Genomic DNA, 115,343 nt, shown 5'->3' on the forward strand with positions numbered 1-115,343 from the left:
ATTTAGTATTAATTATAGAGTAGCTTATTGCCCTAAAGCACTCCCCACAACACCAATAATAAAGCCTAAAAAGATCAAACCAATAATCATTACGGCTGTAATCACTACAAACTTCAATAGCCTTACAATTACTTGACCAAACGAGAGATTATATAGCCTGGTATACGCGTAGGTATAATAAATTATTGTACTTCCTAATCCTAAAAAGTGAATTGTTGTTGTAAAAACTAAGCCTAGTAAAAAGAAAATCGTGGTTAAAAGAAATGTAAGCCCTTGTATATATGCATTGATTACTAAATGCTCTCCATAATTATAGGGCTTCCAAAAGGTTAAAAAAGCAATTATGGCATAAAACGGTAAAAGCACAAAAGAAAACAAGTTATAGTACTTCAATATCGTTTTTTGAATTTTTTCTCCTTGCGCCAGCTGCTTTTTTAATAATTCATCATGATCCAATACCTTTACATTATCTGACACGTTTTCATCATTTGTCCTATCAGATAATATAACATCATTCATCGCCTCCATTTGTTTTTTATTTACCTCTCCAACTATACTAAGATAATCTTCAGAAAATTGATTGAATGCCAGTAATGAAATTGCAGCCCCGATAGCAAAGAAACCAAATGGGTTTACATATTTCTTTCGTGTTCCATCGATATACTCATTAAGCAGTACATGAGGAGAAGTGACAAGAGTTCTAATGGTAACAAAGTATCTATTATCCCACCCAAAAGCATTAGAAAACAGATCTTTGATCAAGTTCCTAAACGTAATTCGTTTTTTGATGACTTTTGCCCCGCATTCGTCACAAAACTTAGTTTTAGACGTGATACTTTTTTTACAATTTTTACAATTCATCCTTTATATTTAAGCCACTTTTTCAAGCTATAAATTACATTCTATAAATCCAACTTTGAGGGTTTAATCGTTTGGCATTTTGGTAAATCAAGAACTTCATGATTGCTCTTCCTGTAGTGGGGTTTGTACGAACTTGTCCAATAGATTGTTTGGTCGTTACTTTTTGTCCTTCTTTAACAGAGATATTTTCGATATTATAGTATGTTGTGATATAATTACCATGTCTGATCTGTACGAGGCGACTTGCACCTTTTAGTTTTTGGATTGCTATCACCTCGCCTTCAAAAATTGCCCTGGCTTTTTCTCCCTTTCTTGTTTCGATTTCTACACCGCTACTATTGATTTGTATGTTAGGTAATGTTGGATGTGGCTGGCGACCAAATTTTTTAGTCAATCTACCTGTACCCACAGGCCAAGGTAGTTTTCCTTTGTTAGATGTAAAATTATCTGCCAATACCTTGGCTTCTGCAGTTAATGCAAAAGTCGTGGCAGATCCCTTTTTAGTTACTTTTTTACCTGCTTTCTTATTTGCCTTGGCTATAGCTTCTCTAATTAGCTTCTCTATAGCCTTATCGATAGCATTAGCCTGCTTTTCTTTTTCTTTTATTTGCTTGGTATACTTTCCTTGTTTTTTGCGAATAGAGGCCATTAAAACTTGCTGTTCCTTCTTTTCTTCTTGAAGTTTTTGTTGTGCTTCTCGATTTTCTGCAATTAAGGACTCTTTATCTTCTTTTTGCGTTGATAAATTTCTGTTTAATTTCTGAAGCTCTTGAGTATTGCTCTCTATTCTGATTGCTTGTTCTTTGCGATGTTCATTATACTGCTTCATATATTGCAATCGCTTGTAGGCCTGCGCAAAATTTGATGATGAGAGCAAAAACATAATCCTACTCTGGTGTGATTTACTCTTATATGATTTTTTGATCATTCGGGCATAATCCTCTCTAAGAACTTTAAGCTCTTTACGATATACATCGATTTTTTTGAGATTCGTATTGATCTCTCTGGTAAGTAAATTAGCTTGTTGATTTGTAATTTTTATAAGGTTTTGACGTGTACTGATTTGTGAATTAATCGCTTCAACTTCGTCAAGTACAGAACGTTCTTTGAGCTTATTATCCGCTCTTAATTGTTTCATTTGCTCTATTTCTTGCCTAAGCCGCTGTCTTTCTTCTTCTAATTGTTGTTGTTTAACACTTTGAGCAAAAGAAGAAGTACAAATCAACAATAAACCAATTAAATATGTAAACTGTAATGTTCTCATTGAATAGTCACTTCCTTATATCCTGATGGTATTTTAAACGGAAAACTTACCGTAGCATTGTAATCAACTTGTTTATAATCTATACCTATCATGGTTTTATCCTTTCCTTGCAATGCTTCAATATAAATCTCTTTAGGAAACTCTTGATTACCCACTTTTTGATAACTCTGGTAATTGATCGTTAATATTCTATTATCTATGGGCTGTTTTAATTGTTGAGACGCTATTTTAAAACTATCTGGATGTATTAAAAATAAGCGTTCAAATAAAGCTAGCTCTGTTTTTGGTCGAAGTTGATAGCTCTTATTTGTAATTAATGCCTTGTATTTATCATCTCTTAGGTTAAATAATGCTTGGCCCAATAACAACTGTTGTACCTTATCAAAATCAAGATCATCAGTACCCAGCCAATCGCTTAGCATTTTAAAATCACCATCAAAATAAGTGTTATTGATTTTTTCGTAGTAGCTTACTTTTTCTGGAGTAATTAATACTTTTGCAAGGGTAATCCCAAGCATTTTTACACTAATCCAAATGGTTTTATCTTTTTCAAATCGAAGGGTAGCATTTGGGCTAAAGGATTTTTTTCCATCATCATATCTTACTTTTATTTTGGCATTAAGGGTTTCAAAATTGAAAGCTCGATTATAATGATTAGCAATGATTTTTTCTGCGTTTAGTTTTTTGATTCCAGATTCGCTAACAGCTTTGGTTCCTTTACAAGAACTTAGAACCATTATAAAACATAGTAAATACAATATTCTGTTCATTAACCCTTATGATTTTTTCTGAAGTTGCACGACCTTTTCTTTATATTCTGTAGCTTTTTCAACATTACCTAGTTTTTGATAGGCTTCACTAATTTGTGAATAAAAGTCGGATTCCATTTTTAGGTCATCTATCACATAATCTATACCAAGAGTAAGTGTTTCTATGGCTTCTTGTGATCTTTCTAAATTAATTAACGATACTCCATTGATTAAATAGAAGATAGGTTGTGCCGGGTACATTTCTAATGCTAATTTGCTACCTATTTCGGCTTTATCATATCGTTTCAAATCTAATTGCAAAAGAAGAATTCTTTTCAGTAATGAAAAATCATTGGCACTACTTTTAATACCACGTTCGTAAAAATTAAGCGCTAATTCTTTTTGATCTTTTTTGTAATAGTAATGCCCAAGCTCTGTAAGTACTTTTGTATTATTACTTCCTGTAGATAGAACAGTAATAATATCTGTTAGTTGAGATTCGTACTGTGGGTTATTATCCAGAAATAGCAAAAAATCGTGGATAACTTTATATTTAGATTCGATGTCTATTTTTTCGCTTTTTAAGGCAATTTTCATAGAACGAATTGCTTCATCGGTCTTGTTATCTTCAAGATAAAACTTATATAGTGCCAGGTGTACCAGTTCTGATTTTGGTTTCTTTTCCAATAATCGTTGTGCAACCTGATATGCCTTGTTTTTTTGATTATCCTTGCTATAGAGGTAGATTAAATTAAGATAGTTTTGTTCTACTTTAGGTTTTTCTTTGATACTGTTTTCTAATCGAGAAATTTGATTGTTGGGATCCGTAATTTTTGCAGAGATCTTTTTTCGTAATTGTATACGGTACTCATCAACACCAAGTTCTTCATTTAATTCATCTATAACCGTCAAAGCATCATCATATCGTTTTTCATGAAAATATAAATTAGCCAGTTGCTCTTTAAACATAGAATTATAGCGAACTAGTTTTTCAACTATTTCTATTGACTCTTTATATTTTTGCTGTTTAAAATAGCATTCAAACAGTAGTTCTAAAACATGCCTATCATTTGGTTTTTCTTTGCGTACCTTATTAAAGTTTTGCTCTGCCCGTTCGTATAATTTGAGTTCTAGATAGTTTTTTCCTAATTCTAAATATAGAAAATTAGGTTTTGGATCTATTGCAACACATTTTTCTAAAGCCTCAATGGCTTTATCATGATTTGTGATTGCTTTTTGTTTTAGCGCTTCAAAAAAGTTTTCCTGAAATTCGTCAGAAACATTTCCTAAATCATCAATATTTACCTCTTGCTTAGGTTCTATTTCTTGAGAAAAAGAAATACGGCTTCCTATTACAAGAAATAGACATAAAAGGTATATATGTTTCCGATACTTAATCATAAAACTCTACGAAGTTATTCCTACATCACAAATTATTCTAAAACAGAATAGTCTCCTATACTTACTGTTTTAAACTTTCCATCGTAGATGGCATTGTTCCCAATCATAGCATTGTGTAAGTTAGCATTTTTTATGACAGTTTGGGTCTGTATCAGGCTATTTTTAATAGTTGAGTCCTCAATAGTACATCCATTTCCAACAGAAACATTAGGACCTATAGTTGTATTACGTAGCGTTACCCCTTCTCCAATGTAACAAGGCGGAATTATTGTTGTGTTGTCCTGGGTTACTGTTTCGCTAACCAATTTTTCGCCATCTTTTTGCAAAAAACCTAGCATCCTAGAATTCGTCTCTACAGTCACATTTTTGTTTCCACAATCCATCCATTCATCTACTTTTCCTGTAACAAAAACTTTGCCACTTGCCATCATTCTTTTAATTCCGTCATTAATTTGGTATTCTCCTCCATTAATGATGTTATTATCCAATACATATTGAAGTTCGTTTTTAAGCACTCCAACATCTTTAAAATAATAGATTCCTATCACGGCAAGATCTGATACAAATTCTTGTGGCTTTTCTACCAGTTCTACTATTTCATTTTTGTCGTTAAGTTTTACTACTCCATATGCTTCTGGTTGGTCTACTTGTTTTACCCAAATAACAGAATCTGCTTCTTTATCTAAATTAAAATCTGCTCTAATTAAGGTATCTGCATAGGCAATCACTGCAGGTCCAGATAATGATTCTTTTGCAGACATAATTGCGTGACCTGTACCTAATGGTCGATCTTGTCTATAAATCGATGCCTTTGCTCCCAAGCCTTCGGCCAATTCGGTTAAACTAGAAACTACATCATCTCCAAAAAAAGCAGGATCTCCTAAAATAAAGGCTATTTCATCAATAGGTTCTCCTAAAACCTTAGCAATATCAGATACTAATCGGTGTACAATAGGTTTACCGGCTACTGGTATTAATGGTTTAGGAACTGTAAGCGTATGAGGTCTAAGTCTAGATCCTCTTCCTGCCATAGGTACAATAATTTTCATATAGTTTTGTTGGTTTTTGTGTTGTTATCTTATTTCACTCCAGTACTTCCAAATCCTCCTTCGCCTCTTGATGTTTCGGACAATTCTGCTACTTCTATCCATTCTGCACGTTCATGCTTGGCTATAACCATTTGTGCAACTCGCTCCCCGTTTTCGATTACAAAATCTTCATTAGATAGATTTACTAAAATTACTCCTACCTCACCTCGATAATCTGCATCAATAGTTCCAGGAGCATTAAGCACGGTAATTCCTTTTTTTGCTGCTAAGCCACTTCGCGGTCTAACTTGGGCTTCATAACCAACTGGCAACTCTATAAACAAGCCTGTTTTGATAATTGTCCTCTCTAAAGGTTTTAAAGTAATGGGATCTGAAATATTAGCTCTCAGGTCCATTCCTGCAGAAGCAATTGTTTCGTAATGTGGGAGATCATGTGTAGATCTATTGATAATTTTAATTTGCATATTTAGAATAACACTTGATTTTGTGAGTGTTTATTTTTTTAATATTCGACTTAATTCCTTCTTTTCGGCGGCGTACAAAATTACTAAAAACAGTAGTAACAACGGGATAGAAATCAAATAATTACTATCGAACACATAAAAAGACACGATCGAAAAACCAACTGATAGTACAAGGTATGCCCCTATCTTTTTGAGGTTATATGGAATAGGATAATATTTTCTTCCAAAATACCATGATAATAGCATCATTGAACCATATGCAGCCAAAGTAGCGATTGCTGATCCGACATAGCTATATTTCGGAATTAACGCAAAATTAAGTACAAGTGTAATTATGGCCCCTATAACCGAAATGTAAGCTCCAAATTTGGTCCTATCGGTAATTTTGTACCAAACGGATAGGTTATGATAAATCCCTAAACAAAAATTTGCAAGTAGAATTATAGGAACTACGATCATAGCTTCCCAATATTCGGGCTTTCGAATCATGAATTGTTTGAGTATATCTGAAAACGTAACAATAACGATCAAGATAAAAGATCCAAAAATCACAAAATATTTAGTTATCGTAGCATAGGTTACTGGTGCATTTTTTTCTTTAGCATGACTAAAAAAGAAAGGTTCGATCCCCATCCTAAATGCCGTAGCGAATAACGTCATAAATAAAGCCAGCTTATAACATGCAGCATAGGCTCCAGAATCAAACAATCCTTGTTTCGGACCCAAAATTGCTTCTAATAGGATTTTATCAAAACTTTCATTAATTGCAAATGCAACACCTGAAATCAATATGGGGGTTCCGTAACCAATCATTCTGCTCCAAAGCTCTTTATCAAACTCATACTTAACCTTAAAATAAAAAGGAAGCATTACTAATAGCGTAAATCCACTGGCGAGTATGTTAGCTATTAAGATATACTGAATTTGAAAATCTTCTATGTAGATGCCTTTCAACATTTCTACTTTCTCTGAAAGGTTTGGCAAGAATATAAGAAAGAAGATATTGAAGGTAACATTGATAACAACATTGCTAATCTTAATTACCGAATAACGGATTGGCCTTTCTTGAGCACGCAAACTTGCAAAAGGAATAATAACCAGGGCATCTAATGCCAGAATCAATATTACATATATTAAAAATTCTTTATCAATACCTAAAAGTGACGCTATAATGTCTTGCGAAAAAACTGAGGTGATCACAAAAAGTAAGGTAGTTACTGCTATAGAAATAGATGCAGTACTTGTCACCTTTTTCTTATAACTATTTATATTCCAAAATCTAAAAAAGGAGGTCTCCATTCCATAAGCTAGTACCACGTTAAAAACCACCATCCACGAAAATAAAATGGTAACACGACCAAATGATATGGGGCCATCGAGATATTTAGTATGCACAATTACCAATAGAAAAGACAACATTCTAGGAAGTACTGTTGCTAGTCCGTAAATAAAAGTTTGTTTAAATAATTTCTGAAATATGCTCAATGGATGAAATAATTGTGTGGATAAAAATACAATTTTTTATGTCGGAAATTGCTAAAGCAGGTTATTGCCTTTTTTCTATCTCAAGAGTTGGGTATATATATTCTTTTTTACCCTGACTTGTTTTAATAACTAACGTATTTGCTGTTAACCAACCATCTTCAATTAAAAAATCATAAATTAATCCATCATTATCTGTTATAACAGGAATTTTTATGCTGTCTGAAAGTATTGCAACTTTATAAAATAGGTTTTTAGAATAATATGGAGCTTCAAAATCTGTGGGTTCTAAATTGTGTTGTAAAGGATAATAACGATTAAGATCCCCTAGGGTTTTGATTTGTGGGTCGTCTATATAGGTAGTATTAAAAACCGGACCTGGCTGCTCATCATCAAAATGAGGATTTTTATAATCAAATTTTTGAGTGATTTTAAAATCTGCATCATCGATTAATGCACCCGATTTAGTATTATTACTACAGGCCATTAAGAAAAAGAAAAGAGATACAAGGTTAATTAAGAAAAATCTTATCATACGCAGCATATATTAGATGAAGATATTAAATATTGTCTATTGCTTATTTCGCATAGGCATCGCGATCATTGGTTTTTCTGCCAGATTATCTATCTTAAAATAGTCTTCTTTATTACCTTTAGTAAACACTACAATACACTCATTTCCGGTTAATTTAAATGGGATTTTTTCTTCGACAATTGGTGCCGAATTTCCAAATTCTTCTTTTGAATCAGCACTCATAACTAAACTCTTCCTTTTGGCAGGATATGTGTATCGGCCAACATAAATTGCTTCGTTGTTAGGCTTTAATTTTACCTTTTTTCCTTTAAAATACACATAGTTAACTACAATATCTTCGTTTTTTTTGATGGGAAGATATATGGTAAAACCCGAACCAGCTTCTTCGCGTCCTGCCGCCCATTTTTGAAAATATGCATTTTCTATTGTGATTGAAACGACTTCATCTACGTTCTGACTACTGGCACATTGTGTAAACAAAGGTAGTGCTGCCAGAGAAATAGCTATTTTACCAACTATGTTTTTAAAATTTATCATATTCTAAAGTTTATCTCTTTTATTAAGGTTCAAAACTAATGCCAAAGATAAGTAAGTTCGCATATTAACAAGAAAAAGCCTCATAAGATACTTATGAGGCTTTTTTTATAATAGATAATTATGTATTCTAACTATTCAATGCTTCTGCTCCACCTACGATTTCAAGAATTTCATTTGTAATCGCCGCTTGTCTCGCTTTGTTATATGATAACTTAAGCGAATCTCTAAGCTCGGTTGCATTATCGGTTGCTTTATGCATTGCTGTCATACGTGCTCCATGCTCTGATGCAAAAGAATCGCGTATTGCTTTGTACAATTGAGTCTTAAGTGACTTAGGGATCAATTGCTCTACAATCTCCTCTTTTGATGGCTCAAAAATGTAATCTACATTAGTTGCCGTTGCATTTTCTACAGGAACAATTGGTAAAAACTGCTCTATAGTTACATCTTGTGATGCCGCATTTCTAAACTTATTGTAGACGATTACAATTTTATCATAAGAACCAGACGTAAATTGCTCCATTAATTCTTCTGCAATAGCCGCTACATTGGCAAAAGTAAGATCATCAAATAGGTCACTTTTATTGGCAATTACTGTATGTGTTTTAGAAACTACATCATTAACTTTTTTACCAATGGTCACAAAATCTACCTGTTTACCAGCGTATTCGTTTTCGTATAATCCCCTAACACCTTTAACGATGTTGTTATTAAAAGCACCAGCCAAACCACGGTTTGAAGCAATTGCTACTACTAAAACTTTGTTTACTTCGCGCTCTTCTGCAAATACACTAGCACTATCTCCTTCTAAGGAAGCACTCAAACTTTGCAATAACTCAGTAAGTTTATCTGCATATGGACGCATCGCAGTAATTGCCTGCTGTGCCTTATTTAACTTTGCAGCCGATACCATTTTCATGGCACTGGTAATTTGCATCGTTGAAGATACAGAGGTAATTCTATTACGTAATTCTTTTAAATTCGCCATTGTTGTTAAATATTGAGTATTGAGTAGTTAGTAGTTAGCCACCTTCTAAATCAATACTTTTCTAATATTAAACTTAATAAAGTACAGTGTATCAAAATTCTAATCCCTCGATACTCTGTACTCAATACTAATTTTTATACTTCGCTGAAATCTCTTTACAAGCAGATAATAACACATCGGTTACTTCGTCTGTAAGTTTTCCAGCTTTAAGCGTATCTAGTGTATCTCTATGCTTCGCATTAAGATATTCTATATAATCGCTTTCAAACTCTTTTACTTTGTTTACAGGAACGTCTCTTAACAAGTTTTTAGAACCTGCATAGATGATCGCGATTTGATCTTCTACAGTATAAGGATCATTTTGTGCTTGTTTAAGAATCTCAACATTACGCTTACCTTTTTCGATTACATTTAAGGTAGCCGCATCAAGGTCAGAACCAAACTTAGCAAATGCTTCTAGTTCACGGAACTGCGCCTGATCAAGTTTTAACGTACCTGCTACTTTCTTCATTGATTTAATCTGTGCCGATCCACCTACACGAGATACTGAGATACCTACGTTAATTGCCGGACGAACACCAGAGTTAAATAAATCTGAAGTTAAGAATATCTGACCATCTGTAATCGAAATTACATTTGTTGGGATATATGCTGATACGTCACCTGCTTGTGTTTCGATAATTGGTAGTGCAGTTAATGATCCTCCTCCTTTTACTTTGTCTTTTAAAGAATCGGGAAGGTCATTCATATCCTTTGCAATACTATCATCAGCGATAACTTTTGCAGAACGTTCTAATAATCTTGAGTGAAGGTAGAATACATCTCCAGGATATGCTTCACGACCTGGTGGACGACGTAATAATAATGATACCTCACGATATGCTACCGCTTGCTTAGATAAATCATCATAAATGATTAAAGCAGGGCGACCTGTATCTCTAAAATACTCACCAATTGCTGCACCAGCAAATGGAGCATATACCTGCATTGGAGCAGGATCAGAAGCGTTAGCCGCTACGATAGTCGTATAAGCCAATGCACCTTTATCTTCTAATACTTTTGCAATACCAGCCACTGTAGATGCTTTTTGACCAATAGCAACATAGATACAGTATACCGGTTCACCAGCATCATAAAATTCTTTTTGATTAAGGATCGTATCGATACAAACTGTTGTTTTACCAGTCTGACGGTCACCAATTACTAGCTCACGCTGCCCTCTACCGATCGGCACCATAGCATCAATAGACTTGATCCCTGTTTGTAGTGGTTCATTTACCGGTTGACGGAAAACTACCCCAGGAGCTTTACGCTCTAATGGCATTTCAAAAGTTTCACCTTCGATAGGCCCTTTACCATCGATAGGATTACCTAGTGTGTCAACTACACGACCTACGATTCCTTCTCCAACATTGATAGATGCAATACGTTGTGTACGTTTCACTGTTGCACCCTCTTTTACTTCTGTTGAAGAACCTAAAAGTACTACCCCAACATTATCTTCTTCAAGGTTAAGTACGATACCTTCTAAACCAGATTCGAACTGTACTAATTCTCCGTATTGAGCATTAGACAATCCGTATACACGTGCGATACCGTCACCCACTTGTAATACAGTCCCTACCTCTTCTAATGAAGCTGATGCTTCAAAACCAGATAATTGTTGTTTTAATATTGCTGATACTTCAGCAGGATTCACTTCTGCCATTTTATATTAATTTAGAAGAATGAGATTACAGCCTCATTCCCTTATTATTAAATTTATATTTTAATTACTTAATTCTCTTTTTAAACTTGTAAGCTTATTCGCTATACTTGCATTGTATTGCAAGTCTCCAACTCTAAGGATAAATCCTCCGATAATGCTTTCGTCTACTATATTTTCTATAGTTGCTTCGTTACCAGTTAGCTCTTTAACTTTTGCTAGTACTTTTGTGCTTAATGCCTTATCTAAAGGTACGGCTGTAGTTACTTTTGCTACTTGAGTATTATTTAATTGATCAAATAAAACAATGTATTGCTTAGCTGCATCTGCTAATAAGTCAACTCTTTTATTCTGAATTAATGTTTCAAACAATTTTTGAGTAATCTCTCCAACATTTTTAAAGATCTCACGAAGTGAAGCTAATTTCACTTCACTTTTAATCAATGGGCTGTTTAACACCATTCTGAGCTCAGCACTATCATCAACAGTAGCGATAATACTTTGCATATCTTTCTGAACATCTTCGGTAGCTTTCTTATCCTGAGCTAAACTCAAAACTGCTTTTGCATAACGTATTGCTGCTCTACTCATCTATGATTAGTTTAAAGTAACATCTCCCAACATAGAATCAACTAATTCTAATTGTTTCTTTTTGTCGGCTAATTCATTTCGTACTACTTTTTCTGCAATTTCTACAGAAAGTCCAGCTACTTGACTTTTTAGATCTGCAATTGCTGCTTTTTTCTCACTAGCGATAGTAGCTTGTGCTTGAGCAACAATTTTATCAGCTTCGGTTTGAGCCTCGGCTTTTGCATCAGCGATCATGTTTTCTTTAAGCTGTCTTGCTTCTTTTAGCATACCATCACGCTCTGCTCTTGCTTCATTTAAGATACGCTCATTATCTGCTTGAAGGTTTTGCATTTCTTTTCTAGCTGCTTCTGCAGACTCTAATGCATCTTTAATTCCCTCTTCGCGATTGTTCAAAGAATCAAGAATAGGTTTCCAAGCATACTTTCTTAATAAAAATAGTAATACTAAAAGTATTAATGCTTGCCAGAAAAATAGTCCGAATGAAAAATCATTAATTAATTTATCCATTTCTTATATGCTTATTTGTTTTTGTCTAATCTTTAATTGTCAAATTATTACTACCTACAACCAACCGTTGCAGGTAGTAATTTGAAATTTTTACTTTCCAAGGATTAAAGCAGCGAATGCTAAACCTTCTAAAAGTGCCGCGATAATAATCATCGCAGTTTGAATCTTACCTGTAGCTTCTGGCTGACGAGCGATTGCTTCCATTGCTGATCCACCGATTTTTCCTAAACCGATACCTGCTCCGATTACAATCAAACCTGCACCTACTAAACCTGGAATTTCCATAAAAAAAGTATTAAAAATTAAACAATTGTTATTAATGATGATCGTGATCCTGAACTGCAAGACCTATAAACAAAGCAGACAACATCGTAAAGATGAATGCCTGTAAAAAGGCTACTAAAAGTTCTATCACTGATATAAATATTGTTAATAGTAATGAAATCGGAGTCATTACATATACGTTTTGTGCTGTAAAAATTAATGCGATTAAGCTCATAATTACTACGTGACCCGCAGTAATATTTGCAAAAAGACGAATCAATAGTGCAAAAGGTTTTGTTAACGTACCTAAAATCTCAATAGGCATTAAAACAATTTTCATAATTACAGGAACACCCGGCATCCAGAAAATATGCTTCCAATACTCTTTGTTTGCACTAAACTGAGTAATAAAATATGTAAACAATGCTAAGCAAACTGTTATGGCGATGTTTCCTGTAACATTAACTCCAAGTGGAGTCATCCCCAATAAGTTTAAGATCCAAATAAAGAAAAATACAGTAAGCAAGAAGCCCATAAATTTTCTGTGCTTTTCTTTACCAATATTTGGAATCGCTATTTCATCTCTAACATAAATTACAAGTGGCTCTAAAACCCTACCAAACCCTGTTGGTAAGGCACCCTTTTTGTATGATTTTGCAAGACCTCCAAACATAAGCAGCATCAACACTCCCACTAGAAGCATAGTAACCACATTTTTGGTAATAGAAAAATCTAACGGCTTTGCATTTGTTGCATGATGATGCTCGTCATAATTAATCGTACCCTCAGCATCAGTCTTGTATATTTTTCCATGGTCGAGCTTATAGAAGTTTCCTCCAACTTCTGCCACAGTTTCTCCATGATGAAATTTAGAAGAAGGAAATATTTTTAATCCATTATCCCATAAAATTACTGGAAGAGGAAATCCAACATGAGAACCTGTTTCTCCATCAGACCAAAGTGTAAAATCATGAGAATCCTGAAGGTGATGTTCTATATACGCATCGATTTCAGATTTTGTATCAACTTTGCCACCATTCTCTCCTTTTTCAGGTTCTTTGGCAAATAGATTAGTTGCGGTAAAAACCAGGGTAAAAATCAATAAAATTTTAACTACATTACGTTTTTGCATTACGTATAGAATTTCGGTTCCTAAATTTCCGTGCAAATGTACATAATTAAGTTAGATTCTTAAACTATTTTAGTTAAATAAGTTTAGATCGTGCCAAAAAGACAAAATACGCTGTAAATCAACTATTTAATTGATCTTAATATTTTAGAAATATAATAAACCTCAAGAATTAAACAGATTATGTAGGGAATAAAGAAATCAAGAAATGCATTTTTATTGATTTCGATTTCGTTAAGTCTAAGAACAATAAAGAAAGCCCCTGTTTTTATAAAACTTCCTGCCAGAAAAATAAAACCTATTTGGTCTTTATACTTTTTACTAAGAAAGATTATTGTAGAAATAAAAAGTAAAGTGAACACGGCATTAAACAGATAAGATAATCGAATAACATCTGAATTAGCATTCAAAAAATAACGATTAGTAATCATTATTTGAATAAAATAACTTCCAAGAACTATAATGGCAAAAGGAACAACAAACTTAACTACTTTTTGAAGCATACTATTAAAATATTCTGCAAAGGAAATAAATTATACTCCAAAATCAATTAGACTTATTGATTTTATTAAGTTGTTTGATAACTAGATATAGAGATGTTGCCACCCCTAATAGAACAAAAAAAATAGTAAACCACTTATCAGTTAATTCATAGTACGTATCCAGTTTCTCTCCTATATACGCAAATGAAAAAATTATAGCTCCCATTTCGAAAGCTATACCTGTAAGAATAGCAAACCTTCTAAGCTGGTTTTTATTTGAATTTTTCTCCTTTTCCATTTCCAATATTATGGCCAAAAAATGATATCCCTGACGCATCAAAATTCATAAACAAAGAAAAATTTCTCCTTATTTTTTTCCAAGTTCTGCAAACAATATCACGACCAGCACCAGCACATTAATAGATTGTAACTGACTTTCGTTGCATATTCATCCACTTATGTGCATTGAAACATAAGCTACTTAGATCAATAAAAAGCATTAAAAGACCGAATTCAGTCTTTTTAAGCCGATTTGCCCTGTCCTTGCGCTGAAGCTCCTGATTGTGGTTGTCCAGGTTTTTGATCGCTTGATTTACCCAGAGATTTTACACCACCTTTCATATTACATGATGCATTAAAGTTTGCTCCTGGCTCTACGGCCAGTTTACCAACTGTTACTTCTCCTTCTATGTGTGCTGTTGGTTTTAACGATAGTGTATTTGATACGTTAAGAGTTCCTGAAAATTTGCCTTCAAAATCAGCATCAGAACACTCTAATGTTCCTTTTATGAAGCCTGATGATCCAACAACTACTTTGCCCGTTGTTTTAAACGTTCCTTCGATGGTTCCTTCTATTCTAAAACCTCCTTCAGAAATAATATCACCAACGATTTTAGTTCCTTCGGAAATTTTGTTTTGATTGCGTGAGAAATCGGTCATACCCTGGTCTCTTCCTTTTTTGTTATCTGAAAACATAATATATAAGGGGGTTTAAGTTATTATTTATTGTCCTGATTCTTCTTCTGGTTGTTTATACTCTTTATAATCCTCCAGTGTTTTATGAATCTGAAGAATCCTATAGTTAGGCGATGCTATTGTAAAATGTTCTGCATCAACTTTTTCGTAATATTTCTTTCTTCTGTTCCATTTGGTTAGGTCAACGCCTCGGGTATCTTCAGTTTTACCCAAAGACAACAATTCTGCAAAACCTTCGGCTCCTAATCTATTTCTTTTTGTATGTACAACTACAAACTGTTGATCTTTAGTATACACATCTAAAGAAACTTTCATTTTTTCATATCGAAGTTCTTTGATAATATTCTCCAGATGCTCTTTAAGCCCTTGCGCTTGATTTTTACCTAATGTAGAAAACGTATAAATCAATTTGTGATTCTGTAATTCGTCTACTCCCTCTTTGAATGTACTGTTTTCTATCTGTGGTATCGTAACCCGATACATGATCTGTGCTTTTTTACCTTCAGGACTTTGAGGGTAATTAAGGGAAACATAATTAAGTGCTTCTTTATATGCCTCAAAACCCCTGTAACGACCTATTGCTTGAGCCTTTAATAATTCGAATTTTGGTAAAAAGTTTTCGTCGCCTCCAAATTTTGTAATAAGCTCATCGCTTCGTTTGATTACAGAAGCATATTTTTGGTTTTGAAAATCTTTATACAGCAAATTATATTGAGCTTCCGGACTATCTTTATCACCTTCTAAAGCTTCTCCTGGATTTTGTAGAATCTTAGCATATCTTGATGAAGAATGATTATTAATAATATCTTGTTTATACTTATCTGAATTGGCAACATCATTCTGAACCTGGTAAATTTTATACAAATTATACTTTGCTGGAACAATCAAACGTTCTTCAGGGTTGCTTTGCAATAAGTTTTCTAACTTATCTACAGCCAAACCATACTCCTGGAATTTTTCTTTATAAATAACACCTAATTGGTAATATGCAAAGTTACGATCAGTTTTTAGACTGTCAACAACATTTTGATCTGTAGGAAGTTGTGCAATGTAGGTCTGTGGATCAAAAGCCGGATCTGTATCAATAGAATACTCTTTTACTTCTTCTTGCTCTTCTGATGAAACAGCACTAGGATTAGTAATACTTGATATCCTCCAATTATCCTGTAATTCTCTGTTACCGTACGTTCTTTTAAACGCTGTTTTTCCGTACGCTACAGTAGTTTGATTATAGAAATAAAATACCGCTGCAGCATTCGGTTCTTTAGGCACTATGCCTCCAGGTTGTTTAAATCGTTGTTCTATCGGCAACTGATCTTTTATTTTGGCAATTTCGGCTGCCTTTTCGGCTGCTATGGCCTTTGCTTTTATCTTTTCGGTATATTCAGAATAATATGCCAATCTCTCTTCGGGTGACATGGCAACAAGAGTAAGGATACTATCATTAACCTTAGCTATACCTTCGTATAAAATTACATCATCCAGATTGTCACGCTTTTTCTTTAGCACTCTGTATCGTTTTGAATCTACAATCATACGTTGTAAAGTACTATCATAATAAGCCCCCGATGTGGCGTATTCTTTTCTGTCAAAATTGATATCACCCAGCGTATAATAATTAAGAGATTCTAAATACTTATCTTCAGATTTGGTGCGTAACGATTTATTATAATACTCTACTGCCAGATCAATAGAGTCTAATGTTTTAAAATAAACTGCTTTTTGATTGTATATTTTATCCAGAAAAGGTCTGTTTTCTCTGTTTTTTTCGAGTTTTGACAATAACTCCAAAAACTCCTCTTTATTTCCGTTTTCGTAATTGAAGTTTCGTGCCTTAGCCATATGAGCATTCATCAGATAACGTCTTGGAGTTCTCCTGTTTAATTCGATAACCTGATCAAAAGCATAATTAGCACTGTCTTTAAAGCCTAATTGATTTAGCAATTGTCCTTTTATATATAAATAACGTCCTTTTTCCTCAAATTTTTTAGTATGAACCGCCGCTTTGTTGATATAAGTAACCGCAGAGTCTTTTCTTTCAAGATTGATATATGCCTGAGCCATCATAGCTACTGCATCAGCATAATCCTGGGGTTTCATATACTCTTGCTCAATCATTCTTGTTAAATCCTCGATTGCTTTTTCATTATTATCCAGACGAAGATTGGTTTTAGCTCTCCAAACTTTGGCATGGTTAATCGTATTACTGGTAGGGTATTTATAAAGAATATAATTAAATGCTTCTAAGGCAGGGATAAATCGTTGTTCGAAGTATCTCGATTTACCGAGCAATAAAAATGCTTCATCGATTTTAGGATTGCGCTCCCTTTGATCGATAAGCATACTGTGTTTCTGGATTGCTTTAACTGATTTTTCTTCGGCTCTATCAAAGTTTTGGTTTAATACCTCGTTGGGTAATCTTACATCCTCACTTACAATCATTCTTTCGATCGGAAGCAACTCCCAAAAGTTGTCTTTATAAGATTGTATAATATCCTGCTGGCCCTGATCAAAAGCTAACCGGCCATTATATAATGTATTATTTTTTGTAGTAACGTCGTGCCAAGCACGATTAACGAATTTGTCCTTTTTCCGAGAGCAAGCAAATCCTAAAACAGCCAAAAACAATACCAACGTGATTTGTGATATTTTTCTTCCCAAACCTGATAATTTATAAGTGTGATAACTAAAAAACTTTCGTTTTAGTGTGTTTATTGTATACAAAAATATGATGTACGTCGTAAAAATACATTTCTTTCATTAAAAAACCGGTGGTTATGCCTTTTTTCTGTATAAAGAGAATATTCTTTATGTTCTATGATTCACAAACAATAATTTTATCTTAAAACCTATTTGCTGTGCTTCCATTTATTATTTTTGCCAAAAAAAAATAATGCCTGATTTTCATACACTATCTATAAAACAAATAATCAGAGAAACCACTAAGGCCGTTTCAATAGAATTTGAAGTGCCAACAGAATTAAAGGAGACCTACTCTTTTATTCCGGGTCAATATATTACGATTAAAACCAAAGTTGATGAAAAAGAGGTACGGAGGGCATACTCTATTTGTAGCTCTCCTAAAAGTAACACCTTAAAAGTTGCTGTAAAAGAAGTGGAGAATGGTACATTTTCAGTGATTGCCAATACTAAGCTTAGTAATGGTGATGTTTTAGAAGTTCATCCTCCAGAAGGTAATTTTCTTTTAAAACCAAACCCTGAATCTAGTAATACATACGCAGCTTTTGCTGCCGGAAGTGGTATCACTCCAATAATGAGTATGATCAAAGCGGTATTAGAAGAAGAGCCTAATAGTCGTTTTGTGTTAATCTATGGAAATAAAACCCCTGATGAAACCATATTTCGTTCAGAACTATTAGAACTTCAGTCAAATTATCCAGGTCGTCTGTTCATTGAATTTATATATAGCAGAAGCCAAGAAGATAATGCGCATTTTGGAAGAATCGAAAAATCTACAGTGAACTACGTATTAAAAAACAAGTTCAAGGATACCGATTTTAGAAACTTTTATCTGTGTGGCCCAGAGGATATGATTAATACAGTAACCGATATTCTACTTGATAATGGAATTGCAAAAGATATGATTCATTTTGAATTATTTACAAGCAGCACAGAAGAAGTAGAAATTGATGCTGATTTAGAGGGTAAAACCAATATTACAGTACTTGTAGATGATGAAGAGTTTATGTTTGTTATGGATCAAAAGAAGACGATTTTGGATGCTGCTCTCGAAGAAGATATCGATGCTCCTTATTCTTGTCAAGGAGGGGTTTGTAGCTCATGTATCTGTAAAGTTACCGAAGGTTCTGCGGTAATGGAAAAAAATAGCATTTTAACTGATGGAGAACTGGCCGAAGGATTAATCCTGGCATGTCAAGCACATCCCACGTCGACAACGATTACTATTGATTTTGATGATGTATAATCGCTAGAAGAACATTCTTCAATTCCGCTCAGAAGGCGGCAACGACTATCATAAATTATTAATTGCCTCTACCACCGTTTCAGGTTTTATGCTATGCATTACTTTTTCGTAACCCGCCGGGAACTTATTTCCATAGATTGAAGTGGGAATTTGGTCATATTGAACAAGATTAGGTAAAATGGCATTTTCTACAGGTTGTCCAAATGGCATAAATCCTGCATATGGGTGCGTTACTCCCCATAATGTAATTGTTGGCACTCCATACATTGCAGCAAGATGGGCGTTACCGCTATCCATAGATAACATAGCATCCAAATTGCCTATAAGTTTTAGCTCATCTTCAAACTGCAACCTACCCGACACATTGGTTACATTATTGTATTTACAACTAATATTGTTAAGAATATCTGTTTCACGTTTTCCACCTCCAAAAAGAAAAATTTCGAACCGATCTCCCCTATCTAGTTGCTCGATCACCTCAACCATTAACTCCAAGGGGTATGTTTTACTTTCATATTGAGCAAATGGTGCAATTCCTAACCATTTTTTGGTAGAATCTTGCGTTAACGAAAGAATATTTGGTGTTAGCGATTGCTTTTTAGGATGTGTGTGTGTTTTTAAATCTATGGGGTAACCTAAAGCTTCAAAAACATCAGCATATCGCTGGTGTGTGCTTTTAAGCTGGGCAAATATCTTGTTTTGTGATCGTGTAAGTGCTTTCTTTTCTGTTCTGCCTTTATCAATCTGTACTGTTTTTATTCCGTTTAGTGATAGAAGCGTCTTTAATATATTCGATCTTAATACATTATGTAAATCTGCTACCGCATTAATCCCTGATTTATGAAGTTCATTGGATAATCGTCTCAGTCCAAATACCCCTTTATGTCTTCCATCAACATCAGCATGATATACGTGTAGGTTGTTAATTCCTGAAAACATGGGTGCAAAAAATTTACGGGTAAGCACCGTTAATTTTACATCAGGATAGGTCTCTCTAAACACTCTCAATACAGGAACTGTCATAGCAACATCTCCCATTGCCGAAAGACGAACAACCAGAATATTTTTTTCTGGTTGTTTGAGTCTATCGATATTATTTTTCGCCACGTAGTACCGGGTTTAATTCATCATCATTATACATCTTCATTTGTTTATATACTTTCATGTATTTATCACCTCTTTCGATATCTCCTAACAAAGTATCAATCGCTGTAGATAAATCTACTTGTTGCTCTAGTAATACATTTAGTTTTTTCTGACATGTTTCTTTATGATTTTCTGATGCTCCTTCGCGCACCGTTTCTTGGTGCATATGGTACACTTTTAATGCCAAGATAGATAATCTGTCTACTCCCCAAGCTGGGCTTTCAGTATTGATAGTAGCATCTGACTTTGGCGAAACATCTTTATATTTCTCTAAAAAATAACTATCTATGTACTCTACCATATCGGTTCGATCTTGATTTGAAGCGTCTATTTGTCTTTTTAGCTTTAAGGCCGCTACCGGATCAATTTCGGGATCCCTTATAATGTCTTCATAATGCCATTGTACAGTATCAATCCAACATTTGCGATATAATAAATGTTCTATTGCTTGTGATTTACTATCATATGGGTTCGAAAATTCCTGATCTACACTATCGATCACATGATACTTATCTATAACTTCTTTAAAAATGGTGTTTGCTTTATCGGTAAACATATGTGCTATTGTTTTTTTCTAAGAGGTACAAAGGTATTATATTTTGCAATAGTATTTAGCAAATCCTGATAAGATCCATATGGATAAAAAATATGATCATACTTTTGACAAAATTCACCCTAATTTAAAATAACAAAGTTGTAAAAGGGAGTAAAAGAAGCACCCATATATTGATCTCTTTTGCAAATTGATGATACTCCATTTCTAAATAAGTAGTTCCAATTATGGCTAGAGGTGCTGCAATAAAAAATAATTCTGAAGTGTTTTTTTGAGGTGAAATCAAAACGATACCAATAGCCAAAATTAAATACACAATTATAAGTCGTAATATCGGTTTTATATTTGCAGGTTTACGGTTAAATTTAATAATGAAGATAGCTGTAAAAAATAAAATACAAATAGATAGGATGCCCACAGAAAAAAGTTGATTTTTCTCTAAATAACCATCAAATGAAAATGAAATAGGGTCTATGTATTCGTAAAAACTGAAAAACGAGTCGTACATAAGTAATGTAAAACAGTTCGCAAACAAGCACACAACTAGCAACCCAACAAAAGGAATAATCCAGTTGCGATAATTCTTAGGTTCAAAATAAAATATGGCAAAAAATACGAGTATTAAAAAACCAATACTCCAAAAATTTGCTAGTGATGCGATACCAATATACATAGAAGTATTAAAGATTTTAGCTTTTATATTCTTCTCGTTTCTTAAGAGTAGTACATTCCATAATGCTAACAATAGAAATGCATTAGATATTAAAATAGGAAGGCTTATTAATGAATTCGCTAATATTCCTGTTAGAAAAGCATATAGCAATATCGTATGAGTTCCTTTATTAGTCAGATCATTTCTTTGGCCAGTAAAATGAAGGATTAACATGGGTAAGATGTATAACAAAATTGATGTTAAGAACAGAATTACAGTGCTAATTTCTGCCACAAACCCATTTTTGTAATGTGCTAATCCGAGAAGGATAAGCATATACAATGCTACAAGAATGTAATTAATGGGTTTTGATTTACTAAAAAAGCTTGATAACACTACTATTTTTTATATTTTTGCGTCAAACAATATTATGATATTGTTTTGGATAATTGTTAAACTAATTTATAAAAAGTTTTTAGACTCTTTTATAAGCTTTTTATAACCCAATCATATTTTTGAATTATGAAAGAATTTTTTGAAGCTATCGAATCACTTTTTGTAGATGTATTATTTGCACCTTTTGATGTATTACGATCATTAGAGTTAGAAAGCTGGACTGGTGCCAATGTTATTAACTGGATATTTATGGCTATTGGGTTTGTTGCATTTTTCTACTGGATGAAAGAGTTAAAGAAATTTAATGATAATAATGAAGAAGATAGAGATCCTAAAGCACATTCGTTTTTAGAATAAGTTTATCATCTATTAATTATAAGAACAAAAAACTCGTATACTAATTGTGAAGTATACGAGTTTTTTGTTTCATCCTCTAAGTTTTATAAATCAAACCCGAGGTCTTTTCTAAAGTACATCTTATCAAAATGCAATTTTTCTATATTTTGATATGATTTCTTTAATGCTTTTCTAAAATCATCATCAAATGATGTTATAGCTATCACTCTACCTCCGTTAGTCACTATTTTATCTCCTTCAAGTTTGGTGCCAGCTTGAAAAACAATAGAGTCTGTGATGGTATCAATACCTGTAATTTCTTTTCCCTTTTCATACGCTTCGGGGTATCCTCCTGAAACTGTCATCACAGTTGTGGCACTTCGTTGATCAATTTCTAAGTTGATTTTATCCAAAGATTGATTCCCTACATGCTGAAATAGTTTTACTAAATCTGTTTTTACTCTGGGGAGTACCGCTTCTGTCTCGGGATCACCCATGCGCACATTATATTCGATCACTTTTGGATCATCACCCACTTTAATAAGACCTATAAAAATAAAGCCTTTATAGTCGATGTTTTCTTGTGCTAACCCATCTACGGTAGGCTTGATAATTTGTTCTTCTATTTTTTTCATAAAAACAGCATCAGCAAATGGTACTGGAGATATTGCGCCCATACCACCCGTGTTAAGCCCTGTATCTCCTTCGCCGATACGCTTATAGTCTTTTGCGGTTGGAAGTGTTACATAATTTTTACCATCAGTTAGCACGAAAACACTAAGTTCTATACCATCAAGAAACTCTTCGATCACCACTTTTTCACTAGCGGCGCCAAATTTTTTGTTAGTTAACATGTTTTCGAGCTCAGATTTAGCTTCTTTGATATCCTGAAGTATTAATACCCCTTTACCTGCCGCCAAGCCATCAGCCTTAAGTACATATGGCGGGTTAAGCGTCTCTAAAAATTGCTTCCCTTCTTCTACAGTGGCTTCAGTAAAACTTTGATAAGCTGCAGTTGGTACCTTATGTCTATATAAGAATTCTTTGGCATATTCTTTACTTCCTTCCAGCTTTGCGCCTTCTTTAGAGGGGCCTATAACAATAATCTCTTGTAGTTGTGGGTCCTTGGCAAAGTAATCGGCAATTCCTTGTACCAGGGGGTCCTCTGGTCCAACCACTACTAAGTCAATGTTTTCTTTTAGTACCAGAGCTTTAATGGCTTCAAAATCTGTAACCGCTATTGATACATTAGTCGCTATACTAGCAGTCCCAGCATTACCAGGTGCTACAAATAGTGCGTCGCATAACTCACTTTGTGCGATTTTATATGCAAATGTATGTTCTCTCCCTCCGGATCCCAATACTAAAATATTCATGATATATATGACTTGATTTTTAAGGTTTCAAAAATAGTTTATTCGTTCTTGTATTGCTAATGGTTTATGGTAAAAACTTGAGTTCTAACGTAACATTTTTCGGAATAGATATTATACTACTTGACACGCATGATTATATCTTAGATTTAGCCGTAGTAATTTTGGGCGTATTTAAAAGCCGAATTTTTGGGGAAAAAGGGAAGGTTATACTTCTTATTATTGTCTAAAACCTATTCTTTTACGGTAGGTTCATTACGAATGATTCTACTACTTAAAATACTTCTCTTTTTTAATAGTAAAGGAACTATAATCGATAAAAACACAATACCGTTAAATCTAACCAGCATGGATTCGAAAAAAAGTGAAATAAATAAAATTAAAAAAACAGAAAGTTCATTTCGGCTTCTATTCATTCTAAATGCCAGTAAAACAAAGATGGTCATTAAGACGCCAAACCCAATAATGCCCGTTTGCAAAAACGTTTGAAGAAACTGATTATGAGCATTATATTGATTGTTATAATTATGAAAATAGTTCAACTCTTTATATTTTTCCATAAGCACTTCATTGGTGTCTCCTACCCCATATCCTAATAAAGGTGATTCTTCAATTAATTTGATACTAGCATGCCAGGTAAGTAACCTTGATTTTTCTACTGTTGTATTGTCAATTTTTGAGCTTGTTTCAAGTTCTGTCACATTTGAATAAAAATCAAAAACACGAGGGTTCTTTAAAAAGACAATTACTCCAAGAAGAAATACTATTGCCATTGTATATTTCTTGCTCTTGTCAGAAATGCTAAAAATTAGCAATAGACACATGATGGCTAGAATTAAATATGCCGCTATAGAAGCCAATAAAAAAAGGTATAAAAACAGGATAATTACAATGAATACTTGTCTTCTGGACTGAAGATTCTTTTTTAGATAGTAACTTAAAACCAAAAGAATGTAGAGTGATACATAATTGGGGTTTACTAATGTTGAAAATTCTGCCCCTATAAAGTAATTCCATCCATGAGAAAAAGCACTTAAAATTAAAGAAATGGTTTCTAAAGAACTTTCAAAAACAATTTCATCTTTTACAATAAGTATACAATTATATAACGCAATAAATAGATTTATAAAAAAAGATATAAGTAATCCAAGAAGTAAGAAGTCAAATAATTTTTTTACAGCAGCAGCATCTTCCTTTACGTACAAAAAAATGATTGGAAAAAAGAATAAGGATAATGAACGTTGCAGTAAATTTAATCCATCAGACAAATTATCTGTATAAATCAAACTAAGTAATAGTATTACAAAATATAACGGAAACAATAGTAATGCCTTGTTAGCAAATACTAATTTCTTGTTTGATTTAAATATATTAACTACTCCAAGAGCAATAGAAACTATAAAAAAGGGAGTAGAAAGATTAATCCCTAAAGGCAGTAAGAAAAACGAAGCATAAAGACTATTCCAAAAAATAGTCAACACCCAATCATTTTCCTCTACGTAAAGCATTTCATTAATCCTAGATATTATTTTGAGTGATCTCACAACTGGGTTTATTGAGCTTTTATATATCTACACTTGAGCTAAAAATTTAATTGTCTCGAAAATAGTATAACATTTTTACGTGATAAATATTCTAATCGATATCTTCTACTTCAATCATCAAACGTCAATTATTAAGAAAATCTCTATGTTCACTTTTTTGAAGTTCTTCCTGAGAAAATCCTTTAAAATATTCTAGTGTTTTTTTCATTCCTTCTGCTCTATCAACTACAGGTTCCCAGCCTAAAACTTCTTTTGCTCTAGAAATATCCGGTTGTCTTTGAAGAGGGTCGTTGACTGGTAAATCTTTATAAATCACTTTTTGTTCTGTTCCTGTAAGTTTTATAATTTCTTCAGCAAAATCTTTGATCGTAATCTCGTCTGGATTACCAATATTTACAGGATATATATAATCACTAAAAAGCAGTCGGTAAATTCCTTCAACTTGATCATCTACATAGCAAAAAGATCGAGTTTGCAGGCCATCGCCAAAAATAGTAAGATCTTCTCCACGTAATGCCTGCCCTATAAAAGCAGGAACAACTCTACCGTCATTTAATCGCATTCTTGGTCCATAGGTGTTAAAAATACGCACGATTCTTGTTTCAACCCCATGATAGGTGTGATATGCCATAGTAATAGATTCTTGAAATCGTTTTGCTTCATCATACACTCCTCTTGGGCCAATGGTATTTACATTACCATAATAATCTTCTGTTTGTGGATGAACCAGAGGATCGCCATATACTTCGCTGGTAGAGGCTATTAAAATCCTGGCATTCTTTTCTTTTGCAAGACCTAATAAGTTATGAGTTCCTAATGATCCTACTTTTAAGGTCTGAATTGGGATTTTAAGATAATCGATGGGACTGGCTGGAGATGCAAAATGTAGAATATAGTCTAATTTTCCAGGCACATGAACAAATTTGGTTACATCATGATTATAGAACTCAAAATCTTCCGATTTAAATAAGTGTTCAATATTTTTAAGATCTCCAGTAATTAGATTATCCATTCCAATTACTTTGAAACCTTCTTTTATAAATCGATCACAAAGATGTGACCCTAAAAACCCTGCCGCTCCAGTAATTAAAATCCTCTTCATAATTATATCTGTGAGATTATAGCTTCTCTACCTATTGAGTAATAAGAAAGATTTTCTTTTTTGATGTCTTCTAAATCATATAGATTTCTACCATCAAAAATAACATTATCGGTTAGGTTATTTTTAATTTTATCAAAATCTGGGGTTCTAAAGATGCTCCACTCTGTGCAAATAATTAATGCATCTGTTCCTTGTAAAGCATCATACATAGTTTTTGAAAACTCTATTTTATCTCCACACTTACGGGCTACATTATTCATTGCTTCGGGGTCGAAAGCTTTAATTTTTGCTCCCTCATTTAACAATTCATTTATAATGTCTAGTGCAGGAGCTTCTCTAATATCATCGGTTTCTGGCTTAAAGGCTAAGCCCCACATCGCAAAAGTTTTTCCTTTCAGGTTGTCCTTAAAATGATTTTTAATTTTTGGCAATAGTGCTAACTTTTGAGTTGCATTAACATCAATCACAGATTCCAAAATTTTAAAATCATAATTATCATCTTTTCCTGATTTATGCAGCGCTTTTACATCTTTAGGAAAACAAGACCCTCCATACCCAATACCAGGGAACAAGAAACGTTTACCAATTCTTGAGTCGGTTCCCATACCAATTCTTACTTTACTCACATCTGCTCCAACTTTTTCGCAATAATTTGCGATTTCGTTCATAAAAGTAATCTTTGTCGCCAAAAAAGAATTAGCTGCATACTTAGTAAGTTCAGCAGACTTTTCATCCATTATTATTATCGGGTTACCTGATCTTACATATGGCTTATATAGTTTTTTCATTAACTCTATTGCTCTTTCAGATGTTGACCCCACTACAATTCGTTCTGGTTTAAGGAAATCATCAACAGCAAAGCCTTCTCTTAAAAATTCTGGATTAGAAACTACATCAAAATCACATTTAGCATTTTTTGAGATTACTTCATTAACTTTTTCAGCTGTTCCTACAGGCACAGTACTTTTATCGACAATCACCTTGTAATCATTCATTAATCTACCTATATCTTCTGCTACTCCTAGAACATATGATAAATCGGCAGATCCATCTTCATCTTCTGGAGTGGGCAATGCCAAAAAGATAATTTCACCATGATTAAGTCCTTCTTCTAGTGATGTTGTAAACCTTAATCTTCCAGCTTTTATATTTCTTTCAAAAAGCACATCTAGATGAGGTTCATAAATCGGAACTTCTCCATTACGCATTTTTTTTACTTTCTCTTTGTCTATATCTACACAAATAACCTCGTTACCAGTTTCTGCCAAACATGTTCCTGTTACCAGACCTACATATCCAGTTCCTATTACAGATATTTTCATTTAACTTTTATTTTTATACTCCTCTTGAAAACAAGATGGTCGTTATTGTTTTAAATAAAATTCTTATATCAAGTGTTACAGATCTATTTTTGATATAATAAAGATCGTACTCTAATTTTTTTATTGAATCTTCAAGGTTTTCCCCGTACTTATATTTAACCTGCGCCCAACCCGTTATTCCAGGTTTAACAACATGTCTAACGGAATAGAACGGATTCATTTTGTCCAATTGATCAACAAAAATCTTTCTTTCTGGACGTGGCCCAATAAAACTCATATCTCCATGAATTACAGAAATGATTTGTGGAAGTTCGTCTATTCTGAATTTTCTTAGAATCTTCCCAAAAGGAGTTACTCTGGCGTCGTTGTTAGTTGCCATTTTGGCTCCAGATTTCTCAGCATCCAATACCATAGACCTGAATTTATATATATTGAATTCTTTGCCTTTTTTTCCTATCCTTTTTTGAATATAGAAAAGTGGTCCTTTATTGAGAAAAAGGTTGAAAAAGAAGACAAACGGAACTACTATCATAAAAACTAGTCCTACGATAAAACATAGGGTAATATCCACTAGTTTTGTGAATAATTTTTGAATATAGTGTGATCTTTTGTTTTTAAGGTGCAATACTTCGTAAAAGTTATTTCCTAGTAAATTTAAAGGCAAGGCTTCATAAGTAGATTCATAAAACGAGGTAAATGTAAATACTTCTTTTCCAAAGTACATTGCTCTGGTCAAAAATTTCTCTACCTCTGTTGGCATATTTTGATAATCTTTAATCCTTATTACAACGGTGTCAATTTTATCCATTACTTTATTTAAGCGTTCAGGGTTTTTAGTGAATGTTTCATGACCCGTAGAGACGCTTAGCTTAACATTATAACCATTAGAATTTTTACGCCCTTCAACATTTGCTATATTATTCTCTTTGAACTCTTCGAAAGTTTCTTCATAAATAAAAATCGCATTCTTTAAAAACGGCTGAGAAATAAAAAAGTTAGAGCATATAATTCGCCATGCGGTTAATGAAAAAGGCATAAGCGCCAAGAAAACCACCAAATATGGTCTGCTCACTGTAGTGTTAATTAATAAAATTGTAAGAAAGAAAATTGAAAATGAATATAATACTCCAACAACAAGGGATAATCGAAAAATTGAAATTGGTCTAGAGGCTCTTTCTAAATTATATATGTCAATTACGTAGGCAATTATAGAAAAAAGAATTATACCAATAATGTAAATAGTGAGCCCATGTTTATCTTGATCAAAAGTACCTTTCAAGGTTCTATTTATTAGTAAATACAGGTAAAAAAGAACGATTGCTAAATCTCCTATAAACAGAAATAGTTTCCTTTCTATTACATTGAGTGTGAATACTCTATTCATTCATTACATATTTTCATAATATCTCTTATGCCCATACTTTTAATTATGGTGGTATTTAGAACAGCATTATTTTTATTCTAAAAATTTTTCAAAAATAATCTTTTAAAATCACAACTCCTTAAAGACAAACGATAAAACCATAATTTAAAGACGGATTGAGTGAATTATAACCTCTAGTCTAAACACAACGCTTAAAAATTACTTCATCAAATCGTCAAACACCTTGTCAAACAAATTACTAATTTTGTCATATGTACAATTGTCAATCAAATATTCATATCCTCTCTGCCCATATTGTTGCCTCTGATCGTTCTTTAGTCCTTTAAAATACAGTATTTTTTCTTTTAATGGTTCTTCTTCTTCAGGAGAAACAACATATCCTGATTTTGAATATGTAACAGGGTTTTCTTTTGAATTTAACGCCTGAATTATTGGTTTTTTTGCATAGAAATAGTCAAATGTTTTAAGTTGTGAGGTTCCAAAATTATAGATCTTAGTATCTTTAGTTCCTTTACCCATAAACAACACATCCATTTTCGATAAAAATAGTTTCACATATTTTTTAGGAACTCTTTCTAAAAAGTGAATATTATCGTACTCTTTCGAAAGTTCAAGAAGTCTTTCTTTTTCTGGACCTCCTCCTAAAATATAGAAATGAATATTATCATTTTTAAGCTTAGAGACGGTACTTATTATCGTGTCTAAAGGATTGGCAATTACTATTGTTCCTGCATATCCGATGTTAAAAGTTCGCTTATTAATCTTGTCCTTGTAGATATCCTCAATTTCACTATCTTCTTTACCAGGTAATTCAAACCCATTAGTAATCCATTTATAAGTGAAATTTTTATGCCCCAATACTTTCTCAATATGCATATCTGCCCTAGGAATAACCGAAATCACTGTATCGGCCTTTGAGTAAGAAAGTTTTTCCAGATACCCCAAAAACTTCATAAAAACATTCTTTTCAGAATAATTTCCAAGTTCCATAGCAGATAGTGGCCATAAATCCCTTATTTCAAAAACAAACTTTGCATTTGGATAAAAAAGTTTTTTAAAAATTAAAATGTTTAATATCGGCAATAAAGGAAGTGATGACAGTACAATTATATCAGGTTTAGGCACCTTTTTTTTGGAAATAAAAGGTATAACAAATAGGTTTAAAGAAAATATAATCCAACTTAAAATTCTGCCAATTCCATGAGATTTTTTGTAGGTATTTCCTTTTAAAATTAAAGTATTGATATCTTTATTTACAAACTTATACAATCCTCTAATCTTATTATGTCTATAAGGAGCATGCGAAAAAGAAGAAGTAATCAAAAGAGTATTATATTTCTCAGTCTTTTTTAAATGTTTTGCAATATAATAATGCCTATACCCCTCACCATCAATATCTGGGCTTGTTATATATTGATTTATGAACCAAATATTTTTCATTTATAATGATTGTAATACTCTTTTAGTAATTTCTTTTCCTATGTTCAAAGATGACGTTGCGGCTGGCGAGGGTGCATTAACCACATGAACTCCATTTTTTGTTTGCTCTATTAAAAAGTCATCTACCAAATTACCTCTTTTATCGCATAACTGCGCCCTTACTCCAGCTTCTCCAACAATTAAATCCTCTTCTTTAACTTGAGGAACTAATTTTTGTAATGATTTAACAAAAGCCTTTTTAGAAAACGATCGATACATTTCGTATGCTCCAACTTTCCAGTATTTCAAAGCCACCTTAATAAACCCAAGGTAAGATATGCTCTCTAAAAATTCTATTAAATCAATATCAGACTTTGTATACCCCTCTCTTCTAAAAGCAAGTACCGCATTAGGTCCAGCATCCACTTTACCATTAATTCTTCTTGTAAAATGAACTCCTAAAAAAGGAAAGTTTGGATCTGGCACAGGATAAATCAAGTTATTTACTAGCTTAGCCTTATCATCTTTTAATAAATAATACTCTCCCCTAAACGGAATAATCCTAGCATTTAAATTAACACCATCCATTTTGGCTATTTTATCCGAGTACAGCCCTGCACAATTTACCAAAAACTTCGTAGTCACAACCTCATCACCTGTGGATATCTCATAACCTTCATTTTCTTTTTTTATTGCAGCTACTTTTTTTTCAAAAAAGAAGTTTACGCCTTTTTCATTACCTTTTTCGAAAAGTTTTTTTGATACTTCTTTGTAATCCACAATTCCTGCTTGTGGTACAAAAATTCCTTTAGTTCCTGAAACATTTGGCTCTTTTTCTTTGAGTTCATTCTCATCTAAAAACTTTAAACCTTTTAATCCATTTTGAACTCCTCTATCATAAATATTCTGCAATTTTTTTTCTTCATCGCTATTGGTTGCAACAATGATTTTTCCGCATATTTCATGATGGATTTTTTCTTCTTTACAGAATTCTAAAAGTAAATTGTATCCGTTTCTACAATTGGTAGCTTTGGCACTACCTGGCTTATAATAAATACCCGAATGAATAACACCGCTGTTATGGCCCGTTTGATGTGAAGCAATAGAGTTTTCTTTTTCTAAAACCGCTATCTTAAGGTGTGGGGCTTCTTTAGACAAATTGTATGCAGTAGAAAGCCCTACAATGCCTGCTCCAATAATTGTAACATCATACTTCATTTTTACTTAAAAAAGTTTTTGATAGCCGCTACAACTATTTCTACAGCTTCCAATGAAAGGTGTTCACCAATAGGCAAACTCAACAACATTTTATCTGTATTATTTGCATTAAAATCTGCTTCAGCTTTTCCTAAATAATCATACGCTTTAAGTTTTGGTAATGCAATAGGGTAGTGAATTCCTGTTTGGATATTTTGTTCAGACAAATATGATTTCAACTCTTCTCTTTTATTTGTTCTGATTACGAATAAATGGTACACTTGTCGTGCCCATTCTGATCGTTTTGGAAGCACAATTTGTGGTACATCCTTCAAGTGTTCCAGATAAAAATCAGCTATTTTAATACGATGATTAGTCCAATTCTCCAGGTGATTTAGCTTTACATTCAATATTGCCGCCTGTAGATTATCTAGTCTACTATTTCTTCCTTCAAAAACATGGTTATATTTTTCGATCCTACCATGATTCGCAATCATTTTACATTTAATCGCTAGTTCTTCATCATTGGTAACGATTGCACCAGCATCACCGTATGCTCCAAGGTTTTTTCCCGGATAAAAACTAAATGTACCTATATCACCAATTGCACCGACTCTTTTTCCTTTATATTCTGCTCCGTGAGCCTGTGCACAATCTTCTATTATTTTTAGATCATGTTTTTGGGCAATTTCTAAAAGCGCACCCATATCACATGGATGACCATACAGATGAACTGCAATAATTGCTTTTGTTTTTTTGGTAATTACTTCCTCCAAGCTACCGATAGAAACAGTATAGTTCTCAAGATTACAATCACAGAAAACCACTTTATGCCCAGACCTTGTGACTGCCTCTGAACTAGCGATAAAACTATTCGCTGGAACGATTATTTCTGAATTAGGTGGGAGTTCTAGTGCTTCAATAGCTATCTCTATAGCATCAGTACCATTGGCGACCCCAATACAATGTTTTGCATTTTGAAAAGAAGCAAAGTTTTGTTCAAGTTTTTTTATTTCTTCTCCACCAATAAAAGCAGAGCTTGAAATGATATTTTGTATGGCAACATCTATATCATTTTTAATAGTTTTATATTGATGTTGTAAGTCAAGAAATTTTATCATGTATTATCTTATTTTTTTTGCTGGATTCCCAGCATATACACCCGGTTCTTCGATATTTTTTGTGACCACAGACCCTGCGCCTATGACTACATGATCACATATTTTAACTGGAAGTATGGTAGCATTTGAACCTATAGAAACATTATTGCTGATTAATGTCGATTTCCATTTAGTTTGATCACCTCCTGCAGGTCCACCTTCACTGAATAAATCATTGATAAACATTACTCCATGACCAATAAAACAATTATCTCCAATATCAACAAGTTCGCAAATGAAAGAATGTGACTGAATTTTGGTATTTGATCCTATACTTACTTTTTTTTGTATTTCTACAAAAGGACCTATGAAGCAATTATCTCCTATAGTACATCCATACATATTTACAGGTTCAACAATTTTTACATTTTCGCCAAACTTACAATCAACTATTCCTATTTTAAGATGCTTATACACTTTTGTTTCTGTCTGTGATTTTTTGATATATTTTATCAATAATTTCTACGGTTTTTAGGCCTTCAAAACCATTTGCAGAAATAACCCCATCGTTTGTTAATACCTCAACTACGTTTTCATAAACTTTGTCATGATTAGACATAGATCCCTGGTATTGTCCATAGTTATTAGCTGTGTTACCTTCTGGTAAGTTTTCTACTTTATACCCCTCAATATTTTGATATTCTAGCTCATTAAGATATTGCCCACCTATCTTTACCGTACCTTTTTCTCCAAATATAGTTAGAGACCCTTCCATGTTTTTTCCATGGCTATTTACTGTATAGTTTATTGTTCCTATTGCGCCATTATAGAATTCTAAGGCAATTACACCGTTATCATCAAATTCTGTGATTCCTTGGTGATGAAAATTTCCACCAAAAGCTTCTACATTCTTAACATCCCCAACAATCCAATATAATAGATCTATAAAATGGCTAAACTGTGTATAGAGAGTCCCTCCATCAAGATCTAAAGTACCTTTCCAGGAATTTTTATAATAATCGGGGTTTCTGTTCCAGAAACAATTTAATTGTGCAGAATATATTTTACCCAGTTTCCCATCGTCGATTATTTTTTTGACAGCTTCTACCGGGGGATTGAAACGATTTTGTTTTACAATCATTAATCGCTTATTTGCGCGTTCTGCAACTTTAATCATCTCTCCACAATCATATACATTAATCGCCATTGGTTTTTCGCAAAGCACATGAAAACCTGCTTGTAATGATTGAATTGTATGTTTTGCATGTAATCCATTAGGAGTACAAATGGCAACTAGATCGATTTCTGGCTCGTTAGACAACATTTCTTCAATAGAGGCATATGGTTGGGCATCATACTCTTTTGCTAGTGCTTCTGCCTTGTTAAATTCTATGTCACAAACTGCTTTTAGGGTGCCATTATTCTTAATATGGCCTGCGTGTCTATTTCCTATTCTACCACAACCTACGATGGCAAATTTTAATTCTTTCTTCATATGTAATTAAAAGTGCAAAGGTAACTTTATTTCTCGAAAAACTTTATACATAATTTTGACTTAAAAAAGTAGTATTAATAAACTTCATTCTATTTAGATAAGGTCGTCAAACCTGAAAAATATATTTATATGACATTGATTATTAATCTACTACAACAAGGTACCTATTCAATAGAAATTCACCAAATTAAATGTTGCCTTTAAATTTCTCTCTGAACTCAACTGTCTTGTTTCCCCTACCCGATTCATTTATCAATTTATACGAAGAAATTATATTATCGGACCTTTGTACAATTTCTTTTTCTTGAAGATCTTGAAAAAACTCTGACATCCTTGTGTTAATTATGTGAACTTTTTTGCCCATTTCTACTGCCTCTATAACGCCAGTAGAATACACTCCGATTATCAGGTCACTAATTGACAAATAATCTTTAAGACTCCCTTCTTTAATAAGAACAAAATTTTTATTTTGTTTAACTACAGGCATAAAATTTTGTTCTTGTTGTTCCTTATATCTGGGATGGAGCTTGGCAAAAATTAGGACATCACTTGGGAGTTCCTGAATATTTTCTAAAAACTGAATAAATTCTTTATCTAAAGTATGTTGACATATTAACGTGATAATTTTACGATACTGTTTTCTTGTTTTCAATAATTTGTCATCAAACCCATAATTCTTATTTATATCATGATTGTATGTAAAATCTCCAGTAACATTAATTTTATGTTCTGCCCAATTATTTTTGATTAAAACTTCTTTATAGTAATTAGACCAAACCAATATCTCATCCGGAAAATACTTTAGGGTAGATCTTTCCTTAGGTAAAACATACCCAATATGAAAAGGATAAATATGACCATGTTGTAATTCTATAACTCTGACATTATATTTCTTGCAAACCTGGATAAATATCTGGTTCATGGGACTATAGGCCGATTTTAGATAAATTTTATTTGGTCTATAACGCTTTATAAATCTTTCATACAAATGTATTCTTTGTAGGTTTCGTTTAAATCTATTGAAAAGTAAGTTAACACCCTCTCTTTCCGGGGGAAAACCATGAAGTTTTGTGTAGATATCTGAATACAGTTCAAAAATTCTTGAAACTTCACTTTTTAAAGAGTTATTATCAATTTTTTTGGTATACAAGCGTTCTAGAACATAAAAAATGTCTGCTTTGACTGTGATTTCTTTGTTTGTGATCTCCTTAAAGTGATAATCCTGCAGATTCGGGAATTCTAAAATCGATATATTCTCTGATATTTCCTTTATCAATTTATCACAAAAATAATCAACGTACTTACCTTCAAATTTTAATTTACTGTCAGTATTAGTAATAAATAAATTAGCCCTATTTAAAATATGTTTTTTTCTAAAATACTCTAATGAGTTAATGGCTATCTTGAAAAGATTAACCTTAGCTTTTAGTATTGTAGAAGTTTTTTTTAAAATCTCCGTTAAGCTAGTAGTAAAAATTAGCGATTCATAAATTTCCGTTCGAATAAAAGGGTAAATGGGGTAATCTTGTACTTTTATCTCATATAGTTCATTCTCCTTTTCCCAGTCCAAAAATTTATCAGTAATCTCTTTTATTCTCATACCCTTCCTTTTAATTTATCGGTTTTTGATCATTCAAAAGGTTTTTTAGGCTGCTGCTGTTCGTACCATTTTTGCCTGTATTATATACATAATGAAGAAAACTAAGGAAAAAAATGAAGAAAAATCTACCTCTATGCGTTTCAAAAACATGTTCTGTTAGGGATGATAAAAATAGAATAACCAATAATGATGGGAGAAGGGGGTTTTTTGTCTTAACAGCTATTTTTACCGAATAGAGAAGATACCCAAAATAGGCTAAAGCTCCCATTATACCAAACCTAAGCGTAAATGACAAAAAAGTATTGTGAGTACTCAATCCTATTAGATCTTTAAAATCATACCTAATGTAATAATTTTCTAATTCGTTTTTAATATCGCTCGTACCTATACCAAAAGGTAAATTCTCCAACGATGCTACATATGCTACTTTAAAAATTTGGCCTCTTCGTTCCATTGCACTCGAAAAAATAGATTGTACCCAATTGAAATCCAAAAATAAAACTGGCAATAGGACTATACATAAAAAACTCACTACAATAAAGAAAATCCTTCTTTTTCGTTTCTCATTTATTAGCACATAAACCCCTACAGAAATAAGTAAAAATAAAAACGATATTTTTCCTGCCATAAAAGAAAAATTAAGTAATATATATATCGTTGCTAGGACATACCATATTTTTATATTTTTCTCTTCGGTTTCCCGATATATATGTATTAAAAAGATGATGGCCAATGTAAAATACATGCCAACATATGCATGATGGATTGAAAACTTTGCATTTCTTATAAAACTATGCAAAGTGAAATTTAGACCCATTTTTTGATTTAAAACTTCATTAGTAAGGTACATATGGTATAGATTTAACCATAAAATTATTGTATATAAAACAACACCTAAAACAAAGGATTTAATCACTAACTTAAAAATTCTATCTGATAAATTAATACTAGATAAAATCAGTGGGAAAATGAGAAAAGGCAATTTCTTCTGCAGTAAAACCAAAGCCCTAGAAAAATCATCAGCGTATATAAATCCAACAATAAAAAGTAAAAATATCATTGCGTTAATTAAGAAAAATAGATCTTTCCTTAATCGTTTTATGTTGAAAACATCCTTAAAACCCAATAGTAGTGAGGTCGTCAACATTACAATTAACACTAAGGAGGTAATGTTTTCCTTAAAAGGAAGCGGAATTAAAAAAGCCAGCAATATTAACATATATTTGATAATATCCTGTTTTCTATCTTTTAAAATAGCACTAAGATTCATTATAGCTTTCATCAATTCGAACTATTTTAAGGAATGTATAAATAATTATTGAGTAAAAAAATCTTGTAATAAAAAAGTTTAAGGTTAAAGAACTTCTTGGAAACGTAATTAAGATTGTAAATAACAATACTGCATATATTTCCCAAATTCCTCCTTTTCTTTCATTATTAAATGACACTTTATGGAAAAAAAAGGCAACTAAAAAACTTATTAATATCATTAATATATACCCTTGCATATAAAACTCATACTGAAGAGAGTATCCTGTACCCCCACTTTTACCAAGTTTCTTTTTTCTTTCTTCAAAAAACTGATCTCTATATCTATAAAAAAGGCCTACATCATATTTTATAAAGTATTTGAGAATTGGTTTTCCTAATGTGCTTAACCCTTCAACATATGCCTGTAAGGGGTAATCTTGCTCATAACCATTATGCATCATTACAGAAAAATTGAAATAACTGGCTCCATATTCTAATGTACCTGGGTTCAAAAAATCTGGTCTTTTTTTCACTAAGCTTATAACATCTTCAATAGTTGGGTTTTCTTTTCTTGTTCCATCTTTATTATAAATTCTTGTTCTAATTGAGAAATACATAAAACCTAAATAAACCGCAAACAAGTATATTAAATATCTTTTCTTAAAAAATCGTTTATAAGTAGAGAGTTTTTGTGTTCTAAAAAAGGCTAGCACACAAATCATAAGAGGATAAAAGGCGCTTCCTCGAATACCTATTTTGACCCAAAAAAAACAATAAAACAGCAAGGTAATAAATGTAATCAAAGCCATAAGCTTAGACACTTTTTTTAGCCCTATCTCTTTAAAAGAAAAATAAATTCCTAAGCTCACAAAATATGAGAAAAAAGGAGGTTGACTAAAAAGATACTGACGAACAAAACCATGATTACCAATATACTTATAAGCACCCGAAGTATATACTTGAAAGAACAGAACAAGTATTCCAAAAAGAAATAATGCAAAAGCGTAAGAGAACGGAATTCTTAGCCCATTAACAGTGCTTCCTTCTTTTTTAGTCCTAGGTATTATTAAGAAAAAAAGAACAAAGTAAGTGCTATATTTAACATATTGCGCTAAATAGTGAAAAGAATCATCAACATATGAACCCCGATAGTTTTCAGGTAAGAAAATCGGCTTTCCAAAAAACAAGAAATTTGTAGCAGGAACAAGTATATAAATATTAAGAATAAAAAACAGAATGAAGTAAAAGGAAAAAGGATTAATCTTCTTTTTTTTAAGTAAAAGAAACGATGTTACAGAAGCTACAATTAGATAATTGATGCAAAGCACTGTAGGGTTGTCAAAAACAAGAAGTATAGGCAACGAAAATAGAAATAGTTGCACCTCGCTTTTTAATAGTTTTATATTGACAAGTGTTTCCAAATAAATTTATTATGTTTTACGAGTTGTTTCCAAAAAAGCGTACATATTTCTTAGCTGTTACCTCCCAGGACAATTCTTCTTTACATTTTTCAGATAATTGTGTTCTATTTACAATAAAACTTGGAATATCATCATTCTTTAAATCTACAAATTGTAGATACTTATCGTATGAGTTGTCAAGTCCAATAGTACCTTTTATTTCTTTATTAACAAGAACAGGCATTCCACAACACATTGCTTCAAAAACAACGAGTGCTTGTCCTTCTGACGTGCTGGGGTGAGCATATACATCTGAGGCAGAATAGTACCTATATAATTCAGAATTTGGCATGTAACTAAATAATTTTATTGTGAAAGGAAGCTCTTTGCTATTTACCAAATGAAGAATCTTATCTCGAGTTTCTTCAGATTCTACTTTCCCTATAATCCAATAGCTTCCTTTAAATAAATTTCTTTTGAGGAACTCAATAAACCCCAAATGATTTTTTCTATGTGTTAATGCTCCTACTGATATAAAAACTTTATCACCATCTAGCACACCCATTTCGCGTCTTACTAGTTCTCTATCCAATTCAGAATATTTAAATGTCGAAACATTCACTCCATTAGAAATTATTGAAGCATTATCTGAATTAATTTTTAATTCAGTTTCACCTATGTCCTTCATTTCCGGGTTTAAGTAAGTTGGATTAAAAACATATTTTGCTCCATTCTTATATAGTTTCTGCATCGAGATTCCTCTTTCTTGATTCGCAAGAATGCTATTAGGGTCATTATGCATGAATCCATGAAAAGAAAAATAAGTTTTCTTGGATAGTTTTAAATGCTTCATAATTGGTGAAAACATCATTCCATGTGCATTAATTATATCTGGTTGCAATTCTTTAATGTAGTTTTTTATAAGAATTCTATAAAGTAAAAATTTATATTGAGGCACTCCGAATTCATTCTTATAATTTCTAAGCTCCTTTATTGCTCCAATAGGTCTTTTTATAAGTTCGAAAAATAGCAGTTTTAGCAGAAGTTTTTTTGAGTATCCTAAAAACGTAATATCATGATGCTTTATAGGTTTATATGAATTAAGGTTTGTTGCATATATATTTGTATCATATGATTCTTTAAGAATATTTGCTATCTCAATAATTACGTTTGCTACTCCCGTTGTATAACTACCCCCGTATTCTTTTGGGATTTGACCTAAAATTAATAGCTTTTTCATTTACAATACATATTTTGCGTACAAAAATACTAGTATCCCCAAGATAAAAATCAAAAAGTCATCAAGAAAATAGTTCTTATTAATTTTTAGCCTTGAATTAATACACCTAAGATTTAATCTAAATCTGAAGTACATCATCATTGAGGTACATATGGCAAAATATACAATTTCCATTTTTAATAAATACAACATTGTCATTATGAGTATGTATCCAAATAATACAATGTAATTATTCCTTACATATTCCTTGTCTAAATTAAGAGTCTTTAAATAGTTGTTCTGAACAATATTTATTTTGATATTATAAACCATTGCTACATAAAATAGAGCAATTATAGTGATACTTTCAATATAATTTTGGTAAAAATATTCAACAAAGTAAAAAACCACGATTAAGTAAAAGAAAAGGACAGGAGAAAACATTGTGGTAACCTTCATCAACTGTCTATGCTTATTATCTAAATCCTGATTATAGTCTTTAAATAAGTATGGTAGTAAAACAGTTGAAACCGAGCTTACAAAGGTATTTGTTAAAACAAAAAACATTCCACCAAATGAGTAATATGCAAACAATTCAATTGAATAAAAAAAATTAATAAATAGTTTATCAATATTTGTATTTACTTGATTTCCAAAATTTCCTGCTAAAAGTTTAATTCCTCGATAATACGTAGGTTTAATAAATTCAATATCACTCGCCCCAATTGTTTTAAGACCAATCCACTTCCTGGAGACATATGTATACACAAAATAGCTTGTAATTATTGATAGTAAAAAGCATCCTAAAATTATATTAATACTTGGTTTATCGAATAAGAAATAGACAAGTACTACTAAAATTAAAAAAGACGTCTCTTTAAAAATCTTTAAAAAACTTACTGTCTTAAACTTCTTTTGAGATTGAAAAAGTGAGTCATAATACGTGTTTATTATAAAAAAGAAAGAAGTAATAGAAAGGCATATTAAAATTATTTTTAATGGAGTTTCAAAAAAAAATGCTCCTGACAACATCAAAATAAGCACTATAAATTGCTGAGTGATCAAAGTGCTAAAATATTTTATATTTTCTTGTTTAATAAAAGCCTCCTGGGTACATAAGGCTATATATATACCATCTTTTAAACCAAAGTGTAATAAGCTTGTATATGATAAATATAATGTGAAAGATTTGTACAAGCCATAATCTTCAACTGATAAAATTTTGGGTATAAAAAACTGTACAGATACCGCTGCAACCAAAGCAATTAAACTACCTGAAAAAAAAATTGCTATGTTCTTTAAAAAATGATTTTTTTTTATGGTCTCAAACAATTCAAATTAATTTAGAAATGTATAATTTTTTAGTATAAATTAAATCATTGCCTTAATAACAATTTTGCGTACCTCGCTTACGGCATCATCAAAACAAATTCCCGGTTGGTGGACATCATTTGGTCCTAAGATTATAAAATCATTTTTTCTTAAATAAAGCTTTGCTCCTTTTCCTTTAAACAATTGAAAATCCTCATTTTTTTCATATTCTGTTATAGGGTTCATATCTAAAATATTGGCTACTGCAATTCTTTCATTACCCTCTATAATATAATGAATGTCTAGATACTTTCTATGGGCCTCCCATTTATCTTTAAATTCATTTTGAGTTTCATAATTTAACAATAAAGCAAAAACTTTATTTCCGTCTATTTCATGCTTTCCTAATTCCAAACTTTGTAAGTCCGTACTTTTTAAGTAATTAATGGCAGTTTCAATATTCGCTGATAACGTTTTATAAAAATTTGCATTATCCAGTGTGTCTATTATCATTTTGCTTATGGTTTTTTTACTCTTTTAAATCTTAATAGACTAGCCCCGTGATGATTTACTTTAATCTTTTGTGATTTAGAAAACTCTTCTATGTTTTTTTGCTTCCATACATCTCTAACCATAAAGTCTCCATTTAACGTAATTTTTAATTCTTTAAGATCTAACTCCCTGGGTGCTTCATCACCCCAATTAAATTGGTCGATCGGAGTATTATAGTATAACCCCTTATTAATTACCGCTATTGCAAAATCTCCATTATACAATTGTTTTTTCAATACTACGAAACCGTTAGTATCTGAAATAATTTCTGCCTGACTGCCAAGACGATCCTGATTGATATCTATAACTTCACTGTTCTTTAGTAAAGAGAGCGTAAATTTATCTATTTTTTCCAGGTCACACCCTAACATTAACGGAGCTGACCAAATAGTCCAAAGAGTAAAATGTGAATATAGTTCATCACCAGATAAATTGTTTTCTCTTGGCTCACCCCAACCTACTTTTCCTAATACTAACATATCTGGATCATTCCAGGAGGATGGGCCATTAAACTCTTTCCAGTTTGTATGATATCTTAAAATATCCATTATCCCTTGAGAAAATCTTCCCTTTGAATATCCATTATCCCATATATCTCTAATATCACTCGTAGTACGCCATAAATTAGACCATTTTTGATATGATTTCATATCATTTATATCACTAGAATTGGAGATTGAGAATACAATATCTCTATTTGCATTTTTGATTTCCTTACCCATTCTAGCTAAAGATATAGAGTCAATAGGATTCCAATCATATTTTAAATAGTCTACTCCCCAATCCACGAACTGATCTACATCATTCTTTTCAAAAGTATATTTCCCGTGTTTAATAAATTTTCGATTTCCAAATTTTTCCTTATCCCAATAACCGTTTATTGAGTCGCTTGATGTTCCGCAATATCCAGCGAAAGACGTAATCCAAGGGGTCGAATAAATTCCAAATTTTAATCCTCTATCATGTATTTGTTTCGATAGGTTCTTCATATCAGGAAACATTGCGTTAGCCCGAATCATTTTCTTTTTGTTATCTCTATTACCTTGCCAAGCATCATCAATAACGATATAGGACCAACCATAATCTATTAATCCTTTATCTACAAATGCTTTTGAGGCTGCTTCTATTTTTTCTTGATTTACATTTTTCCCCCAACAATTCCAACTATTCCATCCCATTGGGGGGGTAAGAGAAATATTATCCCCAACTACAATTTCAAATTCTTTTTTTGTGTTTCCATGTTCATTCTTTGCTTTTAAAATGATTTTTTTAGATTCCAGAACATCCATTTTTCCTGTAATAATACCTGTAAGGCTATCTAAGTTAAGTCCCTTTGGTAAATTATCAACTTCGTAAATTATAGGTTTTTTTCCTGAAGCGGGGATTTTATATAAAAAAGGAGAGTCTTTCCTGATTCCAAAAATATCCGGTCCATTTATTTTGGGTTGTAAGCTTTCCGAAGGTGTAACTATTATTTTTTCTTCTTGTAAAGGTATATATGGTTCTATGGTCCCATAGGATAGAAATTTAGCATTTGCGAAATTGGCATAATCCCTTGATTGACCATCTTTTGCGTCTGAAACGTAAAAAGCTAAAACCTTTATTCCTTCAATATTGATATCAATGTTTTTTACTTGTCCTTTTTTTAAAACCCCACTTTCCCACATAATTTTCTTATCTCCAAGTATGTAGATTGTTATAGAACTCATTTCTTTAGCATTATCATCTAAGCCAACCACAGCAGTAAAGGTTTTGGCTTCGCCATTTAGTTCTACCATGTATTTACTCTTTGCATGTACACCAACACCTCTATCATACGTTTTGTTGTTCATTATCATTGGGCGCCCTAATATGGATTTGTTCTTCTGAGGAGTTTTCCATCCTGAGGTCATAGAAGAAAGGTCCATTTCATCCAGCCATATTTCTTTTGTTTCTTTATTAGCACAATTCATCATAGAAAAAGCTATTACAATAAGAAGTAAAAGAGACGTAATTTTTGTGTAGTGAGGTCGCATTAGTATTCATTTTTTAATTAATCTCATCTTGAGCTTTTTTGTAATCTTTTGGTTGACCAATGTCTAGCCAGTATTCTCCCATTTCAAAAGTTTTGGGAGGATTCTTTGAATCCATAAGTTCTTCAAACAAGGAAGGCATATCATAGAATGTGTCTTTAGGGATTCTATTCAGTATTTCCTTTGATAATACATATGTGCCCGTATTGATATGGTAGTGATAATCCGGTTTTTCTTTAAGCCCTATTAAGTTTTTTTTATCATCTTTTTGCACAATTGCGTAAGGTATTTGGTAGGTAAACCTTTTAATGCACATCGTTGCGGGAGAATTATTCTCTTTATGGAATTTCAATAATCCCGAATAATCTAAATCGGTAATAACATCTCCATTGGCAACAATAAAATCATCTTCCAAATCAAAATTTATTAGACTTAATGCTCCTGCGGTACCAAGCCTCTTACTCTCTTTAACATACTTTATATTTATCCCAAATTCTGATCCGTCTTTAAAGTAGTTTTCAATGATTTCTGACTTATAATTAACGCAAAACACAAAGTTGTTGAACTTATGCTTCAAAAAATTATTCACAATTCTTTCTAGGATTGGTTTGTCATTTACTTTAAGCATTGGTTTGGGGGTTGCCTTAGTAAGATCACCTAATCTCGAACCTAAGCCTCCAGCCATGATCACCACATAATTTGGCTTAAAATTATACTCATAATCATCGAGAGTAATAATATCTATCAATTGATTTTTTTTATTGATAATAGGCATGTGCCTGCGATGAAGCATTCTTAATTGGTTTATAACTTTTTTTTGGTCAAAGTTTTCAGCAACTTTTATCGGATCTTTGTTTATTATCCTATCTAAGACCGTTACCTTATTAATAATTGCTCGTCTAATGTCTCCATCCGTAATAATACCAACTAGTTCTTCATTATCATTTACAAAAGCCAAAAAACCTTGCCCTGTTTTATCAAGTATATTGACTAGTTCTTCAAAAGGTAAATGCTCATTATATTTAATAATTAGTTTTTCTTTCATTTCTAGTTATGTCTTTTTTCAATATTACCTCATCAAACGATATGTCTTTAATTGCAATTTTATGTTCTAGTTGATGAATTTTAGTATAATCAGAAACTTTATCAATCATTTTAAAACATACATTATCTTTATTAAGCTCTTCACCTTTTTTAATATCTTTTGACGCTACGGCAATTTTTTCTCGATTTTTATAAGTTATCTCTTGTTCATTTAAGTTTGAAAATTCTCTATGAATTTCTGAAAAAATTTCGGTTGAAAGGAAATTGAGTCTAGAATTAATTTTTTTGATTTTATCTTTCGAAACAGCTGCTTCAAAATCTACTCTTTCAATTCCTTCATCAACGGTAATATGTTTTTCAAAAACTCTAGCTCCTAATAGATATGCATAATCATTTGATAAAACTGAAAACTCACTATCATAACTTGAATGGTCTGCATATCCAACAGCTATTTTGGGAAACTTTTTTGCCAAAGTTGAAATTTTTTCAAGACGAACATGTTCTATTTTGCTTGGGTATGATTGAAAACCATGCATCAAAACCGAAACTTGCTGTTGAAAGAAACTTATCTGTTGATTAATCTCTTCTAGTGTTCTCCCACCTGCACCAAGAATCAAAGGAACACCACTTTCTTTAACCTTTTCCTTTAATTGTTGATCATTAAATGAAACCGAATGAATCTCCAAAAACTTAATGTTCTTCTTGTATTTTTCTATCAATGTAAATGGTTCAAGGTCCAAAGGCATTATAATGAGATCTAACCCAAGATCAATAGCATAATCGAATAACTCTTCCCATTCTTTTTCAGAAAACTCTAACGTTTTAAGAAACTCATATTTAGAATGTTTGGAAGAGGTCAAGTTATTAATATTAAAAATTACTTGAAATTTTATTCCAGAAGCGCCAGAATCTTTTGTAGCCTCAATTAATTTTCTTGCATATTCTAGCTCGCCTTGATGGTGAAATGCTGTTTCAGTATATAGATAATAAGACATATTAACTAAAAAAATGAGTTGATTTATTTATTCTTCGCTCCATATCCATTTTATATTCTTTAAAAGAAATTATTTTTCCATATGGATATTTAACATCTCCAGTAGCGTTATATGTAGAGTTAATGATGTTGTTTTCCAGAATTGTGCTAATTATCTCGTTTAATGTTAACCTTAGCTTATCTTTATTAGTACTTTGGTTAATAATTTCTTTAGTACGAATATAGTCTTCTGGTGTATCTACAGTAATAGTGTAATTAGAATAATCCTCAGAAAATGGATTAAGAATACCGCATTTATAGTTATCCGGTTCAAACATATAAAGCATTAAATATTCGCTTACCATTGGATCCATTTCTGAATAACATTTTTTAAGCGCTTCGAATTTCATGATTTCGGCCGAAGCGCCTATTGGAACTCCATTTAATCTCAAATAATCCAAATTGTTTTCCTGCAACAGCTCTATTTGGCGATCAATATATTCGTATGTGGTAAATACATTATCTCCTGTAACTCTCAATAGGACATCACCTTTATATTTATCTCCTACCATAATCATTCGCTCAATCACTTTCTCAGGAGAACCTCTATAAATATTAACTTTGTTTTTGCGAGCCACATCTTCTAAAATATCGTCTACCTCTTCTGTAGAAGTACAAATAACAATTTCATCAATTTTTTGAGATAATTTCAATCTCTGAATAATATAATCCAGCATAGAGTAGTCGTCAAAAACATTTCTTAGCACCTTTAGAGGTAATCTAGTTGAGACGGTTCGGGCAATAATACAAGCAATAACTTTTTCATTCATAACTATTCAAAACTTTCCCAAGTTAACATAGCATCTTTATCAATGTCATTTTTAACTGTCCTGCCGACAATATATGATTCTTCATCAGGAGAAATACCCGTTCCAGGTCTTTTAAATAGAATATCTTCGGTTTTAATTTTTTCACCTTTCTTAATAGCTCTTGCCGTAACAGCACTCCTTCTGAATTTCCCTTTTTTAGCCTCCTCAGCATCCGAAACAATTCGTTGATGGCTTCCTAGAGATTTTGTAATATTTAAACCTTCTTTACAAATTATTCTTAGCTCAGCCGGATCAGCAGAAATCTCATGATCCCAGCCTGGTAAGTTTTTATCAATGGTAAAGTGTTTTTCAATAACACATGCTCCGAGTGCAATTGAAGCTAAAGGTATAGAAAAACCTATAGTGTGATCAGAAAAACCTACTGGATAATCAAAAGCCTGTTGTAGCATTGTTATATTATTCAAATGAATATCTTCATACTTTGGAGGATATATAGAAATGCAATGTAACAATACAATTTGATCATTTCCTTCAGATTCAATAGTTTTAATTGCTCGATCAATTTCAGCTAATGAAGCCATTCCCGTAGATAATATAATTGGTTTATTAAATTTTGCCAGATATCTTAGAAACCTCAAATTATTGATATCCATAGAGGCAACCTTAAAAAAAGGAACTCCAAGTTTATCCAGAAGATCTGCCTCTACTTCAGAAAAAGGAGACGAAGCAAATACTACTCCTTTGTTATCGCAGTATTCTTTTAATTCAAAATGCTGATCTTCTCTTAAATAATATTTTTGTATCATTTCTTTAAGAGAACCAAAGTGTTTTTTTGGAGAATCGTCATACTTTTGGTTATTATCATACTCTACCTTAGAAACGAGTGATTTTGGAGTCCAGGACTGAAACTTAACAGCATGTGCTCCACAGTCTACAGCAGAATCAATCATCTTTTTTGCTAAATCCATGTCTCCATTATGGTTTGCGCCTATTTCTGCAATAATAAAGGGTTCAGAAAAATTATATATATCAAAATTTGGAGATAGTTTTATTTTTTTCATTATTAAATTTATTTTTCTAATAGTTTTGTTTCTTCCCACCAAAAGTGGTTTTGATTTCTATCTTTTTGGTTAATCTTTATCTTTTTTTCAATTTCATCTACAGGGTTTAACTCTTCTAACAATCTTAATTTGTTGTATAAGTCTTTTCTTTTTATAAAAATGTAATGTCTTTTTTTCACATTTATTGCGGTCTGTATTCTTTGCAATGACATTTTATCAAACCCAATAGTGTTTGAATCATGTTGTCGATAAAACGTTTGTGTTTTATCTATAAAAAAGGCTTCTAAATTATCTATTAAGTTATAAAAAATTGCCCAATCAACGGCTAAAAGATCTTCATCTAAATTTATTTCTTTTAAAACCTCTTTTCTTATTCCACTATTGCCTAAACCCAATACATTTTTATCTATAAGGAATTGTCGAGTAATAACTTTATTTTTGTTAAATCTTGAAGACCATATCTTTTTATTCAAAATTTTATCCTCATAAAAACTTGTCAAATCATTAAAAACAATAGGATATTTAGATAAATATTTAACTGATTCTTCTACCCGATTATCTGCCAAATAATCATCAGAATCACTAAAGACTATATTTTGGTATTTGCTCCTATTTAATAATTCTAAAAGTTTTTGTCTTATTTTTGATGGTGTATTAGAGTATTTATAAACTGTTATGTTTAATGAGTAATACCTTTCTACAACGGCATCAAAGTTTTCAAAACCGTCATTAATGATGAAAACATCAAATTCTTTATAGGTTTGTCTGCATAATGACTCAAAAAAATCATCTACAAAGGCAGTATTAGCCGGAAAAACTACAGAAGCAACAACTGTTTTATTCATAATTCTTTCATCACTTCAGCAAACATGTTTACTTAAAGATTTTTTAAACTTAAAAGTCGAAAGAAGTTTAACATAGCCCAATTCTACCATTGTATCAATTAATTGTTTAATAAGATAATACCACCACAATGATTTACTCCGACTTCAGAGATGATTAATGTTTTCTTCATTACTTTTTTTCTTTTGCTGGCACTCCAATTACACAGCTCTCATCAAAGACATTTTTAGTAACCACTGCACCAGCACCTATTTTGTTTTTAGATCCAATGTTTAAATATTGTAAAATAGTTGCATTGGTGCCAATTAGATTTTCATTATTAATTATTACTCCTCCAGAAATCACAGCACATGGGTTAATAACATTGTAAGAACCTATTTTGGTATCATGCCCTATATGCACCCCTCTATTAATATAATTAAAGGAATCAAGCGATATGTCTACTGTAAAAACACATCTGGTTGTGATTATATTACCAATTCCTAAAGATACGCTTTCATCTACTATTACATCTGGATGAATTAAATTTGGGAATTCAAAATTCGATTTTTGCTGATATAATTCAACTATCTTTTTTATTTTTCCTGTATCTCCTAAACCAAAAACAATAGAGACTTTGTCTTGTATATCGTTTAAAAAATCTGATTCTTTAATGGTGCGATACTTTGTATTTCCTATTTCCAAAGGTTTCTCTATTACTACATCAACAAAACCTTTGAAGTCATAAACTTTTTCAACCTTATTAATTTCTTTAATCAATAAAAAAATCTCTTTTGCGGCTCCTCCTGCTCCTATTATATATAATGGTTTCATAATATAACGCTACTAGGTATATTTACAACACGTTCTTCAAACCATTTGGAGTTTTCTAGGTTTCCCGTTTGTGCATTTTTAAACATTGATAGGCTATTCATTAATTTCCAAATAGGTCTTGTCATCACTCCTTTGGCATTAGTATTTCTAAGAAATTCATTTCTTTCTTCTACATTTTCTAATAAAATTGCATTTAACCAATAGTTAGAAACTGAATTTTTTGGTTCTACGATATAATATAATGATTTGCCACTAAAAAATGTCTGGTACTTATCTGATAGTTCTCTTTTCTTTTTCAAAATAAGGGGCAGTTTTTCAATCTGAGCACAGCCTAATGCTGCATTGATGTTTGGCAAGCGATAATTATAAGCAATCATATCGTGTTCATAATCCCATGGATGCGGAATTTTCGCTGTAGTGGTTAAATGTTTTGCTTTTTTGGCAATATCATCATCATTTGTAACGATCATTCCTCCACCTCCTGTGGTAATGGTTTTATTTCCATTAAAGCTGAATGTGCCTAATAAACCAAAGGTTCCTGTGTGTTTTCCTTTATAATAACTTCCTAATGATTCTGCTGCATCTTCTACTACAGCGATGTTAAACTTATTGCAAACAGATATAATTTCATCAATTCTAGCAGGTAGCCCAAAAGTATGCATTGGAACAACCGCTTTGATCCTTTTCTTTGTTGTCTTATTTATGCACTCTCCATTAACTATTTCTGTATTTTGCAATAAGAAATGCTCCAGTTTATCAGGAGATAAACCAAGGGTTTCTTTGTCGACATCTACAAAAACAGGATGCGCTCCAATGTAACTAATTGCGTTTGTTGTTGCAATAAAGGTTAACGGTTGTGTTATTACTTCATCATTTTGAGTAACCCCAGCCATTAACAAGGCAATATGAAGGGCGGCAGTACCATTAGAGGTTGCAATCGCATATTTTGCTCCAGTATACTTAGCGACTTCTAATTCGAACTGATCCACAAACTTTCCGACACTTGAAACGAATGTAGAGTCAATACACTCATTCAGATATTTTTTCTCATTTCCCATAAATACAGGGGCATGAAGAGGAATAAACTCCTTAGTATTAAAAGTTGCTTGGGTAAAGGATATAAACTCTTGATACATATAGTTACATTTTACTATCTAAATATTTACCTGTTTCTTTATGTCCAAAATCAGGTATCATCTTAAAAAAAAGATCAACAATATCTTTCTTTTCCCACTTCCTGTTCTTTTTCAACTTCTGGATTCTATTTGTAAATAACTCTAAAGCCTCGTTGTCAAAGTCTAAATTATTTTTTATGATTCCAAGATTTTGAAACTTATCCATATCTAATGTTTCTTTATCAGTAAAGAACTCTTCAAAATCTTTTTCTCCGGTAGTGTCACTCTTGGAAAATAAGCAAGGCCACTTTTTTTCCTGGGGTAATGTTTCCACAAGTTTTCTAGCTTCCTCTTCATCTTTACATAAATATGGCTCATATCCAAGCTCTTGGAGGTATTTTATTGCAATATCAGCAAAAGAAATTAAGTCAAGGTTTTCATTTAATTTAGGAAAAAATATATCGCGATTATCACCGAAAATACAAGACATTAAACATAACTCCCCAGATTCCTTTGGGATTACAAAGTACCTTTTGATATCGTTGGGTGCTACTATTGGTTGTTTTTTCTTTATTCTTTGATCAAATCCATGAAGTAATGATCCATCTGAAAATGCCACATTAGCAAAACGCGCTGTAGAGATTTTTATATCCTTACTTCTTCTCATCAAATACATCTCCATAATTCGTTTAGAAGCCCCCATCATATTTACTGGATTTGCGGCTTTGTCTGTGGAAACGCAAAAATATTTTTTGGTTCCTTTTTCAATAGATTGAAGCAAGGTTTTTTCAGTGTTAAAAATATTTACATCAATCATTCTCATCAATGTATAAGGGTCTTTTTCACTTCTTACATGCTTCAGTGCAGATAAATTTAGAACATAATCATATTTACCACCTGCCTCTATAAAAGCATCATACTCCAAAGATCCTATATCTAAAGCAAAGGTTCTAAAATCTCCATCTATATATCCAAAAGAACTTCTGATATCTCTCACCAATTCAACCAAATTGTTTTCACTAATATCAACTACATGAAGTTTTCTTGGGTTTCGTTTAAAAATCTCTTTAGTAACCGCTTGGCCAATGGATCCGGAACCACCTATAACCAGAAAAGATGAAGAAGAAACTATGTTTTTTAACTCAGGTTCTTTTTCTGCAATATCATCAGAAAACAGTTCTTGTTTTCGTCCTATTAGCTTAAGTATATTCATCTCATTTAAAAGTTTTTGATTTTTAACTACTTATTCCTCGGATCTATCCACAAGCAATAAAGAAGACTTCCAATCTAGTATTTTAGTTTGAAAAAAATTAACTACTTTATCTTTATTTAATACACTGTATTTTGGTCTATCTGCAAAAGTAGGGTAATTATCCGTTTTTTTAAGTATTATAGATTCATGTTTGCCTGAAAATTTCAAAATTTCCTTTGCAAAGTCATACCAAGTAGCCTCCCCTTGATTACTGAAATGATAAACACCATATTTATCATTATTTGTCTGGATTATTTCAAGTAAAAATTGAGCCAAATCATTAGCGTTAGTTGGTGTTCCGGTTTCAGAAGTGATAATTGTGAGTTCCTTTTCTGTTTTTGATTTTTTTAGAATTGTTTTGAAAAAATTATGTCCAAATTCAGAATAGAGCCATGAGGTTCTGATTATGAAATGTTTTTCAAGTATTTGTTGTATAAAACGCTCTCCCTCGAGCTTTGATTTACCATATTCATTTATTGGGTTAGGGGTGTCTGCTTCCAGATATGGTGTTCTCTTTTTACCATCAAAAACATAATCTGTTGACACATGGATAAGTGTTATATCATAAGATTTACATACTTCCGCAAGGTTTTTAGCACCATGAGCATTGACAAGAAATGATTTTTCTGGTTCTTTTTCTGCTTGTTCAACATTTGTATACGCTGCACAATTAATAATAAAATCAAATGATTTTTTAGAAAAAAAACTCTTCAATCCCTCAGCATTTGTAATGTCTAAGGTTTTTGAGTCTGCAAAATATAAATGTACCTCGTTGTAGTTTCCTTCAATTTTCTTGATACACTGACCTAATTGACCATTTGCTCCCGTTACTAATACTGAAATCATGACTTTGCCTTTTTAAACATTGGCAAAATTGCATCTTTTTCTGAAACAATAAGTTCTTTTGTGTCTAGTTTCCAATTGATTTTTAGCTCTGGATCATTGTATATGATTCCGCCTTCGGCTTCTTTATTATAAAAATTATCACACTTATAAAAGAAACTAGCAGTATCACTTAGTACAACAAAGCCATGTGCAAACCCTCTGGGGATATAAAGTTGTTTTTTATTCTCTTCTGATAATTCTATAGCTACATGCTCTTTAAACGTGGGAGAGTCTTTTCGTAAATCAACAGCAACATCCAGTACTCTTCCTTGAAGTACTCTAACTAGTTTGGCCTGGGCATGTTCTCCTATTTGATAATGTAATGCTCTTATGACTCCTTTTGTTGAAAAAGACTGGTTGTCTTGAACAAAATTTACTTTTTGTCCAATCAACTCATCGAATTTTTTTTGATTATAACTTTCAAAGAAATACCCTCTTTTATCTTCAAAAACTGATGGTTCTAAGACGAAGCATCCTTTAAGTTTGGTTTCTTTTGCTACCATGTTTAGTGCTCTAAAATGCTCATTAAATGTTTGCCATATCCGCTTTTGACTAATGGCCTAGCCAATTCTTTTAATTCTTCCTTGGTTATATATCCCATTCTATACGCCACTTCTTCGATTGCTCCAATTTTTAATCCTTGTCGTTCTTCAATCACTTGTACAAACTGAGAAGCTTGCATCAAAGAATTAAATGTGCCTGTGTCTAGCCATGCTGTACCTTTATCCAAAATACTTACACTTAATTTTTCTTTTTCTAAATATACTTTATTAATATCTGTAATTTCCAACTCCCCTCTATGACTCGGTTTTATGTTTTTAGCGATATGTACTACCTCATTGTCGTAAAAATATATTCCCGGAACCGCATAATTTGATTTTGGTCGTTCTGGTTTTTCTTCGATTGATATTGCCTTGCCATTATTATCAAATTCTACTACTCCATATCGCTCGGGATCATGAACATGATAGGCGTATATAATTCCGCCATCGGGATCATTATTTGATTGTAAAAGTTTTGCCAATCCGGTTCCATAAAAAATATTATCTCCAAGAATCAAAGCAACTTTGTCATCTCCAATAAAATCCGCCCCAATGATAAAAGCCTCGGCAAGGCCATTCGGTTTTTCCTGAACGGCATATTTAAACTCACAACCATATTTGGTTCCGTCTCCCAATAGTTTTTCAAATAGTGGTAAATCATGTGGCGTAGAAATTATAAGTATTTCTCTTATCCCGGACCACATTAGACTTGAGAGCGGATAATAAATCATGGGTTTGTCATAGACGGGCATTAGTTGTTTGCTAACTGCAAGTGTTAAGGGGTGCAATCTTGTTCCAGAGCCCCCGGCTAAAATTATTCCTTTCATGATATAATTTTATATTTTTTTAGATACCAAGCCACTGTCTTCTCTATCCCTGTCTCAAAATTTTCGTCTGCTTTCCATCCCAATTCATTTTCTATTTTTGAAGCATCTATTGCATAGCGCAAATCGTGCCCTGGCCTGTCTTTAACATATGTGATAAGCTCTTTGAACGAATTGCCGTCTTTACGAGGAACACTTTTGTCTAATATTTCACAAATTTTTGAAGCGATATAATTGTTGTTGCGTTCATTTCTACCTCCAATGTTATATGTTTCTCCTGAAACCCCTTTTTTGTACACTAATTCAATTCCTTTACAATGATCTATGACATATAACCAATCTCTAATGTTTTTTCCATCGCCATAAATGGGTATTTCCTCTTCAGCTACTGCTTTTCTGATAATAGTTGGAATCAGTTTTTCGTCATGCTGTTTTGGACCATAATTGTTAGAACAATTAGTTGTTACTACATTCATTCCATAGGTATGAAAATAACTCCTTACAATAAAATCAGAAGAAGCTTTGGATGCACTATAGGGGCTATTAGGAGCATATGGAGTAGTTTCCATAAACAACCCTGTTTCGCCCAAGGTTCCATACACCTCATCGGTAGAAATATGATGAAAACGGCAACCTTTATACTGATCCTTATATTCATGAGGGGATTTCATCCAATGGTTTCTGGCTACGTCCAAAAGAACAAATGTTCCAAAAACATTTGTTCTAATAAATTCATCAGGGCTAGATATAGAATTATCCACATGAGACTCTGCCGCAAAGTGAATAACACCTTCAAAATTATATTCTTTAAAAAGTTTTTCTACACACTCTCTATCGCAAATATCTCCTTTAACAAAAGTGTAATTTTTATGATTCTCAATTTCTTCTAAGTTTGCTAAATCTCCTGCATAGGTCAACTTATCAATATTAACTATATGAGTTTCTGGATTTTGATTTAACATGTAAGGAATAAAATTAGCTCCTATAAATCCTGCCCCACCCGTAACTAAGATGTTTTTCATATTATCTTTTAACTCTTTTTACTAATATACAAGGAAAAATACTAAGGTTTATTGTTTTGTGCTCAGAAACCACTTGTGTTTTCTACAAAAATAGGCTAATTATCTGTTTTTTGTTTAATTTAAAGTATTAGATACTATTTCTATCATACCATTTACTGAAAAAGATAAGTTATATTTTTAATACCACTTTGATTAGATGTATCTTTTGATTAATTAGTGCAAGTAAAATTTAATAGTATTCTCTTAGGATAAATGGTACAACAGATTTAAATAACAAATGATATGGTATTAAGTTCTTTAATTTTATTTAAGCGTATAAAAAGTTGATGTCTTTAGGTTAGTTTAGCTTTTACAATTCTTGTTCGATCATAATTCTTTAAATATGTGTTTAACAAATTAAGCATCAGTATTAAGAGTAGTGCTGTTGAAAACATAATGGGTAATATGACTAGTTTTTTATTAAAAAAATCATTAGTCAAAACCCCTTTGTTCGGAAATTCAGAGATGATATTAATCGTTTGTTTTGTATTCGCCTTTTCATTATTTAGTTCAATTTTTTCATCTTTCAATGTTCTTGCTTGTTCTAATAATTCAATCTCTGACATTTTATTGTGCTGGCTTTCTGCCAAATTAATACTTGTACTGCCTTGTGGTTTTTGAGCCTCCAGAATTTTTAATTCTTTATAAAACTGTTGTAGTTCTTTAATCTCTGTCTGTTGCATTAGGATAATTGAATCTTTAAGGGCAATGTTGCGATCATTTATCTTTTTCTGAAGTGTGAAATATTCATTATTCTCTATCGATGTAACAATTGCTTTTTGGCATTTTTTTGCAATTTCTGGTGATGTAGCTTCTATTTTAATTTTGTGAAACCTAGCATTGATATTATTAAAGTTTTGCAAAAAATCGTTGTAATCTACTTGTTTTTGAGAAATTGAATCTAGCTCACTAATGAATGAGCTAAATTGTTTTATTCTTTGCGTTTGGTCAGAAAATGACTCTATGCTTATTCTTTTAATATTGAACGCCTCTTTTTCGTTAATGTTTAAGGCTTCTGCCAAGGTTACATAGTCATTCTGTTGCGCTAGTTGATTATAAAATTCAATATTGTTATACAATTGTTGGGCGCTGTTAAAATTGGGTTCAATGATCATTGAAGATCTAAATATCGGTTGGGATATATAATCCAAATAGCCTCCTATACTACAACCAATAAGTATAGCAATTGTAAATTTTACAACATGTAGTCTAAGAAAATTCAGACATAAGATAAAAAAGTGGAATATGTTCTTGAAGATTATACCTATTCGCACGAATAGCTTATTAAATGCATCTCCAATTAATTTAAATAGCTGTCCTAAGTCAATTTCATCTGGGTTGTTTTCTCTCATCTCTATAATGTCAAATCAATTTCAAATAAAAAAATAGATAACCAATTGCAATAGATATAGAAAATCATACTATGCCATAAACTGCATTATACGAATCACGAAAATCTAAAATGGTTTTGACGATAGGTAGGAAAAGCGTCAACTTTGAAATACAAGTACTCGTATTTCTATTGAAAATCAGTTTTTAAAGAGTACTTCAAAAACTGATACAAATTAAATAAAAAAACTTAGAAAAAAATAGTGTTAGCCGTTTTTTAACTCGCACTATTTTTCTACTAACAAAAATTATTCATGATTATGCTTTTGCAAATTCATTCATTCGCTTAAACAAATGCTTAAAGAAGAAAAACAAAGAAACCATACCAAAAAGCACCAATGGTATCATAATGGCTTTGTTTCCTAATAAAACTTTCTTTTTGGAAATAATTTTCCCATAATCTATAATAGAAAAAACTTCTTTATTAAAGGTAAGAATTCTTTCTTGGTCATTTATGGTTTCCATCAAGGATTCTTTTTGTTGAAGTAATGATGCAATTGTCATAGTCGATGGTTGTTCTTCGTCAGTAATAACAACTACTTCTTTTTCACTTTTTAATGGGTTCCTGCCAAGGTTTAATAGATATTGATTAATAAATTGTAATGTCTTTTTGTTTTGTTCAATATCTTCTTTAGTTTGTTTTAGAACTAAATCTATTTCTTTTTTATAGTGATCATTTGATTTAATATAGTCTAATATCGAAGAAGTAATTTTAACATTTTCAGAACTTCCATTCCTATACTTAATGGTTATTTTATGATGCCTGTAAAAGTCAGTAAACTTTTCATCTTTTAATTCATCGTCGTCATATGCCTCAATTACGCTTTTAAAAAACTCTTTATCATCATATCTTTCTTCTAAATTGTCTAATACATCTGTACTTCTAATAATTGGTTCTATGGAAATCTCTTTTAAATTATCCATTGTAGAAGGATTTGCGCTCATTCTTTTAAGAAAAGATTCATCTTTTGCGTTATTCTCAAACTCAGTAACAAAATCATATATATATCTTGCTGTATTGTGTTTGGGTTCTATGATTATTTCCTGAGCATAATCATCTCCTGTATCTCTATATTTATCTACAAAAAATCCTATCACACCCCCCAAAACTAAAACAACAGCAAATAAAATTGCTTTGCTTTTATAAAATAAAATGACAGAAATAATTAATCTTACTAAACTTCTAAAAGATTCTTTAATTAGGTTTAGAAGTTGCTTAAGATCTATTTCTTCGTTATGATTTTCAGTATTCATAATATATCTATCTTTCTTTAAATATTTGTTCTATTATTTTTTCGGTAATCAGGTACGTTGGTTTTACTCCTGTTGTGCCCAATCCTCCAGAGGCTAATGTACTTCCTGTTTCTAAAGGATTATCAGACGCATAGTATGCATACCGAACTTTAACTTCAGGGCTTATACTTCCTCTTAGCTTTGAGGCTGATTGTATTGCTTTTTGATAATGTGCTCCTTCCATTTCTAATCCTATCACATTCCAGGTTGAATCGTGAAAGAATTTCAAAATATCTCTGTTTTGCAGAGATGTTCCCAGAACGGTAATCATTGCACCATCATAAATGTCTATTCCATTGCCTTCTAAATCTTTCTTTTCTAATTGATTATTAAATGGGTAATTATCGGCCGTTCCTTCAAAAACATGAGCAGTAGGAATCATAATATCACCTTTACCTCCTTCAAGAATACCTGCTTTTCCCATAATAGAAACAGATTTAACATCGATATGGTTTTTAGTACTTTCTGTGACTGCGTAAGGCTTTAGCAATTCGTCCATGGTTTCATATGCCTGTTCGCCAAATGCATAATCCATCACAATAATTAGTGGCTTGTCTTTATCCTCAACATCAGAAACTAAACCGGCATACTCTCCCTCTTTGTATTTAGCGGTGTCAAATAGTTGCACATTAATATTAGCTCCACTTTGATCTTCAATATACGTCATTCCTTTCTGCAGGGCTAATTTCTCTACTCTTGCTCTTAATTTATCATTTTTATTATCACTTAATAATTCATAAACGTCAAAAGTACTTTTGGTTTTTAACTCTGCTTTTAAGGCAATCGGTGCGTATAAAACATTCATCACACTATGCATGTTGGCGCTAATGATATGTATTGGTCGATGAAATAAATCAAGCTCTACTAATTTCTTTTTAATGGCATTTGCCCAGATTTCCCCATGGATATGGTGTCCTAATCGTTCTCTTAGAACCGGGCTAAAGGTTACTATTCGCTTTTTGTCTTCTATGGACTCTTCTATTGCCAATTTGCCCAACCAATAAATAATGTGTAAAAACCGTTCTTTGTTCTCCGGGCACGAAAAATCACTATAAATCGAAGTCACTTCTTCAAAGGTACGACCTAATATATTTGCTGTATGGGTTAGGGCTACTTCTCTTTCGGCTTTAGTTAAGTCTTTTTTAGTTCCTAAGACTGCTTTTTCAAGTTTTTGCCAATCTCGTGTAACGTTACCTTGCTCATTAATTACCACACGATTCATGATCTTATGAGACTCTATAAATAGAAATGTAAGGTGTGTAAGGATATCATATATCTCAGAGCGCCCTCTAGTAATCTCAATATTCATTTGCTCCTCATCGATGCGATAACAATTTCTACGTCTTTTTGGAGGGACAATCGCTTTAAAATGAGAGTTTTTATATCCTTCTTCGCTTGTAAGGTTTATATATCGACATTCTTCAATACCGAATGGTAAACGGTCTATAACATAAAGTAATCCGTTAAGTTCTACTTTTTCTTCGGCAACAGAACCATAGATCTCTGGGCGCAAAGTTAACAGTGCTTCTCTAAGAGTTTCTCCTGAAACTCCCATGGGCTTATAAAAGCCTCTATTGAAAAGATGACGCATAGTAATATACATGCGTTCTATTGCGCTAGAACTTTCTTGAGCCCTTGTTCTTCCTTGTAGTATAAGATTTGCCATAAATTTTTCCTAGCAAATATAAGTATACTTGCTGAACAATTAAATTCAATTGATATTATTTGTTGATCATAGCAGAGAGTACATCAGCAATTTTTCGATCATTGGAGAGCCTTGGTAGCTTATTTTGACCCCCTAACTTACCTATGGATTTCATGTAGTTCTTAAATCCATCTTTAGGCACTACGGTTACCTTTAATGTTCTCAGGATTTTTCCTTTGATCAAATCATCATAATAGGTGTTCTGTTTTCGAAGCGAATTGTCTATCGCCAATGCTAATGTTTCAACATCCTGGGGCGTCTCGCTAAACTCAATAAACCATTCGTGATAAGGCAATTCTGAATCTTCAGGATTCACTTGAGGTGCAACAGTAAAATCATTGATGAGCACACCAGTCGCCTCTGCTCCTATTTTAAGTGCCTCTTCAACTTCTTTTCCTATAACGTGTTCTCCAAAAGCCGAAATGAAATGTTTTATTCTTCCGGAAACCACAACCCTGTATGGTGATCTGCTGGTAAACATTATAGTATCACCCACATTATATGCCCATAATCCAGCGTTTGAAGAAACCAACATCACATAATTAACTCCTTTTTCTACTTCTCCAATCGTCAATCGTTTTGGGTTTTCGTTAAAAAACTCATCGGCTTTTACAAACTCATAAAACATACCCGAATCTAATTGCAATAGCATACCTTTTTCGTTCTGACGATCTTGAAACGCAAAAAAACCTTCAGAAGCGGGATACAATTCTATACTTGCAACTTTTCTTCCTATAAGTTTTTCGAAAGTGCTCTTATACGGTTCAAAGTTGACACCTCCATAAATAAATAGTTCAAATCCTTTGAAGAGTTCTCCTATCGTTTTGTTTGTTTTTTCCTGAAGTTTTTCAAAATACATCTGTACCCAAGGTGGGATACCACTAATCACAGTCATGTTTTTATCTACCGTTTCCTCAACTATGGCTTCTACTTTTTGTTCCCAATCCTCTATACAATTTGTTTCCCAACTTGGCATCCGATTCTTCTGAAGATACTTAGGCACATAATGGGCCACTATACCTGATAATCTACCCAGTTTTACTCCATTCTTTTCGCTAAGCTCTGGGCTTCCCTGAAGAAATATCATACTACCATCTACAAAATCAGTTTTTCCAGTTTCTTCAATATAACATAATATTGCATTGCGGGCTGCCCTAATATGAGTTGGGATAGAATCTTTAGTTAGCGGTATATACTTTGCTCCACTTGTAGTGCCGGATGTTTTTGCAAAATACAATGGTTTTCCTGGCCAAAGAATATCTTTTTCTCCTTCAACAACACGATTCACATACGGTTTTAATTGCTCATAATCTCGTATAGGTACATGTTTGGCAAAATCTGAAAAGGTTTTAATTTTTTCAAAATGATGATCAACCCCAAACGATGTGTTTTTGGCCGTGTTTATGAGTTGATTAAAAACACGTTCTTGTGTTCTTGTTGGATTTGAAGCCCATTTATTGACTTTTTTGCGAATACGCCTTGCAAAAATCTTAGCTCCTAATGCTTTTAAAGACATAAATAATTATTGTTCAAAATCAATAAAGTTAGATGGGTCTGTAGGATAACCATCTCTCCATAATTCAAAATGCAAATGGGGACCAGTAGATAATTCTCCTGTGGATCCTGCCATAGCGATTACTTCTCCTGATTTTACTTGCTCTCCCTGCTGTTTGGTAAGAGATGCATTGTGTTTATATACAGTAAGAAGGTTATTGCTATGCTTGATAATAATTACATGACCGGTCTCTGCGGTCCACTCTGCAAATATTACGGTTCCTGCAGATGCAGCTTTTACCGGCGTGTCTTTAGGGACGGCAACATCGATACCGTAGTGTTTTTCATTTACACCATATCCTGAAGTAATATTTCCTTTTACAGGAGGAAATAAAGAGAAATCGGTACTTGATTTTTCACTCTCAAATAAACTGTACTTATCTTCTTTTGATACCTCTTCTCGAAGTAAAATATCTTCTTCTGATGGTGTTAAGTCTACTTCTTCTGGATTCAGTTTTTGAGATTGTATTGCAGAATCAATATCAAACTCAACCGTGGTTACATCTCCGGTTAGTACCTTTTTAATAGACTTATAGTATTTTTGATTAATCGCAATCATTGACTCCAAAGAATCTGTTGTAGCCACTAACTTGGTAGCTTTTAGATTGAGTGATGTAGAAGAATATCCAGGTATATATTCTCTTAACGGAGTAAACGCAATTAAGAAAGTAGTTCCTGCTACCAAAACTATTGATGTGATTGTAACCAACACAAAAACGTTAAGCCTATTTAGCTTAAAAGATATACGTTCCTCAAAAGTATCTTCGTTAAGGATAACTAGACGATACTTGTTGAGTAATTTTTTGGTAATTCTCTTTTGTTCTTTTTTCTTTTTAGCCATAAAATATATACCAAATAAGGGTATAAAAAGGGTATTATTATACGCAAATATACATATTCTTGCAATTAAAGAATATAACGTAATCGATTAATAAATCGTCTGGGGTTATTAAAAAAACATTTCTCTTCTTTGTTTTTAACAGTTTAAAAACGCTATTAATATTATTCTTACTAACTTTGCAGTCTAATAGTTATAGATCATGATGTCATTAAGTATATTTTTAGGAATGATTGGGCCATGGCAAATTGCTTTAATAGTTGCCATTGTATTGCTTTTATTTGGAGGAAAGAAAATCCCTGAATTAATGAGAGGCCTTGGTAGTGGAATAAAAGAATTTAAGGATGCATCTAAAGAAGATGAAGATCCCAAAATTGATGAGAAAAAATAATTTCTGTAATCAAATGTATACATTAAACCCAACTCAAATGAGTTGGGTTTTTTTATAAACTATGTTCATGGCCTCGCCCGATTTTGCTTTTCAATAGGTTCAGCAACTAATCCTGTAAGGATAGAGTATGGCTTAATCAATAAGCGATAATTGAATCCGCTTTCTATTAAGATCAACGTCTATTACGGTAACCATGAGATGTTGGTGTAATTGAACAACGGCATTTACATCACTAATATATTCATTTGCCAATTTTGAAATATGAATCAATCCGCTTTCTTTAACCCCGATGTCAACGAAGCATCCAAAATTTGTAATATTATTTACAATCCCAGGTAATTTCATTCCGGATCTTATATCTTCAATTGTCTTTACGTTAGGATCAAACTCAAAGACGGTTACTTTTTTTCGTGGGTCTACACCAGGCTTTTCAAGCTCTTTAACAATGTCTGTTAATGTTGGAAGTCCAACCTCTTCGGTGATATAGCTTTGTAGTTTAATTTTTTTGATTGCATCTTTATTTCCTATTAATTCATGAAGTGGAACACCTGCATCCTTGGCCATTTTAGAAACTAGCTTATACCGTTCTGGATGTACGGCAGAATTGTCTAATGGGTTTTTAGGACTAGTTATTCTAAGAAAAGCGGCAGCTTGTTCATATGCTTTACCTCCTAATCTTGGTACTTTTTTTAATTCTTCCCGAGATTGTAATGCTCCATTTTCTGATCTGTACGCTACAATATTTTCTGCCAGTTTTTCACCAATACCTGAAACATAACTAAGCAAAGGCACACTTGCAGTATTTACGTTAATCCCCACACTGTTTACACAACTCATCACTACGGTATCCAGTTCATTTTTAAGTTTAGATTGGTCTACATCATGTTGATATTGACCTACTCCTATTGATTTTGGGTCAATTTTTACAAGTTCTGCCAATGGATCTGCCAATCGTCTACCAATAGAAACAGCCCCTCGAACGGTAACATCATAATTGGGAAACTCTGCTCGAGCAATTTTGGATGCCGAATACACTGAGGCTCCACTTTCGTTAACCATAAACACCTGTACAGGGTTCTCGAATGGAATTTTCTTAATAAATGCCTCTGTTTCCCTTGCAGCAGTACCATTTCCTATTGCAATAGCCTCAACTTTGTACGCATTAACTAGAGAACGTACTTTTTTAATCGCTGATGTTGTTTCTCGTTGTGGTGGGTGAGGGTATATATTTTCATTATGCAACAAATCGCCTTGTTTATCCAAACAAACAACTTTACACCCGGATTTAAAACCTGGATCTAATGCCAGTATTCTTTTTTGCCCCAATGGAGAGGCTAGTAAAAGTTGTTTCAGGTTTTGAGCAAAGACGTTAATGGCACTATCATCTGCCTTTTCTTTAGCCTGATTTAACACTTCTGTAGAAATTGCCGGGGCCAACAATCGCTTATATGCATCAGAAATGGCTAAAAACATATGATCTGTACAAGCCTCGATGTTTGTTTTGATCATTACATCATCAATAATATCTAAGGCATCACCCTCGGGTACCGTAATCTTAACTCTAACAATTTTTTCGTTCTCTGCCCTTAAAATTGCCAGTAATCGATGTGATGGGCATTTGTGTAGTGGTTCTTCCCAATCAAAATATTGTTGATATTTTTGAGCGTCTTCATCATCTTTTTTGGTTTTAATCACTGCAGAGGCTATTGTCGCTTTTCGTTGATATAATCTACGCAGTCTGTTTCTAATCTTTTCGTCTTCATTAATCCACTCTGCAATAATATCTCTTGCGCCTTGTAATGCCAATTCTTCATTTACTATTGTATCATTAAGATATTGAGAGGCAACAAAAAGAATTTCTTCTTCTTTTTGCTGCATAACAACCTTAGCTAAGGGTTCTAAGCCCTGCTCTCTTGCAACACTGGCTTTAGTTTTTCTTTTTTTCTTATACGGTAAATAAAGGTCTTCTACTTGGGTTAATGTTTCTGCAGTTACTATTTTTTTTTCTAATTCTGGAGTTAGTGCTTCTTGTTCTTTGATTGCTGCAAGTACACTTTCTTTTCTTTTTTGAAGGGTTTCAAAAGCCAACTTGAATTTTACAATTTCGCCTATGGCAACCTCATCAAGATCACCGGTCATCTCTTTACGGTATCGCGAAATAAAAGGAATAGTTGCTCCATCATCGAGTAGAGCAACAGTTTTGGTAATTTGTTTTTCTGAAATCGGCAGATGCTTAGCGATATAAGAAATCGTATTCATTTATTTATTTTTTGAATCGCTAAATATAATGCCAAAAACGGGCATTTATTTTATAGAAAAGAGAAAGTTTTCTACAAATTTTGGAAAAAAAGACTACTCAAACTTAATGGTCTTGATAATCGCTTCAAGCTCGAACATGTTATCTCTTTTATTTACAGAGGGAGCAAATACAAAACCTTCTAGAACTAACAATCTATTGTTTTTTTCGTCTTCAATAGCATAGTTTACAAAAGGCCCGGACATAAACCTGTCTTTAATTTCCCAGGTTCCTTTGGTCTCAAAAGTAAACCTACCTGCAAGTTTTGTTTCATAAAGATAAGGTGCATATGCTTCTTCGGTAATAAACTTGTTTGTTCCTGTTTCTCCTGCAGGGATTTTTAATGTACCAATTGAATCTCTCATTTTAATAATACTTCCCACAGTATTCGAATCTTTGGTAATCGTTCCAAGCGGTAATTCATATACTATAAGATTCATGCTTCCGTGTGAGATATCTTTTCGAATCCAAAAAAATGTATCTTCTTCCATAGCTAATCGATATGCAGAAGGTATATTGATCTTGACTCCTAGTTTTTCTTGTAGCTGTGGAATTTTCTCAAGAGATTTTCGAATCCTGGATTGTTTCTCTTTGGTTTCAATAGTTTTAAACTTTGAAACGATTGTTTCATGATGTTCTTTGATCTGAGAAATGATTTCACTATCAGTTCCTGAAATCACTGCTCCTAATTGAGGAGTTGCATACTTGTTTTTAAGCAAATCAAAACTCTTTTTCTTTCCCTTTCTGATCCAAATAAAGGTTCTGTTTTTGCGTGCTAGACCAGAAAACGCCGTAGAAGGCATCTGACGCATAGAAAACAAGGGTTCTACTTGAGGTAATCCCGGTACTTCTGCTCCAAAATATTTACGGATGGTATCTCCTAAACTGCCCTTCCACAGTTCATTATCAATAACAACAGATAGTTCATTAATTTTACCAACAGATTGTGCCATAGCACTCTGAGGTTTTTTTTGGCTTTTATCTTTTTTAGTTTCTGTACAACTAAGTATGCAAAGCAAGCCAATGATGACTAGAGATAATTTTTTCATAAAATGATATTTGCGGTTATGATTTTGAAAGCTTCAGTTTCATACCTGGTTTTATACCGCTACCGCTAATATCGTTCCAATTTTTAAGATTTTCGACAGAAACTCCTTTAAATTTTTGTGAAATACTCCAGAGCGTGTCCCCCGACTTTACAGTATACATTTCAGAATTGCTGGTAACCGCCTTTGCCGCTGTAGGTTTAGAACTTTTAGGCTTATCGACTACGGGTCTACGTGGATAGATCGTTAAACGCTGACCTATTCTAAGGTTATTACTTCGCAATCCATTCCATTTTTTTAAACTACTTACCCTAACTCCGTATCGTCTTGCTATTTTTCCTAAGTAATCTCCACTGCGCACACGATATCGAATTCTATCATTCGCTTCGTAGTATTTTGGAAGTGGTTTTTCGCGCTTATCAAATTCTGCCTGGGCCAATGTATAAATTTTATCTTCGTTAGCTACAAAAGGTCCAATTTTATCAATTGGCAAACGCAGTACATAGTCTTCATCTTTGATGAACGGAATAATATCTAATTTATACGATGGATTTAAAAACTGTAATTCTTCAATATCAATATTCATATATTCTGAAACCTGATCCAAAGTGATCATTTGTTTTACGCGTATGGTATCGGTTTCGAAATATGCAAACTCTGGCACTCTAGGTTTAAAATTGTGCTTGTCTGCATATTCAAAAATATACATAGTGGCCAAAAATGCCGGTAGGTATCCAGCAGTTTCTCTAGGAAGGTTATGTCTTATGTTCCAATAATTAGTTCTACCACCACTTCGTCTAATCGCCTTTGTAACATTGCCTGGTCCTGAGTTATACGATGCTAAAGCAAGATCCCAATCTCCAAATACCTTATAGAGATTAGATAAATATTTGCATGCTGCTTTGGTTGCCATAATCGGATCCATACGCTCATCAACATAAGAGCTTACTTCTAATCCAAACATTTTACCGGTACCAAACATAAATTGCCATAATCCTGTGGCTCCAACTCTGGATTTTGCTCTAGGTTTTAAAGCAGATTCTACAATAGCCAGATATTTTATCTCTAAAGGAATATTTTGATTGTCTAATTCTTGTTCGAATAATGGAAAGTAAAACTTACTCAGTGCCATTAATCGTTCCAAATGCTCATGTCTATTCTTTAGATAATTTTTTATTACGCTTTCTAAAGAAGCATTATACTCTACATTGAAAGGTGTTCGAGCATCTAATTCTTTAAGTCTTGCTTTTAAGGTGTCTGTAGGTAAGTCTACATATTCTACAGGTTCATAAGTAAGTTCTGTAACCGATTTATGAATGGTGTCAAACAGGTTTGAATTGTATAGTTCTTGTTTCCAAAGAGAGTCTAATTTTGACATCTTCGGATAATCATTTGCCAGATATACTACAGTATCTTTTACACTTGTGGTTGTAAGTGTAGTTTTTTGAAGCTCTCCAGTTGTTCTAATGGTTTTTGTGGTATCAATAACCTGAACGGTATCTTGAGTTAACCTAGGAGTTTGACTACTTGTATTTTCTTTGTGTTTATTGGGGTAATACGTTTCTTGTCCAAATAGTGAAACAGAAACGAGTAGAAAAGAAAGAAATAGTGTGAAATACTTGTTCATTTGCAAATGCGTTTACTTTTTTAGTTCTAGGAAAATTTTGGGGCTATTTGTATTGTTTTTAACATGTTATCAACAATACAGCAGCGAAAATCGCATTTTTTTTCTAAAATCCAAAAGATCAATACGTTAAAAACGCAAAAAAACCGGTTTAAACTACCGGTTTTTGAAAATTCTTACAAATAATATTATTTTTCTTACACAAAATTAGCTTCATTTAGTTTTCAATAGCTGCTATGCCAGGCAACGTTTTACCCTCCAGGCTTTCCAACATTGCTCCTCCACCTGTAGATACATAACTTACTTTATCTCCAAAACCAAATTGTTTTACCGCAGCAACTGAGTCTCCTCCACCAACAAGTGAAAAAGCACCTTTTTCTGTTGCCTCAGCAATCGAATGTCCTAAGGCGATTGTGCCTTTTGCAAAGTTTTCCATCTCAAAAACTCCTAATGGTCCATTCCAAAGGATTGTTTTTGACTCCAGGATAACTTGGTGAAAGTTTTTTAATGTTTCAGGTCCTGCATCCAATCCTTGCCACCCCTCAGGAATCGCATCAACATCAACCACCTTGGTGTTTGCATTGTTATCAAAAGCATCAGCCCCTAACACATCAACAGGAAGGTGTACTTGCACTCCTTTTTCTGAAGCCTTCTTTAAAATTTCTAAGGCTAACTCTTGTTTATCATCTTCGCAGATAGAATCACCTATTTGACCACCTTGTGCCTTAATAAACGTATATGTCATACCACCCCCAATGATAAGATGATCCACCGTATCCAAAATGTTTTCAATAATTGTGATTTTTGAAGATACTTTTGATCCCCCTAAAACAGCGGTAACAGGTTTTTCTCCACTACGTAACACTTTATCAATACTTTCAATTTCTTTCGCCAACAGGCTTCCAAAGCATTTATTTTCTGGAAAAAACTGAGCCACAATAGTTGTTGATGCATGTGCTCTATGTGCTGTTCCAAACGCATCATTTACATAGATGTCTCCTAATTTTGAAAGCTGCTCTGCAAACTCAATATCACCAGCAGTTTCTGATGGATGAAACCTTAGGTTTTCAAGCAATAGCACCTCTCCGGGATGTAACGCTGCAACAGCGTCTTCTGCCTCATGGCCTACACAATTTGGTACATATTTTACCTCAACACCAAGAACATTGGCAACTTTATCAACAATATGTCGCAAGGAAAACTCATCTTGCACTCCTTTGGGTCTACCTAAATGAGACATCAATACTGCGCTTCCTCCATCTTCTAAAACTTTAATAATACTAGGTTTTGCTGCTTGTATTCTTGTGTCATCGGTTACCTCAAAATTTTCATTTAAGGGTACATTAAAATCTACTCGGATTAAGGCTTTTTTATTTTCGAAGTTAAAATCGTTGATTGTTTTCATCTGGTTTTCTTACTGTATTGATATTGAGCAAACGAAAATAATTCTATTTCATTAAAAACTGGGCTAAACCAAAGAAAAAATCTACGAAAACGATGGTAAATTTTCACATTTCATCGTTTTTTTAGAAAAAAGACATTTATATTCTACAATTACTTTGAGTCCTCAGTTATTTCTTCATATCAAACCCTACATCTTAACCCTATCTCTTATGAGAAAGGAATTTTTAAATACTTCATTGAAATAAATTGATTATTTAAGTTAATTATAATTCATGCGTTCTACCTCATACTTCTTTTTATATTTGCTTATGCTTTTTTCAGAAATATTAGGATTAAAACATATTAAAAGCTATTTGACTACAAGTGCAGATCGCCAAAGAATACCTCATGCTCAACTTTTTGTAGGCCCAAATGGTAGTGGAACCTTGCCAATGGCTATAGCTTATGCACAATATATTTTATGTCAAAATCAAAATGGAGAAAACAAAGAAGGCAGTCAAGCCTGCAATATAAAGTTTGATCATCTGGCACACCCTGATCTTCATTTTGTATATCCCGTTGCCGTGAATGATAAAGTTAAAAAGCACCCCACGTCTGATCAATTTGCTGAAGAATGGAGAATCTTTGTAAAAGAAAACCCGTATGGAAGCATTTTTGACTGGTATCTATCTTTAGGAATCGAAAAAAAACAAGGTCAAATAGGTGTAGATGAGGCTTTAGAAATTGTAAAAAAGCTTTCGCTAAAAAGTTATGAAGGAGGATACAAAGTGATGTTGATCTGGATGGCCGATAAAATGAATATTGCAGCTTCCAACAAACTTCTCAAATTAATTGAAGAACCTCCCGAAAAAACCATCTTTATCCTTATCACTGAAGACGAAGAACATCTTATACAAACAATTAGATCTAGATGTCAGGCACTACACTTTCCGCCTTTAGGAGAGCAGGTGATCAAAGAAGCACTTCAAGAAAATGAAAACATATCAGATGCCGATGCGCTAAAAATAGCCCATCAAGCAAATGGAGATTATAGCAAAGCATTGCATTTATTGCGTCATGATGGTGGCGATGACCAGTTTGAAGATTGGTTTATACAATGGGTGCGAACCGCATTTAGAGCAAAAGGCAATAAATCGGCTGTTAATGATCTGATTACCTGGAGCGAATCTATTGCGGGAACTGGCAGAGAAACCCAAAAGAAATTTTTAAAGTATTGTCTTGATTTTTTTAGACAAGCCATGTTGCTCAATTATGGAGCAAAAGACTTGGTGTTTTTGGAGCCCAATACAGCAGGTTTTAAATTAGAAAAGTTCGCTCCTTTTGTTCATGGTGCCAATATTATGGATATTTGTAACGAATTACAAGATGCAGCCTACCATATAGAACGAAATGGTAATGCCAAAATTATTCTTACAGATCTATCTATAAAACTTACTCGCCTATTACATAAAAAAGCAAGTTAACATCAAATATAAATTACCTATGGATAATTTTATGACTCATATCGTTTCAATAACCATTCTATTATTTCTACTCATTACTTTCTTACAATCTGGAATTGATAAAATGGTTGACTGGAAAGGAAATCTTAATTGGTTAAAAGAACATTTCTCGGCAACGTTTATGGGGGAAATGGTTCCTCTTCTACTTAGCATTATTTTGATTATCGAGGTCGTTACGGCAATTAGCTGTATTATGGGTATTTATCATTTAATTACAGATGGCACGACTTATTATGCAGTTGTCGGGATGTTTTTAGCTTGTTTAACGCTCTTAATGTTGCTTTTTGGACAAAGAGTAGCCAAAGACTATCAAGGTGCCTTAACGATCACCTGTTACTTTATCGTGGCTATATTTGGATTGTATGTAATAACCTTATAGCAGAAAAGAAACTTATAAACAAAAAGAGCTTCTATGTTAGAAGCTCTTTTTGTTTATATATCTATACTTACTTTTAGTATGTACATCCACATTTACTCTGTCTACAACCAAAGTCAAGTCCCAAAGTAATCATATGTGATCCTGCGGCTGTACTTGGTTCTAATACCTCATTTACATTAACCTGATATCCATAGGCCACATAGAAATTAGATTTCTTGATCCCAATCATAGGAGATACAGAAAGGGGCTTGAAATCCTGATCCACTAAAGATCTTAGACTAATCCCGGCCCAATAATAGTCACCACGGTGCATTTTACGTACTTTGAGATTAATATCTGTTGTTGATCGACCATCACCGGTAAAGTTTTGATATAAAATAGAAGGCTCTACTTCGATATCACTAAACCTATGATAGAACGTATACCCTGTATACAGATAATAGTTTTGTATCTGTGAAGGTTCTGTAGGGTTAAAGTTATCAATTTGCTTCTGTAACAAATTCACCGCATTAGCACTTAAAAAGAACCTCCCGATTCGGTATAGTAGTGCAATGTCAAAGTTAGAGTCATTTACGCTTATATCTGCCAATCCCGGGTTAAATGGATTGTCTGGATCTCCATTACTAAACTCTGAAGTATCAATACCAAACTGAGTAAATTTATAGCTAATACCAAAAGACAGATATTGGTTATTATATTCACTTAACGTTAAGTGATGAGCAAACGATAATTGAATACCTCTTTGCGTAGTAAAACCATTCTGGTCATTAAATAATATAGCTCCAACACCCGAACGGTCAGATATTCTACCGTCAATAGATAAAGATTGAGTTCCTGGCGAATCTTCAATACTTACCCATTGTTCAAAACCAGAAGCTCTAACCTGCCAACAGTCTCCTATCCCTGCATATGCAGAGGAAATCAAATATGGGTTATCTGCAATATACTGGTTTTGTACAGGAGCAAAAAACTCTTGTGCAAAAGTGCAATAGCTTGCAAATAGGCTAAATATTATAATATATTTCTTCATCTAACATTTAAAATTACAGATCATTAACTTTTCTCTTTCTTATATCCTAAACCTTACAGTCTTATAACTCACTAAGCATTTATATATTATCTATATAATGTAAAGTGGCCTGTAAACTCTCTATTATCAACATCATTAAGGATTATTGTATACCAGTAATCTCCAGAAGGAAGTTGTTTTCCTTGATACATACCATCCCATCCAAGTTGATCTCCTTTAAATTCTGCAAGCATTCTACCATACCTGTCGAATACCATTACTTCCATATTTTCAAAAAAGAACGGATCATCTGAATTTGGTGTAATTTGTCTTGGATACCAGAAACGATCATTAGGATCACCATTTGGACTATCTGGGGTGAAGTAATTCGGGATACGTATATTAATGTACGTTAATCTCTGAACCACTATCGTCTCACACCCGGCAGCATCAACAACTCTCAATACGTAATCTCCAGTTTCACGTATCACGAAGATATTTCCTGACAGTTCTGTATAGTCTAATGGATCTAAGTCATCAATGGTCATACCATCTTCTAATCTTGTAAAGTAGTATGCGTATCTTGGTTCTCTATCAAATTGTCTTCCTCCGTCTACAATAATTTCATACTCATTAGGATCTTGAGGGTTATTAGTCATTTGTGCAACAGGTGTACTAAGAGGGGTATATTCTAATACTTCTATCTCACCTACACTTCTTCTACACATCTGGAATTCCATAAATCCTTCATACTGCCCTGGAGTAACTTCAAAAGTATTTTCAAGACTAGTATTATTAGCAGGATTTGGAGTTCCATTAATACCTTCAACTGTATAAATAACATCTAATGTTTGTGTTAAAGAATCAATATCAAAGGTTACAAAGTATCTTTCGTCACTAGTCAATACAGGATTTTCTGGGTCGCTGTAATCATATTCAGGACAAATTAAACTTTGTACTAATGGTGCTTCAAGTACTACCCCAGGAGTAATATCAATATTAAATGCACCTTGACAGTTTGCACTATTCTGAGAATCTCTAATAAATAAGGTTGTTGTTCCACCTGGTAGATTATCGATAAACAGATTTGTTGGGTCAGGAACCAATTGATATGTAACCCCATCTATACTCCAGTAATATTCTGGGCTAGCTGGCGGTAATGGTTGCAATCCTCCAGTAATAGATATATTGGCTGTACCATTCATATCTCCTGCACAATCTTCTGGCGTAGTCGCAGTGATTATGGCTTCGATAGGAGCTGGTTCAATAATTTCTACATCTATCTCTTCTCTTGGACAACCATTAAAGTCTTCAACTTCTACACGATAAATATCTGCCGTCAAATTCTCAAAAGTGTGTTCTCCAAGTAAGTTATCAATATCATCTTCTAAGAATGTAAATACGGCATCACCAGCACTATTGTATAATGAATAGAAATATGGTGCAGTTCCACCTACGGCAGTTACTCGAATACGACCATCTGTTTCTCCATTACAAGAAATAGGCTCTTCAAAAACTTCTATGATAAACTCTGCTGGCTGACGTATTTCAAATGGTTGTACATCATCTGCACAATCCGCGCTCATTGTAGTATATGTATATGTTCCAGCTAATAAGTCTCCAAAGAAACTTGTAGCTTGTGGTCCAAGATTTACGGCATTACCTAAATAATCCGTACCTGTAACACTATACATATAATTTCCTAAACCTCCGGTTGCCACAGCATCAATAGAACCTGTTGGTTCGCTGAAACAAACGATAAAGTCATTACTTAAGTCTAGAGTTACTACAAATGGTTCTGGATCTCTAACCTGAATTGTGTTCGACGCCGGAGACTCACACAGGTTACCATCTCTAACATAGAAATCATAATTACCTGCCGGTAATCCAGCGAATGTATCACTAGCTTGCCAAGTAATTGCACCTCCATTGTTGCTAACTCCAAACTCATATGGAGCTCCGATTCCACCTCCGGGGATCACCTGGATGTTATTTGGATTAGCCGTCAAACAGCTTATTCCGGTAGCATTAACATCTACTGTTACTGCTGGTGGGGTATCTATTGTTACAGTTGTAGTGGTTTCACACGTTAAGTTATCAGATACCGTTACCGTATAGTTACCTGGTTTAAGGTCACTCCATGTAAAGGTAGCTGTTCCGTTATTTACCGCTGCGGTTTGTGTACCGTCTGGTAATGTTAAGGCAAAGAAGTATGTGCCTGCTCCTTGACCTGCACTTGCCACAGCCGTTATCACACCGTCTTCACTATCAGAACAATCCAACGTAATGTTTGCAATTGGGTCTAAAATTATCTGTACCGGTGGTTGTATATTGATTGTATCAGTGTTCTCACACCCTCTACTGTCTCTAACTCTTACTACATAATCGATCCCTGCAGGTGCAACGCCACCATCTAATCCAAAATCTCCGAATCTTGGGTCAGTGCTAAAAGGCACTAATATTATTCCTCCCGCAGTTTCTAACTGGTATTCTAGACCACCTGCACCTGGAACTCCTCCGTTTCCAACTGCTTCAATAAGAGCATCATCACCTCCCGGAGCAGGTGGGTTACAACTCTCTTCTCGTATTTGATTAGCGGTAACTGTCAACTCTGCTGGTAAAGTAATCGCTTGTGTATTTGAATCGGCATCACAGAACGGCGTTTGTGTAGCCGTAACTGTAACTACAATATTACCTGCTTCTAATCCAGGAATATTAATTGTTCCTGAAGCTGTATTATCCGAACCAAGAACTGTAGCTCCTGTCGTTGTATTTGTCGCCACATAATCATAGGTTCCGGTGTATCCTGTAACCGTTAAGTTTACAGATCCATCTGGTGGTGTGGTGTTGAAACATGTAACATCATTACCTAATGTTATTTCAGCTTCAATCGTATCAAACTGACCTATATCATATGATGGTGTATCTATTGTACATGTTGTGGTCTGATCTGTAATTCTAAATACATAAGACCCAACACTTGGTAATGTGAATACAGCTATGGTTTCTATCTCTGGTGTACCAGGATCATCTCCCGTTCCTGCCGCTATTCCAAGTTGTGCTGGTACAGGTGGTGTTCCACTTCCGCTAATTTCAGCAAAATCAAATGGTCCGGTTCCTCCTGTAATCGATACAATAACCGTTTCTGGATTTGTACAAGAAATTACTCCTCCGTTAACCGCAGTAACATCTCTGGTTACTGTTGGATCAGTCATAATAGCTAATGGTGGTACGATGACGTCAAAAGCAGTGAACACACAATTCTTATTATCAGTAACTGTAATAGTGTATGTGCCTGCAACCGGAGCATCAATCTCATACTGAACATCATTAGCAGGGTTACCATCAGCATCTGCAACATCTGTTTCTGTACCAGAACTAGATGGTCCTGTATACGAAACATCATAAGGTGCAGTACCTCCGCTAATTGTTAAGGTAATAACTGGGAATACCGCATCGTTTGAAGGATCACAACTATATGGAGTTTGCGAAGGAACAACATTTAGTGCGGCCGTTGGGCCTCCAACTGTAATTGGCTCAACCGTTGCCGTACACCCTTTTCCTGAAGTTACAACAACTTCATATTGACCTGCCGGTATGGGTGCAATTGTATTATTAAACAAAGGACTTGTTTGCGGTCCTGTTACTGAAACTCCCGTTGCTGTAGGCGATGGGTCGTATACGAATAACTCATACGTATACGTAGGGTTATCATCTGCAGTTGGATCTAATTCTATTAAAATAGTACCGTCGTCACCACCAAAACATGAAACTGGTGTTGGCGTCGCCGTTGGAATTGGATCTACAAAAGTAGGTACTGTAACATCGTCGGTAGCAGTACAACCAGGAGCTGTATTAATAGCGCTATCTGTAACCTCTACCCTATAATCTCCTGGGAATATACCATTGGTTCCTGCAACCGTACTACTAAACGTAAGTTGATTTGCCCCTGGCCCTGGTGTTTGTGTCACTCCTGCAATAGAAGTACCTGTTCCGGCATCAACTAAATCGAAAGTAAAATTACCCGGGTTAGCAGCAAAATCAGAACCTCCTGTTACTGTTGCGATTATGGTCGCATCATTATCTCTACATGTAGGTTCAGTAATTGTAGCCGTAACTAACAATTCTGGGAATACCGTTATGGTTTCTGGCAGCGACGGACAACCATTCTCATCAAAAGCTACTACTGAATAGGTGCCTGGTCCACTAACTGTAAAGTCTATAGTAGCTGTATTAGGTCCTGTAGCAGTACCTGCTACTTGAGCTCCGCCATCAAGAGCAAAAGTTAAGGTTCCTGCTCCTGGTGGTATTACTACATTACTGGTAGCCGTTACCGTAAAAGTATAATCGTTATCAAATGTACACGCATCATCTACAAAAGCATCTATCGTATTTATCACAGGTGCTGGTGTAACATCTGGGATTGTAATTTCATCAGGAGTAATACAACCATTTGCATCTTCTACAAAGATTACCCAATTTAAACTCACCGCAGGATCCAAACTAAATGTATTCGTTTCTGGGAAAACTGCTGGATCTGGTTGCGGCAGTGTTCCTGCAACAAATGCAAAGTTATAAGGTCCAACTCCTCCATTAGCATCCATAGTAACCACCGATAATGGGTTGTTACAGTCTGGGAATGTAGCACTATCTATATCTAATGTTAATACTGCCGGTTGAGAAAGATTCACTGCATTAGAATCATCATCACAGAATGGTGTTTGGGTTGCAGTTACTGTAACTACAATATTACCTGCTCCTAATCCTGAAATAACTAATCCTGTAGCAGGATCTGTGGTTGTATTTCCAGAACCTAGAATTGTAGCCGCGGTTGTAGTGTTTGTCGCTACAAAGTCGTACGTTCCCGTATATCCATTAACAGTTAAGGTAACTTCTCCTGTAGTATCGCCAAAACATGCTACATTCGTTAATGGCGCTATTACGGCCTCTATCGTATCAAACGGTGCTATATCATAGGTTGGGGTTTCAATAGAACATGTAGTTCCTTGATCAATAATTCTAAACTGATAAGATCCTACACTTGGCAATGTAAATGTTGCCGTCGTTTCAATCTCTGGTGTAGCTCCGTTATCCCCGGTACCGGCAACTATTCCCGTTTGAGAGGGTACTGGAGGCGTTCCATTTCCGCTAATTTCAACAAAATCAAATGGTCCTGTACCTCCTGTAATTGATACAATAACTGTTTCAGGATTATTACAAGAAATCACACCGTTATTAACCGCCGTAATATCTCTTGTTATAGTCGGATCTGTCATGATTGGGAAATCAGGAATTACCGTATCCGGTACAATTGTAAATGAACAGTTTTTAGAATCTAACACTGTAATCACATAGGTTCCAGCTACATCAGCATCAATTACATATTGAGCGCCAGTAACTGCAAGATTCGTTCCTGATAATGGTCCTGTATATGTAATTCTATATGGAGGATTACCTCCTAAAATATCAACGGTAATGTCTGGGAATACATCATTATTAGATGCATCACAACTATAGGTACTAGCCGTAGCTGTAGCCGTTAATAATGCCGGACTAGGAACTGTAAGGTCTTCGATTGCATCCTCACACCCATTATTCGATCTAACTAAAATACCATATACATTGTTTGGTGGTGCTAAACCAGAAATATCTGCCAATCCATCAAATAAAGGATCGTTAGGTTGCGTAAACAACAATGTTCCTGTTCCTGTAGGTCCTTGCCATAATTCATAGGTAAATGGCCCATCAGTATCTGTACCTGCTTGTATGTTAACCAATATAGAACCATCACTTCCCCCATTACAGCTTACATCTGTAATTGTTGGTGGATCTAATACAGGCTCTGTAGGCACTGGTCTAGACACATCGTCTGTTACTGCACAGCCACCTGGCGCAGGTGCAGCAGGACCAATAGTAAGGTCTCTAACTTCTACAGTATATGTCCCCGCAGTAACCGAAGTAAAGGTTGCTGCTGCGGCACCTAAAATAGCACCCGTTTGTACTATAGGTGCGATTGGAGTTCCGCTACTGTCAGTTCCTGTAAGAGTAAATGTAAAGTTTGCAGGATTTGCTGTAAAATCTGATCCTCCTGTTACGGTTACTTCAATAGTTCCATCATCTGCCAAACAAGTTGGGTCTGGTGCTATAAAGTTTGCATCCACTATAAGTTCTGGATATACGATCATTCTATCTGTATCCTCACATCCATTTACATCTCTTACTGTTAATGTATATTCATCTATACTTGGTCCAGTAACTGTATATGTAAATTCATACACATTAGTAGCTCCAATTTGCGTACCATTTGCAAAAACAGGGCTATCCGCTGTTCCAGTATCACCATCGTCTATACCAAACTCCAGTTGACTTTCCCCAGTAGCTCGTACTGTAAATGTATAGTTATTATCAAAAGTACATGCATCATCTACAAATGCCGGTACTACTGTAAATTGTGGATCAGCAGTACGTATAATTGTTACTGGTCTTGTAACCGGTGTGCTACAACGATCATCTATAACATAAATATCCCAGTTTAATACAAATGCCGGACCTGGCCCTGGGTCTAAGTCTAATACATTGTTTGTAGAATAGTCTGTTGCCGGATTTGGCGCAGGGTCCCCTGCTGGCACTGCAGCATACTCGTATGGTGGTACACCACCTATACCATTTGCCACAACTTGTGCAACTGTGTTACAGTTGGCAACAGTAGGGGTTCCTAGTGTTAAATCAAGCGTTGTTGGTTCTTCAATTGTAAATATTACTGACGAGTTACATGGTGTTGCTACGGCTCCACCTGTTTCAGTTACTCTTAATAAGTACTCACCGGGGCCAAAACCACTAACAATTCCGGTGGCAGTTCCTCCGACTGCCACAGTTTGAGGGTTTCCATTATTGAAAGTAAGTCCTTCACTAATGATAATATCTGTAGCAAGGTCAGTAGTTCTAAATACATTATACGTAAGTTCATCTCCAAGATAATCAACTACTGTGTAAGCAAACGTACCATCATCTGCACCATTACAGGTCACATCGGTTTCTGTACCAGTAATATCAGCAGTTCCCACAGGATTTGGTGGTGGTGCTAATGTTCTTATATCTGTACAACCCGTTGCCGTATCTCTTACTTCAAAAGTAAAAGGAGTATCGAATGGTAGGTTAAGAAATTGATGATTACGCTCAAAAGGAGTTCCGCTAGATGCAGGTAAAGCATTCATTGCTCCAAAGACACCGCTTGGATATTCTCTAATTTCAAAAGGTCCTGTACCTCCAGATACTGTAATAGATGCTGTAACTCCATCAAGACAAGAACCTGTTGTTGATGCAGCAATAGAAAAAATTGCTGGAGTTGCTATGTTAAATGGATCTTCGGTTACACAACCATTAGCATCTACAATTCTTAGCTTATAATCTCCAAAATCTAAATCTGCAAACGTAACCGTTGTTGCAGCAGTTGGTCCTACTGGATTAGGAGAAGTTGTAGTTGCAGGTGTATCATCAATATTTAATAAGGTATATGTATAATTGGGTGTTCCACCAGCAATTGCACTATATACAACATTACCAAGAACATTTCCTCCAACACCACAAATAATATCTGTTTCAACTCTTGTAAAACTAAACGGTTCTGGTTCAAAAACAAATGCACTAAACGTTGTTGTACATCCTTTTGCATCCATTACAATATAAGTATACTCTCTACCCAATGGATCTACTGATGGAGCATCACCTGCTAAACCACCATAAGTTATTTGATTACTAAACCCTAAACCATTAAAGTTGATCATATAAGGAGGAGTACCTATTGTGTTATCTATATTAACCGTTACTGATCCATCTGCCAAACCTGGACATGTGGCATTAGTCACTGTAGGTGCTGATACTGCTGGGTTTGGAGCAGGGTCTATTGTAATAACATCAGAAAGGTCTGTACAGGCCACTGTTGGTGGTGTAGCTGTATCTGTTACTCTAAACTGATAGTCTCCTGGTGTTGTTGTTGTAAAAGGAATTGGACCGGCATACGCTGCAAAAGCTCCTCCGTTAAAACTAACCTCTAAAGAAGTAGCTCCATTTCCTCCTGTAACAACTACGTTAATTTGTGCATCCGGTGTAGCCGAACAATCCAGATTCTTCAATCGTGTTGCTGTAACGATAAGTTCATCCTGAATTTCAAAAGTAATTACTCCCGAAGTACAACCATTTACATCTGAAACTGTAACACTATAATTACTTCCTGAGTTTCTTGGAGTAAGATTTGGTATTTCAAAAGTATTTGCTGGTAATCCTGCCGGTGTTGTAAAATCAACTGCTACTGGCGCACCACCATCTAAACTATAGGTATAAGGTGCTACTCCACCGGTAATGGTAACCCATTGTGTGGCAGGGTCAGCGTTTGTGTAACATTGGTCACCACCCTCGGTTAATGCAAGCGTAATCGGCGGCGCCTGGAAAAGATCTACATTTTGAGGAGTAGCTTCACAAGCAGTTGTTGGATCATTAGTGTCTCTAACTGCTACTATATATGTGATTGGTGTAGGTGGTGTTCCTCCAGCTAATCCTGTAAACACATTAGAAGACTGGTATGGCACTAGTACCACACCTCCAGAATCTCTTAATTCATACTGATATCCACCTCTACCTCCTGATGCTGTTACCGTAATCGTACCATTTGGCGCATTACAATCGGCGGTTGTTGTGGCGGTAGTGAAAGATAAAACTGCTGGATCATTAATGATTACCTGAGTACTACTATCACAAAGCGTAGTGGCATCTGTAACCACGATATCATATGTACCAGCCCCAAGACCACCTATTGGTGTAGGAGTCGTATTAATAGGACCACCTGTAATGGATCCTACAATAGTACCACCAGTAACAACAAATGTATAATTCGTCGTTGTTAAATCTATTCCTGTTACATTAAAAGATAATGCTGCATCTGTATCTCCGTTACATGTAGGCTCGTCGGTTACATTTCCAACAACTGCAATAGGATCTACATTATCAATAGTATAATCTTCAGAATATACACATCCATCGGTTGTTGTTCTTGCTTCAAATGTATATGTTGTCCCAGCAGGTAATGTATATGTGTTAGTAACACTAAATGCTGTTACATTCGCTGGTGGTGCAGCTATTCTAAACTCAAAACTGGCCGCTCCATTTGTGCCTGTAGCCGTAAGTGTAATATCAGATGTAAGAGCAGGACATTGTACTTGCGTTTGAGCAAAATCTATATCGGTAACTTCCTGTAATGGATCTATAGTAAGTGATCCTAAATTAACAGGACATGCTCTTGTGTCTGTATCTTGAATAAATAATGTATATGTGCCATCAGTAAGGTTGTTAAATATACCTGTAGTATTACTAAAGTCTACACCATCTATACTGTATTCGTAACTACCATTACCATTCGCAGCTCCAGAAACGGTAATCACACCAAATTGTGGCGGTGCACTTGAACCACTAGCGTCACAACGGTATTCTGTGGTAATAGCTATGTTTGCCGTTATCGCCGTTGGTGCTGTAATAGATACAGGTATAGGTGTAATATCGCATCCATCACCATCAGTGATTACAACTGTATGTCCTCCTACAGGTACATTAGTAAATGTATTGGTTGTTACTCCTACCGGACCTACCGATACCTCTCCTGGCGTTCCTTGGTCTAAAACATAGGTAAATGGTCCATCTCCCGCAGTAACGGTTACCAAAATAGAACCTCCATCGCCTGGACAATCAGGATCTGTTGGAACCGCTGTAGCGACTACAGGAACATATGGTGTAACTGTAAATTCGTTAGATAAAGCAATACATCCTTCACCATCAGTAACTCTAATTTGATACGTTCCTCCAGTATTAATTGGTGCAGGAGAAGTCACTCCTGTTGCAAAATCAGCACTTGGTGGACCTACATCTACAATATCAAAGGTATAGGCTCCATCTCCTCCTGTTGCCGTAAATTCTACCGTTGCATCTGCTGTTGGTGCACATGTTAGATCTTTTGTAAGATTAGCGGTAACCACCAATTCGTCGTTAATCGAAAAATTAATTGCTGCAGAAGTACATGTACTTGCAGTATTGGTTACTGTAACCGTATGTGCTCCCGGAGCAAGATTAGGAACCTCAAAAGTGTTCGCTGGTAACCCCACTGGTGTAGTAAAATCAACCGCCACCGGTGCTCCTCCGTCTAAACTATATGTAAATGGACCAAGAGGTGCAGGAATACTTGGTATAATGGTTATCCACTGTGTAGCTGGGTCTGCCGGAGTATAACATTCGTCTCCACCAGTATCCAATGCTAAAGTAGGCGGGCCTGTAACCGGCATCACTACTTGTTGGCTAACTTCACAAGCCAAAGTGGGGTCGCTATCATCTCGTACAAAAACAGTATATGTCGCTGGGCCTAAATTGTTAAATACATTGCTTGCCTGGTAAGCAACTATAACTCCGGTACCTGCAGCGTCTCTTAATTCATATTGGTATCCGCCTCTTCCTCCAACTGCATTAACCGTTATAATACCCGTAGGATTACCACAGTCTGCAGAATCTACAACTGTTGTAAAACTCAATGGTGTTGCTGGTTCAGTGATATCTATAGTAATAGAATCCGTACAGTTTGCAGAGGATGGTGTAAGACTAGTATCTGTTACATCAATAGTATAGGTTCCTGCAATAAGAGGTGTAGTAGGACTTGAAATAGTTACTGTACTTACGCCAGAAGTACCGCTTGCTATAACACCGTTTGAAGGAGCTGGCCCCCTTACCGTATAATCAAATGTTGTACTATTTGCAACAGTAAAAGAGAATGCTCCATCATCATCACCAACACAAGTTACCGGGTTTGTTTGCACGGCACTTGTAATTTGTATTTCTGGTATTGTTCCTTCCGAAAAGATTTCACTATACGAACACTGATTATCTGTTCTTGTTGCAGTAAAAGTATAAGACACTCCTCTTTGCAACCTAAACACTCCTGTGGTAGCATTACCTGAAACAGGTGCTGGAGTAACTCCATATGTATATGTAGGTCCAACTGGTTGAGCTGTTGCAGTTACATTAAATGTTTGTGTTGAACAGTTTGAGTTCCCGGGAACACTAAATGTAATATCATCTACTGTTAATAATGGATCTATCGTAATTGGGAAACTTTCAACACAAGTCCCTGCTTGATCTCTTACATATAAAGTAAAAGAACCTGCGCTTGGGAAATCAATCTCAAAAGGAATTGCTCCAACGGCCGTAAACGGACCTACCGGATTCAAACTCCATTCATAACTACCAGAGCCTCCCGTAATTCCTGTTATCTGAGCCTGAGCATCTGGTGTAGCTGTACAGCTTAATAATCTGAAATCTTCATCAATAGTAGCCACAATTGCGCCTGGGGTCGTAAACGTAATGTCTGGTGTCACCGTAAAGTCACAACCAAATTGATCCTCTACTGTTACTGTATGTGTTACTGTTGGATCTACATTATTAAATGTCTCTGTTGTATTATTACTTGGGCCAATGCGAACTTCGCCTGGTGTACCTCCGTTTAAAATATATGTAAATGGTCCTTCTGCAAGACCAGCAGTTATAGTAACTACTATTGATCCAAGCTCTCCATTACAAGTAGGATTTGTAGGTGTTGCCGTAGCCTGAATTGGCTCGTAATCTGTTACATCTACAGAACCTGCAAACACAACACAATTGGTAGCGTTATCCGACACATAAACAGGATAGTTACCCGCTGCCGTAGCTCTAAATCTGTACGTTGTCCCTGCTTCTGGCAAAAGATTAGTACCCAAGAAATCCATCTGGTCATTGAATGCAAAGCTTGGTGGTGTTCCAGTACCTCCTGTAACAGTCACCTCATAAATAGCTATATCTCTATCAGGATCAAACGGCGGCGCAGATGGATCAAAATCTGGATGCGTTGGATCGTTAAGATTTGGATTCGGCTGATAATTTGGATTACAATGTAAATCTTCAACTAAAGCAATTGTTGCCGTAAAAGTTGCTGCCGGATCTATTGTTACTGTAAAAGGTTCAGAACAACTCCCATCTGCAGAAATTACTTGTACATCATAAGTGTCTGGATTTAGACCACTAAATGTGTGATTAGGAAGAGTGGTTGGTCCTTCAGAATCTGTAAATGTACCAGCGGTATTGCTTATTGTATATGTATAATTAATTTGAGAATCTGTAACTGTTATTTCTATTCGACCTCTATCATCTGGACAAAGTGGTGAAAACGGGGTAACACTTTCATTAGCATCCAGTTCATCTAAGAATACACTATCCTGAAAAGTACATGCTGTTGGAAGTCCACCAGTTTGACGAACATTAACGCTATACGTTCCCACTTCTGTTAATCCACTAAACTCTGCTGAAAGCTGAAACGCTGTCGTCCCTCCTGATGGTAAAATCAGTTGATATTCGTATTGATTTGATGAGTTTTGAACTCGTAACGTACCTGGATTACCACAAATAATTTGTTCTACAACAACCAGATCAGGATCAAAATTGTTTTGGAAAGCATTGAAATAAAATGGTATCGTACAATTGCTATCAAACGTAGCATTAATTCTATATTCACCCGCTTGATTAAGCGTAAAATTAATTCCTGTACCTACAGTTACCCAATCAGGCTCGCAAGCTGCATCAGTTGTAGGACAGTTCTCATCTCTTGGAACTGAACCACAAGCCGCAGGGTCTAATCGTTGCCACTCAATTGCTGTTGCAGTAGTAAATCCAGAATTGATATCTAATGTTGTACCGGCACCACATAAGAAAACTTCTGGTAATGGTTCTCCAGTTACAGGACAAGTTCTTATACTACCATTAACATTCGGGTTTGTAGCAAGATCAGTATTCACAATATTTACGAGTGGGTTGTCAACAGTATTAAATGCATCTACCACAAAGGTTTCTATACCATCCTGACAACCAGCAGCTCCCGTTTTTGTTACTTGATATGTTCCAGCTACGGTAACATCAAGAGTTTGATTTGTACCTATAACCACACCTGGATTAGCGGTGTTTTCCCAAGAATAATTTGTAAATCCAGCACCGGCCGTAAGTGTCAAAGAACCTGTACAAATAAATGCAGGTTGAGATTCGCTAAAACATATACCATCATTCACCAAAACATTTGAAGATCCAGCTACATCAAATCGACACGCATCTTGTTCTAGAATACTTTCTTCACCAGATTTGGTAATACCTGATTCAACTCCTGTATATGTAGAAATTGCTACATTATTAATTTGGTTAGAACAAGCATCTCTCAAATCGGCACACGTGGCTACAACGCTTACTCCAAACCGAACTGTATGAATTCCACCATTACGAACAACAAGATTATCGTTAATTGTAATATCAATTTGTCGATTACCTGCCGCTGGAGTTGCTGTTATTCCAGGATTACTAGTTGTTATACTACCTAATGTAAAATCTACATTGGCAGGCAGCACATCTCGAATGGTGGCTGCTGTAATTGCTTCGTTTCCTTGATTTTCTATTGTTAATTCATAAAACAGTTGATCAGCAAAATTTACTGGATCACCTGTAATATCTATTCCGTTTACATCTAATACTCTTTTGGTTACCGTTAATTCTGGTTCAATAACTTCTATTTGAAAAGAACTGAAAAATACACTATATGCATCACCCGCAGAAGTAGTAGTAAACTCTGCAGAGGTTTGATTATTTCCAATAACCGTATTTCCTGGGTTTGGAATGTCAAAAATATCAGCATCAAAACCAAGTGTATTCTCTGACGCTGGATTTCGGTTCGTTACATAATTACCATCAACAGTAATAGAACTATCAAAAAAGTTACCTGCCGGGTTGGCTGGTGTTGTAAAAATATCGGTTTGTGTACCTCCTGTATTTTGTACCTGAAATATGTCACCAGTAAACGGCTGATCTCCCTCTAAAGTTGCAATAGCATATCTTGCACGAACAGGAAGTGGCGCAGGCAACGTCTCAAAGTTTGAATAATCAAATGTTCTTGCAGGATCTCCTGGAGCAATTACCAAGTATCCATTAGTGGTACTAATATATTTTGCAGACAATTGAGGATCCTCATAAGCCACTACTAATACCCAACCACCAGAGATACCATTAGAGTTTATAGGTGCTTTACCTATTGAAGCTCTCATATCTGCAACAGTATACTCTCCCTGTGGGTCTGCAAGGCCTTGTAATATGCTCGTTACATCTGCATAACATACATAAGGCATGTCTATCGCAGCAACGTCAAAAGGGTTTGTTGCAGTATTACGATACCCATCATAAATCACCTGGGTCTGTGTCGCTGGAATTGTTGTATAACCAGCCTGGCTTTCATGCCTTATTTTTATCGTCCTAAAATCAGGTCTATTGTCTGGCAAAGGCAATCCAGAATATATCGCATCATCATCACTATCTAAATCTCCAAAATAAGATGCTGCCCAATATAAACCAGCATAGGCAATCCTCTCACATTGTGCAGCAGCAGGGGCCCTTATCTCTAAAGTAGCGCTACTAGAACTAAAGGTACTTGCATCTCCATCAACATCTATATATCCAAATGTTCTTCTACGATTGCCATCATTATAACTGTTGTTCCAACAAGGACCATCATAATCATCATTAGGAGAATAAGTAGTTCCAGATCCTGTAAAACAGTTATTACTTAGTTGTTGATTTAAACCAACGATACTGTTGGCAATAATTTTAAGCTCACCATTAATTCTTAGTGTACTATTAGGTACCGTATCAAAAGCTACCTGAGCATTTATGTTGCTTATGTTACTGGCAATTAAAAACAACATCGCCAATACAATTTTGATGTGTATTTTGGTTTTCATAAGCTGAGTATTTAGTGTTTTATTTTGGGTCATTCTAGTCTTATTGTATCTTCAAGATATACAGATCGCCATTATACGAATTATTCACATTTGAGAATAAACTCTGTTTAGCTTCATCAAGATTGTCAAATCTCTTCAGGTATACGTATATATAGTTATCCTTGGGATTTCTAAAGTACTCTGGTTGTAATCCCTGAGATTTTAGTTTCTCCATTCCTCTTTCAAAATAATTTTCTCTCTTGAAAATATTGGTAATCAAATAATATCCATTTTCAATATTGTGTCCTCCGATATATGATAAAGTCTCGGTTAGTACAGTATCATCTTTAACCGTATCTGTTATCAGCCTTGTTTCTTGTAATAGTTTCTTATAAGATTCTACTCTACTCTTAGCAATATGTAATATCCACATATCTCCATAGTATCTATTGTCGATACTACTTAGATATTTTTGAATAGCCTCATCCTTATTAGAATAGCTTTCTATTGAAACATATTGGAATTGATTTTCAGGATTTAAAATAATCTGTGAGTCATTAAATCCTAAGTCTTTTAATGTGCTTGTAAATTTATTAGCATACTCTCCTCCCTTAAATACATTTCCGATCAGGTAATATCCTTCAGGATACCCAGGTATAAACTTCGTAGCTATCTGGGCTTCAGGTCTAGTTGCATCAGCGAATTTTATAAACCTGTTGTTAGCCGTAAGTTTTTTAGAACTTGTAGGATCAGAGCTTTTTGCTTCATCAGCATCATCGCCCATATTAACAAGAGATTCTAATAATTTACTAAACCCTCGTTTGTCTACATTTAAGCTAGTCGTCAATAGTGAATCTCTACGTGCAAATATCTTATTAGAAACTCGGCTATTATTATCCAGTTCTTTTTTGATTTCGTCTAAACCTTCTTCTTTATCTTGTGCAGCAGCAGCAGCAGCGGCCTCTTGTCTCTTTCTTTCTTCTTCGGCTTGTCTTGCAGCTTCGGCTTCAGCGGCTAATCGCTGCTCTTCAGCTAAACGTGCAGCTTCAGCTTCTTGTCTCTGTCTTTCTTCTTCTGCTAGTCTTGCGGCTTCAGCCTCTGCAGCTAATCTTTGCTCCTCGGCTAAACGTGCAGCCTCGGCTTCTTGTCTTAATCGCTCTTCTTCAGCCAATCTCGCAGCCTCTGCCTCTGCAGCCAATCGCTGCTCTTCAGCTAAACGTGCAGCCTCGGCTTCTTTTGCAGCTACTGTTGTTTCTAGCTCAGACAACAAGCTTTGTTTATCTGCTTGAGGAAGAATTTCGCTTGCGCGAACAATATCAGCCTGGCTTTTTAATTCGTTAACTCCTCCACTAGCAATTACTGCTCTTGTTGCCGAAATCAACTCTTCAATTTTACGTGCTTCTTCGGCTTGTCTTGCAGCCTCAGCCTCAGCGGCTAATCGTTGCTCTTCAGCTAACCTCGCAGCTTCAGCTTCCTGTCTCTGTCTTTCTTCTTCTGCTAGTCTTGCGGCTTCAGCTTCCGCAGCTAATCTTTGCTCCTCGGCTAAACGTGCAGCCTCGGCTTCTTGTCTTAATCGCTCTTCTTCAGCCAATCTCGCAGCCTCTGCCTCTGCAGCCAATCGCTGCTCTTCAGCTAGACGTGCTGCCTCAGCTTCTTTCGCTGCTATTGCAGCATCTATCTCAGATAAAATATCTTCTTGATCTTCTGTAGGTATAAATGTACTTGATCTAATCAATTCTGCTTGACTTCTTAATGCGTCTACACTACCATCTTTAATAACCGTTTTGGTCGATGTCAATAACTTATCGCTCTTAAGCTTATTCTCTTGCTCTACGCGTTCTACTTCTTTTTGTGCAGCTAAACGTTCTTGCTCGGCTTTTCTCTCTGCTTCTATGCGCTCAGTTTCTCTTTGCGCCGCTAAACGATCTTCTTCGGCTTGTTTCTGTGCCTCTTCAATTTCTAATTGTTTCTGTGCGGCTAATTTTGCTTCTTCTTCGGCTTGTTCTTTTGCGGCTTCAGCCTCTCGAATGGCCTCTTCTGCAGCAATTCTTTCTTCTTCTGTTTTTTGACCAGCTGCTTTTTGTTCGGCTAATTCTTGTTGTAATTTCTTTTCAGCCGCTAAACGTTCTTCTTCGGCTTGTTTTTCAGCCATTTCTGCTTCTAGCTTCATTTGCGCTCTTAGACGCTCTTCTTCTTCAGCTTGTTTATTAAGTAGTTTTACCTCTTCTTCTCGTTGCAATTCAAGTTCTCTTGCGGCTTTAGCTTCTTCAGATTTTGCCTCTGCAATAGATCTCTCTAGTTCACTCATTGCTCTTTGAGCATCACTTTGAGACTCTCCTTGTTCGTCTTGTAATTCTCTTATGATCTTGTTTTGCTCAAGAATTTCTTTTTTCAGCCTTCTGATCTCAGAATCTCTTGCCTCATATGCCTTTTGTGTTGAAGATTTTGTTCCGCTGCTTCTTCTCCTTCTTGGTCTTTCCCTTTCAAAATTATATGCTAAACCTACTTCGTGAGTAGAGCCAAAATCACTGGTGTCTCCTAGTCCCATTTCATATGTATATCCAATCGAAACGTTTGAGTTAATGTTTCCACCAATACCTAAAGAAACGCCATAAAAGCTATTATATCCAGCTTGTGCCCATCCCAATTCAGGTAATTCAAGAATTACATTACCACCATATCTAAGGCTAGAATCTGTTTCTAACTGTGTTTCGGAATCAGATTCTGGAAGCATGGTCGCATATAACATTCCTCGAACCGTTTTGTCCGATCTTCTTTCTAAGTCTCTGGTATACATCACATGACCATTAAAAGCCATGTTATCTGTTAATAATTCGCTACCTGTTAAATTATACGCTGCCAGATTGATAACAGAAACCCCAACATCAAACTCTGCATAATTAAAGTTAATACCAGGTGTTAATACAAAAACAGAACTGTTCTGATAGTTAAGAATCACATCGTCTGAAACTACTATTTCACCATTATTTAATGTGTTTTGAGCAGCATCTATATTTGATTTTATTGCACTTTGAGAATATGATAAGTTCATCCCGAAAGTAAGATTCATGTCTCGATCTAGTTCTACATTATATGAGTAGTTAGCAGTTCCTCCAAAATATCTGTAAATCCCTTCATTTTGTTGGTGTAGTCCGATAGAAACACCCATTTTTTCATCAAAATTAGAGGTATAATTGATCAAGTATGTTTGTGGGTTGTCGTTAAAGCCGGCCCACTGTATTTTACTATATACGTTTATCGACTTCTTGTTTTCGTGTACAAGTGAAAAGGTTGGATTAAAATAGAAGCGATTATATTTCACCAAATTATGGGTAGGGATATCTGTGGGAAGTACTCCAAATGTGGTAGCGCTCTCCTCTTGTCCTTTGGCAAGGTTAAAGGACAAACATATCATTAATAAAAGTAATCTTTTGACCATAAATTTATCTCATTACCGTTATCGAACCTTTTCTGACTACGGAATTATTTTTTGTTATTATATAGTAATATACAGGGCTTTTACCACCAGATTTTGAACTCGTTAACGGCCAATCATCTTGATAGTTAACCGTTTTAAAATCGACTCCACCATTCAAATCATATATCGTTACTTCTACATCTTGTTGTCCTGATAATGAATCAGGCAATACCCAATTGTCATTTTGTCCTGCGCTTCCAAAAGGAGTTACTACATTTGGTATTATTTCTGATACTCCTGAAGGCGAATTTGTAATTGTAATAGGCTGTGAATCAATTACACAATCCAATAACGTAATTCTTAAGAAATATTGTCCAGTCTGTCTTATGGTAAGTTCGCTGGTTCCTTGTCCTGTTGGGCCGTCACAACCAGGGTCATCGGCTGGACATTCTCCATTTACTATTAGTCTACTTTCTCCATTTTCAATAATGAACCATTCATAAACGAACAAAGAACTGGTTTGCGATGCACTTAAAGTAATTTCTGAACCTACAGGAAGAAAAGACATTGATGGAACAATTTCTATACCATTTGGCAAAGCCTCAACCGTTAACTCATTTGAAGCAACCGTAGGAATTGAGCTTCCTGTAAGCGTTACTTCAAGCACATAGGTCTCGCCTATGTTACTAGCCGTAATAGGTAATAATGGTTCTGAAATCCCTGTGGACTGTCCGTTTAAGAACCACTCAAAGTCAAAAAATGAATATTGTTCTAACAGAATAGGTACTTCCTCGCCGGTTGCCGCTATTCCAAATAAAGTTTCTAGTCCTAAATTACCTGATGCTTCCTCACAATTTGGTAATGTAGTAATTACTGCTCTAAAATCAACAGGTTCAAAAACCTCGGTTGTAGCAGTAAGTGTATCCATACAAGAATCATTTGCAAATACGCTTGCTACATATACACCTGGGTCAGATACCTCAATAGACAAAGCTCTCGAATCTGTGATCGGGAGCTCTGCTTGAAAACTTATTCCATTTCTAAACCATTGAACCGTACTACCCGAAGGGGGCGCATTTGTGGTTATTTCCAAGGTTATGGTAGGTTGTGCTGGCAATATCATTATCTGTGGAGGGGGTTGTGTGAGAATATCGGACCCTAAGTTTATAACCTCCACTGGGTCTGTTGTTATTGCACATGTTGGGGTGCCTGTTACGGTTACCGTATAAATTCCTGCAAAATTACTTTCGGGCAATATCGCTGTTGGTCCCGTTAATTCTGGAACAAGCTCTCCGTCTCTAAACCATTCGTAAGTAAATCCAGGATCTGTTACACTTGTGGTCAATATTTTCACATCACTAGGACAAAATTGTTGTGGCGAAGATTCATTGATTCGCACTGTAGAAGTATTAAAATCAATAACTTCAACTTGAGCTGTATCAAAGTTAAAATCGCCATTACAGCTTCCAAAATTAACCTGAACCACATAGGTTCCGGTTTGATCAACATTTTCTAAGGTCGGACCTGATTCTCCAGAGATCACCGAACCGTTTCGCGTCCATATGTATTCTGGGAAATTATCAGGTAAAGCGGTTAAGGTTGCAGATTCTCCTTCACATAGAGCAACCGTATTAGCTTCAATATTTGCTCCTGTTAAAGTTACTCCTTGTGAAAAATCAAAAAAGTAAATAGCGTTGCCTTCGTTAACTTCACTTAAAATATCGTCGCTGCCATCCGTCGGAATGGCTCGTACTCGAATCGCATAGTTTTCTCCTGCAAGATCCTTAGGAACTTCAAAAGAAGGAAAAATAATATCTCCTCCTGGTGGAATTGCCGTGCTATTGGTAAAACGAGATAGTGATGCAGCAGGATCCGCAAAAACCCCATCAGCGTCTGATAATTCTAAAATAAATTCTGTTCCGGTAGTAAAAAGAATATTAGCCTGTGCCTCTGCTTCTCTGTTTGGTGTGTTTTGGTTTACACATAGTCTCTTAATAGCAGTAGTAGTTCCATTAAGCGAAAATAACGGTGTAGATATGTCTTGCGCATTGCTCTTGGAAGAAAAAAGTAAGAACAATGCAATGATAGCAAATGACGATATGAGGTTAAGTTTATTCTTCATAAATCACACTTAAAATTAAGGTGAATATTCGATATTAACTTTGCGATTTGGGGCGCTTGTTAATAATGTTGTTAATATATTTTTTACCAAGTCATAAAATTATAAATTAAATGTTTATATCAAACTAAAATTTAAGTTTTTTTTGTAATAATTTTCTGACTCTTTGAAATTTATTTTATTTTTATTATAGCAGATGAGTTTCAAAAAAACATTTCAATATACATAATTTTTTGTTAATCAAGTTGTTGCGTGGCTTCAAAAAATTTAAAGACCCTCTTCTAAGGCGGTAGAATTACGTTGTTTTTGATCAAAAAAATATAGAAAACGAGTGCAAAAAATATAAGAATAGCCCTTTTTTTTGCTTTTTTGGTGAGAATTTAATGTTCTGAAAAAAGCAATTTTTTCCGACGAAGTGTTAAAATGTATTTGTTTTTTTTACACAAAAAAAACACATTTTAGCTCATAGATTACAATTTATTTTGGTCTTTATTCGACAGAAAAACAAACCCCTATTTGAATACTTCAAACAGGGGTAAACTTTATAATTTTAAAAGAAAAAGTGTCTATTCTTTCGTTTCTGTACTCTTGCTATCACCTCCGTTTAATTCTTTAAGAATTATCTCGGTTAGGTCTAACTCTTCTTTACCATATAGTATGTTGCTAGCCTCAGTATCTCCATAGATATATGTATATCCATTCTTCTTACCGTAGTCTTCAATATAGCTTTTAACTTTACCGATAATAGAGTCTATTTCTGCCTGGCTTCCTTGCTGTATTTCCTGCATTTTTGCCTGCTGTTCTCTTTGTAAAGCTTGTTGCTTACCCATTAATTCTTGTTCCTTTTTCTCTCTATTGGTTTTAGACATCGATTTCATAATGTTTTGATATCCTTGTACCTCTATCTGAAATTGTTTTGCTTTTTCTTCTAGCTCAGCTCTTACCTCATTATTACGCTTGGTCCACTTTTCTTGTGCTTCTTTCATTTCTGTATATTCAGAAACAACTTTTGTGTTATTTACATAACCGGTTTTTTCAGTTTGTTGATTACATGAGGTTAGAATTAAACCTGAAATTGCAATCCATAAAAATTTTCTCATTTTTCAAAAATTTAGTTCTGCGCAAAAATATCAAAGTTCGGGGATGTTATTCGTTATATCTTATCAAAATAACAAACTATAAGAAAAAACAATCAAGCTTATATTTAAAATAAGAAAAATCAATTAAAAGTTGGTCTAAATAAGCTTCTCTAATGGCTTTTTCAAAAAAAACTATAACAACCACACGCGAAAAGCAAAAAACAGCAAAATAGAGTGCTTAAAACAAGAAATACTATTTTTTCAGGATGTAAATGTGAGAAGAATACTCTTCAGTTCGCATTCCGTTCAAATTAGAACGCAAACCGATCCAAAATGCTTTAAAAAAATTCATTTTTCCGGTTTTATACTTTTCTGATAAAAGAGAGACATAAAATGAATCAAACTTCAGGGCTAGTGTTTTTTGTAAAATTAAATCATGTTCTACAAAAAGTTTCTGAATTGCTTTTTTTGAAAAATGCCAAAGATGTCTTGGCACATCATAAGCCGCCCAAAAAGATTTATAATGTTTTGCATCAAAGGATTTGAAATTTGGAACGGCGATTACCAAATGACCCCCAGGCTTTAAAAGTCTTTTCAATTCGTTAATTTGAAGTTGAAGGTCGGGCACATGTTCCAAAACATGCCACATTGTAATTATGTCAAATTTTTCGGATTCCAAGCTTTTTGTGTCAGGCTCTAAAAAAACTCCTTTTTCCTCTGCCAATTTTTTTGCCCGCTCATTTGGCTCAACACCCTTAATGTTCCAGTTCAATTTTTGTGCAAAGGCTAAAAAATCTCCAGTGCCCGCACCCAAATCTAAAAGTTCTCCTGCTCCTTTATTAAGACCAGAAATTAATTTCACTTTTTTATCTAACGAATACACTTTAACAAGATGGTATACTTTTTCGAAAAAAGATTTTTTTGAATCTGTATGAGAAATGTAATCTTCGCTTTCGTAATATTTTCCCAATTCACTTTCTTTGGGTTGTGGAGATGTTTGTAACATGTCATACTCTTTATCAAAAAGAAGCTGAAAAGTTTCTCCAGACACAGTATGATCTTTGCACGTAATAAAAAAATCTAAGTCTTGTTTTGTGCTCATTGTTATATAATCGGCAGATTAAAGTAATTATTTTGTTGCTTGTTCTTATCAAACAACCCTTTCTATATTAAAAAACATGGTTCAAAAACATCTTTAATGTTTCCTGATTTATATTAGGTATTTATACAAACTTAAAAGCACGTATCTCAATACCGTTTTGTACAAACAGATGTTCCACGTGGAACTATTCTTTAATTTTGTTATAAATTTCTATATCCAATAGTTCGCCTAGGGCATTTGCTTTATCCAAGGCGTCTTGATAATTCTCTGTTCTAAATATTGTAAATTTATTATTTCCCGTAAAAAAGCGAACTACAATTTTATCGTGTCTTTCTTTGGTTCCTATTGCGGCCACAGAACCCCATTCATTGTTTAGGCTTAAAGAAGTCGAAAAAACAGAAATATACTCAGGAAATTTTATCTTCAATTTGGTTCTATAAACTATAATCCCGAAAACAGCAAAAACTTTATAGTTATTAAAATCCTGGTTAATTTGGTAGGATATCGAAAATCCAAAAACGAACATCGAGATTATAAACAAAGCCAATCTAGAAAATAACGGCTCTGAGGCAAAAAACAAAAACAAAACAGAAAATAATAAAACAAAAATTGAAAGAATTCTTCCTTTGAGTGCTTTTTCTTGTCTACACGTTACACTTTTCATTATCGACCCATATAAACCAAAAGTACAGAAATATCACTTGGAGAAACTCCGCTAATTCTTGATGCCTGAGAAATGGTTGCCGGTTTTATTTTAGACATTTTTTCACAGGCTTCAAATGACAAAGATTTTAATTTTGTATAATCAAAATCTTTTGGGATTTTAATGTTTTCTAATCTATTTAATTTGTCAGCATTGTTTTTTTCTTTTTCTATATATCCAGAATATTTTACTTGAATTTCTGTTTGTTCTAAAACTTCTTTATCCAAGTTGTGTTCATTTATATAAGATTCAACTTTTTCAAAATTCCTCACATCTCCTAGATCAATTTGAGGTCTAGAAAACAACTTAAACATTTTTCCGCTTTGTTTAATGGGTGAAGAGTTTTTAGATTCTAAAACAGGATTTGCTTCTTCTGGAGAAACACTAGTGTCTTTAAAAAACTGAACAAACGCACTTGCCTTTTTTTCTTTTTCATCCATTCTCCTCAATCTTTCGTCTGAAGCTAAACCAATTTTGTGTGACATAGGTGTTAATCTAAAATCAGCATTATCTTGTCGCAACAGTGTTCTATATTCTGCTCGAGAGGTAAACATTCGATATGGTTCCTCTGTTCCTTTAGTGATTAGGTCATCTATCAACACTCCTATATACGCCTCGCTTCTTTTAAGAATAAAAGATTCTTGTTCTTTAACCTTTAGCGCGGCATTAATCCCAGCTATTAAACCTTGCGAAGCAGCTTCTTCATATCCTGTTGTTCCATTAATTTGTCCCGCAAAAAACAAACCAGAAACCAACTTTGTTTCTAATGTGTGTGTTAATTGTGTAGGTGGAAAATAATCATACTCTATAGCATATCCAGGTCTAAAGAATTTTACATTTTCGAAACCAGCCACAGATTTTAAAGCTTTAAACTGTACATCTTCTGGCAACGAAGTTGAAAAACCATTAACATATACTTCTACCGTATTCCAACCTTCAGGTTCTACAAAAATTTGATGTCTATCTTTGTCCGCAAAACGATTAATTTTATCTTCAATAGACGGACAATATCTTGGTCCTATACTTTTTATTCTTCCATTAAACATTGGCGAACGATCAAAACCTTCTCTCAGTAGACCATGAACCTCTGAAGAAGTGTATGTCATATAACATGATCTCTGTTCTGTTAACGGAGTTGTTAAATTAGTATAACTAAATTTCTCTGGGTTATCATCTCCTGGCTGTTCAATCATTTTGGAATAATCTAAAGATCTTCCATCCACTCTTGGAGGAGTTCCGGTTTTCATTCTTCCAGAGTCAAAACCTAAATCAACCAGTTGTTCTGTAATTCCTGTTGCGGCTTTTTCTCCTGCTCTTCCGCCTCCAAATTGTTTCTCTCCGATATGAATTAAGCCGTTCAAAAAAGTACCATTTGTCAGTACCACAGACTTTCCTTTTATTTCTAATCCAAGTGATGTTTTTATGCCTTTGATTTGATTGTTCTCTACCAAAAGTCCACTTACCATTTCCTGATAAAAATCCACATTTTGAGTTTGTTCTAAAAGCAATCTCCACTCTTCAGCAAAGCGCATTCTGTCGCTCTGAACTCTTGGGCTCCACATAGCCGGTCCTTTGGATTTGTTCAACATCTTAAATTGTATCGCGGTACGATCACTAACGATTCCACTATACCCTCCAAGCGCATCAATCTCTCTTACAATTTGTCCTTTTGCTATACCTCCCATAGCTGGGTTACAACTCATTTGTGCAATGTTTTGCAGGTTCATTGTAACCAACAATGTGCTACATCCCAAATTGGCAGCAGCGGCTGCAGCTTCACTTCCGGCGTGACCTGCGCCAACCACTATAACATCATACTCTTTTTCAAACATAACTCTTTAATTCTTGTTCCACGTGGAACACTGTTTTTTAACAAGCACTTTGTTCCACGTGGAACAAAACACTCAAACCAAGCCTTATTGTTCCACGTGGAACATGGCTAGTTTTTCATTTTCTTTATCTCTCATAAGCCCAGCTTCATTTGTGGTTTTGTCTTTATAACCACAAAAATGCAACACCCCATGAGCCATAACTCTTCTTACTTCTTCTTCAAAAGAGGCTTTAAATATTCTAGCGTTTTCTGCCACCCTCTCAAGAGATATAAAAATATCTCCTCCTAACTCATTTCCCATAGTGTTATCAAAACTTATGATATCAGTATATGTGTCGTGTGATAGAAAATCCTGGTTGATTTTTAGTAAATACTCATCATCACAAAAGATGTAGTTTATCTCTCCTAATGTCTTTTTTTCAGACAAGACAACTTGATCTATCCAAGTCTTAAGTTTTGCCTCTTCTAACAGCTTGCTCTTTGTTTCGTAAAAGAAATTAATCATTGTTCTTTTTAAAATACTCCTGTACTTTTCGTTTGTAATTTTGCCGCAAAGGTAATACTTGTCTGTTTAATATTTCAGTAGTATTGAAATATTGTTTCGCTTTGTCCAATCTGTTCTGATTTGCGTTTTCAAACTGCTCCTGATTTGTTGTACTTTCTCGTTTCTCTTCTTCTCCTTGTTCTAAAGCAGCGTCTTCTAATTTTAGTAGTTCGTGTTTTAACTCTAACATCTTTCCCAATGTTCTTTCGTTAAAACCCTTTTCTAATAACTCTTCTTCTACCTCCTGCATCTTTTTCAATAAATTATTGCCAATCCCTTGTCCTTTCTTTTCTTTGTTTATTCTATCAGAAAGCGCATTTCTAAGTTCTTGTTGTTGCTTAAAAATTTCATATAATTCACCATTAAGGTCCTCTCTTTGTTGATCAGATTCTCCATCCTCGCCCTCTCCTTGATTACTCTTATTTTTGCCGTTTTGACCTTTATCCTTACTCTCCTTTTGTTCTCCATTATCTCCTTCATTCTTCTCTCCTTTTTGCTGACCCTCTTTCTCACCCTTCTCCATTCCCTTCTCCATCTTCTCGTTTAGCTCTTCTTGTTTTTTAATAATATCCGGCAACTGAAATTCATTGGATCCTCCTTTGCCCTTTCCAGAAGCAGACATACTATTTTGCATTTGATCTAGTGTTCTGCTTAATAAATACGCCAAATCATTTGAACCTGTAACAGTATATTGTTGGTTTGCTGCGCCCTGTACAACCTGATTTTCGGCTAGCCTTTCTAACGACTTATCTATATTAAATTCGATGTCGGTAAGTTTTTGAGTAACACTTTCTGTGATCTGAGGAGTTCTTAAAGCAAGAGCGTAAAGGCTATCATCAACATGAATAAAGTTTTCTCTCAACACACTTTGCCTTTTAAGTTTTGAAGAATATGAAGGATTGTCTATGTCTATCTTTTTAAACTCTTTCATTAGACCCTCTTGCTCAATAGAAAAATCGACTAAGTTGTCTAAAACCTGTCTTAGCATTTCCATATCTTCTTGCTGCTGTTCTCCTCCTGCCATTTGCATCTGCATTTGCATTCCTTTACTCATTTGCTTCATTTTTTGAGCAGCACTTTTTTGATTCTTTTTAGCCTCTGTCTTGTTTTGTTTGTCGAGATTATCTGTAGCCTTTTCTTGTTCTTTTTTGATCTCCACTTCATCTTCTTTTTTCTGATCAATATCCATTGGTTTCTTTAGGTCATCATTTTGCTTCTTAAGCTCTTCCATTTGCTTTTGAAAATCATCAAATTCTTTGTTCAATTCTTCTTGTTTTTCTTTGGTGTTCTCCTCATTCTTCTTGGATAACTCCTCTTGCTTTTCAGACAAATCATTTAATTTTTCAACAAGTTTTTCATGTTTTTCTATAACATAATATCTTTTTGTCAACTCTAAAAGTTGTTCAAGATTTTTCTTAAGATTCTTGTTTTCCTTTTTAAGCTGATCGAGCTTTTTTGTAAGCTCTTCTTTTTGAATTTTATCTGTTAACTTTTCTATTTCTTCTAAAAGCTTTTCATTTTTTTTAAGACGCTCTTCGTTTCTTTCTAAGCGTTCTTTGAGTGCATCTTTAAACGGCTCTTCTTCCTTGTCTTCAAATTGATTTAAATTTTCCTTCAACTTCTTAGAAAAATCCTGCATCATTTTCTCTTGCTCTTTTTGTCTTTTTAGAAAATCCTCCAGCTTTTTTTTGTCGTTAAAATCTAGTCGCTTCTTTTCCTTTTGCAGTTTACTTAGGCTTTTTAATTCTTGTTCCTGTTCTTTGAATTTATCCAAAGATTTGTTCAAGCCAGAAATAGTTTCGCTTTGCTTTTGCAAAAGCTTACTTTCTTGTTCTTCTTTGGTCAACTTTCTGAAATCAAAAACCTGACTCTTCGTACTTTTATAGCTATGGATAACATCATTATCGAAAACTTCAAAATAGAACTCATAATTAACACCGGGTTCTAGATTAAGATTATCAGGAAATGCATATATAAATTCATCAAACAACGCCTGATTTATAGCTAAGTTCTTCTTAACTTTATCCTCTGGTTTGTTTTGATTATAATATACCAGTTGTAGCGTGCTTATCCCATAATCATCACTAACTCTTCCAAAAAAATAAATCGTTTGATTATCTATAGTATCCTTCTCAGATTTTAGGTTCATCTCAGGATATTGATCTCTAACAACATGTAAATTAAACGATACGTTGTCGTAATTTTCTACATTTTTATTTGAAGTCGTTATCTCATAATACAGATCTGAGAACACCTTATCGCTGTAAGAAAATTCTGTATTTTCCTGAATAAGAGAAACAACCGTATCCTTAGTTTTAAATTCAACTTTATCGGTATTTCTTGTATTAACCAACCAAGTAACTTTTGTTCCTTCAGGAACTATTGCATTACCCGAGCTTTTCAAAACTTCATCCTTTTTCCTGGTGTAAGATGGGTAATCCAATTTCATTTCAAAATCTAATAATGCCGGAATTGGAACTACATCGAGTGTATATGGTTTAGAACTAATATCATTGGCACTGATGGTAAATTCAATAGGTTTTTTAAGTTGAATAAACACATATTCAAACTCTCCTACACCGGTGTTTTTCAAAAAATAAACCTCATTATTATAGTTTATCGTTGCATTATCAGGAAACACATCTCCTACCGTTCTGACCTTAAGAACATAATCTTTGTTTTCAAAAGCATTAAGGTTCTTGTTAACAATAAAAAATTGAAAAGGAGCCGGTGGTTCATAGGCCACCTTGTAATTAACAACTCTTTCATAGCTGTTCGAGATCCAACTCGTCTTGTTAAAAGCTACAAGAATTAAAAATATAGCTATAGGTATTGCGGCATACTTCAAATACTTAACATTATTCTTAAAGCTAATCGCCAGTTTGAATGGTACAGGTTTTAATGCCTTCGATTTTTGTTCTATACTTGCAAGTAACAGTGAAGAAGATTCTTTATTCTCTTTTAATTGAAGAAGGTTTAATAACTTATCACTAACCTCTGGAAAATGGTTTCCAATTATACTAGATGCCTTTTTGTAATCAATGCCATCAGCTAATCGAAACAATTTAGCAATTGGTATTGCAATAAAGCGTATAAACAAACCAGCTTCTACTGACACAAATAACCAAAATAAGATGGTTCTTCCTGTGCTACTCAACCACAGAAAATTTTCTATTAGCAGAATGATTAAAAAATATAAAACACCAATTGCAAAAAACAGAATACCCCCTCGTATTAATTCATTGACATAATACTTCTTAATAAATTGCTGAAGCTTTCTCTTTATCAACTCAAAACTATCCATTCCCTAAACCCTATTTTTTCATTAACCTATAAAACTACGATTTTATTTTCAATAGGATTGTTATATTTATTATAATTCAAGGTGTTGCTCCTCAATAGTTTATTAAAAATTAAATGGTTATCTAATATTATCATTTCAATAGCGTACAGAAGATCGTATCTTTGTCGTTTATTTTAGGAGCGTTTATCGTTAAAAACACAATCATGACAAAAGACATTAGGGTTCGTTTTGCACCTAGTCCAACCGGGCCTTTACACATTGGAGGAGTAAGAACAGCATTGTTTAATTATCTTTTTGCAAAAAAACATAACGGTACTTTTGTACTAAGAATTGAAGATACAGATCAAAACAGGTATGTTGAAGGCGCTGAAGACTACATCAAAAATGCATTGGATTGGTGTGCCATTCCTTTTGATGAAGGCCCCGGAAAAGATGGTGGCTTTGGACCATACAGGCAAAGCGAACGAAAGCATTTATATAAAACTTATGCCGATCAATTAATTGAAAACGGGCATGCATATTACGCATTTGATACCGCCGAAGCTTTAGATGCACATAGAAAAGATCATGAAGCAAAAGGGAAAACTTTTATCTATAATTGGCATAATAGAGAAAAGCTTACAAACTCTTTATCACTTTCTGAACAAGAAATAGAAAACAGACTAAACTCTGGTGATTCATTTGTGATTCGATTTAAATCCCCTAAAGATGAAACCTTACATTTGGTGGATGAGATTAGAGGTGACATAAAAATTGACACTAACATTCTTGATGACAAAATATTATTCAAAAGTGACGGAATGCCCACATATCATCTTGCCAATATTGTTGATGATCATCTAATGAAAATTACACATGTTATCCGTGGAGAAGAATGGTTACCTTCTCTAGCCTTACATGTTTTGTTATATCGAGCCCTTGGTTGGGAGGCTCCAAGTTTTTCGCATTTACCTCTTATACTAAAACCTGTAGGTAAAGGAAAATTAAGTAAAAGAGATGGTGATAAAATGGGGTTCCCCGTTTTTCCTCTACAATGGACTGATCCCAAAACCGGCGATGTTTCTTCTGGTTATAAAGAAGAGGGATATCTTCCTGAAGCCGTTATCAACATGCTCGCATTTTTAGGCTGGAATCCGGGAACAGAACAAGAATTATTTACTCTGGAAGAATTGATAAACGAGTTTGATTTAAAAAGAGTAAACAAGGCCGGTGCAAAATTTGACCCTGAAAAAACGAAGTGGTTTCAGCAACAACATTTACAAAAGATCGATAACAAATTATTATCGCAACTCTTCAACAAAATACTTCAAGATAAAAATGTATCGACCTCCTTACCTCTTGAAAAAATCGTTGAAACCGTAAAAGAGCGTGCAACTTTCGTTAAAGATTTATGGGATCTTAGTAGGTTCTATTTCATATCACCTAGCGAGTATGATGAAAAAGCCATAAAAAAAGCATGGAAAGAAGAGACTCCAAACTTGATGCATGAACTCACAAGAATACTGCATGATATTACAGATTTTTCTGCCGATACAATTTCTACAATTGTCAAAGGCTGGATCACCGGAAAAGAAATAGGATTTGGCAAAATTATGATGCCTCTCCGTATAGCACTTGTTGGATCTCTTCAAGGCCCAGACTTATTTGAAATTGCTTCGATGATTGGCAAAGAAGAAACTATAAGAAGGATTGAAGATGCCATTGAAAAAAATTAATATCTCCTAACCTTATGAATTAAAAAAAGCGCTATTTCAAATCAATAGCGCTTTTTGTTTTTTATAGTTATACTGTAACATTTTTCAACTTTTGGCAACCAATATTAAAGTAACATTGCAAAAATTATAACTATGGGAAAACAATTTAAAGTACTAAAAATATCCAGTAACTGGTCATTAGAAAAGCTAAGACAAAAACTAGAAGATACTTTGAATACCCATTCTAAACAAGGCTGGGATGTTGTTAATATTTCTTTTTTAGATAATACGTATACTGCATTTGTAACAATATCAAAATAAGAGCGCTTTTTCATCATTTATTAGTACATTCATTACCAATTAATCATTAACACATAAAATAAAAACTATGGGATTTTATTTAATACCTCTATTTATATTTGGGTTTATTATTCTTATTTCAGGGATATTTACCGTTAAACAACAAACCTCTGCTGTCGTTGAGCGTTTTGGAAAATTCTTAAGCTTCCGTAATTCGGGTTTGCATTTTAAGATTCCTGTGTTCGATCGTATTGCAGGTCGTATTAACCTTAAGATTCAACAGTTAGATGTTCTTGTTGAAACTAAAACAAAAGATGATGTTTTTGTACGTCTTAAAATTTCAGTTCAATTTCAAGTTATAAAAGAAAAAGTTTATGATGCTTTTTACAAGTTAGAAAATCCACACGATCAAATTACTTCTTATGTTTTTGATGTTGTTCGTGCTGAAGTTCCTAAAATGAAATTAGATGATGTTTTTGAGCGTAAAGATGATATTGCAATAGCGGTGAAACAAGAACTTAATGAAGCTATGGTAAATTATGGATACGACATTATCAAAACATTAGTAACCGATATCGATCCTGACCTTCAGGTAAAAGAGGCTATGAATCGTATTAATGCTGCTGAGCGTGAAAAAGTTGCTGCTGAATATGAAGCCGAAGCTGAGCGAATCAAGATAGTTGCCAAGGCCAGAGCTGAAGCCGAAAGTAAAAGGCTACAAGGACAAGGTATCGCAGACCAACGTAGAGAAATAGCAAGAGGACTTGAAGAAAGTGTAGATGTTCTTAACAATGTTGGAATAAACTCTCAAGAAGCATCGGCATTAATTGTAGTAACACAACATTATGATACACTACAGTCTATTGGTGAAGAAACGAATAGTAATCTTATTTTATTACCCAACTCTCCACAAGCAGGAAGTGATATGCTAAATAATATGATTGCATCATTTACAGCCTCGAATCAAATTGGCGAAGAAATGAAAAAACAAAATCTTAAAAAAGGTCTTGGTCGTAAAAAGCCAGGAGCAGAATAACAAAAATCAATACTCAAAACAAACCTGATCAATAATGTTGATCAGGTTTGTTGTTTTTAGAAAATACAGCTCACTAAACAAGCATTTTTATAAATAAGGTAAAATTAAGGGCTTTTTTTCTCTTAATTTTGAATTAATATCATATTACATTACTCTTTATTTTTAAGCCCTTAAAATTCATCTAATAAAGCTGTTTTTAATAATTAAAACTTATTATTATAACATAACTATAAGAAATATTTATAATCAAAATACTTATCTTTACAAAAAATTATTAGTCCCATGAAAAATTACTTATTACTCCTCCTGTTTATTTCGGGAAGTGTTTTTTCACAAAACATAGACACATTAAAAAAATATGCGCTCAGAGACGCTAAAGCAACCTCTCAAGCTTCAATTGATAGAAATTTAAGTACCATGTTAAAATATACGCATCCAAGTATTTTTAAAAAATACGGAGAGCGAAAATTAATGGACACTATGGATGAAATTTTTAGAACGATGGATGCTCAAAATATAAAAATCATCAGTTCTGAAATCGATGAAGTTGCAGACATAAAAAAAGAAGGTAAAGAGTATCGTTCTTTAGTAAAAAACACCATCAAAATGAGTTTTAGCGGTCGCTCTGTTACTTTAAAAAGTTCATTATTTGGTTTCTATGACAAGAAAAAAGAACAATGGTATTTTGTAGAATCTAATAAGCTTTTAGATGACCCTGAAACCAAAGAAATATTTCCGAAATTCAAAACAGATATTGAAATCCCACTAGATGAACATATAGCAGATAATTAAAATATATTAATTATATATAATGAAAAAACCTCGCCATTGTTGACATGGCGAGGTTTTTAATTTTATCTCTATTTTTTAGAAATAATATTTATAAGCCATATTTGGATACCAATCTGGATGCTTCTTCTTTTAATAATTCATTCTTGTCCTCTACTGCTTTTTTTATAAAATCTTGAGCAGAATCATTCGGTTTTAATCCTTTCTGTTCTAAAACCACATCTAAAGCAATCATTGTAGAAATACGAGTACCTACTTTTTTAACTGCTGTTCCAAATAAAGGTTCCAATTCATCAATTTCAACTTTGGTAGCAGCTTCTTTAATCTTCTTTTTAAGCACTTCTCTCTTCTCTTCTGGCAAGTTGGCATACTTCTTCCCCGCTCTTCTTATTTCTTCTATTGGAGACGTCTTATTTTGATGATTTTGTTGTGGTTTGTTTGTAGCTTGCTGATTTGCCTTGGGTTTTTGTTTTGCCCAAGTATCTCTTAATCCCACCGTTTTGTTGAAAACCAATTTTTCTGGAGTACTATCCAAATCCACATTAAAATATCCAAGTCGTTGAAACTGAAATTGTTCTAATGGTTTTACGTCTTTAAGGCTAGGCTCAATATAACCTGTTATTGTTTTCAAAGAATCCGGATTTATAAACTCCATAAAGTCTTTTTCTTTATGGCCATCTGGTGCTTCATCATTAAATAATCGATCATATACTCTAACTTCTGCAGCAATAGCATGTGCTATAGACACCCAATGTAATGTTCCTTTTACATTACGTTTTGATTCGAGTGTTCCGCTTCCAGATCTACTTTCTGGATCATAGCTACAGTGAATTTCAATAATATTGCCATTATTATCCTTTACAACATTTTCACCTTTAATTATATATGCATTTTTAAGACGAACTTCTTTTCCTAAGGTTAATCTAAAGAACTTTCCTCCTGCATTTTCCTTAAAATCCTCTCTTTCTATATACAATTCACCAGAAAAAGGAACTTTTCTAAATCCTGCATTTTCATCTTCGGGATTATTTTCTGATTCTAACCACTCCTCTTTTCCTTTTGGGTAATTAGTAATTATCAATTTCACAGGATCTAAAACCGCCATTACCCTTGGAGCGGTTTTATTAAGGTCCTCACGAACACAAAATTCTAACAAAGAGACATCGATTACATTTTCCCGTTTAGCAACACCAACAGTTTCTACGAACTTACGTATCGATGCGGGTGTATATCCTCTTCTTTTTAATCCAGAAATCGTAGGCATCCTTGGATCATCCCATCCAGACACTATATTTTCTTCGACAAGCTTTAATAATTTTCGTTTACTCATTATAGTATAACTCAAATTAAGCCGTGCAAACTCTCTTTGTTTTGGTCGTATTTGATTGCTATATACCTGATCCAAAAACCAATCATACAGTTTTCTATGTGGTTTAAACTCTAAAGAACACAGGGAGTGCGAGATGTTTTCTATATAATCACTTTCTCCATGTGTCCAATCATACATGGGGTAAATACACCAATCCTCTCCTGTTCTGTGATGTGCTTTTTTTAATATTCTATACATCAACGGATCACGCATCAACATATTGGGGTCTGCCATGTCGATTTTGGCTCTAACTACATGTTCTCCTTCATCAAACTCACCCTGCTTCATTCTTTGAAATAAATCAAGGTTTTCTTCTACAGATCGATCTCTGAATGGACTATTTATTCCTGGCTCTGTAGTAGTTCCCTTTTGCTCTGCTATTGCTTCTGCAGATTGAGAATCTACATATGCTTTACCATCTTTAATAAGTTGAACAGTCCAATCATATAATTGCTGAAAATAATCAGAAGAATAACACTCTTTATCCCATTGATACCCTAGCCATGTAATATCATTCTTGATTGCGTCTACATATTCTTGCTCTTCTTTTGCAGGATTAGTATCATCAAAACGTAAATTAACCGGAGCATCATACTTAAGACCTAAACCAAAACTTATACCTATGGCCTTTGTATGACCAATATGCAAATATCCATTAGGCTCTGGAGGAAATCGAAAACGTAAATTTTCTTTATTTAATCCATTTTTAAGGTCTTCTTCTATAATTTGCTCAATAAAATTGAGTGATTTTTTTTCTTCTGACATCGTAAATTAAATGAAATACAAAACTACTAAAATTCTAATCTTGAAAAACAATCAATTCTTCTTTTTATAGCAACACGGCTTAATACAGTCTTTGATTAAAAAAGGGGTCTTCTCCCCTTTATTTATAACAAAGATTATATACCTTTGTCAAAAAAGATTGTGGGACTTATTAAACTGAAAAACATCAAGGTTTATGCCTATCACGGATGTCTCGTTGAAGAAAAGAAAATAGGTTCTGATTATAGAGTAGATCTGAAAATTAAAGCAGACCTATCAAAATCTGCACTATCTGACCGTTTGGGCGATACTGTGGATTATGTTCATCTTAATCATATTGTAAAAGAAGAAATGGCAATTCGATCTAAATTACTAGAACATGCGGCAGAACGTATTTTGGTTCGCATATTAAAAGAGCTGCCATTAGTAGATAAAGCTACTATAGATGTTTCAAAAATCAACCCTCCAATTGGTGGAAATGTAGAAATGGTAACTATTTCTAGAACAAAGAAACGTTAATTTTGTAGTATCAAATGCAAATGAATTTGGTTTTAATGTAAAATCATTTGATATATACTCATAAATTTTTTTACATTTGCCATCCAACCAAAAAACTGGTGTCGTGGCCGAGTGGCTAGGCAGTGGTCTGCAACACCATCTACAGCGGTTCGAATCCGCTCGACACCTCAAAAATCCTGTAACTAATTACAGGATTTTTTTATTTAAATTTAGATTCTGGAGTTATTTTTTCGATTTTATCTTGTATTCTCTGCTCCATAGTATCTGGTATTACTCCTTTTAAAATAAGAAATACACCAAAAACTATCATCATAATACTTATTATTCTTTTAGTAATGTATGTTCTTTTTGGGGTGAGATTTTTTTTAAGACGTTTGGCCAGTAACATTTTAAAGACATCTATAAACAAGTATGTTAACAAAACCACAGAAAAGAAATACATAATTCTATTCGTATTCATGTCTAACTGTGGACCTATAACTATGATTATACTTAACCAAAACCCTAATACTCCTATATTAATAAAATTAAGCAAAAACCCTTTTATAAAGAGCATTGCATAGTTGTGTTTATTAATTATTTCTACAGAGGTATCTCTTACTTTGTTGTAGTTTTTTCTTTCTTGTATAAAAGATATTGCCCCATAAGTCGATAATAACATGCCTCCAAAAATGAATAAAGCAGGATCATCTTTTATCTTTTCTAAAATTTGATTAGTACTAAAATAGGCAATAAGGATAAATACAATATCGGCAAAGATAACACCTAAATCGACGGCAAGAGCAGCTCTAAAACCCTTAATAGCAGCCGTTTCAAGGAGTACGAAAAATACCGGACCAATTAAAAAGGCTAGTAAAAATCCTAAAGGTATGGCAGCCTGAGCGTCTTGAAGCATTTGTTCTAAGCATGTTTATTGCAAAGTTAAAAAAACTACTTAGTTAACTTCAATAATTTTTCCGCCAAGAAGTTTTTGTGTATCTGCAGTTTTAGGATTTCCATAAATTTTTATGGTACCACCAGCATTTGTATTTGCTTTAATATATTCTGTTGCATGTACCTCTGCTGTTCCTCCGGCACTTATGGTTACTTGTGTGTGTTTCGTTTTAAGATCCTTACCATAATACTGTCCTCCTGATGTAATAACTACTTCTTGTTCTTTTACCAAACCATCAACCTTTATTTCTCCTCCAGAAATTGATTTCACAAATAACCTTTCTGTTTCAATTTGTGCTTCAATGCTTGCTCCTTCCTGTGCTCTAAGATCCAAAGAATTTGATACAATATTATCGTTAGCTACTACTATAGAACCTTCATTTACATCTATCTTATTAAGCTGAATATAGTACACCACCACTTTGGTGTTATTATTATCCCAAATATTATCCAAAGACATACTTATTTTTACTAAGTTATTCTTTTGTATAATATTAACATTCCTTTTCTTAATTCCTGAGATTTCTACTTTATTCTCATCACTTTGAATAAGCTCAACTTGTATCTTATTGAATATTTTTAATGCTGTAAAATCGTCTAAATCTTTAGAGATTATATCTTGACCCTGACCAGCATATACACATAATGTTAATAAAAGAAATATGTATTTTCTCATAGTTTAATATTTATTTGTCTCTATAAAATAAACGATACTTCTTTTTAATTATTCCATATCCTGTTTACTTCCTAATAAAGAAAAATCTAGATGTCTTTTTACCAGATCTGCATTTTTCACTTTTACATACACTTCGTCTCCTAATTGATAGATTTTTTTTGAAGTTTGGCCTATAACAGCATATTCATCCTGATCAAAAATATAATGATCATCTGGAATATCTTTAAGTCGAATCATGCCTTCGCATTTATTGCTTATGATTTCTACATAAATTCCCCATTCTGTTACTCCAGATATTACTCCAAGAAACTGTTCATCTTCATGATCCTTCATAAATTTTATTTGCATAAATTTAATCGAATCTCGTTCTGCGCTAGCTGCAAGATTTTCCATACTACTGCTATGGTTGCATTTTTCTTCATATTCTTCTTCTGCAACTGATTTTCCTTTATCTAAATAATGTTGTAACAAACGGTGTGCCATAACATCAGGATATCTTCGTATAGGCGATGTAAAATGAGAGTAATAATCAAAAGCTAATCCATAATGCCCAATATTATGAGTAGTATACTCTGCTTTACTCATACTACGTATCGCCAAGGTATCTACTAAATTTTGTTCTTTCTTTCCTTGAACATCTTTTAATAATCCATTAAGTGATTTTGTGGTAGTTTTACGATCTCTTAGATCTAGTTTATATCCAAATCGGCCAATAATGTTTTGTAATGCGGCTAATTTCTCATCATTTGGTTCGTCATGTACACGATAAATAAATGTTTTCTTTGGATTTTGTTTTCCTATAAATTCTGCTACTTTTTTATTAGCAAGTAGCATAAACTCTTCAATTAACTTATTAGCGTCCTTAGATGTCTTAAAAAACACTCCTACGGGATTGTTTTCTTCATTCAAAGAGAATTTAACCTCAACCTTATCAAAAGAAATAGCCCCCTCACCCATTCGTTTTCTTCGCATGATCTTAGCTAATTCATCTAATTTTAGAATGGCACCAGCTATTTGTTGATCTGCTTTATATTCTTTTCCTGTAAGTGAGATTTCTTTCGGAATCGTATTTTCTTGTGTTTCAATAATGTGTTGAGCCTCTTCATATGCAAAACGAGCATCAGAATAGGTGGCAGTTCTTCCAAACCATTGATTCTTAATCTCTGCTTTATCATTTAATTCAAAAACTGCAGAAAAAGTATATTTTTCTTCATGAGGTCGTAACGAACAAGCATTATTCGACAAAACTTCAGGCAACATAGGGACTACTCTATCTACAAGATATACAGAGGTAGCTCTTTCATAGGCTTCATCATCCAATATAGTACCGGGTTGCACGTAATGAGATACATCGGCGATATGGATTCCTATTTCATAATTACCATTTTCTAAAACCTGATAAGATAAAGCATCATCAAAATCTTTCGCATCTTTAGGATCGATAGTAAACGTAAGCGTTTTTCGCATATCCCTACGATTCTTGATCTCGGATTCTTGTATAGATGTATCCAGTGTATTTGCATACTCTTCTACTTCTTCAGGAAACTCATAAGGCAACCCATATTGTGCTAAAATAGCATGGATCTCGGTATTATGATCACCAGGTTTTCCTAAAACTTTTGTTATTCTTCCAAAAGGAGAATCTGCTTTTTCTGGCCAGTCTTCTAGCGTAACCAATACTTTATCTCCATCTTCTGCTTTGCCTATTTTATTCTTCGGAACAAAGACATCGGTATACATTTTTGGATCTTGCATCGATACAAAAGCATATTTCTTTTGAATCTCTATAACACCTACAAATTCATTTTTCTTACGAGAAATGATTCTAGTAATTTCTCCTTCACTTTTTCCTCTACGTTTTCTACGGTATATGTAGACTTCGACCTCATCACCGTGTAATGCTTTGTTTAAGTTATTACTTGGAATAAAAACATCATCTTCAAGGTCTTCAACAATTACATATCCAGAACCTTTTGATGTGATATCTAAAACACCTGTATACGTATTAATATTTGGTATGATCTTAAATTTACCTCTTCCTACTTCTTCAATTTGCTTCTTTGCAGCTAATTGTGATAATTTCTTGATTATCTGATTTCTACTACTAGCATCATTAACTCCAAATTTTGCAGCAATTTGTTTGTAATTAAAAGTATTGTTAGGTTCTGATTTTAATATTTTTAGTATTCCTTGGGTGATATTCTCAATTTTAGGGGACTTTTTTCTTCTTCTACTCTTTCTTTTCATTAATATCAATTATGTTATATATGATAAAAGTACAGCTTATCTTTTAACATCTGTAATTTATACTTTAAACTTTTATTAATACTAAAAAAGTATACGTGTTTAATAGTAATTTTTTATGTAATCTGTAAATCAATTATTTAGATTTGTTTTTTTTAAACAAATTAGAGTCTTTTTCTTAAAATTTACTTAATTTTAATACACTAGGATTAACTTTTAATCGTTAAATATGTATTTGCGATATGGGTAGAGTTAAAAAAATACACAATATTATCATCTTTTTTATTCTAATATTTTTATTAGGAGTCTATTCTTTTACCCTATATATAAATAATACTATAGATAAAAAAAATGAAAATATTGAAGAATCAGATGTACATGCTTCTGGAAAATTTGATCGCGAAGCAACAAAAATTAATTAACTCTCTTTTCCTCAATACCTAATCATTTTATTCATTAATTCCTGATTTTGTATATTTAGTATAACAATATACCTAAGGAAACTAAATTAAAATGAAAGATTTTATAGTTGTAAAAACGTATACCTATCCTCATGAATATGCCATTTTAAAACTACTTCTGGATAAAGAAGGTATTTCCTATTTTTTTGAAAATGAAACCATGATAGGTGTCTTTCCTTTTTACTCTAACGCATTAGGCGGTATAAATCTAAAGGTTCATCAAAAAGATAAACAAACGGTACTTCAGATCATAGATAATCTAAACACAGATTCTCATTTAAGAATTGTATAACATAGTTTTATTTTTAAATACTACTTTTCAACACATATTATATATATATTTTTTCTTTTTTAAAATTTAAAATTAATAATGATGATTATGATGTAGTGTTGATAGCGGTATAACTTTTACAGATTTTTTTTGTTTTTTTTGTTTGATGAAATTTTCATAAACATATAAACAGGATATTAAAACTATAAGAGCCTGAAAATGTTCTAAAAATGAAATTTAATTAACAGTTGTTAATAGATAATAAACACATAAAATTTTTGATATTTTGAGTCAAAAAACGAGTTCATAACATGAATCTAATATTTGAAAACTTAGCCAAAAATTTTGAAGTTAAAATTTTGATTTGTCTTCAACAGACTTGTATTCTAATAAAATCTAAGACGACCAAAAAAACTTTCTGAAAATTAGGAACTATTTATACACATCAGGTGTTAACAGAAGACTAGTAGTTATTAACATTTGCGTAACTTAGGGTTAAATTATTGATTTTTTGGAGTTTACTTTTTTAGATTAAAGTATCTTTGTTCAAACAAAGAAATCAACAAAAAAATGAGAATAGCTGTAGGTAACGATCACGCAGGAACAAACTATAAGTTTGAAATTATAGAATATCTAAAATCAGAAGGTATAGCCGTAAATAATTATGGAACAAACGAAGAAAATAGTGTTGACTATCCTGATTTTGTTCACCCAGTGGCACAAGATGTAGAAGCAGAGAATGTAGATTTTGGAATTTTAATTTGCGGTAGTGGAAATGGCGTAGCAATGACTGCCAACAAATATAAAACTGTTCGCGCAGGGCTTTGCTGGACAAAAGAAATTACAGAATTAACAAGGCAGCACAATGATGCTAATATTATATGTATACCGGCTAGGTTTACTTCACTGCCCCAGGCAATAGAAATGGTAAAGACGTTCTTAAATACTGAATTTGAGGGAGGACGTCACCAAAATAGAATTAATAAAATTCCAATGTGTGTATAATTTATGACCCACAAGCACGCCCATAACCACTCACATAGTCATCAAAAACTTACTGGGCGCAATTTGTTATTATCTATTTTACTAAACATAATTATTACAGCAGCTCAAGTAATTGGTGGCTTGGTGTCGGGTAGTCTTTCTTTATTGTCTGATGCCTTACACAATTTTAGTGATGTTCTTTCATTAATTGTAAGCTATTTTGCAAATCGACTTGCAAAAAAGGAGGCATCTATTAAAAGAACTTTTGGATTTAAAAGAGCAGAGATTATGGCAGCATTTATAAATGCTGCATCATTAATGGTAATTGCGATTATTTTAATTTTTGAAGCCATAGAACGCTTACAAAATCCACAAGAAATAAGTGCTCAAATTGTAATCATTCTTTCTGGTATTGCTATTCTCGGAAATGGACTTAGTGTTTTACTATTAAAAAGAGATAGTAAAGTAAACATGAATATGCGTTCGGCATATTTGCATTTAATTACTGATTTGATGGCCTCTGTTGCTGTTTTAGCAGGAGGATTGTTAATGAGGTTTTATAATGTTTTTTGGGTTGACAGTGTATTAACTTTTGCTATTGCTATATACTTAGTTATAGTAGGTTATGATTTATTAAAAAGATCCTTTAGGATACTTATGTTATATACACCAGACACTATTGAAGTAAAAAATATTGTTACTATTATAAATGCCTTACCAAAAATAAAAAGCATACACCATGTGCATGTATGGCAACTTAATGAAGAGGAAACGCATTTAGAAGCGCACATAGATTTTGAAACTAATATTCAGGTTTCTGAATTCGGGACAATATTAAGTGAAATAGAAGACATACTTCACAAAAAATTTGGAATAAATCATGTAACCCTTCAACCAGAATTCGGAAAGAAGGATAATAAAGACATTATTGTACAAGATTAATACTATGGATGTTAGATTTGAAATAAAGCGATTTGATGAACTATCTACGATAGAACTATATAAAATTCTGCGCTTACGCGCAGAGGTTTTTGTTGTAGAACAGGATTGTGTATATCAGGACATAGATGATAAAGATCAAAAAGCAATACATGTTATAGGATATAAAAAAGATGAAATTATTGCCTATACAAGATTATTTGATGATGGTGATTATTTTGAAAACGCTAGTATTGGAAGGGTAGTGGTGTCTGAAAAAGAAAGGAAATACGGGTATGGTCATGACCTTATAGAAAAAAGTATAGAAGCTATTAAGGAGGTCTATGAAAGGCACACTATAAAAATATCAGCACAAACCTATCTAAAAAAATTTTACGAATCTCATGGGTTTACACAAGTAGGAGAGGAGTATCTTGAGGATGGTATACCGCATATCGGTATGATTAGGCAATGTTAAAAATCGACCTCATAAGCTATAATAACCCATGAGGTTTGATTGGTGTATTACTTATTTTAGAATCTCCTGATACTTACCTTTATTATTCAATATTTCTTGAGCTTTATTTACTTCGGGGTTGTTTTTAACATAATAGTTGTACAACCCTTCTTTATAGAAATAGCGCTTAATAATCTCATCGGTAAGCTGGTTAATGATTTCTTTTTTATGCGTATCTAATGCTTTTTCTTTCGATTTTTTTATCGAAGCTAATAGCGCATCGTAACTTGATGAAATATCAGAATCCAACTTTTCTTTTTTAGCAACTTCTAAAGACTTTTTGAAAGATTTTTCTGTTTGTGTTTCAAAGTTAAAGTCACCTTTCTTTACATACGTTTTAAAATCTTCGTAATCTGTATCAGTAAATTTAAAGTCTTCAGCCTTTTTTAGTTGATGAGAGTAATAATATTTGGTTGCATAACCAAAAATCGCATCAGATTTCAGGAGAGCCGTTGTAATTTTGCTGAACTTCGAGGTTTCTAATGCAATGTCGGGTTGTATTCCACCGCCATCATAAACTGTTCTTCCATTTTTAGTTTTAAAAGCCTTAAAATCTTTTTCGTCAATTCTTACGGCATTATTGTTTTTATCTCTATTCCAATAATCTAAGGCCTGAATACAGCGTCCGCTAGGGGTGTAGTATCTAGAAATAGTAATCTTTAATTGTGTTCCGTAAGTCAACTTTTTAGGTCGTTGTACTAAACCTTTACCAAAGCTTCTTGCGCCTATAACAATTCCTCTGTCTAAGTCCTGTATACCTCCGGCTACAATTTCACTTGCAGAAGCACTTCGACCATTTACGAGCACAACCAAAGGGATTTCAATATCAACAGGATCCTTTTTGGTATAATATTCTTTGTTATATTTTTTTACAACTGATTTTGTAGTGGTAATTAATTCGCCTTTAGGAACAAAAATGTTAGTAACGTTTATTGCTTCACTCAATAAACCACCAGGATTTCCTCTTAGGTCTAAAATTATTTTATCAGCGCCTTTAGCTTTTAGATCTTTTAAGGCATCTATGGTTTCACTTGAGGCTTTACTATTAAACTTTGATAATACAATATATCCGGCATTATCATCGAGTAAGGTGTAAAACGGTACTGCATCTACTTCTATTTCTTCTCTTGTAAGCACAGTGGTTTTAGTCTCGCCTTGTCTTTTGTAGGTAATGTCTACTTTAGTGCCGCTAGCTCCTTTAAGAAGCTCTCCTGCATCTTCTTTAAAATCGGTAACCTTTATGTCTCCTATCTGTATAATCTCATCTCCGGCCTTTAAACCAGCTTTGTCGGCAGGATAATCTTTATACGGCTCCATAATGATGATCTTATCCTTAATAGTTTTTACAGATGCACCAATGCCAGTGTACTCTCCGGCATTACGTATTTTGGAAGCCTCTACATCCTGCTCGTTCCAATATTTTGTATACGGATCCAGGTCATCTAACATTGCTTTTATCGCAGTATCCATTAATTCAGCAGGGTTGGTTTCATCTACATAATTCATGTTTAGTTCTTTAAACATTGTAGTGAAGATTTCAATTTGCTTGGCGATTTCAAAAAAATCAGACTTAAAACTAACTGTTGATAATAATATGGCAACAGCAATTATTGGATAAACAATTCTCTTTTTCATGAGCATAAATTTAAATAAGATCAGAAACTACAGACATACGCTGGATACTAGTTGGATTCAATTTCTTGTTTAACAAAGTGTTGTAATATTCCTTTAATTTTAGATTCGATTAAAGAGTATTCAGGCATTTCTTTTCCCGAAAATAAAAACATAAAAGTGAATTGATGGGTAGTGTTGGGTACAATATACTTATTTTTTCTATAACTTTCGCGTAATAAACGCTTTATACGGTTACGATCAACCGCTTTTTTAAAATTGCGTTTACTAACCGAAACACCAACCTTGAATGTAACATCATCATCAAAATTAGATTTCCTATATACCAAACGAATTGGGTATTTGGAGATTGATTTCCC

General features: G+C 33.8%; 91 protein-coding genes and 1 tRNA gene (1 of these 92 running past the window's edge). 16 read left to right on the forward strand and 76 right to left on the reverse strand.

Translation table 11 applies throughout. From position 1 onward, the window contains the following. Positions 1–24: 24 nt before the first annotated feature. The 19 genes from JJQ60_RS13965 to porW all read right to left on the reverse strand — a co-directional run bounded on the left by JJQ60_RS13965 (position 25) and on the right by porW (position 17,644). Positions 25–861, reverse strand: a complete 837-nt coding sequence (locus JJQ60_RS13965; protein ID WP_201921232.1) for a DUF3667 domain-containing protein — start codon at positions 859–861, stop codon at positions 25–27. Positions 862–895: 34 nt separating this feature from the next. Beyond that, a complete protein-coding gene (locus tag JJQ60_RS13970) occupies positions 896–2,125 on the reverse strand; it encodes a murein hydrolase activator EnvC family protein (protein ID WP_201921234.1) in 1,230 nt (409 codons plus the stop codon). Then, positions 2,122–2,895, reverse strand: a complete 774-nt coding sequence (locus JJQ60_RS13975; RefSeq protein WP_236669126.1) for a DUF4292 domain-containing protein — start codon at positions 2,893–2,895, stop codon at positions 2,122–2,124. Before JJQ60_RS13975 ends, JJQ60_RS13970 begins: the two co-directional genes overlap by 4 nt. 6 nt (positions 2,896–2,901) lie before the next feature. After that, positions 2,902–4,275, reverse strand: coding sequence for a tetratricopeptide repeat protein (locus tag JJQ60_RS13980; RefSeq protein WP_201921238.1), 1,374 nt, complete (start codon positions 4,273–4,275; stop codon positions 2,902–2,904). Positions 4,276–4,307: 32 nt separating this feature from the next. Next, the gene (locus JJQ60_RS13985) at positions 4,308–5,324 is read right to left on the reverse strand and encodes a sugar nucleotidyltransferase (protein ID WP_201921241.1); all 1,017 of its coding nucleotides are present in this window, start codon (positions 5,322–5,324) and stop codon (positions 4,308–4,310) included. Between the two features lie 29 nt (positions 5,325–5,353). Then, positions 5,354–5,788, reverse strand: coding sequence for a dUTP diphosphatase (gene dut, locus JJQ60_RS13990; RefSeq protein WP_201921243.1), 435 nt, complete (start codon positions 5,786–5,788; stop codon positions 5,354–5,356). Positions 5,789–5,818: 30 nt separating this feature from the next. Then, entirely contained in the window at positions 5,819–7,273 is a 1,455-nt protein-coding gene (locus JJQ60_RS13995; protein WP_201921247.1) for a lipopolysaccharide biosynthesis protein, read from the reverse strand. A 61-nt stretch (positions 7,274–7,334) separates the two neighbouring features. After that, positions 7,335–7,805, reverse strand: coding sequence for a hypothetical protein (locus tag JJQ60_RS14000; RefSeq protein ID WP_201921249.1), 471 nt, complete (start codon positions 7,803–7,805; stop codon positions 7,335–7,337). A 36-nt stretch (positions 7,806–7,841) separates the two neighbouring features. Then, positions 7,842–8,342 (reverse strand): hypothetical protein, encoded by a 501-nt coding sequence (locus JJQ60_RS14005; RefSeq protein WP_201921251.1) that lies wholly within the window; start codon positions 8,340–8,342, stop codon positions 7,842–7,844. Positions 8,343–8,469: 127 nt separating this feature from the next. Next, on the reverse strand, positions 8,470–9,330 hold the full coding sequence (gene atpG / locus JJQ60_RS14010) for an ATP synthase F1 subunit gamma (protein ID WP_201921253.1): 861 nt from the start codon (positions 9,328–9,330) through the stop codon (positions 8,470–8,472). Between the two features lie 127 nt (positions 9,331–9,457). Further along, positions 9,458–11,038, reverse strand: a complete 1,581-nt coding sequence (atpA, locus tag JJQ60_RS14015; protein ID WP_201921255.1) for a F0F1 ATP synthase subunit alpha — start codon at positions 11,036–11,038, stop codon at positions 9,458–9,460. Positions 11,039–11,098: 60 nt separating this feature from the next. Then, positions 11,099–11,626: an ATP synthase F1 subunit delta gene (atpH, locus tag JJQ60_RS14020; protein WP_201921258.1), complete on the reverse strand. Its 528-nt coding sequence runs from the start codon at positions 11,624–11,626 to the stop codon at positions 11,099–11,101. A gap of 6 nt (positions 11,627–11,632) precedes the next feature. Next, positions 11,633–12,133 carry a F0F1 ATP synthase subunit B gene (locus JJQ60_RS14025; RefSeq protein ID WP_201921261.1) on the reverse strand — a complete coding sequence of 167 codons (501 nt, stop codon included), beginning with the start codon at positions 12,131–12,133 and terminating at the stop codon, positions 11,633–11,635. Between the two features lie 90 nt (positions 12,134–12,223). Continuing rightward, complete coding sequence (atpE, locus tag JJQ60_RS14030) at positions 12,224–12,418, reverse strand: ATP synthase F0 subunit C (protein ID WP_201921264.1); 195 nt, start codon at positions 12,416–12,418, stop codon at positions 12,224–12,226. A 31-nt stretch (positions 12,419–12,449) separates the two neighbouring features. After that, complete coding sequence (atpB, locus tag JJQ60_RS14035; RefSeq protein ID WP_201921267.1) at positions 12,450–13,529, reverse strand: F0F1 ATP synthase subunit A; 1,080 nt, start codon at positions 13,527–13,529, stop codon at positions 12,450–12,452. A 122-nt stretch (positions 13,530–13,651) separates the two neighbouring features. Then, entirely contained in the window at positions 13,652–14,029 is a 378-nt protein-coding gene (locus tag JJQ60_RS14040) for a DUF6168 family protein (protein ID WP_201921269.1), read from the reverse strand. A 43-nt stretch (positions 14,030–14,072) separates the two neighbouring features. Beyond that, on the reverse strand, positions 14,073–14,306 hold the full coding sequence (locus JJQ60_RS14045) for an AtpZ/AtpI family protein (protein ID WP_201921272.1): 234 nt from the start codon (positions 14,304–14,306) through the stop codon (positions 14,073–14,075). Positions 14,307–14,530: 224 nt separating this feature from the next. After that, positions 14,531–14,983, reverse strand: a complete 453-nt coding sequence (locus JJQ60_RS14050) for a bactofilin family protein (protein ID WP_201921275.1) — start codon at positions 14,981–14,983, stop codon at positions 14,531–14,533. Positions 14,984–15,010: 27 nt separating this feature from the next. Further along, positions 15,011–17,644 carry a type IX secretion system periplasmic lipoprotein PorW/SprE gene (porW, locus tag JJQ60_RS14055; protein WP_201921278.1) on the reverse strand — a complete coding sequence of 878 codons (2,634 nt, stop codon included), beginning with the start codon at positions 17,642–17,644 and terminating at the stop codon, positions 15,011–15,013. 232 nt (positions 17,645–17,876) lie between these two features. On the opposite strand from porW, the gene JJQ60_RS14060 reads away from it, so the two are divergent. Further along, positions 17,877–18,929, forward strand: a complete 1,053-nt coding sequence (locus tag JJQ60_RS14060; RefSeq protein WP_201921281.1) for a ferredoxin--NADP reductase — start codon at positions 17,877–17,879, stop codon at positions 18,927–18,929. A 48-nt stretch (positions 18,930–18,977) separates the two neighbouring features. Here JJQ60_RS14060 and JJQ60_RS14065 read toward each other — a convergent pair whose 3' ends face one another. The 3 genes from JJQ60_RS14065 to JJQ60_RS14075 form a co-directional block, all read right to left on the reverse strand. Next, positions 18,978–20,036 (reverse strand): glycosyltransferase family 9 protein, encoded by a 1,059-nt coding sequence (locus JJQ60_RS14065; protein WP_317194013.1) that lies wholly within the window; start codon positions 20,034–20,036, stop codon positions 18,978–18,980. Continuing rightward, positions 20,023–20,631: a DUF4254 domain-containing protein gene (locus tag JJQ60_RS14070; protein ID WP_201921284.1), complete on the reverse strand. Its 609-nt coding sequence runs from the start codon at positions 20,629–20,631 to the stop codon at positions 20,023–20,025. The genes JJQ60_RS14065 and JJQ60_RS14070 overlap by 14 nt, the downstream gene beginning before the upstream one ends. Positions 20,632–20,755: 124 nt before the next feature. Then, on the reverse strand, positions 20,756–21,676 hold the full coding sequence (locus tag JJQ60_RS14075) for a DUF6427 family protein (protein WP_201921287.1): 921 nt from the start codon (positions 21,674–21,676) through the stop codon (positions 20,756–20,758). A 126-nt stretch (positions 21,677–21,802) separates the two neighbouring features. On the opposite strand from JJQ60_RS14075, the gene JJQ60_RS14080 reads away from it, so the two are divergent. Next, positions 21,803–22,033, forward strand: coding sequence for a DUF6341 family protein (locus JJQ60_RS14080; protein WP_201921290.1), 231 nt, complete (start codon positions 21,803–21,805; stop codon positions 22,031–22,033). A gap of 83 nt (positions 22,034–22,116) precedes the next feature. On the opposite strand, the gene purD is transcribed toward JJQ60_RS14080, so the two are convergent. From purD to JJQ60_RS14250, 34 genes are all read right to left on the reverse strand, one after another. Next, a complete protein-coding gene (purD, locus tag JJQ60_RS14085; RefSeq protein WP_201921293.1) occupies positions 22,117–23,388 on the reverse strand; it encodes a phosphoribosylamine--glycine ligase in 1,272 nt (423 codons plus the stop codon). Positions 23,389–23,618: 230 nt separating this feature from the next. Continuing rightward, on the reverse strand, positions 23,619–24,893 hold the full coding sequence (locus JJQ60_RS14090) for an O-antigen ligase family protein (protein ID WP_201921296.1): 1,275 nt from the start codon (positions 24,891–24,893) through the stop codon (positions 23,619–23,621). A gap of 160 nt (positions 24,894–25,053) precedes the next feature. Then, positions 25,054–26,031, reverse strand: coding sequence for a UDP-glucuronic acid decarboxylase family protein (locus tag JJQ60_RS14095; protein WP_201921298.1), 978 nt, complete (start codon positions 26,029–26,031; stop codon positions 25,054–25,056). Between the two features lie 2 nt (positions 26,032–26,033). Next, positions 26,034–27,353: a UDP-glucose dehydrogenase family protein gene (locus JJQ60_RS14100; protein WP_201921300.1), complete on the reverse strand. Its 1,320-nt coding sequence runs from the start codon at positions 27,351–27,353 to the stop codon at positions 26,034–26,036. A gap of 13 nt (positions 27,354–27,366) precedes the next feature. Continuing rightward, positions 27,367–28,737, reverse strand: a complete 1,371-nt coding sequence (locus JJQ60_RS14105) for an exopolysaccharide biosynthesis polyprenyl glycosylphosphotransferase (protein WP_201921310.1) — start codon at positions 28,735–28,737, stop codon at positions 27,367–27,369. A gap of 198 nt (positions 28,738–28,935) precedes the next feature. Next, positions 28,936–30,177, reverse strand: coding sequence for a glycosyltransferase family 4 protein (locus JJQ60_RS14110; RefSeq protein WP_201921314.1), 1,242 nt, complete (start codon positions 30,175–30,177; stop codon positions 28,936–28,938). Continuing rightward, positions 30,178–31,374 carry an L-2-hydroxyglutarate oxidase gene (gene lhgO, locus JJQ60_RS14115; protein WP_201921317.1) on the reverse strand — a complete coding sequence of 399 codons (1,197 nt, stop codon included), beginning with the start codon at positions 31,372–31,374 and terminating at the stop codon, positions 30,178–30,180. A 2-nt stretch (positions 31,375–31,376) separates the two neighbouring features. Continuing rightward, entirely contained in the window at positions 31,377–32,474 is a 1,098-nt protein-coding gene (locus JJQ60_RS14120) for a DegT/DnrJ/EryC1/StrS family aminotransferase (protein ID WP_201921320.1), read from the reverse strand. A 3-nt stretch (positions 32,475–32,477) separates the two neighbouring features. Continuing rightward, a complete protein-coding gene (locus JJQ60_RS22310; RefSeq protein ID WP_317194014.1) occupies positions 32,478–32,930 on the reverse strand; it encodes an acyltransferase in 453 nt (150 codons plus the stop codon). Continuing rightward, a complete protein-coding gene (locus JJQ60_RS14130) occupies positions 32,923–33,948 on the reverse strand; it encodes a Gfo/Idh/MocA family protein (RefSeq protein ID WP_201921323.1) in 1,026 nt (341 codons plus the stop codon). Before JJQ60_RS14130 ends, JJQ60_RS22310 begins: the two co-directional genes overlap by 8 nt. A 187-nt stretch (positions 33,949–34,135) precedes the next feature. Further along, the gene (locus JJQ60_RS14135) at positions 34,136–35,548 is read right to left on the reverse strand and encodes a hypothetical protein (RefSeq protein WP_201921326.1); all 1,413 of its coding nucleotides are present in this window, start codon (positions 35,546–35,548) and stop codon (positions 34,136–34,138) included. 10 nt (positions 35,549–35,558) lie between these two features. Further along, positions 35,559–36,830 carry an O-antigen ligase family protein gene (locus tag JJQ60_RS22380; protein WP_344779254.1) on the reverse strand — a complete coding sequence of 424 codons (1,272 nt, stop codon included), beginning with the start codon at positions 36,828–36,830 and terminating at the stop codon, positions 35,559–35,561. Next, positions 36,808–38,220: an O-antigen polymerase gene (locus JJQ60_RS14145; protein WP_201921331.1), complete on the reverse strand. Its 1,413-nt coding sequence runs from the start codon at positions 38,218–38,220 to the stop codon at positions 36,808–36,810. The genes JJQ60_RS22380 and JJQ60_RS14145 overlap by 23 nt, the downstream gene beginning before the upstream one ends. A gap of 16 nt (positions 38,221–38,236) precedes the next feature. Further along, positions 38,237–39,439, reverse strand: a complete 1,203-nt coding sequence (locus tag JJQ60_RS14150; protein WP_201921334.1) for a glycosyltransferase family 4 protein — start codon at positions 39,437–39,439, stop codon at positions 38,237–38,239. Next, positions 39,440–40,750 carry an oligosaccharide flippase family protein gene (locus JJQ60_RS22385; RefSeq protein ID WP_201921337.1) on the reverse strand — a complete coding sequence of 437 codons (1,311 nt, stop codon included), beginning with the start codon at positions 40,748–40,750 and terminating at the stop codon, positions 39,440–39,442. It lies immediately after the preceding gene. Positions 40,751–40,789: 39 nt separating this feature from the next. Further along, positions 40,790–41,242 carry a YhcH/YjgK/YiaL family protein gene (locus JJQ60_RS14160; protein WP_201921341.1) on the reverse strand — a complete coding sequence of 151 codons (453 nt, stop codon included), beginning with the start codon at positions 41,240–41,242 and terminating at the stop codon, positions 40,790–40,792. A gap of 5 nt (positions 41,243–41,247) precedes the next feature. Then, positions 41,248–43,296 (reverse strand): NPCBM/NEW2 domain-containing protein, encoded by a 2,049-nt coding sequence (locus JJQ60_RS14165; RefSeq protein ID WP_201921345.1) that lies wholly within the window; start codon positions 43,294–43,296, stop codon positions 41,248–41,250. Between the two features lie 13 nt (positions 43,297–43,309). Beyond that, a complete protein-coding gene (locus JJQ60_RS14170) occupies positions 43,310–44,338 on the reverse strand; it encodes a nucleotidyltransferase family protein (RefSeq protein WP_201921348.1) in 1,029 nt (342 codons plus the stop codon). Then, positions 44,316–45,332 carry an N-acetylneuraminate synthase family protein gene (locus tag JJQ60_RS14175; protein ID WP_201921350.1) on the reverse strand — a complete coding sequence of 339 codons (1,017 nt, stop codon included), beginning with the start codon at positions 45,330–45,332 and terminating at the stop codon, positions 44,316–44,318. Before JJQ60_RS14175 ends, JJQ60_RS14170 begins: the two co-directional genes overlap by 23 nt. 1 nt (position 45,333) lies before the next feature. After that, complete coding sequence (locus tag JJQ60_RS14180; RefSeq protein ID WP_201921353.1) at positions 45,334–46,140, reverse strand: cytidylyltransferase domain-containing protein; 807 nt, start codon at positions 46,138–46,140, stop codon at positions 45,334–45,336. 2 nt (positions 46,141–46,142) lie between these two features. Further along, positions 46,143–47,201: an N-acetylneuraminate synthase family protein gene (locus JJQ60_RS14185; protein ID WP_201921356.1), complete on the reverse strand. Its 1,059-nt coding sequence runs from the start codon at positions 47,199–47,201 to the stop codon at positions 46,143–46,145. Between the two features lie 8 nt (positions 47,202–47,209). After that, the gene (locus JJQ60_RS14190; RefSeq protein WP_201921359.1) at positions 47,210–48,046 is read right to left on the reverse strand and encodes a glycosyltransferase; all 837 of its coding nucleotides are present in this window, start codon (positions 48,044–48,046) and stop codon (positions 47,210–47,212) included. Positions 48,047–48,215: 169 nt separating this feature from the next. Continuing rightward, positions 48,216–48,857 carry an acetyltransferase gene (locus tag JJQ60_RS14195; protein WP_201921362.1) on the reverse strand — a complete coding sequence of 214 codons (642 nt, stop codon included), beginning with the start codon at positions 48,855–48,857 and terminating at the stop codon, positions 48,216–48,218. Then, positions 48,854–49,993, reverse strand: a complete 1,140-nt coding sequence (locus JJQ60_RS14200; protein WP_201921365.1) for a LegC family aminotransferase — start codon at positions 49,991–49,993, stop codon at positions 48,854–48,856. Before JJQ60_RS14200 ends, JJQ60_RS14195 begins: the two co-directional genes overlap by 4 nt. Before the next feature lie 4 nt (positions 49,994–49,997). After that, on the reverse strand, positions 49,998–51,185 hold the full coding sequence (locus tag JJQ60_RS14205) for a UDP-N-acetylglucosamine 4,6-dehydratase (protein ID WP_201921369.1): 1,188 nt from the start codon (positions 51,183–51,185) through the stop codon (positions 49,998–50,000). A gap of 30 nt (positions 51,186–51,215) precedes the next feature. After that, positions 51,216–52,070, reverse strand: a complete 855-nt coding sequence (gene rfbD / locus JJQ60_RS14210) for a dTDP-4-dehydrorhamnose reductase (RefSeq protein ID WP_201921372.1) — start codon at positions 52,068–52,070, stop codon at positions 51,216–51,218. Beyond that, on the reverse strand, positions 52,067–52,612 hold the full coding sequence (gene rfbC, locus JJQ60_RS14215) for a dTDP-4-dehydrorhamnose 3,5-epimerase (protein ID WP_201921375.1): 546 nt from the start codon (positions 52,610–52,612) through the stop codon (positions 52,067–52,069). The genes rfbD and rfbC overlap by 4 nt, the downstream gene beginning before the upstream one ends. Before the next feature lie 2 nt (positions 52,613–52,614). Continuing rightward, the gene (rfbA, locus tag JJQ60_RS14220; protein WP_201921378.1) at positions 52,615–53,478 is read right to left on the reverse strand and encodes a glucose-1-phosphate thymidylyltransferase RfbA; all 864 of its coding nucleotides are present in this window, start codon (positions 53,476–53,478) and stop codon (positions 52,615–52,617) included. Next, entirely contained in the window at positions 53,475–54,497 is a 1,023-nt protein-coding gene (rfbB, locus tag JJQ60_RS14225; protein WP_201921381.1) for a dTDP-glucose 4,6-dehydratase, read from the reverse strand. The genes rfbA and rfbB overlap by 4 nt, the downstream gene beginning before the upstream one ends. 332 nt (positions 54,498–54,829) lie before the next feature. Then, a complete protein-coding gene (locus JJQ60_RS14230; protein WP_201921384.1) occupies positions 54,830–55,888 on the reverse strand; it encodes a hypothetical protein in 1,059 nt (352 codons plus the stop codon). A 295-nt stretch (positions 55,889–56,183) separates the two neighbouring features. Beyond that, positions 56,184–57,179, reverse strand: a complete 996-nt coding sequence (locus tag JJQ60_RS14235; protein ID WP_201921387.1) for a hypothetical protein — start codon at positions 57,177–57,179, stop codon at positions 56,184–56,186. Positions 57,180–57,186: 7 nt separating this feature from the next. Beyond that, positions 57,187–58,884 (reverse strand): DUF6909 family protein, encoded by a 1,698-nt coding sequence (locus JJQ60_RS14240; protein WP_201921389.1) that lies wholly within the window; start codon positions 58,882–58,884, stop codon positions 57,187–57,189. Between the two features lie 55 nt (positions 58,885–58,939). Beyond that, the gene (locus tag JJQ60_RS14245; protein ID WP_201921391.1) at positions 58,940–60,439 is read right to left on the reverse strand and encodes a GH3 auxin-responsive promoter family protein; all 1,500 of its coding nucleotides are present in this window, start codon (positions 60,437–60,439) and stop codon (positions 58,940–58,942) included. A 6-nt stretch (positions 60,440–60,445) separates the two neighbouring features. Continuing rightward, positions 60,446–61,318, reverse strand: coding sequence for a M23 family metallopeptidase (locus JJQ60_RS14250; protein ID WP_201921395.1), 873 nt, complete (start codon positions 61,316–61,318; stop codon positions 60,446–60,448). A 199-nt stretch (positions 61,319–61,517) separates the two neighbouring features. Between JJQ60_RS14250 and JJQ60_RS14255 the strand changes: the two genes are divergently transcribed. Next, the gene (locus JJQ60_RS14255; protein ID WP_317194015.1) at positions 61,518–61,706 is read left to right on the forward strand and encodes a twin-arginine translocase TatA/TatE family subunit; all 189 of its coding nucleotides are present in this window, start codon (positions 61,518–61,520) and stop codon (positions 61,704–61,706) included. Positions 61,707–61,838: 132 nt separating this feature from the next. Here the strand turns inward: JJQ60_RS14255 and JJQ60_RS14260 are convergent, their stop codons facing one another. From JJQ60_RS14260 to JJQ60_RS14275, 4 genes are all read right to left on the reverse strand, one after another. Further along, positions 61,839–63,965 (reverse strand): Tex family protein, encoded by a 2,127-nt coding sequence (locus JJQ60_RS14260; protein ID WP_201921398.1) that lies wholly within the window; start codon positions 63,963–63,965, stop codon positions 61,839–61,841. 93 nt (positions 63,966–64,058) lie between these two features. Further along, complete coding sequence (locus JJQ60_RS14265; protein ID WP_201921401.1) at positions 64,059–65,051, reverse strand: DUF4837 family protein; 993 nt, start codon at positions 65,049–65,051, stop codon at positions 64,059–64,061. 16 nt (positions 65,052–65,067) lie between these two features. Next, complete coding sequence (locus tag JJQ60_RS14270; protein ID WP_201921404.1) at positions 65,068–66,675, reverse strand: LysM peptidoglycan-binding domain-containing protein; 1,608 nt, start codon at positions 66,673–66,675, stop codon at positions 65,068–65,070. A gap of 214 nt (positions 66,676–66,889) precedes the next feature. After that, on the reverse strand, positions 66,890–68,077 hold the full coding sequence (locus JJQ60_RS14275) for a phosphoglycerate kinase (protein ID WP_201921407.1): 1,188 nt from the start codon (positions 68,075–68,077) through the stop codon (positions 66,890–66,892). A 307-nt stretch (positions 68,078–68,384) separates the two neighbouring features. Here JJQ60_RS14275 and holB point away from each other — a divergent pair, with 307 nt between their 5' ends. Then, positions 68,385–69,539 (forward strand): DNA polymerase III subunit delta', encoded by a 1,155-nt coding sequence (gene holB, locus JJQ60_RS14280; RefSeq protein WP_201921577.1) that lies wholly within the window; start codon positions 68,385–68,387, stop codon positions 69,537–69,539. 19 nt (positions 69,540–69,558) lie between these two features. Then, positions 69,559–69,957 (forward strand): DoxX family protein, encoded by a 399-nt coding sequence (locus tag JJQ60_RS14285; RefSeq protein ID WP_201921410.1) that lies wholly within the window; start codon positions 69,559–69,561, stop codon positions 69,955–69,957. Between the two features lie 73 nt (positions 69,958–70,030). On the opposite strand, the gene JJQ60_RS14290 is transcribed toward JJQ60_RS14285, so the two are convergent. The 10 genes from JJQ60_RS14290 to JJQ60_RS14335 form a co-directional block, all read right to left on the reverse strand. Continuing rightward, on the reverse strand, positions 70,031–70,987 hold the full coding sequence (locus tag JJQ60_RS14290) for a PorP/SprF family type IX secretion system membrane protein (RefSeq protein ID WP_201921413.1): 957 nt from the start codon (positions 70,985–70,987) through the stop codon (positions 70,031–70,033). Between the two features lie 86 nt (positions 70,988–71,073). After that, positions 71,074–85,800: a T9SS type B sorting domain-containing protein gene (locus JJQ60_RS14295; protein WP_201921429.1), complete on the reverse strand. Its 14,727-nt coding sequence runs from the start codon at positions 85,798–85,800 to the stop codon at positions 71,074–71,076. 40 nt (positions 85,801–85,840) lie between these two features. Next, positions 85,841–89,218, reverse strand: coding sequence for a PorP/SprF family type IX secretion system membrane protein (locus JJQ60_RS14300; RefSeq protein WP_201921432.1), 3,378 nt, complete (start codon positions 89,216–89,218; stop codon positions 85,841–85,843). 4 nt (positions 89,219–89,222) lie between these two features. Then, the gene (locus tag JJQ60_RS14305; RefSeq protein ID WP_201921435.1) at positions 89,223–91,319 is read right to left on the reverse strand and encodes a T9SS type B sorting domain-containing protein; all 2,097 of its coding nucleotides are present in this window, start codon (positions 91,317–91,319) and stop codon (positions 89,223–89,225) included. A gap of 563 nt (positions 91,320–91,882) precedes the next feature. Further along, positions 91,883–92,416 carry an OmpH family outer membrane protein gene (locus tag JJQ60_RS14310; protein WP_201921437.1) on the reverse strand — a complete coding sequence of 178 codons (534 nt, stop codon included), beginning with the start codon at positions 92,414–92,416 and terminating at the stop codon, positions 91,883–91,885. A gap of 232 nt (positions 92,417–92,648) precedes the next feature. Beyond that, positions 92,649–93,497, reverse strand: coding sequence for a class I SAM-dependent methyltransferase (locus JJQ60_RS14315; RefSeq protein ID WP_201921440.1), 849 nt, complete (start codon positions 93,495–93,497; stop codon positions 92,649–92,651). 184 nt (positions 93,498–93,681) lie between these two features. Beyond that, positions 93,682–94,161 (reverse strand): hypothetical protein, encoded by a 480-nt coding sequence (locus JJQ60_RS14320; RefSeq protein WP_201921443.1) that lies wholly within the window; start codon positions 94,159–94,161, stop codon positions 93,682–93,684. After that, entirely contained in the window at positions 94,161–96,032 is a 1,872-nt protein-coding gene (gene mnmG / locus JJQ60_RS14325) for a tRNA uridine-5-carboxymethylaminomethyl(34) synthesis enzyme MnmG (protein WP_201921446.1), read from the reverse strand. The genes JJQ60_RS14320 and mnmG overlap by 1 nt, the downstream gene beginning before the upstream one ends. Before the next feature lie 84 nt (positions 96,033–96,116). Continuing rightward, positions 96,117–96,536 carry an rRNA maturation RNase YbeY gene (ybeY, locus tag JJQ60_RS14330; protein WP_201921461.1) on the reverse strand — a complete coding sequence of 140 codons (420 nt, stop codon included), beginning with the start codon at positions 96,534–96,536 and terminating at the stop codon, positions 96,117–96,119. Then, the gene (locus JJQ60_RS14335; protein ID WP_201921464.1) at positions 96,529–99,879 is read right to left on the reverse strand and encodes a DUF4175 family protein; all 3,351 of its coding nucleotides are present in this window, start codon (positions 99,877–99,879) and stop codon (positions 96,529–96,531) included. Before JJQ60_RS14335 ends, ybeY begins: the two co-directional genes overlap by 8 nt. A gap of 203 nt (positions 99,880–100,082) precedes the next feature. Here JJQ60_RS14335 and gltX point away from each other — a divergent pair, with 203 nt between their 5' ends. From gltX to JJQ60_RS14355, 4 genes are all read left to right on the forward strand, one after another. Beyond that, entirely contained in the window at positions 100,083–101,594 is a 1,512-nt protein-coding gene (gene gltX / locus JJQ60_RS14340; protein WP_201921467.1) for a glutamate--tRNA ligase, read from the forward strand. Between the two features lie 132 nt (positions 101,595–101,726). After that, entirely contained in the window at positions 101,727–101,894 is a 168-nt protein-coding gene (locus JJQ60_RS14345; protein ID WP_201921470.1) for a hypothetical protein, read from the forward strand. Between the two features lie 67 nt (positions 101,895–101,961). Continuing rightward, the gene (locus JJQ60_RS14350) at positions 101,962–102,909 is read left to right on the forward strand and encodes an SPFH domain-containing protein (RefSeq protein WP_201921474.1); all 948 of its coding nucleotides are present in this window, start codon (positions 101,962–101,964) and stop codon (positions 102,907–102,909) included. A gap of 282 nt (positions 102,910–103,191) precedes the next feature. Beyond that, positions 103,192–103,701 (forward strand): hypothetical protein, encoded by a 510-nt coding sequence (locus JJQ60_RS14355; RefSeq protein ID WP_201921477.1) that lies wholly within the window; start codon positions 103,192–103,194, stop codon positions 103,699–103,701. A gap of 88 nt (positions 103,702–103,789) precedes the next feature. Here the strand turns inward: JJQ60_RS14355 and JJQ60_RS14360 are convergent, their stop codons facing one another. Further along, the gene (locus tag JJQ60_RS14360) at positions 103,790–105,832 is read right to left on the reverse strand and encodes a glutamine--tRNA ligase/YqeY domain fusion protein (protein ID WP_201921480.1); all 2,043 of its coding nucleotides are present in this window, start codon (positions 105,830–105,832) and stop codon (positions 103,790–103,792) included. 159 nt (positions 105,833–105,991) lie between these two features. Between JJQ60_RS14360 and folB the strand changes: the two genes are divergently transcribed. Both folB and JJQ60_RS14370 read left to right on the forward strand, forming a co-directional pair. Then, positions 105,992–106,348 (forward strand): dihydroneopterin aldolase, encoded by a 357-nt coding sequence (gene folB / locus JJQ60_RS14365; protein ID WP_201921580.1) that lies wholly within the window; start codon positions 105,992–105,994, stop codon positions 106,346–106,348. Positions 106,349–106,445: 97 nt separating this feature from the next. Next, positions 106,446–106,516, forward strand: a tRNA-Cys gene (locus JJQ60_RS14370). 31 nt (positions 106,517–106,547) lie between these two features. Here the strand turns inward: JJQ60_RS14370 and JJQ60_RS14375 are convergent. The 3 genes from JJQ60_RS14375 to rnr are packed head-to-tail and all read right to left on the reverse strand — an operon-like array spanning position 106,548 to position 110,204. Beyond that, positions 106,548–107,243: a LysE family translocator gene (locus tag JJQ60_RS14375; protein ID WP_201921483.1), complete on the reverse strand. Its 696-nt coding sequence runs from the start codon at positions 107,241–107,243 to the stop codon at positions 106,548–106,550. A gap of 39 nt (positions 107,244–107,282) precedes the next feature. Then, positions 107,283–107,957, reverse strand: coding sequence for a head GIN domain-containing protein (locus JJQ60_RS14380; protein ID WP_201921486.1), 675 nt, complete (start codon positions 107,955–107,957; stop codon positions 107,283–107,285). Between the two features lie 48 nt (positions 107,958–108,005). Next, positions 108,006–110,204 (reverse strand): ribonuclease R, encoded by a 2,199-nt coding sequence (gene rnr / locus JJQ60_RS14385; RefSeq protein ID WP_201921489.1) that lies wholly within the window; start codon positions 110,202–110,204, stop codon positions 108,006–108,008. A 239-nt stretch (positions 110,205–110,443) separates the two neighbouring features. On the opposite strand from rnr, the gene JJQ60_RS14390 reads away from it, so the two are divergent. The 5 genes from JJQ60_RS14390 (at position 110,444) to JJQ60_RS14410 (ending at position 113,313) form a co-directional block, all read left to right on the forward strand. Continuing rightward, on the forward strand, positions 110,444–110,623 hold the full coding sequence (locus tag JJQ60_RS14390) for a hypothetical protein (RefSeq protein WP_201921491.1): 180 nt from the start codon (positions 110,444–110,446) through the stop codon (positions 110,621–110,623). A gap of 91 nt (positions 110,624–110,714) precedes the next feature. Further along, positions 110,715–110,954: a DUF2007 domain-containing protein gene (locus JJQ60_RS14395; RefSeq protein WP_201921494.1), complete on the forward strand. Its 240-nt coding sequence runs from the start codon at positions 110,715–110,717 to the stop codon at positions 110,952–110,954. A 549-nt stretch (positions 110,955–111,503) separates the two neighbouring features. Further along, positions 111,504–111,938, forward strand: coding sequence for a ribose 5-phosphate isomerase B (gene rpiB / locus JJQ60_RS14400; RefSeq protein ID WP_201921496.1), 435 nt, complete (start codon positions 111,504–111,506; stop codon positions 111,936–111,938). 3 nt (positions 111,939–111,941) lie between these two features. Next, positions 111,942–112,859: a cation diffusion facilitator family transporter gene (locus JJQ60_RS14405; RefSeq protein ID WP_201921499.1), complete on the forward strand. Its 918-nt coding sequence runs from the start codon at positions 111,942–111,944 to the stop codon at positions 112,857–112,859. A 4-nt stretch (positions 112,860–112,863) separates the two neighbouring features. Further along, positions 112,864–113,313 carry a GNAT family N-acetyltransferase gene (locus tag JJQ60_RS14410; RefSeq protein ID WP_201921502.1) on the forward strand — a complete coding sequence of 150 codons (450 nt, stop codon included), beginning with the start codon at positions 112,864–112,866 and terminating at the stop codon, positions 113,311–113,313. A gap of 51 nt (positions 113,314–113,364) precedes the next feature. On the opposite strand, the gene JJQ60_RS14415 is transcribed toward JJQ60_RS14410, so the two are convergent. Together JJQ60_RS14415 and rnpA are read right to left on the reverse strand one after the other, a co-directional pair. Further along, entirely contained in the window at positions 113,365–114,987 is a 1,623-nt protein-coding gene (locus JJQ60_RS14415; RefSeq protein ID WP_201921505.1) for a S41 family peptidase, read from the reverse strand. Positions 114,988–115,034: 47 nt separating this feature from the next. Further along, positions 115,035–115,343, reverse strand: the 3' portion of a protein-coding gene (gene rnpA, locus JJQ60_RS14420) for a ribonuclease P protein component (protein ID WP_201921508.1). 69 nt of this gene lie beyond the right edge of the window; the window shows 309 of its 378 coding nt (coding positions 70–378); the start codon falls outside the window, past its right edge; the stop codon is at positions 115,035–115,037.

This window comes from Aquimarina mytili, assembly GCF_016735115.1.
GTDB classification, from domain to species: domain Bacteria; phylum Bacteroidota; class Bacteroidia; order Flavobacteriales; family Flavobacteriaceae; genus Aquimarina; species Aquimarina mytili.

What these genes read in the sequence shown, in the direction of transcription:
- JJQ60_RS13965 (WP_201921232.1), bottom strand. Translation starts at nt 861, where the DNA reads ATGAATTGTAAAAATTGTAAAAAAAGTATCACGTCTAAAACTAAGTTT.
- JJQ60_RS13970 (WP_201921234.1), bottom strand. Translation starts at nt 2,125, where the DNA reads ATGAGAACATTACAGTTTACATATTTAATTGGTTTATTGTTGATTTGT.
- JJQ60_RS13975 (WP_236669126.1), bottom strand. Translation starts at nt 2,895, where the DNA reads ATGAACAGAATATTGTATTTACTATGTTTTATAATGGTTCTAAGTTCT.
- JJQ60_RS13980 (WP_201921238.1), bottom strand. Translation starts at nt 4,275, where the DNA reads ATGATTAAGTATCGGAAACATATATACCTTTTATGTCTATTTCTTGTA.
- JJQ60_RS13985 (WP_201921241.1), bottom strand. Translation starts at nt 5,324, where the DNA reads ATGAAAATTATTGTACCTATGGCAGGAAGAGGATCTAGACTTAGACCT.
- dut (WP_201921243.1), bottom strand. Translation starts at nt 5,788, where the DNA reads ATGCAAATTAAAATTATCAATAGATCTACACATGATCTCCCACATTAC.
- JJQ60_RS14000 (WP_201921249.1), bottom strand. Translation starts at nt 7,805, where the DNA reads ATGATAAGATTTTTCTTAATTAACCTTGTATCTCTTTTCTTTTTCTTA.
- JJQ60_RS14005 (WP_201921251.1), bottom strand. Translation starts at nt 8,342, where the DNA reads ATGATAAATTTTAAAAACATAGTTGGTAAAATAGCTATTTCTCTGGCA.
- atpG (WP_201921253.1), bottom strand. Translation starts at nt 9,330, where the DNA reads ATGGCGAATTTAAAAGAATTACGTAATAGAATTACCTCTGTATCTTCA.
- atpA (WP_201921255.1), bottom strand. Translation starts at nt 11,038, where the DNA reads ATGGCAGAAGTGAATCCTGCTGAAGTATCAGCAATATTAAAACAACAA.
- atpH (WP_201921258.1), bottom strand. Translation starts at nt 11,626, where the DNA reads ATGAGTAGAGCAGCAATACGTTATGCAAAAGCAGTTTTGAGTTTAGCT.
- JJQ60_RS14025 (WP_201921261.1), bottom strand. Translation starts at nt 12,133, where the DNA reads ATGGATAAATTAATTAATGATTTTTCATTCGGACTATTTTTCTGGCAA.
- atpE (WP_201921264.1), bottom strand. Translation starts at nt 12,418, where the DNA reads ATGGAAATTCCAGGTTTAGTAGGTGCAGGTTTGATTGTAATCGGAGCA.
- atpB (WP_201921267.1), bottom strand. Translation starts at nt 13,529, where the DNA reads ATGCAAAAACGTAATGTAGTTAAAATTTTATTGATTTTTACCCTGGTT.
- JJQ60_RS14040 (WP_201921269.1), bottom strand. Translation starts at nt 14,029, where the DNA reads ATGCTTCAAAAAGTAGTTAAGTTTGTTGTTCCTTTTGCCATTATAGTT.
- JJQ60_RS14045 (WP_201921272.1), bottom strand. Translation starts at nt 14,306, where the DNA reads ATGGAAAAGGAGAAAAATTCAAATAAAAACCAGCTTAGAAGGTTTGCT.
- JJQ60_RS14050 (WP_201921275.1), bottom strand. Translation starts at nt 14,983, where the DNA reads ATGTTTTCAGATAACAAAAAAGGAAGAGACCAGGGTATGACCGATTTC.
- JJQ60_RS14060 (WP_201921281.1), top strand. Translation starts at nt 17,877, where the DNA reads ATGCCTGATTTTCATACACTATCTATAAAACAAATAATCAGAGAAACC.
- JJQ60_RS14070 (WP_201921284.1), bottom strand. Translation starts at nt 20,631, where the DNA reads ATGTTTACCGATAAAGCAAACACCATTTTTAAAGAAGTTATAGATAAG.
- JJQ60_RS14080 (WP_201921290.1), top strand. Translation starts at nt 21,803, where the DNA reads ATGAAAGAATTTTTTGAAGCTATCGAATCACTTTTTGTAGATGTATTA.
- purD (WP_201921293.1), bottom strand. Translation starts at nt 23,388, where the DNA reads ATGAATATTTTAGTATTGGGATCCGGAGGGAGAGAACATACATTTGCA.
- JJQ60_RS14090 (WP_201921296.1), bottom strand. Translation starts at nt 24,893, where the DNA reads ATGCTTTACGTAGAGGAAAATGATTGGGTGTTGACTATTTTTTGGAAT.
- JJQ60_RS14095 (WP_201921298.1), bottom strand. Translation starts at nt 26,031, where the DNA reads ATGAAGAGGATTTTAATTACTGGAGCGGCAGGGTTTTTAGGGTCACAT.
- JJQ60_RS14100 (WP_201921300.1), bottom strand. Translation starts at nt 27,353, where the DNA reads ATGAAAATATCTGTAATAGGAACTGGATATGTAGGTCTGGTAACAGGA.
- JJQ60_RS14105 (WP_201921310.1), bottom strand. Translation starts at nt 28,737, where the DNA reads ATGAATAGAGTATTCACACTCAATGTAATAGAAAGGAAACTATTTCTG.
- JJQ60_RS14110 (WP_201921314.1), bottom strand. Translation starts at nt 30,177, where the DNA reads ATGAAAAATATTTGGTTCATAAATCAATATATAACAAGCCCAGATATT.
- lhgO (WP_201921317.1), bottom strand. Translation starts at nt 31,374, where the DNA reads ATGAAGTATGATGTTACAATTATTGGAGCAGGCATTGTAGGGCTTTCT.
- JJQ60_RS14120 (WP_201921320.1), bottom strand. Translation starts at nt 32,474, where the DNA reads ATGATAAAATTTCTTGACTTACAACATCAATATAAAACTATTAAAAAT.
- JJQ60_RS14130 (WP_201921323.1), bottom strand. Translation starts at nt 33,948, where the DNA reads ATGAAGAAAGAATTAAAATTTGCCATCGTAGGTTGTGGTAGAATAGGA.
- JJQ60_RS14135 (WP_201921326.1), bottom strand. Translation starts at nt 35,548, where the DNA reads ATGAGAATAAAAGAGATTACTGATAAATTTTTGGACTGGGAAAAGGAG.
- JJQ60_RS22380 (WP_344779254.1), bottom strand. Translation starts at nt 36,830, where the DNA reads ATGAAAGCTATAATGAATCTTAGTGCTATTTTAAAAGATAGAAAACAG.
- JJQ60_RS14150 (WP_201921334.1), bottom strand. Translation starts at nt 39,439, where the DNA reads ATGAAAAAGCTATTAATTTTAGGTCAAATCCCAAAAGAATACGGGGGT.
- JJQ60_RS14160 (WP_201921341.1), bottom strand. Translation starts at nt 41,242, where the DNA reads ATGATAATAGACACACTGGATAATGCAAATTTTTATAAAACGTTATCA.
- JJQ60_RS14165 (WP_201921345.1), bottom strand. Translation starts at nt 43,296, where the DNA reads ATGCGACCTCACTACACAAAAATTACGTCTCTTTTACTTCTTATTGTA.
- JJQ60_RS14170 (WP_201921348.1), bottom strand. Translation starts at nt 44,338, where the DNA reads ATGAAAGAAAAACTAATTATTAAATATAATGAGCATTTACCTTTTGAA.
- JJQ60_RS14175 (WP_201921350.1), bottom strand. Translation starts at nt 45,332, where the DNA reads ATGTCTTATTATCTATATACTGAAACAGCATTTCACCATCAAGGCGAG.
- JJQ60_RS14180 (WP_201921353.1), bottom strand. Translation starts at nt 46,140, where the DNA reads ATGAATGAAAAAGTTATTGCTTGTATTATTGCCCGAACCGTCTCAACT.
- JJQ60_RS14185 (WP_201921356.1), bottom strand. Translation starts at nt 47,201, where the DNA reads ATGAAAAAAATAAAACTATCTCCAAATTTTGATATATATAATTTTTCT.
- JJQ60_RS14190 (WP_201921359.1), bottom strand. Translation starts at nt 48,046, where the DNA reads ATGAATAAAACAGTTGTTGCTTCTGTAGTTTTTCCGGCTAATACTGCC.
- JJQ60_RS14195 (WP_201921362.1), bottom strand. Translation starts at nt 48,857, where the DNA reads ATGAAACCATTATATATAATAGGAGCAGGAGGAGCCGCAAAAGAGATT.
- JJQ60_RS14200 (WP_201921365.1), bottom strand. Translation starts at nt 49,993, where the DNA reads ATGTATCAAGAGTTTATATCCTTTACCCAAGCAACTTTTAATACTAAG.
- JJQ60_RS14205 (WP_201921369.1), bottom strand. Translation starts at nt 51,185, where the DNA reads ATGAATATACTTAAGCTAATAGGACGAAAACAAGAACTGTTTTCTGAT.
- rfbD (WP_201921372.1), bottom strand. Translation starts at nt 52,070, where the DNA reads ATGATTTCAGTATTAGTAACGGGAGCAAATGGTCAATTAGGTCAGTGT.
- rfbC (WP_201921375.1), bottom strand. Translation starts at nt 52,612, where the DNA reads ATGGTAGCAAAAGAAACCAAACTTAAAGGATGCTTCGTCTTAGAACCA.
- rfbA (WP_201921378.1), bottom strand. Translation starts at nt 53,478, where the DNA reads ATGAAAGGAATAATTTTAGCCGGGGGCTCTGGAACAAGATTGCACCCC.
- rfbB (WP_201921381.1), bottom strand. Translation starts at nt 54,497, where the DNA reads ATGAAAAACATCTTAGTTACGGGTGGGGCAGGATTTATAGGAGCTAAT.
- JJQ60_RS14230 (WP_201921384.1), bottom strand. Translation starts at nt 55,888, where the DNA reads ATGAGAGAAAACAACCCAGATGAAATTGACTTAGGACAGCTATTTAAA.
- JJQ60_RS14235 (WP_201921387.1), bottom strand. Translation starts at nt 57,179, where the DNA reads ATGAATACTGAAAATCATAACGAAGAAATAGATCTTAAGCAACTTCTA.
- JJQ60_RS14240 (WP_201921389.1), bottom strand. Translation starts at nt 58,884, where the DNA reads ATGGCAAATCTTATACTACAAGGAAGAACAAGGGCTCAAGAAAGTTCT.
- JJQ60_RS14245 (WP_201921391.1), bottom strand. Translation starts at nt 60,439, where the DNA reads ATGTCTTTAAAAGCATTAGGAGCTAAGATTTTTGCAAGGCGTATTCGC.
- JJQ60_RS14250 (WP_201921395.1), bottom strand. Translation starts at nt 61,318, where the DNA reads ATGGCTAAAAAGAAAAAAGAACAAAAGAGAATTACCAAAAAATTACTC.
- JJQ60_RS14255 (WP_317194015.1), top strand. Translation starts at nt 61,518, where the DNA reads ATGATGTCATTAAGTATATTTTTAGGAATGATTGGGCCATGGCAAATT.
- JJQ60_RS14260 (WP_201921398.1), bottom strand. Translation starts at nt 63,965, where the DNA reads ATGAATACGATTTCTTATATCGCTAAGCATCTGCCGATTTCAGAAAAA.
- JJQ60_RS14265 (WP_201921401.1), bottom strand. Translation starts at nt 65,051, where the DNA reads ATGAAAAAATTATCTCTAGTCATCATTGGCTTGCTTTGCATACTTAGT.
- JJQ60_RS14270 (WP_201921404.1), bottom strand. Translation starts at nt 66,675, where the DNA reads ATGAACAAGTATTTCACACTATTTCTTTCTTTTCTACTCGTTTCTGTT.
- JJQ60_RS14275 (WP_201921407.1), bottom strand. Translation starts at nt 68,077, where the DNA reads ATGAAAACAATCAACGATTTTAACTTCGAAAATAAAAAAGCCTTAATC.
- holB (WP_201921577.1), top strand. Translation starts at nt 68,385, where the DNA reads ATGCTTTTTTCAGAAATATTAGGATTAAAACATATTAAAAGCTATTTG.
- JJQ60_RS14285 (WP_201921410.1), top strand. Translation starts at nt 69,559, where the DNA reads ATGGATAATTTTATGACTCATATCGTTTCAATAACCATTCTATTATTT.
- JJQ60_RS14290 (WP_201921413.1), bottom strand. Translation starts at nt 70,987, where the DNA reads ATGAAGAAATATATTATAATATTTAGCCTATTTGCAAGCTATTGCACT.
- JJQ60_RS14295 (WP_201921429.1), bottom strand. Translation starts at nt 85,800, where the DNA reads ATGAAAACCAAAATACACATCAAAATTGTATTGGCGATGTTGTTTTTA.
- JJQ60_RS14300 (WP_201921432.1), bottom strand. Translation starts at nt 89,218, where the DNA reads ATGGTCAAAAGATTACTTTTATTAATGATATGTTTGTCCTTTAACCTT.
- JJQ60_RS14305 (WP_201921435.1), bottom strand. Translation starts at nt 91,319, where the DNA reads ATGAAGAATAAACTTAACCTCATATCGTCATTTGCTATCATTGCATTG.
- JJQ60_RS14310 (WP_201921437.1), bottom strand. Translation starts at nt 92,416, where the DNA reads ATGAGAAAATTTTTATGGATTGCAATTTCAGGTTTAATTCTAACCTCA.
- JJQ60_RS14315 (WP_201921440.1), bottom strand. Translation starts at nt 93,497, where the DNA reads ATGAGCACAAAACAAGACTTAGATTTTTTTATTACGTGCAAAGATCAT.
- JJQ60_RS14320 (WP_201921443.1), bottom strand. Translation starts at nt 94,161, where the DNA reads ATGAAAAGTGTAACGTGTAGACAAGAAAAAGCACTCAAAGGAAGAATT.
- mnmG (WP_201921446.1), bottom strand. Translation starts at nt 96,032, where the DNA reads ATGTTTGAAAAAGAGTATGATGTTATAGTGGTTGGCGCAGGTCACGCC.
- ybeY (WP_201921461.1), bottom strand. Translation starts at nt 96,536, where the DNA reads ATGATTAATTTCTTTTACGAAACAAAGAGCAAGCTGTTAGAAGAGGCA.
- JJQ60_RS14335 (WP_201921464.1), bottom strand. Translation starts at nt 99,879, where the DNA reads ATGGATAGTTTTGAGTTGATAAAGAGAAAGCTTCAGCAATTTATTAAG.
- gltX (WP_201921467.1), top strand. Translation starts at nt 100,083, where the DNA reads ATGACAAAAGACATTAGGGTTCGTTTTGCACCTAGTCCAACCGGGCCT.
- JJQ60_RS14345 (WP_201921470.1), top strand. Translation starts at nt 101,727, where the DNA reads ATGGGAAAACAATTTAAAGTACTAAAAATATCCAGTAACTGGTCATTA.
- JJQ60_RS14350 (WP_201921474.1), top strand. Translation starts at nt 101,962, where the DNA reads ATGGGATTTTATTTAATACCTCTATTTATATTTGGGTTTATTATTCTT.
- JJQ60_RS14355 (WP_201921477.1), top strand. Translation starts at nt 103,192, where the DNA reads ATGAAAAATTACTTATTACTCCTCCTGTTTATTTCGGGAAGTGTTTTT.
- JJQ60_RS14360 (WP_201921480.1), bottom strand. Translation starts at nt 105,832, where the DNA reads ATGTCAGAAGAAAAAAAATCACTCAATTTTATTGAGCAAATTATAGAA.
- JJQ60_RS14375 (WP_201921483.1), bottom strand. Translation starts at nt 107,243, where the DNA reads ATGCTTCAAGACGCTCAGGCTGCCATACCTTTAGGATTTTTACTAGCC.
- JJQ60_RS14380 (WP_201921486.1), bottom strand. Translation starts at nt 107,957, where the DNA reads ATGAGAAAATACATATTTCTTTTATTAACATTATGTGTATATGCTGGT.
- rnr (WP_201921489.1), bottom strand. Translation starts at nt 110,204, where the DNA reads ATGAAAAGAAAGAGTAGAAGAAGAAAAAAGTCCCCTAAAATTGAGAAT.
- JJQ60_RS14390 (WP_201921491.1), top strand. Translation starts at nt 110,444, where the DNA reads ATGGGTAGAGTTAAAAAAATACACAATATTATCATCTTTTTTATTCTA.
- JJQ60_RS14395 (WP_201921494.1), top strand. Translation starts at nt 110,715, where the DNA reads ATGAAAGATTTTATAGTTGTAAAAACGTATACCTATCCTCATGAATAT.
- rpiB (WP_201921496.1), top strand. Translation starts at nt 111,504, where the DNA reads ATGAGAATAGCTGTAGGTAACGATCACGCAGGAACAAACTATAAGTTT.
- JJQ60_RS14405 (WP_201921499.1), top strand. Translation starts at nt 111,942, where the DNA reads ATGACCCACAAGCACGCCCATAACCACTCACATAGTCATCAAAAACTT.
- JJQ60_RS14410 (WP_201921502.1), top strand. Translation starts at nt 112,864, where the DNA reads ATGGATGTTAGATTTGAAATAAAGCGATTTGATGAACTATCTACGATA.
- JJQ60_RS14415 (WP_201921505.1), bottom strand. Translation starts at nt 114,987, where the DNA reads ATGAAAAAGAGAATTGTTTATCCAATAATTGCTGTTGCCATATTATTA.